Below are 88297 nucleotides of genomic sequence, written 5' to 3'. Positions count from 1 at the left end.
CCTTCTCCCCGTGAACGGGGAGAAGGAAGAAGGGCTCGCCTCACGCATTCCACAGACCCTTCTTCTTCATCTCCTCCATCTCACGCGCCGCGCGTTCGCGCAGCCTTGCGTCGCGCAGCAGCTTCTCCACCGCGGCATCGTCGGATTTGTCGGAATAGCGGAACTCGGAATCGGCGTAGCGGTTGATCTCCTGCATGACCATGGCAAGCGAGAACGGCCCGCGCAATTCCTCGATCATCGCTTTCTTGTCGTCGTAGCTCTTGTGCATGAAGGCTTCCGGCTTTTCGAACCAGTCGTCGGGAAGCTCGATGTCCATGGCACGCATCTTGATGGCGTCGGTGACGTTCTTGACGGCGCGGCCGGTGAAGCGCGGCTCGGCGTCCTTGATCAGGTGCAGGTAGGTGCCGATGTCGGCCATGGTCCTGGGCGCGCCATTTTCCTTCATGTAGCGCTCGTAGACCCGCACCAGTCCGTCCTCCCGCGGCTTTTCATGCTCTTCATAGGCCTCGGTCACGGCGCGCTGGACCTCCTGCGCGGCGTAGAGTTCGTGCTTGCCCAGGGGGATTTCGTGGTTCTTGCCGGCGAGCAGTACGAAGATGTCGATATAGTCATCGCGGGTCTGCGGCCCGTCGACCAGCCAGCGGGCGCCGGCGCGCTGGCGCAGCGCATCGTCGACATTTTCGGGATAGTTGGAAAACATGCCGAACGAGCAATTGCCACGCACCACGGTGGCAGCACCGGCGAAGGCGTCCATCAGCACGCCGGTGATCTCCTGCTGGCCGGCCGATGCGCGGTCGTCGGAACGGCGGGCGGCCACCTGGTCGATGTCGTCGATGGTGCCGAAGCCGATGACGCGCGGGTTCAAGACATTGTTGATGAACTGGCGGCAGTTCTGGCCAGACTTGCCTTGGTAGGACGAAATCTGGTCGACGCCGAAATTTTCATAGGCAAAGGGATAGCCGGCGACCTGGCAATAGCCGTTGACAAGGCCGGCGATCATCTGGATCAGCGTCGTCTTGCCGGTGCCGGGCGCGCCGTCGCCGATGAAGGTGAACAGGAAGCCGCCGAGCTCGACGAACGGGTTCAGTTCACGCTCGAAATCATAGGCCATCAGCATCTTGGCGAGCTTGACCGACTGGTATTTGGCGATGTGGTTGCCGACGACCTCTTCCGGTTTCTTGAAGGTCATCACCAGCGGCTTGGAGCGCTTGCCGGGCGCGACGTCGAAGCCGTCGAGGGTGAAGTCGTCGGCGTCGATGCGGATATGGGCGTTCTCGAACGGGCCGATGCCGTCGAAGCGGCTTTTGCGCGCCAAAAGCCCGTCGATGGCGACGCGGGCGAAGGCGCGCGCCCTGGTCGTCAGGTCGCCGTCGTCCGTCGAGCCCGCTATCGCCTTGTCGATGCCGGCCAGGATCGATTTCACCGCATCCTGGGGCGTGTCGAACAGGAAGTCCGGCTCGGGGATATCGTTCGGCGCCTCGCCGTCGCTGTCGATGAGCTGGAACAGATACGAGGCGAGGCTGAAGGCCGAAATATAGGCCGAAGCCGACAGCAGTTTCTTGAAGGTGGACGCCTCGTCGCCTTCGAGCGGCGCGCGGGTGTTCCTGGCCTGCAGGCTTTCGAGATCGGAGCCTTCGGCGAAGACGTCCGATACCGCCAGCGCGATCGCCGTGCCGCGGCGGGCGCGAAAGAGCAGCGTGTGCTGCGGGATGGTCAGCAACTGGTCGTCGGGATGAACGGCGCCGACCGTCTTCGACAGCTCGACCTCGCGGGTGCGGCGCACCGAACCGACCGAGACGGTGGAGACGAAGCGGCGGTTGGTGCCGGCCAATGCCGTACCGGATTCGCGCGATGGATCCTCCAGCACGACGATGCGGGTGATGAAGCTCTGCGCGGTGGCGCGGTGTTTTTCGATAGCCGCTTCCGGGATGGTGGTCAGGCCGGTGTCCATGAAGGGTGCTCCGCGGTGTGACGGTCAGACGTCTGAGATGACCTGCCCATTCGACAGGATGTGAACCTTGTAGCCGCCAAAGATCTTCTGTGCTTCGCCGGCCGCGTAAAGCGCCTGGTAGGCTTCGTGCGGGATCAGCGCGTGGTTTTCGTAGCTCGACACGCCTTGGCGGGCGGCTTCCAGGTCGTCGGTGTTGATGAAGAATTCCTGCGTCGTCTTCTCGCTGGAGAACAGGCCCTTGCGGCCGGGCTTCTCGCCCTTGGAATAGACTTCCTGGATGGTCCAGGTCAAAAGCCAGGCATTTTCGGGCTTGCGCACCTTGGCCAGCACTTCCGTCACCGTCGAGTTGTTGTCGGTGATGCCTGCCGAGTAGAAGGGGCCAAGCACCACCCGCCTCAGCTGCTTGGGGTGCAATGGCTCGAAATCCTTGTCGAGATTGACCGCGATGGTCGCCGGCGACAGCGTATAGGCCGAATTCTTCTCGGTGAAATCGTCGAAGCGGTGGGCAAGCTCGGGGTTGAGCAGGCCGTCGACGGGCAGCGGAATGTCGACCTTGTCGTTGAGCTTGCCGCTCCGGTCGACAAGCTGGCGGACCATGCTTTCCGAGGAATCCTCCACCGTCACCATGTAGACCAGAGGCAGGTTGGCGCTGCCGTCGAAGCTTGCCCAGTGGACGAGGTAATAAGGCCGCGCCGTCTTCGGATTGACCGACACCTTGGCCGTCTGCGCCAGCGTGAACGGACCGAAGGTCTGCTCGCTCTTGACGTCTTCGAGATAGAGCCGCTCGGCCATCGATTTCTGCAGCGCCTCGGGAAACTCCTTGTGGCGCAGGATGAAGTCGGCCATCTCCTCGCGCAGCTCGCCGGCCTGCGGGATGTTGGCGAGCCGCGCGTCGGCCTGCAGGCGGTCGTTTTCCAGTTCAAGCAGGTTCTGGAACACCGGGTAGCCGCTCTCGGCGCGCGAAATGCGGAACGTGTCCATGAAGCCCAGCCGGTTGCGCCAGCAGGAAAAGGACTTGTCGAGCCGAGCGATGTACTCGGCAACGATCTTGGCGACGATGCCGTGTCGGTAAAGCGGCGAGCGGTCGTCGCGCATGAACACTTCAAGGCCGCTGAGCGCGGCCGTGATTGCCGAGAAATACCGCGCCGCGGCGTCGTTTTCGGGGGTCATGCTGTCAGTCCTGGGATTGTCGCACCGATGCGCGCGGCAATTATGACTGCACGTAGTTGGCCGAATTGTGCTTCTTCAGCACCTCGTCGAAGCGGCGGGCAAAGGCATCGTCGGCCAGCTTCTTGCGGCGCTGGATGTCGGCGCTGGCGACCATGTTCTTCTCGTGCATCTCCAAGAGATCGCCGATGTGCTTCTGCGAGGCGGCGCCGATGCCGGCCATGGTTTCCTCGGCCGTGTTGTCGACCTGGCTGCCCAGCGTGTTGATCTTGTGGGCGACGTCCTGCTGGGCGGCGGTCTTCAGCGAGTCCTCGAGCGCCTTGTAGAGCACGATGCGCTGTTCGGTATCGATGGTCAGCTTGTTGATCAGCGTCGACTGCGCGGCGATCTGGTTGTTGAGCGAATCGACGAAGGTCTGGAACATCGAGGTATAGCGCTCCAGCGTCTGGCTTTCGGCCAGCAGCTCCTGCTCCTTCGCCTGCTTTTCATTGTATTCGGTGGCGAGCTTGGAACGCTCGCCCTCGAGCTGCGTGCGGTCTTTCTGGCTGGTCGAGGCGGCGATCCTGTTTTCGATGTCGAGCAGCATCGGATTGAGCTCCTCGATGCGCTTCTGCACGGTTTCGAGGTTGGTCATGGTGATCTTGCGGCGCTCGATAACCTGCGACAGGCTGGCCTCGGAGGTCTTGTAGCGCTGGTCGAGAATTTCCTTCTGCGCCTTCAATATGCCGACGATGGTATCGGACTTGGCCAGCAGCTCCTGCAGGTTGCCGGCGAGCGACATGTTGCGGACGCGATCGGTGCGCATGCGCTGCTTGCGCTGTGCCGAAAAAACGCCGACGAAGTTTTCCCAGCCGGTATAGTTCTTCATGCTCTCGAACTCGGCGCCGAAGACATTGGTGGCGTCCTCCAGCCCGATGATCAGGTCGGCGATGTTGCCTTCCATCACCTTCTGCTGCTTCAGCACATCCTCGATGCGGGCGTTCTCGATGTCGAAATTGGCGTCGCCGATCTTCTTGTCGGCGGTTGCGAGTGTGTCGAGCACGGTGCCGGATTGCTCGATCTTGGTGCGCATGTCCTGGACGACCTGCTTGGTCTTGGCAATTTCGGCATCGAAATTCTGCAATGTCGCCATAGGGGCCTCCCGCTTCGGCTTCCGCTCGCTGGTTGCGAACAGCGGCGAATATATGTGGGGTATCAGGGGATTGAAAGACGTGAAGACAGTGCATGGCGCGAAAACAAATATCCGGCCGAACCCTTGAAAGCCAATGGAGCCGTGGTCATGGCGTGATCAACTGGCAGGCCAAGCCTTGTTCAGCTGGTTTTGAACTTTGATGCCGGCAAAGCAATCAATCCACGCGGAAGCGAATGGCTCCTAAACTCGACAACAACTGGCCATTTGCAGCCCCACACGGCGGCACAAGTCGGCCGTCCGACGACGAACGGCGTCTGCTCAGGGTTTGGGGTCGGCCTTCAGATAGGCGATGACGTTGGCGATGTCGTCGTCATTGCTGAGGCCGCCAAAGGCCATCCTGTTGCCGGGCACCTTCAGCTTGGGCGATCTGAGGTATTCGGCAAGATTTGCCTCGTCCCAGACGAGGCCGGCAGCACCCGCGCTCTTCATGGCGTCCGAATAATGGCCGAGGAAGCTTTCGGCGGTTCCCGCCTTGCGGCCGACGACGCCCATCAGATGCGGGCCGACCTTGTCGCGGTCGGACGCCGCCTCATGGCAGGCCATGCATCGGTTGAAAACATGTTTGCCCAGCACAGGATCGCCCCCGGCCCGGGCGGTAACTGAGGTGGCAAGCAAAAGAAGGCTGGCGGACAAGGCGGCTCGAAGCATGGCTGACCCCGGGAGGCTCTGGCTGAGGGTGGGAAAATAGGGCGCTGGCCTTAACAAAGGCACCATAGAACGGCGCGGCCGACAAGAGGTGGCAGCCAGCTACCCACGCCGACGCCCCAGCGAGCCACATTCAGCGGCTGATAAAGCCGATGAAGTCGTCAGGTGCCGCGCGGCCCATTTCCTCTTCCCAATGCCGGCGGCAGAGCGAGACGTAGACGTCCTTGCCGATCGCCACCTGTTCGCCCTGCCTGGCCACCTTGCCGTCGGGACCGAGGCGCACGACCATTGTCGCCTTGCGGCCGCAGCGGCAGATGGTGCGCACTTCGCGCAGATCGTCGGCGATCGCCAGCAGCGCGCGCGAGCCGGGAAACAGCTTTCCCTGGAAATCGGTGCGCAGGCCATAGCACATGACCGGGATGTTGAGCCGGTCGGCGATGCGGGCAAGCTGCCAGACCTGCTCCTCCTCCAGGAACTGCGCCTCGTCGACAAAGATGCAATGCACCGCCGTGTGCTGGTGATGCTCGGCGACGCGGGCGAACAGGTCGTCGCCGTCGCGGAACATCTCGGCTTCCGTTTCCAGCCCGATGCGCGACGAGATCAGGCCGGTGTCACCCTTGCGGTAGTGGCCGGCGACGAACAGCATCGTCGTCATGCCGCGCTCGCGGTAATTGTACGACGCCTGCAACAGCATGGTCGTCTTGCCGGCATTCATCGTCGCGTAATGGAAGTAAAGCTTGGCCATGCCGCTCTTTTAAGCCGACTTGCCAGGCCTCGGGGAGGGGCAGGCGCCGCATTCCCCTGAAAAAGCCGCCATTGCCGAGGCAGATTGCGCTTGGGCTCGGCGCGGAAAGCGTCAGCTGTGTCGCTGATGGGCCAGCCAGCGCCGTTGATCGTGATTGTCTTAGCGCTTGAAACCACTCCAGAATGGTGTTTGGCTGACGAAACAAGGCGGGCACAAAAACCGTAACTTCGCTTCGCCAAAGAATCGAAATGGGAGAATACAGATGTCGCGCATGAATTCCTTCGTCGCCGGCCTGGGCCTGGCGGCTTTCCTGTCCACGAGCGCCGCCTTCGCCGGCGATCCGGCAAGCTGCAAGGCGGTTCGCCTCTCCGATGTCGGCTGGACCGACATCCAGGCCACCACCGGGCTGGCCTCGGTGCTGCTCACCGCGCTCGGCTACGAGCCGCAGGTGATCCAGCTCTCGGTTCCGGTGACCTATGCGTCGCTGAAGAACAAGGACCTCGACGTCTTCCTCGGCAACTGGATGCCGTCGATGACCAATGACATCAAGGATTATACGGCCGACGGTTCGGTCGAGACCGTCAGCCAGAACCTGGCCGGCGCCGGTTACGGCATCGTCGTGCCGACCTATGTCGCGGATGCCGGCGTCAAGTCGCTGACCGACCTCGGCAAGTTCAAGGACAAGTTCAACGGCAAGATCTACGGCATCGAGGCCGGCAATGACGGCAATCGCATCATCCTCGACATGATCAAGAACCCGAAGGACAATCTCGACGGGTTCGAACTGGTCGAATCCTCGGAGGCCGGCATGCTGACGCAAGCCGAGCAGTCGATGAAGAGCAATGAGTGGATCGCCTTCCTCGGCTGGACGCCGCATCCGGTGATGGGCGCCATGAAGATCACCTATCTCGACGGCATGGGCGACAGCGGTTTCGGCGCGGCCACCGTCTCGACCAATGTGCGCAAGGGCTACATGAGCGAGTGCCCGAATGTCGGCAAGTTCATCGCCAACCTGAAGTTCAATCTGGATATGGAAGGCCAGATGATGGACGCCATCCTGAAGGGCAGCGATGCCAACAAGGTGGCAACCGACTGGTTGAAGAAAAACCCGGATGCGGTCAAGCCGTGGATCGCCGGCGTGACCACCTTCGACGGCGGCGACGCTGCGGCGGCGGTCAAGACCGCGCTCGGAAGCTGAGCCGACTTTGATTTCGGCGTGACCGAAACAGAGGGCAGTCTTTGTGGAAAAGGCTGCCCTTTTTCGTATCCTGTGACAAGATGACGTCGCGACAGTACGGGGCCGAAGGCAGAGCTCTGGCAAACGAGGGGTGAGATGGATCCGATTTCCAAGTTCATGGTCGATCACAAGATCCCGATCGGCGCCTGGGGAAAGGCGTTCTTCGGTTTCCTTACCGACAATTTCGACACCGTCTTCAGGGCGTTCTCGAATGGCCTCAATTTTCTGCTCGACGGGCTGGTCAACATCCTGCTGATGGTGCCGCCGGTGCTGCTCGCTTTGGTGATTGCCGTCATCGCCTGGCTGCTGCAGCGTTCGCGGCCGCTCGCCATTGGCGTTTTCATCGGGCTGATCTTCATCATCAACCAGAACCTTTGGAAACAGACGGTGCAGACGCTGGTGCTGGTTGTCGCGGCGGCGGCGGCGGCGATGGCGATCGGCGTGCCGCTCGGCATCTGGGCCGCGCACAAGCCGAAGGTCTATCGCATCATGCTGCCGGTGCTCGACCTGATGCAGACGCTGCCGACCTTCGTCTACCTGATCCCGGTGCTGACCCTGTTCGGCCTTGGCAACGCGCCCGGCCTGATCGTCACCATCATCTTCGTCATCCCGACCGCGGTCCGGCTCACCCATCTCGGCGTCGTCTCGGTACCGAAGTCGATCATCGAGGCCGGCGAGGCCTTCGGCGCCACCAAGAGCCAGCTGTTGTGGAAGGTCGAGCTGCCCTCGGCGCTGCCCACCATCATGGCCGGTCTGACGCAGTCGATCATGCTGTCGCTGTCGATGGTGGTGTTCGCGGCCCTGATTGGCGCCGGCGGGCTCGGCACGGAAATCAACCGGGCGCTCGGTTCGCGCCGCATCGATCTGGGCCTTGAGGCCGGTCTCGCCATCGTCGTGCTCGCCATCGTGCTCGACCGGATGACCCGCATTGGCGTTGGAGGCAAGAAATGACCGTCGCCGTCGATTTCAGGAATGTCGATATCGTCTTCGGCGCCGACCAGGCCGGCTCGCTGGCGATGATCGACAAGGGCGCCACCCGGGCCGAAATCCTCGAGAAGACCGGCAATGTGCTCGGCTGCGCCGGCGCCAGCCTCACCGTGCATGAAGGCGAGATCTCGGTGCTGATGGGCCTGTCCGGTTCGGGCAAGTCGACGCTGCTTCGCGCGGTCAACCGGCTCAACGTGGTGTCGCGCGGCCAGGTGCTGGTGAAGGACGGTGACCGCACGGTCGATGTCGTCACCTGCGACGAGCCGACCCTGCGGCGGCTGCGCCAGAAGCAGGTGGCGATGGTGTTCCAGCAGTTCGGCCTGCTGCCATGGCGCACGGTGGAAGAAAATGTCGGGCTCGGCCTCGAACTCGCCGGCGTGCCGGACGCCGAGCGCAAGGAGCGGGTGCATCGCCAGCTCAAGCTGGTCAATCTCGACCAATGGTCGAACAAATACGCCCATGAGCTGTCGGGCGGCATGCAGCAGCGCGTCGGCCTGGCGCGTGCCTTCGCCACCGAGGCGCCTATCTTGTTGATGGACGAGCCGTTCTCGGCCCTCGACCCGCTGATCCGCACCAAGCTGCAGGACGAACTTCTGCAGCTGCAGGCGGAATTGAAGAAGACCATCATCTTCGTCAGCCACGATCTCGAGGAGGCACTGAAGATCGGCAGCCACATCACTATCATGGAGGGCGGCCGTATCGTCCAGACCGGCGCGCCGGAAGACATCGTGCTGCGCCCCGCCAACGATTATGTCCGCGACTTCATCGCCAATGTGAACCCGCTCTCGGTGCTGACCGCCTGGAACGTGATGCGCGACCGCCGCGATCTCGAACAGGGCAAGGACGGCTGGGTGTGGCTCGACCGGCGCAAGACGACGCGCTTCAAGATCGACGAGCACGGGCTGGTGGCGGCGGCCGAGCGCGACGGCAAGCCGGCCGTATGGGTGTCCTGCGCCGATGTCGAGGGCCAGCCGGAGGAGTTGGCGCAAGTGTTCTGGGCCAATCCCGGCACCTCGCTGAAGACCGTGATGCTGGCCATGCACCGGTCGCAGACCGCACCCGTGGCGCTGTTCGACGACCAGTCGCGCTTCGTCGGCGCGATCGGCATCCGCGACGTGCTGAGCGCGGTGCTGCGGCGCTGATGCATGTCGCCCAAAAGTGACCTCGGTTTTGGGAAGACGACATGCACAAAAACGAAGACTGAAGCGCGGCGCCTGATCCGCTTCGGCGCGACGCGCTTCAGGCGGCTATGTCCTAAGCCGCCATCGGCAGGCGCAACTCGGTCAGCAGGCCGCCGTCTGGATGGTTGGATAGGCGCACTTCGCCGCCCGCCGCGCGCGCGATGTTGCGGGCAATGGTCAGCCCCAGCCCGAGACCGCCGGTCTGGCGGTTGCGGGACTGTTCGAGACGCACGAAGGAGCCGAAGACGGCGTCGATCTGGGCCTGGGGAATGCCCGGTCCCTCGTCACGGATGGCGAGCGTGATCGTGCCGTCCAAGCGGCTGAGGCTGAGATGCGCTTGCTTGCCGTAGGTGACGGCGTTCTGCACCAGATTGGTGACGCAGCGCTTGAGAGCCACCGGCCGCGCCATGCAGATCAGGCCTCGCGAACGGACGTCGTCATTGTCGAAGGACACGGTCTCGTAGCTGTCGGCGACCGATTCGACGAGCGACCAGAAATCGATCCGTTCGGCCTTCTCTTCCGTGACCTCGAATTTGGCGAAGTCTATCACGGAACTCGCGATGCTTTCGATGTCGGCGAGATCGTGGGCGAGCGCCTGGCGCGCCGGTGATCTGCGCAACAGCTCCAGGCGCAGCCGCATCCTGGTCATCGGCGTGCGCAGGTCGTGCGCGAGGGCCGCCGCCAGGTGCTCACGATCCTCGACATATTCGCGCAGCCTCGCCTGCATGGCGTTGATCGCCTTGGCGGCGGCGCGTACCTCGCGGCTGCCGCTCTCGGCGATCGGCGGGCTCTTGAGGTCGTTGCCGATCCGGTTTACGGCGGTTTCCATCATCCGGTAGGGCGCGGTCAGCCGGCGCAGCGACCAGATCGACATGATCACCACCAGCCCCGCGATCAGCGAATAGAGCGGCAGGCTATCGACGCTCAGGATCGGGCCGACGGGCGTGATCGGTTCGGTGAAATTCAGCCATTGGCCGTCGGCGAAGCGCAGCGAAGCCGTCAGCTTGTCGCTCTGGGCGAAATCGGCGGCCAGCACCAGAAGATCTCGCTCCACCTGGCCGATCTCGGGTCCCGGTGCCGCGCCGCCGGCATCGTCGGCTTCGCGCGTCGCCGGATCGCGCCGCACGCGCGCGTCGGTGATACCGAACTTGGACAATCGGCCGACGAGAATGTCTTCCAGTTCGGCCAGTTCGTCGTCGCCGGCGATCGAGGAGGTGACGGCGGGCGTGTCCGAGACGGTGAGCGCGTAGGTGGAGTTGAACAGCCCGGTCGCCGTCGCCTTGCGCTCCTCCGGCGTGGCGTCGTGCATCAACTGCACGAGCGAGAAGGCGCGGTCGTTGAGGCGGTAGAGGTCGACCACGTCATTGGCGGCGGCGCGGTCGCGCGATACGATATAAAGCGTCGCGACCTGACTGATCAGCAGGCCGGCAATGACGATCAGCAGCACCCAGACAGGCAAGGTCTGCGGCAGGAAACGTCTCATTCGGATGTCGTCTCGGGCAGGAACTGGTAGCCGCCGCTGCGCACGGTGAGGATCAGTTTGGGCGTCTTGGGATCATCTTCCATCTTGCGCCGCAGCCTGGAGACAAGGATGTCGATGCTGCGGTCGAAGGAATAGTCGCTGTCGCCGCCGGACAGTTCGATGAGCTGATCGCGGGTCAGCACGCGCTGGGCGCTCTTGACGAAGGTCTGCAGGAGGTTGAACTCAGCCATGGTCAGTTCGACCCTGACGTCGTCGGGCGCGGTCAGCCGCCGCCGCGAGCAGTCCATCGTCCAGCCGGCGAAGTGGTAAATCTGCTTGGTGGTGGCGCGCTTGGGCTCGGCGGCGCCATTGCGCCGCAGCACGGCGCGGATGCGGGCCAGCAATTCGCGCGGGTCGAAGGGTTTGGGCACATAGTCGTCGGCGCCCATCTCGAGCCCGACGACGCGGTCGGTCGTCTCGGTGACGGCGGTCAGCATGATGATCGGCGTCGTATACTGGGCGCGGATGTCGCGGCACAGTTCCAGCCCACTCCTGCCGGGCAGCATCACGTCAAGCACGATCAGATCCACCTGCGTGCGGCGCAGGATGGTTTCCATCTCGGTGCCGTCGGCGGCAACCGAGGTGTGCAGGCCCCGCTTCTGGAAGAACTCCTGAAGCAGGTCGCGAATGCCCTTGTCGTCGTCGACGATCAGTATGTGTGTCTCGGATTTCACAGCTGCCCTGTCTGGTTTGCCGGCCACGCCATTCTTGGCTCGTGAGCCACACGATAGAATTCGGGCCGTATGTTGGCCAGTGCCTTGCTTTTCAAGGAAAAATGAATTCCGCCGTCTCCACATGAAGCAACGGCCAGCTTGGCGTGGCCTGGCCAGACACAATTCAGAAACAAAATTCTACAATCGGGAAAAACTCCTGAAAAGGTAGGCCGGCATAACGGTGCCGTGGCGGTCAGGTCATCGGCTGCGACGCTAGTCTCCGGGTTCACGGATAAACCGATGCCAAGATTGTCGATCAGTTTGTTGGGAGTTTTGCTGGGCCTTGGCCTGCTCACTGCCGCTGTCGACCAATCAGACGCAAAGGCGCCGCTGACCCGGAGCGAACGGTGCGCCAATCTCAGCCACCAATTTGATGAAGCCCTCGAAACCCATGCCACGGCAACGCAGGTCACCGCGGCAAAGGCACTTCAGAGAAAGGGCAACCGGTACTGCGCCGCCAAGAAACAGGCGCAGGGCATCCGGATGCTCGCCAATGCTTTGAAGCTGCTTGGAGTGACACCGAACGACCCGGTCCAGTGACACTCAAAACGACCCGCACAAAAAAGGAAAACGAAGCCATGAAAAAATCCCTCCTGTCCGCCCTTGGTCTCGCCGTCGCTCTCGCCTTCTCGATGCCCGTTCTCGGCAACGCTGCCGCGACCACGACCGCTGCCCCGGCCGCTGCCACCACGACCACCGCTCCGGCTGCCGCCGCGACGACCACTGCTCCGGCCAAGGCCGCTCCGAAGAAGGTCGCCAAGAAGACCGTTTGCAAGGTGACCAAGAAGCACAAGTGCCCGGTCAAGAAGGCCCCCGCGATGGCGGCTCCCGCGAAGGCGGCCCCTGCGAAGGCTGCTCCCAAGAAGCCCTGATCAGCTTCGAGGTTAGTCTAGCAAGGCCGCCCCGCCGCAAACCGGCTGGGGCGGCCTTCTGGCAAGGGCATGGTCGAAGAGCTGGACGCCGGCGGCTTTCAGCCACGCATCTCGATCGTGCTTAACCCGTTTGCAATGCCGGCCCTGTAGGACAATCCGCATGAAGAAGCGGCTTTCGTCCATTTTTCGCTCCATGGTGATCGGCGGCCTGGTTGCCACCGGCGTCGCCAGGGTGCTGATTCTGCTCACCGCCAGCCCCGTGCCGGACCCTGCAAGCGGGCGCACCGAGCCTTCGCTGTTCGCACCGGCGATTTCCAGCAACTGGGATTACATCACGCCGGTGCAGGCATGGCTTTTGATCGTGCTCGCCGGCGTGACGCTGATCTGTGTTGCCGGATGGCCGATCGCGGCATGGCTGGAACGCCGGGCGGATGCCGACCCAACGCGCCGCGTCTTCGGCCGTCAGGGCCGTTGAACCGCGACCGACAATTCCCCACATGACCCCGGAGGACCGGGCCCGCCCGCCGACGGTCCGTAAATGGACGATCACTGCCGCCCGTGGCAAAATGCGGACTTAAGCTGATCGCGAAAACAGTCGGTTCGAATGCCTGAAATCACCACAAAACCGCGCACCAAGGTCAAGCCGCAGACAGAGCGGCCGAAGCTCTACAAGGTCATCCTCGTCAACGACGATTTCACGCCGCGCGAATTCGTGGTCACGGTGCTGAAGGGCGAGTTCAAGCTCTCGGAGGACCAGGCGCACCGGGTCATGATCACCGCGCACCAGCGTGGCGTCTGCGTGGTCGCGGTCTTCACCAGGGATGTCGCCGAGACCAAGGCGACGCGGGCGACCGACGCCGGCAAGGCCAAGGGCTACCCACTGCTGTTCACGACGGAACCGGAGGAGTGAGGAGGGGCTCGTCATAGCCTTGGTTTCGACGATTGGCGAAACCACTCGCGATAGCGTCGCTCTCCGCGTCACTACACGGGGAGAAAGTAGGAGCGCACCGCTCTATCGTCCCTCGCGGTACCACATCGAACCCATCGCCAGGAGCAACAGGCCCAGGCCAAGGAAGCCGCCGAACAGCGGCACGCGCGACACGGCCTTGAGCACACTGTCGTCGGTGGTGCGCAGGCCGATCCAGTCGCTGCCCGACGCCTCGCCGGCCGAGCGCACCGGCACGATGGAAGGCAGCGTCACGTCGCTGCCCGCGGCAGACGCCAACCGGCGCACGCTGCCGCCGGTGGCTTCCGCCGGCGCCTTCAGCCGCTCCTGCGTGGAGACGACGTCGGCGAATTCCGGAGCGTTGACCGGTCCGACATGGGCAAGCGCGGTGAGATCGCCATTGGCGACCTGGAAGAGGCCGATTTCGCTGGTCTGGACGCTGCCGAGGAAGACGCCGGGCTCGGACTTGTCGAGCTTGACGGCGAGCGTCTTGCCGGAGGGGGTGATGATCTGCGCCGGGCCGGGATCGTCGGCCATGGTCTGGCGGCGGATCTCCAGCACCATGCCGCGTCCCTCGGCGGTCAGCCGCTCTTCCTCGAGTTCGGGCTCCTTCATCAGCCAGTGGGCGATGCGCCGGTAGAGCTGGACATGCGGGCCGCCGCCCTCGAAGCCGCGCGCCCACAGCCAGCCCTGGTCGGACAGAAGCATGCCGACGCGGCCTTCGCCCTTGCGGTCGAGCAGCAGCAGCGGCCGGTTGTCGGCGCCCTTCATCACCACTTCACCCTGCGGATTCTGCACACCGATGGTGCGGAACCAGCGGCTCCAGTGCGGCGGCTCGGTGGCCGAACCGTCGAGGCCGCGCGTCACCGGGTGACGCTGACCGAGTTCGGTGAGGCGGGGATAAAAGGCCTTGTCGACGACCTCGCCGGTCGGCATGGCCGGCAGCGCCGACATCAGCGGCGTGCGTGCGATCGAAGCCTCGCCGGCATATTCGGGACCGGCGGCGATCAGCAGCGCGCCGCCCTTTTCGACATATTCGGAGATGTAGTCGTAATAGAGGATCGGCAGCACGTCGCGGTGCTGGTAGCGGTCGAAGATGATGAGGTCGAAATCCTTGATCTTTTCGACGAACAGCTCGCGGGTCGGGAAGGCAATCAGCGACAATTCGTTGATCGGCGTGCCGTCCTGCTTTTCCGGCGGCCGCAGGATTGTGAAATGGACGAGATCGACCGAGGCGTCGGATTTCAACAGATTGCGCCAGGTGCGCTCGCCCGCATGCGGTTCGCCCGAAACGAGCAGAACGCGCAGGTTCTCGCGGATGCCGTCGACCAGCGCGATGGCGCGGTTGTTGGTGTCGGTCAGTTCGCCCGGCTCACGGTCGATGGCAAGTTCGATGATGTTGCGGCCAGCACCCGGGATGGTCACCTGCAGCGGCATGGCCTGGCCGACCGTGGCATGCTCGACCGAAACCTGCTCGCCATTGACCGAGACCCGCACATCGACCGGTCCGGTCTCGTTTTCGGTCGAGATGACGCGATAGCTCATGTCGAGCGGCTTGCCGACGAGGCCGAAACGCGGCGCGTTCTCGAAACGTATACGGCGGTCCTTCTCATGGTCGTTGCCGGTGATCAGGGCATGCAGCGGGGCGTTGAACTCGGGCGTGCCCGACGGCGTGTCATGCACCTCGCCGTCGGTGACCATGATGGCGCCGCCGATGCGCGAGGGCGGCACGTCGCGGAAGGCGCCTTCCAGCGCTCCGAACAGCCGCGTTTCCGTGCGCTCCTCGGCGGCGTCGGATTTGCCGGCCTCGACGACACGGACGTCGAACTGCTTGAAGCGGCCAAGACGCTGCTGCAACCCGGCCACGGCCTCGTCGGTCTGCCTGGTACGGTCGCCAATGTCCTGGCTCTGGCTGCGGTCGACGACCAGCGCGACGACGCTTTTCAGCGGCTCGCGCTCCTCGTTGAGGAATACGGGGTTGAAGATGGCGGCGGCGAGCGCCAGCAGGGCGACCAGGCGCAGGACCGCGCCGCGCTGGCGAAACCAAAGGCCGACGAGCGCCAGCAGCGCCAACGGTACCAGCACCAGGGCCAGCAGCGGCCAGGATAGAAGCGGTTCGAAGGAGATAGACCAGTTCATGCTTCATCCTCTCCGTTGTGGAGAGAGTTGACCCGCCGTGGAGGGTAAGAACGTCATCCTACTGCCCCAGACGTTCGAGCAGGATGGGAACATGCACCTGGTCGGATTTGTAGTTGCCGGTCAGCATGTACATCATGATGTTGACGCCGGCGCGCAGCGCGTAGACCCGCTGCATCGGATCGTTCGGTACGGTCGGCAGCAGCGGATCGCCATTCTCGTCAACCGCCCAGGCGCCGGCGAAATCATTGGCGGTGATCATGATCGGCGATACGCCGTCGCCGGTGCGCACCGGTCGGTTGTCGGCATTGCTGGCATCGAGCGATGCCTCGACCCAGAGCGGGCTGCCGGCAAAGCGGCCGGGAAACTCGGGCAGGATGAAGAAGGATTTGGTCAGCACATGGTCCGACGGCACCGGCTCCAGTGGCGGCACGTTCAAGTTGCCGAGGATGTCGCGCAGCCGCTCGGTCGCCGGGCTGGTGGAATCGGCACCGATGCCGTTGGCGAACTGGTCGCGGGTGTCGAACAGCACGGTGCCGCCCTGCTGCATATAGGCGTCGATGCGGGCGATCGCGGCCTGGCTCGGCATCGGTGCCGCCGGATCGATCGGCCAGTAAATCAGGGGATAGAAGGACAGTTCGTCCTTCGAGATATCGACGCCGGCCGGCGCCCCCGGCTCCAAGGCGGTCTTCTCGATCAGGAAGCGGGTCAGACCCTCGAGCCCGGCGCGGCTGATCGAATCGACACCCGGGACGCCTGTCAGCACATAGGCGATGCGGGTTTTCGAAATCGCCTCGATAGCGACCTGATCGCCCGGCTTGGCATCGTCGGCGCGCGCGACATCGGCATGGCCGAACAGTGCGCCAAGCGCGATCAGCACGGCGGCTGTGGTCGCGGCCGCACCGGCACGGCGCGGCCGGCGCGAAAAGAGGCCGCCCATCCACAACACCGCCAGCGTGTCGAGCAGCATCAGCAGCAGAGCCGCCGCGACCAGCGTGCCCTTCAGGTTGCGCGATTCATCGAAGGCGTACTGGACGGTGGTAACAGGCACCGTCACTTGCGGGCGCGCCAGCGGGGCAAAGGTGCTTGAGGCGTCGAGCAGATTGTGGGCGAAGACGCCGGTCTCCGAGCCGTAGAGGCCAGGCGGGTTCTCGAAGGTGACCGGCAGTGGTCCTGCGCCCGGCACCAGCGGCCGTGCATCCGGTGTCGGCGGCACCAGCGAGCCGTCTGCCGCGATCATCCGATAGGGCGCCAGCGACGTGGCGGCGGCTTCGGCATTGGCGATCGCCGCGCCCTGGTTGCGCGACAATTGCACGATGCGGCGCAGCATCTCCACGAAACTGCCCGATATGGGCAGGTTCGACCACGTCGCCTCGGGCGTGACATGGAACAGCACCAGCGTGCCCTTGCCCTTCTTCAGCCCGGTCACCAGCGGCGTGCCGTCGGCAAGAGCCGCCCAGGTGCGCTCGACGATGTCGGGTGTCGGTTCGGCCAGCACCTGCCTGGTCACCGTGACCTCGGTCGGCGGCGCCAGGTCGGCGAAGGGGCCGGCCTTGGGAAATTCGGTGACCGGCTGCGGCGAGGTCCATGACAGCGCGCCGCCGAGCGAACGCTCGCCGGTGCGCAGGCGGACCGGCAGCAAATCGTCGTCATTGCCGGCAGCGGCCAGCCGCGAGCCGGCGAAACGCACGAGCGTGCCGCCATTGTCGACCCAGTCGACCAGTCTTTGCCGGACCTGTGCGGGAATGGTGCCGATATCGGCCATGACGATCATCGCCGGCTTCTGGTCGAGGATCTGCGGGATGGCGTCGGCGAGATCGGCGCTGGAGGGCTCGACCAGATCGGCGAAGGGCTGCAGCGCGCGCCTGATGTAGTAGAGCGGCGACAGAAGCGGCTGCGCCTGGTCGGACTCGGCTTGCGACAACAGCCCGACGCGGCGGCGTTTGGAGCTTTCGTCGAGCACGCGCACGGCACCTGCATGCCGTTCGCCATCGAGCGCGATCGAGGCGAAGTCGTTGCGCAATTCGAACGGCACCGCCATGGTGCCGGTGGCCGTGGCTTCGCCCGGCGCGAAGGTCAGGGTCGCATCGGCGATGCGGCGGCCCTTGTCGTCGAATGCGCCGGCGGTGACCTGCGCCGGGGCGGGATCGCCGGGCGCGCGGATGGCGGTCAAACCAAAGCCATCAACCTGGTTTTCGGCTGATGTCAGGCCAGTCAGCGACAGCCGGTCGGCCACCGCCCAGACGATGCGGGCGGCATTTTTCGAAAACAGCGTGTTGAAGGCGGCCTCGTCGCCCTTTGCCCCCAGGCCATCGGCCAGCACGGCGACGCTGGCGCCTGGCAAGGTTTCCAGCATGCCGGCGACGCGCGCATAGACGGCGGGCCGGTCGGTCGGGATCGGCCGCGGCTTGGCGGCGCGCAGCCGGTCGAGCGCGGCGGCGGCATCGAAGGGGCCGATCTCGGCATTGGGCTTTTCGGCGGTGAAGGCGATGATAACAGGCACGCCGTTCGAGCCGGCGTCCTTGATCAGCCGCTCGGCGGTGGCGACGCGCTTGTTCCAGTCGGCGGCACTCGCCCAATCATTGTCGATGACCAGGGCAAGCGCGGCACCCTCGGCCGGCAGCTTTTCGCGCGGGTTGAACACCGGTTCGGCCAATGCCGCGACGACGAGGGCGGCCATCAGCAGCCTGAGCAGCGTCAGCCACCAGGGGCTGCGCTGCGGGGTTTCCTCACGCCTCAGCACACGGGCCAGGATCTTCAGCGGCGGGAACACCTCGGTCTGCGGCTTGGGCGGGGTGAGCCTGAGCAGCCACCAGATCACCGGTAGCGCCAGCAGGCCCCACAGCACCATCGGAGCGCCGAAGGAGAGCGGCAGCCAGCTCATGCGACCGCCTTTCCAGGCTGATCGCCCTTGGCGATCAGCCTGGGCTGATCGCCGGCAATGATACCGGCATGCCCGCCATCGGCGGTCATCGCCATGTGCAGGCGCACCAGCGCGTCGGACGCGAGCCGGTCGGTGTGGTTCACGGTAAAGCTCCAGCCAAGCCGCTTGCACCAGCCGGCCAACTCCTGGCGGCGAGCGGTGTAGAGCAGGCGGTATTCATCGGCCAGCATCTCGGCGCGGCCGGCGGTCAGCTTGTCGCCGGTCTCGGGATCGGTGAACTCGGTGCGGCCGGCATAGGGGAAGGTTTCCTCGGCCGGGTCGGCAACCTCGATCAGATGGGCGCGCACGCCATGGCGGGCGAGCACGTCGAGCCAGGCCATGGTCTCCTCGACGGGGTCGAGGAAATCGCTGGCGATGACGATGTCGCAGAAGCGCCTGATGTTGGAGAGATCGGGTTTTGCCGGCAGTTCGCCGGCATGCATGAGCTGGGCGGCGATGCGCTCGGCGCCGTTGCGGGCGGTGAATGGATCGGTCAGATCAGGCCAGGCGATGCGTTCGCCGCTGCGTGACAAAAGCTCGGCTATGGCCAAGGTCAGCACCAGCGCGCGCGATTGCTTGGAAACGCCGGCTCCCGTCGATTTGTATAGCATGGATGGCGAGGGGTCGGCCCACAGCCAGACGGTGTGGGCGGCTTCCCATTCGCGGTCGCGCACATAGGTGTGGTCGTCGCGGGCCGAGCGGCGCCAGTCGATGCGCGAGGCGTCGCCTTCGACATAAGGCCGGAACTGCCAGAAATTCTCGCCTATGCCGCGCTTGCGGCGGCCATGCCAGCCGGCGATCACGGTGTTGACGATACGGCGTGCCTCGACCAGCAGGTCGGGAACCAGCGAAGCCCGCAACCGGCCTCGGGCGAGCGCATCGCGCGTCGCTGCCGGGGCCTGGACTTCGCCGATACGCGCCATCAAATGCCTTTCACAAGCTTCGCCACCACGTCGCGCACGCTGGTGCCCTCCGCGCGGGCGGCGAAGGTCAGCGCCATGCGATGCTGCAGCACCGGTTCGGCCAGCGCCCTGACATCGTCGACCGAAGGCGCCAGGCGTCCGTCGTAGAGCGCGCGGGCCCTGGTGCACAGCATCAGCGCCTGGCTGGCGCGCGGGCCCGGGCCCCAGGCGACATGCTTGTCCGTGTCGGCATTGCCCTGGCCCGGACGCGCCGAGCGCACCAGGGTAAGGATCGCCTCGACGACGCTTTCGGGTACCGGCATGCGGCGGATCAGTGTCTGGATCTCCTTCAGCCGCGCCGGCTGCAGCACGTTCTGGGCTTTCGCGTCCTCGACGCCGGTGGTTTCCAACAGGATGCGGCGCTCGGCCTCGATTTCGGGGTACAAGATGTCGACCTGCATCAGGAAGCGGTCGAGCTGGGCTTCGGGCAGCGGATAGGTGCCTTCCTGCTCCAGCGGGTTCTGCGTCGCCAGCACATGGAAGGGGGAAGGCAGGTCGTAGCGCGCGCCGGCAATGGTGACATGATATTCCTGCATCGCCTGCAGCAGCGCCGACTGCGTGCGCGGCGAGGCGCGGTTGATCTCGTCGGCCATCAGCAGCTGGGCGAAGATCGGCCCGGAAATGAAGCGGAACGAGCGCTTGCCGGTCTCGTCCTGCTCCATGACCTCCGAGCCAAGGATGTCGGACGGCATCAGGTCGGGCGTGAACTGGATGCGGCGCGAATCGAGCCCCAGCACGACGCCCAGCGTCTCCACCAGCTTGGTCTTGGCGAGGCCCGGCACACCGACCAGAAGCGCATGGCCGCCGGCAAGCAGCGCCACCAGCGTACGCTCGACGACGTTCTCCTGGCCGAAGATCACCCGGCCAACCCCGTCACGGATCCTGGAGATGTCGGCAAGTGCCTTCTCGGCCTCGGCGACCATGTCCGTTTCGCTGATCGGGCTTTCCTTGACCATCACGCTCATGCCGCATCGATCCCTTTGGTTGGAAATGCCATGGTTTGGAAATGCTGGCCCGCACCATACCATAGACTGCCGCGATTCGGCCTCGCGGAGCGCCTATGGTTGAACTTAAATCACAGACTTAGGCTGACAAGCGGAACAACAGTGACTATTTCGTGACGATGAGCGAACACCACGAACATCGCCAACAAAGCCTTACGCAGGCCACCGAGGCTCGGGGCCTCGAGGCGCTGATCTCGCGCGCGGCCCGCGCAGGCAAGGGCGCGGCGCCGGTCGAGCGCTGGAATCCCGACTTTTGCGGCGATCTCGACATGGAAATCAAGGCCGACGGCACCTGGTTCTACCTGGGCACGCCGATCGGCCGCATGCCGCTGGTGCAGCTTTTCTCCTCCGTGCTGCGCAAGGACGCCGACGGCAGGACCTATCTGGTGACGCCGGTGGAAAAAGTCGGCATCCGCGTCGCCGATGCGCCTTTCGTCGCCGTCGAGATGGATGTTTCGGGCGAAGGCGAGGATCAGGTCATCACCTTCCGCACCAATGTCGGCGACGTGATCGAGGCCGGACCGGAGCGGCCGCTGCGCTTCGTCGACGAGAACGGGACCGGCGGTTTGAAGCCGTATCTGCTGGTGCGCGGCAGGCTGGAGGCGCTTGTGGCGCGGCCGGTCATGTACGAACTGGTCGGGCATGGCGAGGAGATCGAAATCGACGGCAGGACGATGTTTTCGGTGCGCTCCAAGAACGCCGTGTTTCCGATCATGCCGGCCGATCAGTTGAAGCGGTTGAGCGAATGATGGACCAGGTATCGCCGGCGCCGTTTTCGTCGGCGGATTTTCGCGCGCGCTTTGCCGCGCAGCCGGAGGCGCATGCCGGCGGCGACTATGGCGATCACCGCTTCAATCCCGGCCATCCACGCCTCAACCCTGGCAAGCCGCTGCGCAACGCCGCGGTGCTGATCCCGGTGGTCGACCATGACGGCGAGGCGACGGTTCTGCTGACCAAACGGGCCGAAAAACTCCGCAATCATTCCGGGCAAGTGGCTTTCCCGGGCGGCACGATCGATGCGACCGACACAAGCCCGGAGGCGGCGGCACTGCGCGAGACCTTCGAGGAGATCGGCCTTGGCCAGGATCGCATCGAGATCATCGGCCGGATGCCCGATTACGTCGCCGGCAGCGGCTATCGCATCGCGCCGGTGCTTGGCATCGTGCGGCCACATTTCCAGCTGACCCTGAACGCGGATGAGGTCGACGCCGCCTTCGAAGTGCCGCTGCGCTTCCTGATGGACGCGGCCAACCACAAGCGCGACAGCCGCATCTGGAACGATCTCGAATGGTTCTTCTACGACATGCCCTATGGCGACCGGCGCATCTGGGGTGTCACCGCCGGGATCATCCGCACACTGTATGAAAGGCTCTATGCGTGAGTGTTTCGATCGCGGGCAGGGCGGACTGGCTCTTCGACAAGCATCTGCAGCGCCTGCTTGGCGCGCTCACCGAAGGCGGTGAAGAGGCGCGCATCGCCGGCGGCGCCGTACGCAACGTGCTGATGGGCCAGCCTGTCACCGACATCGACATAGCAACCTCTTGCCTGCCGCGGGAAACCATTCGCCGCGCCGAGGCGGAAGGCTTCAAAGCGGTGCCGACCGGTATCGAGCACGGCACCATCACGGTGGTCGCCGATGGCAAACCTTATGAAATCACCACCTTGCGCGCCGATGTCGAGACCGATGGCCGTCGCGCCAAGGTGTCGTTCGGGCGCGACTGGAAGCTCGACGCCGAGCGGCGCGACTTCACCATCAACGCGCTCTATGCGGAGGCCGACGGCAGCGTTGTCGACCTTGTCGGCGGCATCGCCGACATCGAGGCGCGCCGGCTGCGCTTCATCGGCGACCCGGAGGCACGCATCCGTGAGGATTATCTGCGCATCCTGCGCTTCTTCCGCTTCTTCGCCTGGTATGGCGAAGGCCGGCCCGACGCCGAGGGGCTGAAGGCCTGCGCCCGGTTGAAGGAAGGCCTCGCCCAACTCTCGGCGGAGCGCATCTGGTCCGAACTGAAAAAGCTCTTGTCCGCACCCGATCCCTCGCGGGCGCTGCTCTGGATGCGGCAGGCCGGTGTCTTGACCGCCGCGCTGTCGGAAAGCGAGAAATGGGGCATCGATGCGATCCACGGATTGACCAGGGCCGAGAAGGACCTGGGCTGGGCGGTGGATCCGATGCTGCGGCTGGAGGCGATGGTGCCGCCGGATACGGCGCGCATGAAGACGCTTGCGGAGCGGCTGAAATTCTCGACCGCCGAAGCGGATCGCCTGCGCCATTGGTCGATGGCAACCGCGGTCGAACCGAAGACGACCGAGGGCGAATTGGCGAAACGGCTCTATCGCGGCGACCGCCAAGGATTTGTCGACCGCCTGCGGCTTTCGCTTGCGGCGGCGCGGGTGCGGGCCGTCGAAGACAATGAAGCGCTGCTCGAAGCCGGCGGCTTTTCGCGCCTGCTTTCCTTTGCGCTCAAATGGAAAAGGCCCGAATTTCCGCTGCGAGGCGCCGATCTGACCGCGCTCGGCGCAACCCCGGGGCCGAAGCTCGGCGAGATCCTCAAGAACCTGGAAGCGGAATGGATCGATGCGAGTTTCACGCCCGATCGCGACGCACTGATCAAGCGCGCCGCGGAGGCACTTGAAGGCTGATGAGGATCATGCCGCGTCGCGGACCTTCTCAATTCGGGAGCGGATAGCCTCGATCATCGTCTCGCGGATGGTCGTTTCGCCATGTGTCTCACGCATATGCTCGACGGCACGGCGCATCACTTCGGCCTCCTCGCCGGCACGAGTATGCCACTCACAGCCGGGAACCAGCGACCCGCAGTGAAATTCCTTCATCGGATTTCTCCTTTTCCTCCGTGGAGCCTGCGAGGCTCCGGTACTTTTTTGGCTCATGATCCGACTTTTCCGATCATGGGCGGGGGTGAGAACCATAACACAGATGGTGTGATATTGGTTGCGGTCAACGGTGAAAGGGCGGAGCAGCGCTGCTCCGCCCTCTTACGCTAGCCCGGCGGGCAGGCCGTCACTTCACGATCTTGACTGCCTCGGCAACTTTGTCCTTGCCGCTCATGTCCCACGAAATTCTGACCTTCTCGCCGACCTTCAGGCCAGGATCCTTGAAGGTTTGGGGAAGCGTAAAAGACGATCCATTGTCGAGAACCAGGCTCTTGGCCGTCGCATCGAAGCTCTTGACCGTTCCGGTGGTGTGCTTGACGGCGGCGAACGCCACCGAACCGGAAGCAAGAAAGGCAGCCGCGGCAGCGGAAACAATGATCTTTCTCATGCTGATATACTCCTGGGAAAGCGGCCATCCTTTGACGAAGATGATCCGCATCGTCTTCGGGCCGTCCGGTCGCGTCGAGTCGCGGTTCGCCTGTTCCGACGCAATTCCGAAGGGAAAACCGCATTTTCCTGGAATTGCCCTCAGGCAAACCACCGGCGCTTCCCGACCCGAATGCGATAACTAACCCAGCTTTTTCAGATGGATATTAGACGAAAAAGATATTCATTGCGTCACATTCCGCGCCCAGATTCGAACAATGGGACATCAATGCGGCCTCACATCGCGCTCACAATTTTTTTATGGCCAGCGCACCTCCGGCGGCAGGCTGGACAGGATCGAGGCGACATTGCCGCCGGTCTTGAGCCCGAAGATGGTGCCGCGATCGTGAAGAAGGTTGAATTCGACATAGCGGCCGCGGCGAACGAGCTGTTCGTCGCGGTCGCCATCGGTCCAGTTCTCGTTGAAGTTGGCGCGCACGAGGTGGCCGTAGACCACGAGAAAAGAGCGCCCGACATCCTGGACGAAGTTGAAATTGGCATTCCAGCCGCCCTTCTCTTCTTCCGGATGCAGGTAGTCGAAGAAGATGCCGCCGGTGCCGCGCGGCTCGTTGCGGTGCGGCAGGAAGAAGTACTCGTCGCACCAAGCCTTGAATTTCGGATAGTCGGCGACGGCGGCATTCTTCTCGCAAGCGAATTGCATGGCACGCTGGAAGGCTATCGTGTCGGGATCATCCTGGGTGCGGCGGCGGTCGAGCACCGGCGTCAGGTCGGCGCCGCCGCCGAACCACTGGCGCGAGGTCACCACCATGCGGGTGTTCATATGCACGGCCGGAACGTTGGGGTTCCAGGGGTGCGCGATCAGTGAAATGCCCGATGCCCAGAAGCGCGGGTCTTCCTCGGCGCCTGGCATCTGCTTCCTGAACTCGGGCGAGAACTCGCCATGAACAGTCGAAGTGTGGACGCCGACCTTCTCGAAGACGCGGCCGTGCATCATCGACATGGTGCCGCCACCGCCCTTGCCGTGATCGCGCTCCCAGGGCGTCTTTTCGAAACGGCCCGGTGACCACGAAGCCAGCGGCCCGCCGAGATCCTGCTCGATCTGCTCGAAAGCGCCGCAGATGCGCTCGCGCAGCGCCTCGAACCAAAGCCGGGCCTTCATCTTCTTTTCTTCGATGTCGACAGGCAGCCCCGCCGGTATTTCAGGTCGTTCCAAGTGCCGTCTCCGGTTGCGGGGCGGTGAGTCGACAAAAGACTCGTCTTTTCCGGGCGCGATCCCTAATCTCTTAAGGGACAGGGTCAAGTCACTTTGGTTTCGCGCATGATCCTTTCCGAAACCCGATTCCGATTTCGGGGTCATGCGCCAGGTGCAAGGAGTTGTTTCGTGCGCACCCCGGCAAGACCGCCGCTGGATGGCCTGAAGAAAAGGCTCGATCAAAGCCGGGCCGAGCGCGCACGCATGCCGCGCGACGGTTTTTTGCGCGAGACCTTCGTGCTGCCGCGTTCGGACGCGCGCCTCAAGGCCAAGGAGTGGTTCGAGCGTTTCCCCAAGCAGGCCTACTGGACCGAGATCGAAAGCTGGTTCGAACGCCCGGGCGATCTGATCGAGTTCACGATAAGGCGGCTGCCAGCCGCGGATTAGCGCTCGGCCAGCAGGCGCCTCGCGCCCGTTCCCTCCCTTGCCAGCCGATCCCCCTTATTGCGAAGCGGGCATTTGTCGATCGACATGCAGCCGCAGCCTATGCAGTCGGTCAAGCCGTCGCGCAGCTTCCTTAGCTGGCTGATTTTCTGGTCGAGGCTATCGCGCCAAGCCGTTGAAAGCAGATTCCAATCCTCGCGCGTCGGCGTGCGGCCTTCAGGTAATGATTCAAGCGCGGCACCGATTTCCGCCAGCGAGATTCCGACCTCCTGGGCAATCCGGATGATGGCCACCCGGCGCAGCACGTCACGGCCGTAGCGCCGCTGGTTGCCTGCCGTACGATGGCTGCGGATCAGACCGCGGGCCTCGTAGAAATGCAGTGCCGACACAGCCACGCCGCTGCGCGCGGCCACCTGGCCGACCGTCAATTCCGTTACCGGCGCCATTTTCGCACTTTCCGCTTGACCTCAAGTTAAGTTGAGCTTGTAGCCAAGAAAGCCTGACTGTGCAAACCAAAGGAGAAGGCGGATGTGCGCCTGGGCAAAAATCACCGCTGACGGCGCTGCCGGCGATCCCCTATCGGAGTTGCCGGACGGCTTCGCCCGCCACCATGGCGACGGAAAGGGCGACGTTGATGCTGCGCGCACCGGGCTGCATCGGGATGGTCAGCCGCGCATCCGCCGCCTGATGGACTGGATCCGGCACGCCCGCGGATTCGCGACCGAACAGGAGGATGTCGCGGTCGGTGAAGCTGAAGTCGGTGTAGGGGGTCGTAGCCTTGGTCGACAGCAGCACCATGCGATCCGCGCGGGCCTTGCGCCACTCCTCGAAGGCGTCCCAGTCGACATGCCGGGTCAGGGCAGCCATTTCGAGGTAGTCCATGCCGGCGCGCTTGAGCGCTTTGTCGGAGAGCGGAAAGCCGGCCGGCTCAATGATGTCGACGCCGAGGCCGAGGCAAGCGGCGAAGCGCAGGATTGTCCCGGTATTGCCGGCAATGTCAGGCTGGTAGAGCGCGATGCGGAGACCAGGGTTCACTTCCGCGTCCTTCTAATAAGTGGCAGATCGGCCACAGCAGCTTCCTGGTTTTGGAAATTCCTGGACCTGCGGGTGGCCATTTTTTTCGAAGTCGGGTATATGACCGGCATTGTCAACCCGAACCGATGGAGGGGTAATTCATGATGGCCATGTACATCCAGCGCCCCACCTGTGGGCTTATTTGCGCCCTGGCGGTTTCGGTACGACGTTTCTCCTGATCTTTTAGACACTTCCGCACCGATTTCCGCCGAAACCATACCCTGGTCTTCGAAGGAAACCCGCGATGTTTTTCAAGCTGCCGAAGGGGCCGATGGCCCCGTCCCAACGCGTTCCGACTGATCCGCCGCCGATCCCGCGGCACGACGTCGATCATCCTTTTTATCTCTATTTCAACACGGAGGACGGACCGATGTTCGATCCCTACAGAATACCGGGCTCGAGGAGCCTGCAACACCCGAAGGTGGTGGCTTGGGCGCTGTTGATCGGCGACACCTATTCGTCGGCGGTTCATGCCGAAGTACGCCGGCGTCCACATCGCGGCATGCTGCCGGATGTCGATTTCTCGCGCGCGGTACCCGATCCGAGCCGTCCGTCGCTGGTGCGCCGGATCATCCGGCTGATCCGGCCAGGCGCGAAAAACCGGACTGGTGGCGCCATGTCGTCAGGATCGACAAAGGTGGCTGTCGGCGAAAAGCCGGCGAACCCCTATATAGCGCGAAGCAGGGCCGACGCTCCGGATGATTCCGGAGCGTCGGCCCTCGATGCCATGCGGTCCGAGGACTTCGTACGCCGCCAAGCCGCGTAAGCGGAAAACAGATCTCACAGGCGTGACCTATGTTGTTGTTTAGCTGGTTTGAAAGAAAGCTCGATCCGTTCCCGGCCGCGGAACCGGTCGAGCCGCCCAAGACGCTTGTTGCCTTCTGCCTGCATTATACGCGCGGGGCATGGCCCTATATTCTTGTCGATGCGGTGCTGGTCGCGGCCATCGCCATCGCGGAAGTGTGGATGTTCGGCTTCCTCGGCCGCATCGTCGACTGGCTGTCGGGGCAGAACCGCGAAACCTTCCTGCAGACGGAGGGCTGGAAACTCGCCGGCATGGCCTTCATCGTATTGTTTGCGCTGCCCGGCACGGTCTGGCTGCATTCCCTGCTCAACCAGCAGACGCTGATGGGCAATTACCCCATGCGCATCCGCTGGCAGGTGCACCGCTACCTGCTCAAGCAATCGATGAGCTTCTACCAGGACGAGTTCGCCGGCCGCATCGCCACCAAGCTGATGCAGACCGCGCTTGCCGTGCGCGAATGCGTCATCAAGGTGATCGACGTCCTGAACTACGTCGTCGTCTATTTCCTCGGCATGCTGTTGATCGTCGGTTCGGCCGACTGGCGGCTGGCCGCGCCGCTCGGCGTCTGGATGGTCGGCTACATCCTGCTGCTGCGCTTCTTCATCCCGCGCCTGGGCAAGGTCGGCGAGGAGCAGGCCAATGCGCGCTCGACCATGACCGGTCGCGTCGTCGACAGCTACACCAACATCCAGACGGTCAAGCTGTTTTCCCATTCACGCCGCGAGGCCGCCTTCGCCAGGGAAGGCATGATGGGCTTCCTCGACACGGTCTACCGGTCGATGCGGCTGGTGACACTGCTGTTCGGCTCGCTCTACATACTGAACGCGCTGCTGCTGTTCTCGGTCACCGCCATCTCGCTGTGGCTGTGGATGGGGCAAGTGGTGACGATCGGTGCGGTCGCGGTGGTCATCGGCCTGGTGCTCCGGATGTGGGGCATGTCGCAGTGGATCATGTGGGAAATGTCGAGCCTGTTCGAGAATATCGGCACGGTGCAGGACGGCATTGCCTCGATTTCGTTGCCGCGCCTTGTCGAGGACAGGCCGGATGCCAAGGAGATCATCGTTTCCAAAGGCGATATCCGCTTCGAGGATATCCGCTTCCACTACGGCAAGCAGAAGGGCGTCATCGAAAACCTGTCGCTGGCGGTGAAGCCGGGCGAGAAGGTCGGCATTGTCGGCCGCTCGGGCGCCGGCAAGTCGACGCTGGTCAATCTCCTCCTGCGCTTCTACGACCTGGAAAGCGGCCGGATCCTGATCGACGGCCAGGAGATCGCCGGCATGAAACAGGATTCGCTGCGCGCCCAGATCGGGATGGTCACGCAGGACACCTCGCTGCTGCATCGTTCGGTGCGGGAGAACATCCTCTACGGCCGGCCCGATGCCACCGACGAGATGCTGCTCGAGGCGGCGCGGCGGGCCGAGGCGATGGATTTCATATCAGGACTTTCGGACCATCATGGACGCAAGGGGTTCGACGCCTATGTAGGCGACCGCGGCGTCAAACTGTCCGGCGGTCAGCGGCAACGCATCGCCATTGCTCGCGTTATGTTGAAGGATGCGCCCATACTTATCCTTGACGAGGCGACGTCGGCGCTCGATTCCGAGGCGGAAGCCGCCATCCAGGAGAACCTCTACAAGCTCATGCAAGGCAAGACCGTCATCGCCATCGCGCACCGGCTGTCGACCATCGCGGCGATGGACAGGCTCGTCGTGATGGACCAGGGTCGCGTCATCGAGGAGGGCTCGCACGAGGAACTGGTCGCCAGAGGCGGGCTCTACGCGCAACTCTGGCAGCGCCAGTCGGGTGGGTTCCTGCTCGATGACGTCCCAGTCGAAGCCGCCAATGACGCAATAGCAAAGGGGCAAGCCGCAGAATGATGGCCGCCGCATGATGACAGCCGTCTACCGCTGGTTCGAGACCTGGGTCTACCCGTTCAGGGAGCCGGCGAATCTTCGGCCACCGGCCAGCGTTACGGGCTTCCTCTGGCACTATGTCGGGCAAGCGAAGTTCGCCTTCTTCGCGATGCTGGTCATCGGCGGCATCGCGCCGCTGGTCGAGGCCGGCCTGTTCTATTTCGTCGGACGGCTGGTCGATATTCTCGACCAATTGCCCGGCGAACGGAGCTGGCACGCGCTGTGGACCGCCGCCGGCCCCGAACTGGTGTTCATGGTCGCGGTGGTGCTGATCATCCGCACCGTGGTCGTCGCCTTGTCGGCGCTGGTCGACGAACAGACGATCACGCCCGGCTTCTACAATCTGGTGCGTTGGCAGGCGCACCGGCACGTCTCGCGCCAATCCTACGCCTTCTTCCAGAACGATTTTGCCGGCCGCATCGCGACGAAAGTCTGGCAAGCCGGGCAGGCGACGGGCGACCTGATGGAAAGCTTCATCGAGGTCGTCTGGTTCATGGTCGTCTATACGGTGACGACGCTGGCGCTGGTCGCCGGGCTTGACCTCAGGCTGGCGGCACTCGTGGTGGTCTGGATCACCGCCTTCGGCTTTCTGGCGAAGCGCTATTTGCCGGCAATCCGCAAGCACGCCGAAGCGACGGCGGAGGCGGGCTCCATGATCAATGGCCGCATTGTCGATTCCTACTCCAACGTGCAGACGCTGAAACTGTTCGCGGCCGACGGCGACGATCGCTACATCAGGAACGGCTTCGACATCTATCTCGACGCATTGCGGCCCTTCACCCGCCGCTTGACCGGCGTGCGCATGGCGCTGACGACGCTGTCGGGCATCATGATCACGGCGATCGGCTGCTTTGCCGTTTATCTCTGGGTCGAGGGCTCGATCACGGTCGGGGCGGTCGCCTTCACGCTCAGCCTGGTGCTGCGGCTCAACATGCTGCTCGGCCGGTTGATGATGCAGATGAACGGCATCTTGCGGAATCTCGGCGTGCTGGAGAACTCCAAGGCGCTGATCTCGCAGCCGCTCGGCCTGACCGATGCACCGGACGCCGGGGAACTGGTCGTGGCGGGCGGGCGCATCGACGTAAAAAATGTCGAGTTCCACTACGGCAAGGGGTTTGGGGTGCTGAACGGCATCAACCTTATCGTCAAGCCGGGTGAGAAGGTCGGGCTGGTCGGGCCTTCGGGCGCCGGCAAGACGACGCTGGCGAACCTTATCCTGCGCCTCTACGATCTCGAAAGCGGCCAGATCACCATCGATGGCCAGGACGTCTCTGGTGTAACGCAGGATTCGTTGCGCGCCAATATCGGCGTCGTCAGCCAGGATACGGCCCTGTTCCACCGTTCGCTGCGTGACAACATCAAGCTCGGCATGCCCGACGCAACCGATGCGCAGGTCGTCGCGGCGGCGAAAAAAGCCGAGGCCCATGAATTCATCCTGACTTTGCGCGACAACAGGGACCGCCAGGGCTACGAAGCCTTTGTCGGCGAGCGCGGCGTGAAACTGTCGGGCGGTCAGCGTCAGCGCGTGGCGATCGCCCGCGTCTTCCTCAAGGACGCGCCGGTCCTGATCCTCGACGAGGCGACGTCGGCGCTCGATTCCGACATCGAGGCGGCGATCCAGGAGAATCTGACGCGGCTGATGGAGAACAAGACCGTGATCGCGATTGCCCACCGGCTGTCGACGATCGCGGCACTTGACCGCCTGGTGGTGCTCGACGGCGGCCGCATCGTCGAGCAAGGCACGCATGACGAGCTGGTGGCGCTCGACGGGCTTTATGCCCGGCTGTGGAAGCGCCAGTCCGGCGGGTTCCTCTATCACGAGGAAAGCGTGCTGGAAGAGACGCGGCCGGCGGAGTAGGCGCGTGGGTGGATCGGCAGAGCTCAGTCCGGAGATCGGCCCAGAGATCGGCTACACGCTCAAGCGTTTGCGGCCAACCGTGGCGGCCTTCGACATGCTGAAGGAAGAGAGCCGGCTGGAAGGCTACTGGATGCTGGTGCGTCTGGGCGATGGCTGGGCAAGCGGCCGCAACAAGTTCCTGAAGCGGGGCGAGGCGCTGTTCGGAGCCTGGCATGGGGCCGAACTCGCCGGTGTCTGCGGGCTGAACATCGATCCCTATTTCGAGGGCAGGGACCACGGCCGGGTCCGCCACCTGTTCGTCAGCGCGCGTCACCGTCGCGCCGGCCTTGGCCGAACGTTGGTCGAGATCGTGATCGACCGAGCCCGCCAGTATTTCACCGTGTTGAACACCCGCGCGCCGCCAGAAGCCTTCGCTTTCTATGAACGGCTTGGTTTTCAGCGCGTGGAGGGCGAAGAATTCGTCACCCTTCGCATGGTGTTCAGGAAAGGGAACTGAAATGTCCTTGCGTCCGCCATCCCATCTTGCCGGCACGTCGGCCGCCGACGCGGCCTTCGACGCGCTTGGCCATGAAATCCTGGCAGAGAAGGCGGCGGCGCTCGGGCGGGCCGGCCAGCGCGTGGAAGAAACCTTGGCGCGGTTGCGCGATAACGGGGACGATGAGTTGCGCCCCCGTCTGCTCAAGGAGGCTGCCGTGGCCGTTCACGCCTATTTCATCCAGCGCGAACTGTGCGGCGTTCGCAAGCATGACGCCGTGATCCGCGAATACAATATCCCCAGGGCGGTTCTAGTGAGGCTGGGCGCCGCGTAAAATCAGTTTTTAGGAATCACTCCAGCCATTCGGTGATGAAGCTGCCGTTTTCGTGAATGTCGGTCGTTTCCAGCGGACCGGGACCGAGATTGGTGAATTTGTGCGGCGTGTTGGGCGGCACGATCAGGATCTGCCCCGCCGAAGCCTCGATTTCCTGGTCACCGACCGTGAAGAGGCCGGTTCCCTGGCGGATGATGAAGATCTCCGCATAGGGATGGGCGTGCAGCCGCGGGCCGCCGCCGACGTCGGGCAGGTGATTGAAGATCAGGCAGGAGTTTGAGCCGTAGGCACCGCACTGCAGTTCGCCCTTCCAGTGGTCGGAACGAACAGCCCATTGCTCGCGATCGATGACGTGCGCCATGCGAAGGAGGATAGATCACACCGGCGCCGTGTGTCGAGGCAAGCCGGAGCCTTGGATTTTGCTGATATTCCCGGTTGTTTAGCCGCCCTTTGCAGCCATGCGCCGTCCCGCCGGACACGAGGGGATTTTGTCCCCGCGACAATCTGCCCTTGTGCCTTCACCCGTCTGGACAAAAACGGGCTTCACGCATAAACCGAAGTCCAAATGCCGGAGGAATTCGCTAGCCTGTTCGCCATGCGCTGTCGGGTTGGCGTGATTGAGCGGGGAACAAGGCTCGGCCACCGGCGCGGAAGAGGCGAAAGGATCAGGCACCCGTGAGCGCAACCGACATCCACGATCCCAATCGTCGAGATTTTCTCTACGTCGCCACCGGCATGGCCGCCGTGGTTGGCGCCGGTGCCGTGGCCTGGCCGTTCATCGACCAGATGCGCCCTGATGCCTCGACGCTGGCGCTCGCTTCGGTCGAGGTCGATGTCTCCTCGCTGGCGCCTGGCAGCTCGCTGATCGTCAAGTGGCGCGGCAAGCCGGTCGTGGTGCGCAACCGCACCGAGAAGGAAATGAAGGACGGCGAGGCCGTCAGCCTCTCCGATCTCAAGGATCCGATCGCCCGCAACGCCAATTTGCCGTCCGATGCGCCGGCGACCGACGCCAACCGCACCACGCCCGGCAAGGAGGCCTGGATGGTGATGGTTCAGGTCTGCACCCATCTAGGCTGCATCCCGTTAGGTCAGGAAGGCGATTTCGGCGGCTGGTTCTGCCCGTGCCACGGTTCGCAATACGACACGGCCGGCCGCATCCGTAAAGGCCCGGCGCCGGAGAACATGGCGATTCCGGTATTCAAATTCGTTTCCGACACCAAACTCCTTATCGGTTGAGGCAGGGGATATTTCGATGAGCGAGGGACACTCGACCTACACGCCGAAGACCGGTATCGAACGCTGGTTCGACGCCCGCATGCCGCTGCCCAGGATGGTCTATGACAGCTTCATCGCCTATCCGGTGCCGCGCAACCTGAACTATATGTGGACCTTCGGCGGCATCCTGGCGATCATGCTGGTGGCGCAGATCCTGACCGGCATCGTGCTGGCCATGCACTATACGGCCGACACCAATCTCGCCTTCGGTTCGGTCGAAAAGATCATGCGCGACGTGAATTCCGGATGGCTGCTGCGCTACATGCACGCCAACGGCGCCTCGTTCTTCTTCATCGCCGTCTATTTGCATATCTTCCGCGGCCTCTATTACGGCTCCTACAAGGCGCCGCGCGAGCTGCTGTGGATCCTCGGCTGCATCATCTACCTCCTGATGATGGCGACCGGTTTCATGGGCTATGTGCTGCCATGGGGGCAGATGAGCTTCTGGGGCGCCACTGTCATCACCGGCTTCTTCAGCGCCATTCCTCTGGTTGGCGACTGGATCCAGCAGCTCCTGCTCGGCGGCTTCGCCGTCGACAATCCGACGCTGAACCGCTTCTTCGCCCTGCATTACCTGCTGCCTTTCATGATTGCCGGCGTCGTCGTTCTGCATGTCTGGGCGCTGCATGTCGTCGGCCAGTCGAACCCGACCGGCATCGAGGTCAAGTCGAAGACAGATACCGTGGCCTTCACGCCCTACGCGACCATCAAGGACGCGTTCGGCATGATCGTGTTCCTGTTCGTCTTCGCCTACTTCGTCTTCTACCTGCCGAACTATCTCGGCCATCCGGACAACTACACGGTCGCCAACCCGCTTAAGACGCCGGCCCATATCGTCCCGGAATGGTACTTCCTGCCATTCTACGCGATCCTGCGCGCCATCACCTTCAACATCGGGCCGATCAATTCCAAGCTCGGCGGCGTGCTGTGCATGTTCGGCGCCATCGTCATGCTGTTCCTGGTGCCGTGGCTCGACACCTCCAAGGTGCGCTCGGCGGTCTACCGGCCCTGGTACAAGCTGTTTTTCTGGCTGTTCGTGGCCGATGCCATCCTGCTGGGCTGGCTGGGCTCGCAGCCGGCGGAAGGCAGCTATGTGTTCATGGCGCAGATGGCGACGCTGTTCTACTTCGCCTTCTTCCTGATCGCGCTGCCGGTGCTCGGCTTGATCGAGACACCCCGCAGGCTGCCGAACTCGATCACCGAGGCGGTGCTCGAAAAGAACAAGGGTGGCAGCGGGCATCCGGCGGGCGCCACGGCAGCACCTGAGACCAAGGGCTGAGCGGTAGAGAATCTAAGGGGATTTGGCATGAAAAAGATTCTCACCTCGCTTGCGCTGGTCGGCCTCGTGGCCGCCGGCACCGGAGTTGCAGGCACTTGGGCGTTCGCGGCCGAAGAGGCGCACAACGCGGCGGCACCGACGCATTTCCCGATCAACGAGCCGAAGGAAATGAGCTGGAGCTTCACCGGCCCGTTCGGCACCTATGACAAGGCGCAGTTGCAGCGCGGGCTGAAGGTCTACAAGGAAGTCTGCTCGGCCTGCCATTCGATGAACCTGGTGGCGTTCCGCACGCTTTCGGACCTCGGTTACAGCGACGCGCAGATCAAGACGCTGTCAGCCGAATACACAATCCATGATGGCCCCAACGATGCCGGCGACATGTTCGACCGTCCCGGCAAGCCGTCCGACCATTTCCCGGCCCCATTCGCCAATGAGGAAGCCGCCGCTGCCTCCAATGGCGGTGCGGCGCCGCCGGATATGTCGTTGCTGGCCAAGGCGCGCGGCGTCGAGCGCGGCTTCCCGCAGTTCGTCTTCGATATCTTCACCCAGTATGATGCCGGTGGTCCCGACTACATCCATTCGCTCTTGACCGGCTACGACCAGACCCCGCCCGCCGGCATGGTCATCCCCGAAGGCACACACTACAACCCGTACTTCATGTCCGGCGTGTCGCTGAAGATGCCCAAGCCGCTCTCCGACGGCCAGGTCACCTATGACGACGGTTCGCCGCAGACCATCGACCAGTATTCCCGCGACGTGGCTGCCTTCCTGACATGGGCTGCCGAGCCGCACATGGAAGACCGCAAGAAGATGGGCTTCCGCGTGCTGGTGTTCCTGCTTCTGTTCGGCGCCCTGGTCTACCTGACCAAGCGCAAGGTGTGGGAAGCCGTCGCGCACTAGGCCTGTTGATCTTCAGGTGAGGCCGGTCTGCAAACGATGGCTTCCTGCGCTTCCGGTGCTCACGTACTTCAAGTACGCTCCGCTCCGGTTCTCGGAAACCATCGTTTTCGATTCGGCCTGACCTGAATCTCAAAGGCCCTGGGCCGTTCAGTGTACAACATGGGGCGCCGCGAGGTGCCCTTTCTGCTTTTTGAGTGGATTGCGCCTCCACGTCTCGGCGGTGTCACATGGCCGTCACCACACATCGCGATCCTGCGGCGCTCTCATCAAAGGATCACGCCCATGAAAAGATACGCATCGCTTGCGGCAGGCCTGCTGCTGCTCGTCGTAGGTTCCGCGGCCCGCGCCGAAGACGCAAAACCATTCATCACCAACAAGGATGTCGACCTGACGATGATCCTGCCGCCGCCGCCGGCCAATGATTCGGCTGAGACCAAGGCCGAGCTTGGCGAAGTGCTGACCATGCAGGTCACGCGCACACCCGAGATGGAAGCCCGCGCCATCGCCGACGCCGAGGAAAACGTCTGGCGTTTCGCCGATGTCATGGGGCCGAATTTCAACAAGGACAAGCTGCCGAAATTCAGCGCCTTCTTCGATCGCGTGGTGGAGACCGAAGGCGCCGTCGTCGATCCGGCCAAGGATGTCTGGAAGCGCCCGCGTCCGCACCAGCTCAGCGATCTCGTCAAGCCGGTGGTCAAGCTGTCGAGCTCCGGTTCCTGGCCGTCCGGCCATGCGACCGTCGGCACGATGATGGGCATCATCCTGTCCGACATGGTTCCGGAAAGGCGTGCTGAGATCATGGCGCGCGCGGCTGAGTTCGCCCACAACCGCATCGTCGGCGGCATCCACTATCCGTCCGACGTCGAGATGGGCAAGATTTCCGGCAGCGTCATCGCCGCCGTCCTGCTCAACCGGGATGACTTCAAGGCCGAGTACGACGTGGCCAGGGCGGAGCTTCGTTCCGATCTCGGCATGTAGGATTTGGCCGATAGCCATCCGTTCGAGCGGGGCGCCTTCGGGCGCCCCTTTTTCGTGGCTGCGCCCAACAGGAGGAAAATCGCCTGGTGGTTGCTCCCAGCCCGTAGTCAATTCCTTTGCCGGATGCGCTTGTCTCGGTCGCCACATCGCGCTAGCCGTTGTCGGTCGCGCCGGGTTACGATCGGCCCCGCGCCGTTTCACTTTGTCAGCCGGATCATTCGGAGCCGCTTCATGAAACCTTCTCTCGAAGACACGCTGCTGGCCTCGATCCGTACCATCCCGGACTATCCCAAGCCCGGCATCCTGTTTCGCGACATCACCACGCTGCTCGGCAATGCGCGCGCCTTCCGCCGCGCCATCGACGAGCTGGTGCATCCCTATGCCGGGCAGAAGATCGACAAGATCGCCGGCATCGAAGCGCGCGGCTTCATCCTGGGCGGCGCCGTTGCTCACCAGCTCTCGGCCGGCTTCGTGCCGATCCGCAAGAAGGGCAAGCTGCCTTATGAGACCGTGCGCGTCGCCTACAGCCTGGAATACGGGCTGGACGAGATGGAGATGCACAAGGACGGCGTCGCGCCCGGCGAGAAGGTGATCCTGGTCGACGATCTGATCGCCACCGGCGGCACGGCTGAAGCGGCGGTCAAGCTGCTGCGCCAGATCGGCGCCGACATTCTCGCCGCCTGTTTCGTCATCGACCTGCCGGATTTGGGCGGGCGCGCCAAGCTCGAAGCGCTCGGCGTGCCGGTGCGAACGCTGATCGGGTTCGAGGGGGTTTGAGACCGGTTTGCCGAAGGCAAATTGAAAGGTCCAGTGGACCTTTCAAAGATCTCGAACGCCCGGAGCGATAGCGAAGGGCAGGGAGGCAACACGATAACCAGCGCGGGTGCCGCCCTCATCCGCCCTTCGGCCACGCCGTAAACGGGGCGAAGGAAGAAACTACTCCACCTTCACCAGCACCGCGCTTTCGAACTCCAGCACCTTGCCGCCGGTCGAATCAGTGGCCTCGCAGAGCAGCGCCAGCAACCGCCAGCCGGGGCGGGACGCGATGGGGCGGTGGGACAGCGCCGTGCGCGTGAAGGTGATGGTTTGCCCGGCAAAGACGGGCTTCAGCCACTTCAGGTTCTTGAATCCGGGCGAGGGGCCGAATTCGGGCACCGGGCCGTCCCAGCCTTCGGCGTCCAGGCGGCTCTCCAGGTTCAGCTTCATCCAGGTGGCGGCGGTATGCCAGCCGGAGGCGCAGAGGCCGCCGAGCACGCTCTTCTTCGCGGCCTCTTCGTCGATGTGAAAGATCTGCGGGTCGTATTTGCGGGCGAACGCTTTGATCGCCTCGGGCTCGAATCTGTGCGAGCCCAGCGTCACCGTGGTGCCGATGCGGAAGAATTCGTCGAGCGTCATGCCGCATCCCCCGCGTCGCGCGTCAGGAACATGACGGAGTTCTCGAGCTCGAAGACGCTTTCGCCGCGCTGGTTGACCAGTTCGCTGCGCATGGTCACGAAGCCGAGTTGCGGCTTCGATTTCGACAGGCGCCTGGCCAGAACCACCAGGCTGCCCCGCAGCGTATCGCCGGCGAGCACCGGCTTCTTCCATTTGACCTGATCGACTCCTGGTGCGCCCTGGCAGGTGGAGTCCAGCAGGAAGGCATCGCACAGCATGCGCATGAACATGGCGCAGGTGTGCCAGCCTGAAGCCGAGAGGCCGCCCAGGATACTCACCTTGCCGGCCTCCTCGTCGAGATGCATCGGCTGTGCATCGAATTCGCTGGCGAACTCGATGATTTCGGCCGCGCTCACCTGTTTGGTGCCGAGATCGAACGAGATCCCCTCGACGAAGTCCTCATAGGCCCATGTCTTGCCGGTCATGGTCTGGCATCCCTGCAGAACGCGCGATCCGTATGGATCGGCAAACCCGGATGCAGGCCGCGGGCGATTTGGTCAAGCCCTTTCTGGTGAGCCCGCCGGCGCGATCGGGCCCGCGGCGGCCGTAGGGGCCAGCCGCGGCGCCTCCGATCGCCTAGCGGGCGTTCGGCAGGATCTGGTGCAGGACGATCGCCCAGACGGCGCCGAAGGCGATGGATGAGCCCAGAATGTACTGCACGATATCGGGCAGCGTCTTGACGAAATCCGGCGGTACCAGCGTGGCGAACAGCGCCATCAGGATGGGCAGGCCGATGACCAGCATGTTGCGTTCGGTCAGCGGCGTCCCGCGCACCACCCGAAAACCGTTCATGGCGATGACGACGCAAAGCACTCCGAAGACGCCGCCGATGACCGGCCCCGGGATTGAGGCGATGACCGCCGAAAGCTTGCCGATCAGCCCGAACAGCACCAGGAAGATGCCGGCCGCCCCGAAGGCGGCACGGCTGGCGATGCCGGTGATGGCGATGATGCCGGCGTTGGACGAATAGCCGGTGACCGGCGTGCTGCACAGCAGCGCGCTGATCAGGCAGCCGAGGCCTTCGCCGGTGGCGCCCCGGTCGAGCTGCTCGTCCGAGAGCGGCTTGTCGATGACGGCACCGACCGCGAACCAGGTGCCGGTGGTTTCGGCCAGGACGACGATGTAGACGATCAGCATGGTCAGCGTCGCCGACCAGGAGAAGGTGACATCGAGATTGAGGAAGGCGATGCGCGGCATGGAAAACCAGGTCGCGGCGGAAACGCCCGTCATGTCGAGCTGGCCCATGAAGGCGGCGGCCACGCTGCCAGCCACAAGCGCGATGATCACGGACAGCAGGCGCAGCCATGCGCCTTTCGCGCCAAGCGCCATGCCGATCAGCATGCAGCCGACAAGCACCGCCGCGGCGACGAAGGCGAGGACGATGTTGCCGCCGACGGTGGCGGTGCCGTGGACAGCGAAGACGCTCTCCTTCAGTGCCACCGGCATCAGCGCGACGCCGACGACGATGATGATGGCGCCGCCGACGATGGACGGCACGAAGCGGTTGACGAGGCGGTGGAAGAGCTTTGTCGGCGATCCCAGAAGCATGACCAGTATGGCGCCCGGAATGAGTGCGCCGATCACGGCCGACAGGCCCGGCAGGCCGCCGCCGGCGCCAAAGGCAATCGCCAGCACCGCGCCGATCGGGACGAAGGACGGTCCCTGGACGACGGGCAGCCGCATCAGCAACTGCGACTGGATCAGGGTTGCGATGCCTGCCGCCACGAAGGCCGACTGGATGAAGGCGCCGGCGTCGCCGACGCTGAAGGCAAGCACCGACGCGATGATGAACGGCACGATATAGACGTCCATCGCCAGCACGTGCTGGAGGCCGAGCAGGGCGGCCTTGCCCAGGGGCAATGGATCGTCCGGCTGGGCGATCAAACTGATTTCTGGCGCAACGCGTTCCATGATGTCCCCTCTGGAAATCCCCGGCCGATCATGGGATCAGTCGGCGGCAAAGGACAGCGGCGGAAATGTTTGCCAACTGTTTTCTTCTAGGCCACGCATTGGCAGCCCCGCCCGCCAGCAGCACCGGAGCGACGATATGACGGCAGATCCTTTCATGCTGCTCGGCACCGCCTTCCATACGCCTGAGCGCGGCAGGCTGGAGGTGCTGGAGGAGCACCTGTTCTGCGTCGACGCACAGGGGCGCATCGCCGAGATCCTGGCGCCCGGCCACCCGGAATACACGGCCACGATAAGCGATGCCCGCCGGGCGGGCAGGCTGGTGGAACTTGGCGAGGGGCAGTTCCTGCTGCCGGGGCTCGTCGACCTGCACATCCATGCGCCGCAATGGCCGCAGATGGGCAAGGCGCTGGACGTGCCGCTCGAAGTCTGGCTGCGGAAATACACTTTTCCGCTCGAGGCCCGCTATGCGGATTTGGACTATGCTCGCGCGGTCTATGCCGATCTGGTCGACAATCTGCTCGCCAACGGCACCACCACCGCGCTCTATTTCGCCACCGTCCATGTCGAGGCCAGCGTGGCGCTCGCCGAGACATGTCTTGAGAAAGGCCAGCGTGCCCTGGTCGGCAAGGTGGTGATGGACGACCCCGAACAGTGTCCGCCCTTCTATCGCGATGCCGATGCGGCAAGCGCTGTTTCGGATACCAGGCGCTTCATCGAGGCCGTCATGTCATTGAATCCGGGCGAGAGGCCGCTTGTCCAGCCGGTGATCACGCCGCGCTTCATTCCAAGCTGCACCGACGCGGCCTTGCAGGGGCTGGGCGAACTCGCGGAAGAGTTCGGTTGCCACGTGCAGACCCATTGCTCCGAAAGCGATTGGGCAAAGCAGTTCGTGGAAGCGCGCTTCGGCCAAACGGATGCGGCAAGCCTCGATGGTTTCGGCCTGCTCACCCGTCATACGATCCTGGCGCATTCGAACTTCATCGATGGGCAGGACATGGACCTGATCAAGGAGAAGGGCGCCGGCGTCGCTCATTGCCCGCTGTCCAACGTCTACTTCGCCAATGCAGTGTTTCCGCTTCGCGAGGCGCTCGACCGGCACATGCATGTCGGGCTCGGCACCGATATTTCAGGCGGCTACAGCCCATCGCTGTTCGACGGTTGCCGGCACGCGCTGTCGGCCTCGAGAACATTGCAGAGCGGCGTGCATGCCGGCCTGCCGGCAAAGGAGCGCGGCGCGCCCGGCGAGCCGATCACGCATCAGGAAGCGTTCTGGCTGGCGACCGCGGGAGGCGCGGAAGCGCTCGACCTACCGACAGGCAGTTTTCGCGTCGGACACGAATTCGACGCGCTGCTGATCGACACCGAAGCGAGCGCCTCGAACATCCATGTCAACGGCGCCGACGATACGCTCGACGACGTCTTTCAGAAGATCGTGCTCGATGCGGCACGGGCCAATATTGCCAAGGTGTGGGTGAACGGTCGGATGGTGGCCGGTAGCTGAACCGGCTTATGGCAGCACCGAGAGAGCGAACTTCACGGCACCGTGGGCGGCGTGACTTCCGTCACATCAGGTGTTGAACTTGAACAGCATGATGTCCTGCACGACGTACTCCTTGCCTTCGTCGCGTGTATCGGCTTGTTGCATTTGCTCCAGATACTATTCTGGAAGAGATAGAAGGCAGTTTTCAGGTTTGAGCTGCTCGTTCCCTGTGTGTCAAATTATCTAGACACTTTTCTATTTTCCAGGTTGGATAAAGCCTTGGAGCGGGGATGTTGAAATTGGCAAAGCATGTCTTTGGAGGACCTGACACGTCGAGAAAGTTGAGATGTCTCCAAGAGTATCTGCAGGCGTTCTCGATCGCCCTTCGAAATCAGGAGTTTGCTTGCATCTACATTGACGCCTTTGCTGGTTCTGGCACGCGCACCGAAGTACGTCCCGGTTTGCCGCTGTTCGGACCTGATTTTGCTGAGCCAGAAGAAATTACGACACCAGGATCGGCCCGCATCGCGATCGAAATCGATCCACCAATGCACTCAATTGTTCTCATTGAACAAGACACGTCTCGGTTCTCGGAACTTCAAATTCTGGTTAATGAGTATTCAGATCGTAAAATCATCGTGCGAAATGGGGACGCCAATAAACTCGTGCAGCGTCTATGCACTAATACCCCCTGGCGAGGCTCCGAAATAGTTGGCCGTGGAATACGAGGAGTTATTTTTCTAGATCCGTACGGCATGGAGGTGTCCTGGCAGACGGTGGAAGCAATTGCCAAGACCAAGGCGCTGGATTGTTGGTATTTCTTCCCGCTGTCCGGCCTCTACAGGAATGCCCCGCACGATCCGGCAAAACTCGATCCAGGCAAGCAAGCAAGTATAGATAGGGTCCTAGGTGCCACCGACTGGCGCTCTCGCTGGTATAATCACGAAGTTTCGCCCAAAGATATTTTCGAAACGCAAGGGCAGGCAGTGCGCCGAGCCGATGTAAACGCGATTGAAGCCTATGTAAAAGAACGTCTCGAAACCACTTTCAAGGGTGCAGTCCTTGATCCGGTTCGGCTTCATCATAAAAACGGTGCGCCGCTTGCGTCCCTTTTCTTTGCAGTCTCGAATACTAGCTCGGCAGCCGTGAATCTAGCAACCAAGATGGCATCTCACATTCTCAATTCTGGTAGATCATCCCACAAGCGCTCGCGATAGATACGCCCCGTCGCTTTCTTATTTTTCCCGCCCCATTGTTTGAAAAAGAATGCTGCGTCAGCATCAGTACATTGATCGAAAATCTCATCGATCCAAACTGGGTCCATCGGTCGGGCATTGGGACCACTCTCTCCGCCGACGATCGCCCAATGAATACCCGCCAGGCTTCCACCTGCTACCGAGCCTATCAATGGCTCGTAGGACACGAATCTGATAACCGCTGGGACAGATCGGAGGTCATCCAATCTGTAAAGTACACGGCTGTCCTCTATGCTGGTTCCGAGCCAGACGTTTGGTAGCACTTTGAAACTGTCTCTCGATAGGATTTCAGCCATCCTATCCGGCCTCTTGGTAAGGATCTGATAGGTGTGGCGCGGGGTGATTTCCATGATGCGCCAAACCTCGCAAATGAAGTCCTTAGGTACATCTGGATGGAAAAGGTCCGACATCGAATTGACGAAAACCCGTCGTGGCTTCTTCCATGAAATCGGAATATCGAGAGATGGATGGTCAAGTTTGATCTTGCCTGTCCACTTCACTTTTCCACCGCTTTTCCGAGTTAGGCCCGCGTACTTTTCCGTTCCCATCGCTTCGAGGCGCGAAGCCATGCGCATCGCATAACAGTTGGTGCACCCTGCTGTGAGGATTGTGCATCCTGCGACAGGGTTCCACGTCGCGTCAGTCCACTCGATAGATGTCTCAGCCATTATAAGCTCTTCTCTAAGTCGGCTTTAGACTGCCCGAAGGTTGTAAACACCTATATAAATTGCTCTAGGAATTTGTTCATATCAAGTGCTCAGCCGGCGTCGAATTCACGCAGATGCGAGCGGTAAGCGCATCAGGTATTGAACTTGAACAGCATGATGTCGCCGTCCTGGACGACGTACTCCTTGCCTTCGTCGCGTGCCTTGCCGGCTTCCTTGGCCGCCACTTCGCCGCCCAGCGTGACGAAGTCGTTGTAGGCGATGGTCTGGGCGCGGATGAAGCCGCGCTCGAAATCGGTGTGGATGACGCCGGCGGCCTGCGGCGCCTTGGCGCCCTTGTGCACGGTCCAGGCGCGCGTCTCCTTCGGCCCAACGGTGAAATAGGTGATGAGCTGCAACAATTCGTAGCCGGCACGGATCACCTTGTTCAGGCCTGGCTCGTCGAGGCCGAGCGAGGACAGGAATTCCATCTCTTCCTCGTCGGAGAGCTGCGCAACCTCGGCTTCGATCGCGGCCGAAATGACGACAGTGCGGGCGCCCTGCGCTGCGGCCATCTGCTCCACGGCCCTGGTGTGCTCGTTGCCGGTGGCCGCGTCCGCCTCGGCGACGTTGCAGACGTAGAGCACGGGATGTGAGGTCAGAAGGTTCAAGCCCTGCAAGATGTGCAGATCTTCCGCCGAGATGCCGTCGAGCAGGATGCGGGTCGGCTTGCCTGCCTGCAGCAGCTCGAGCGCGGCCTCCATCATCGGCAGCACGGTTGTCGCTTCCTTGTCCTTGCTGCCGGCGCGCTTGCGGAACTGGACGATGCGGCGCTCGAGGCTGTCGAGGTCGGCGAGCATCAGCTCGGTCTCGACCGTCTCGGCGTCGGCGACGGGGTCGATGCGGCCCTCGACATGGGTGATGTCGTCATCCTCGAAGCAGCGCAGCACATGCACGATGGCGTCGACCTCGCGGATGTTGGCGAGGAACTGGTTGCCCAGGCCTTCGCCCTTGGAGGCGCCGCGGACCAGGCCGGCGATGTCGACAAAGGAGATGCGGGTCGGGATGATCTCCTTCGACTTGCCGATCGCCGCGATCTTCTGCAGGCGCGGATCGGGCACCGCCACCTCGCCGGTGTTCGGTTCGATGGTGCAGAACGGGTAGTTGGCGGCCTGCGCGGCGGCCGTCCTCGTCAGCGCGTTGAAAAGCGTCGACTTGCCGACATTGGGCAAGCCAACGATGCCGCATTTGAAACCCATTTTATCTAGTCCTATCGGGAAAAGCGAAATTTGATGAGGCTATGGGCGATAGGGGTTGGGAACGTCAAGTCCCGTGACGCCGCATGCGCCTACGCCTCAGTCCTTGTTGCCGAAGAGTTTCTTCAGCATGGCGGCCATGGGGCCGCTTTCCGGCAGCTTGGCGACCGGCTGCTGAGGGCGGGCCTGGCGGACATGACTTTGCTGTTTCGGGCTCGACTGCTTCCGCGCCGGGTTTTCCGGTTCGGCGCCAGTCTTGCCCTGGACGGCGAGGGCGACCTTGTTCATGAAACCGGATTCGTCGCCCTTGACGATCATCGCCGCATTGTCGGCGATCGCGTCGAGCAGCGGGTCGAGCCAGTCGCGGTCGGCCTTGGCGAAATCACCGAGCACATGATGCTGGACCATTTCCTTGACGCCGGGATGGCCGACGCCGATGCGCACACGGCGGTACGCATTGCCGACATGGCCGTCGATCGAGCGGATGCCGTTGTGGCCGCCGGCGCCGCCGCCGGTCTTGATGCGCAGCTTGCCTTCGGCAAGGTCGATCTCGTCATAGAAGACGGTGAGGGCGGAAAGGTCGAGCTTGTAGAAACGCAGCGCTTCGCCGACCGACTGGCCGGACAGGTTCATGAAGGTCTGCGGCTTGATCAGGATGATCTTTTCGCCGCCGAGCGTGCCCTCGGAAATCAGGCCCTGGAACTTCTTCGACCAGGGTGAAAAGGAATGGCGGCGGGCGATAGCGTCCGCCGCCATGAAGCCGACATTGTGCCGGTTTTCAGCGTATTTCGCGCCCGGATTGCCGAGGCCGGCAAAGACAAGCGCTGTCTTTTCTGGCATCGTCGCCTCCGGGCGCGAAAAGAGTTACTTCTCTTCGGCGGCGGGAGCCGCTTCGGGAGCCGCGGCCTCAGCTGTCTCTTCGGTCTCCGGCTTCATCGCCGACGAACCGGCAACGGTCGCGATGGTGAAGTCGCGGTCGGAGATGACCGGCTTGACGCCGGCCGGCAGCTTAACCGACGAGATGTGGATCGAATCGCCAATGTCGGCGCCGGTGAGATCGACGGTGATGAATTCCGGGATCGCATTGGCCGGGCAGTGGAACTCGACTTCGTGACGCACGATGTTGAGCACGCCGCCCCGCTTGATGCCGGGTGACTTGTCTTCATTGATGAAGTGCACGGGAACATCGACGTTGACTTCGGTGTCCTTGCCGATGCGCAGGAAGTCGACATGGACAGGGAAATCCTTGACCGGGTCGAGCTGGAAGTCCTTCGGCAGGACCTGGATCTTCTTGCCGTCGACATCGATCGTGGCGATCGTGGTCAGGAACCCGCCGCCGTGGATCTTGTAGTAGATGTCCTTGTAGGTGAGCGCGATCGCCAGGGGAGGCTGTCTGTCACCATAGATTACTGCAGGCACTTTACCGTTGCGGCGAACTGCACGGGCGGACCCCTTACCGACCTGTTCGCGCGCTTCGGCCTTGAGCTCGTAAGTATCGTGGCTCATGGCTTTCCTTTCGCGTGTTATGGAGCGCCTACGGTTGGCAATGTACCAGGCCGTAAACGTCGAAAGCCGCCAGACCTCGATGTCCGAAAGCCGGAAACCGCAGCGAGCGGATCTTTGTTCGGGATCACAAGGGGAAGGCAGCCTTCCGCCGCGTTGCCTCCAAGGGTGTCTACGCGGGTGGCGGCTCTATAGCGGAAGGCGGGCAGGCGTGCAAGCGGCGGGTGGGAAGGCCGTTGCTACCGGTCGCCGCTCAACGCGTCGCGCAACGCCTGGACCTGCCGGTTCAGCGTGTCGAGTTCGGCCAGCGTCATGCCCGAGCGTTCGACCAGGGTCGCGTTCAGGCAGTTGCACTGGACGAGCAGCTTGCGGCCGGCCGGTGTCAGGTCGACCTGTACCTGGCGCTCGTCGGTCTGGCTGCGCTGGCGGGTAACCAGGCCGGCCTGCTCCATCCGCTTCACCAGCGGCGTGACCGTGCTCGATTCCAGAGCGAGCCTGTGCGCGATCGTGCCGACAGACATGCCGTCGGCCTCTCCCAGCGCGTTGAGCACGAGATATTGCGGATAGGTGATCCCCATCTCGTCCAACATCGGCTTGTAGGTGCGATTGATCGCCATGCTGGTGGCGTAGAGCGTGAAGCAGAGCTGATTGTCCAGCGGGAGAGGCACGGTGGATTCCTTTGCCGATTAAGCGCACGCATTATGTACCACGGGAAAAGATATCGCGATACATATTTCCATGGACAAGAACCTCGAGCTGGGTTAGCGATATTGATATCGCGATATTGTTTATCGCGACAGAAATAAAACGGAGATTGATATGACTTCGCAGACCAAACCAGGCTCAGGCAGCGGCACGATCACCACCAAGGACGGCACGCAGATCTATTACAAGGACTGGGGAACCGGTCAGCCCATCGTGTTCCATCACGGCTGGCCGCTGAGCAGCGACGACTGGGATGCACAGATGCTGTTCTTCCTTGGCCAAGGCTACCGGGTCATCGCCCACGACCGCCGCGGCCACGGCCGTTCGACGCAGACGGATATCGGCAACGAGATGGACACCTATGCCGCCGATGTGGCTGAACTTGTCGCGCATCTCGACCTCAAGGACGCCATCCATGTCGGCCATTCGACGGGTGGCGGCGAGGTGGCGCGCTATGTCTCCCAGTATGGAGCGGGCGGCCGTGTCGCCAAGGCAGCGTTGCTCGGCGCGGTACCGCCGATCATGCTCAAGACCCCAGCCAATCCCGGCGGCCTGCCGATCGAGGTCTTCGACGGCTTCCGCTCCGGCGTCGCCGCCAACCGCGCGCAGCTATATCTGGATGTTCCCGCTGGCCCGTTCTACGGGTTCAACCGTCCGGGCGCCGTGGTCTCGCAGGGCATTATCGACAACTGGTACCGCCAGGGCATGATGGGCGGCGCCAAGGCGCATTACGACTGCATCAAGGCCTTCTCGGAGACCGACTTCACCGAAGACCTCCAGAAGATCGACGTGCCGGTGCTGGTCATGCATGGCGACGACGACCAGATCGTGCCGATCGCCGACTCGGCGCTGCTGAGCATCAAGCTGCTCAAGAAGGGCGAGCTCAAGGTCTACAAGGGCTTTCCGCACGGCATGGCCACGACCCACGCCGACATCATCAACGCCGACCTGCTGGCCTTCTTCAAGGCCTGAAGCCCTCCTTCCGGAATGGCAAAAGGCATCCGCCATATGGCGGGTGCCTTTTGCCTGGACACAGATGATTCAAGCGGCCGCTTGCGCCTTCCGGGCTTCCTTCATGTTGGGCAGGAACACCGTCAGCAGCCCCAGGAACGGCAGGTAGGAGCAGATCTGGAAGACGAAGTCGATGCCCTTCATGTCGGCGACGACGCCAAGCACCGCGGCCGCGATGCCGCCGACGCCGAAGGCGAAGCCGAAGAAGATGCCGGCGATCGTGCCGACGCGGCCCGGCACCAACTCCTGCGCGAAGACGACGATGTTGGAGAAGGCCGACGACAGGATGAGGCCGATCAGCACGGTCAGCACCATCGTCCATTCCATGTTGGCGTAGGGCAGCGCCAGGGTGAAGGGCAGGACACCGACGATCGAGAACCAGATCATCGCCTTTTGTCCATAGCGATCGCCGAAGGGACCGCCGAGCAGGATGCCCAGCGCCGAAGAGCCGAGGAAGAGGAACAGCATGACCTGCGACATCTGCACCGAAACGCCGAACTTGTGGATGGAATAGAAGGTGTAGTAGCTGGCCAGGCTGGCGATATAGGCGTTCTTGGTCAGCACCAGCAAGGTCAGCACCGCCAGGGCCCACATCACCTTGCGGCGCGGGAAGGGCGACACGAAGCTTGCCGCCTTGCGATTACCTTGCGCGGCGCGCAGGCGGCTGTACCAGCCGCCGACCTGCCACAGGATGACGATGCCGATCAGCGAACCGACGGCGAACCAGGCGATGCTGGTCTGGCCGAAGGGCACGACGATGAAGGCGGCCAGCAAGGGACCCATGGACTGGCCGAAATTGCCGCCGACCTGGAACAGCGACTGCGCCAGGCCAAACCGGCCTCCGGAAGCGAAGCGGGCAATGCGCGAGGATTCCGGATGGAAGATCGCCGAACCGATGCCGATCAGCGAGGCGCCGATCAGCAGCAGGTAGTAGTGCCCGGCATAGGCCAGCACGATCAGGCCGATCAGCGAGGATGCCATGCCCCAGGGCAGCGAGTAGGGCATAGGCCGCTTGTCGGTGACCGCGCCGATGATCGGCTGCAGCAGGGATGCCGTTACCTGGAAGGTGAAGGTCAACAGCCCGATCTGCCAGAAGTCCAGGCCGTAATTGTCTTTCAGAAGCGGATAGATGGCCGATAGCAGCGACTGCATGATGTCGTTGATGGAATGGCAGAGGCTCACTGCCAGGATGACGGTGAAGGCCGTCGCCTGGGCTGACGCGTGACTGGCGGTCGCAGGCGGCGCGACGCCGGTGGCTGTCGTATCGGTCAAGATAGGCTCCGTAGTCTTTTTGGCGGGGTTGTTCCCGCAGGCGACGTGGCGGGCGCTTCCCGCAGGCAGCCTTATAGTCCGGTTGCCAGGCGACTTCTTTCGTGGTTTGGTCCAATAGTTTCGCAAGTGGGCCATACCGAATGCCAAAAACCAGGGAAATTTTCGGCGCCGGACACACCGACCTCGAGCAATTGCACGGGCTGCGCTGGCAGTGGCTCGAGCAGGCGGTCGGGCCGGCGGTGGTGCTGCCGACCGAATATCCGGATGGCTACCACGTGCCGCACCACCACCACAGCCGCAGCCAGTTGCTGCATGCGCTGGTCGGCGTCGTGCTGGTGACGACGCGGCATGGGCGCTGGATGGTGCCGCCGGACCATGCGATGTGGATTCCGGCCGGCATCGAACATTCCGTCGAGATGCTCGGCGACGTCTCGATGCGCTCGGTCTATGTCATGCCGCAGGCGATCCCGGGCCTGCCGGAGGGCATGCGCGTCGTCGGCGTCACCGACCTGATGCACAGTCTTATCGTGGAATCCGAGAAGCTGCCGCAAGGCGGCGAACTGGAAGGGCGCGGTGGCCTGATCATGAACCTGCTGCTGCATGAGATCCCGCAATTGCCGGAGCGGCCGCTCGGCCTGCCGTTCCCGTCGGATCCCAAACTGGCGGCGCTCTGCCGGCGTTTCGTCGCCGCACCCTCACCGCACGCGACGATCGATGAATGGGCCGATACCGTCGGCATGAGCCGGCGCACCTTCACGCGGGCCTTCCAGCGGCAGACCGGCCTGTCGCTGTCGACATGGCGCCAGCAGGCCTGCCTGTTCGCGGCGCTGCCGAGGCTCGCCGATGGCGAGCCGATCACGCGGGTGGCGCTCGATCTCGGATATGACAGCGTGCCGGCCTTCATCACCATGTTCAAGCGCATGCTCGGCTCCTCGCCGCGCGGCTATATGCGCGGTGCACGTGACGCCGGCGAAGGCATGCGGCGAGTCCCGGCCCGGTTGGAGGCGCCGACGCCATCGGCCTTGCCGCAGGAATAACTTGGGCCGCAGGGGTAACTTGGGCCGCGGGGATAACTGGTTTTCAGTCGAACAGGCTCGAGACCGATTCCTCGGTCGCTGTGCGCGAAATGGCTTCGCCCATCAGGTCGGCGATCGAGATGACGCGGATGTTGGGCGCGTCGAGCACGCCTTGCGTCGGCTGGATGGAATCGGTGATCACCAGTTCCTGCAGCTTCGAGCCGCTGATGCGAGCGACCGCGCCGCCCGACAGCACGCCGTGGGTGATATAGGCGGTGACGCTGGTGGCGCCGTTGGCTAGCAGTGCGTCGGCGGCATTGCACAGCGTGCCGCCGGAATCGACGATGTCGTCGATCAAAAGGCAATCCTTGCCGGCGACCGCGCCGATGATGTTCATGACTTCCGATTCGCCGGGACGCTCACGGCGCTTATCGACGATGGCAAGTTGCGCGTCGAAACGCTTGGCAAGCGCACGCGCACGCACCACGCCGCCAATATCGGGCGACACGACGACGACATTGCCGAGTTGCTTGTACTTCGCCTTGACGTCACGGGCCATCACCGGCACCGAGAACAGATTGTCGGTGGGGATGTCGAAAAAGCCCTGGATCTGGCCGGCATGGAGATCCAGCGTCAAAACCCGGTCGACACCTGCACGGGTGATCATGTTGGCGACCAGCTTGGCAGAGATCGGCGTGCGCCCGGAAGCCCGGCGATCCTGCCTGGCATAGCCGAAATAGGGAATAACCGCCGTGATGCGCTTGGCCGACGAGCGCATGAAGGCGTCGATCATGATGAGCAGTTCCATCAGGTGATCGTTGGTCGGAAACGAGGTCGACTGCAGGATGAAGACATCCTCGCCGCGCACGTTTTCCTGGATCTCGACGAAGATTTCCTGGTCGGCGAAGCGCCTGACACTGGCCTTGCCCAGCGGGACGTTGAGATAGCGGGCGACCGCTTCGGCCAGCACCCTGTTGGAATTGCCCGCGAAGAGTTTCATGCACCGTTCCTGGTGGAGGACGGAGAAGCCTGGCGGACTCTCCTGCACCTTTTAACCGGGCTTTTAGCGGCCCGCGCGGCTATTGCAAGCGCCGAGATCGTGAATCCGCCGGCTAAGCCTAAGAAAGCTGTTCGGCATCACCGGCTGGCAACACCTCAGCTCGCCTTGCCGCTGAGAAAGGCCGCAAACTGGTCGATGGTCTGGTCGGCGATCGCCTGCATGGTGGCTGGCGAGACCGACTTCCAGCTGTCGGCGCCCGCGCTGTCGCGGGAACCGGTGGAAGGCGCCTTCATCTGGCCGTTGATACGGTGCAGCCGGTTGCCAGAGGGGTCGTAGACATCCCAGACATAGATGACCGTGGTGTCCTTGCCCTCCGTCATCGCCGAGAAGTAGCCCTTGAGCACATGGGTCGCGGTCTGGTCCTGGCTGCCGGCCAGCGTGATGCCGCGCTGCCTGGCGCGTGTCTGCAGTTCCGCCGTCAGCGGCGTTGCGGCTTCCACCGAAGCGCCGACGATCGGCGCGATCTGCAGCCGGGTCTTCGCCAGGATGGCGGCGGCCTGGGCCGAAGTGATGGGCGCGGGCGCGCCCGCCGTCGTGGTGGCCGTCGCGGCCGTGGATGGCGCCGGGGCGGGAACGGTGGCGGCAGCGCTGCCTTGCGTGGCCGGTGCGGGCTGCGCCGAGGCCGCCGGCGGGGTGATGGCGGAAGGTTCGAGGACGTCCTTTGCGTTGGTGCAGGCGGTCAAAGCCAATGCCACAAGCAATGACACGGTCGTCACATGCGATCGTCTCATTTGCCTTCTAACTCCTTGGCGAAGAACGCCTCCCATTATGGATTCACTGCACGATCAAGTCGAGATCATGGCGGGACAGCGGCTTCGGCTGGGATTCGGTGGTCAGGTAGGTGCGGCCAAGCGTCATCGCCGTCTCGGTCTCGGAGTCCATGATGATCATGTGGGCAAACAGCGTCATGTTCGGCGCGATCGGCTCGGGATTGCCCTGGTAGAACATCGGCATGTCCATCCAGGACGGCGTGAAGCGGGCGCCGACCGAATAGCCGCAGGCGTTCAGCCGGTGCTTGGTCAGCCCGTGCGCTTCCATGGTGCGGGCATGGGCGTCGAACACATCGCCGAAGCTGTTGCCCGGCGTCATCGCCTTTTCGACGGCCAGAAGTGCCGCGCGTGCGGCGTCGAACAGCTCCTGATGGCGCTTGGAGACCTTGCCGGTCAGCACCGTGCGCATCATCGGCGCATGGTAGTGATGGAAGACGCCGGCCCATTCGAGCGTCAACTGGTCGTTCTTGGTGAGCTTGCGGCGTCCGGCCTTGTAGCGGCACAGCAGCGCATCGACGCCGGAGCCGATGATGAACTCGTTGGCCGGATAGTCGCCGCCGCCGGCGAAGATCGCGCCCTGCATGGCGGCCAGGATCAGCGCCTCGTCGCCGCCCTGCTTGATCAGCGGCAGGGCCGCGTCCAGCGCGTCGTCGGAGAGATTGGCTGCCTTTTCGGCCTTGGCGACCTCGGCCGGGCTCTTGAACAGGCGCAGCCGCCCGACGATGCCGGAGGCGTCGGCGATCTGGCCGAAGGTCTGCAACTGCTCGTCCAGGCGGCGGCTATTGTAGGCGGTCAGGCCGTGGGTGTCGTATTCGACGCCGATGCGGGCGCCGAGCAGGTCGAGTTCGTTAAGCAGGTTGCGCAGGTCGACCGCGGGATTGGCGCCGTCGCGGTCGGTCCACAGCACGATGTTGTCGATGATCGAGGTTTGGCGCGCCTGGCGCAGATCGGCCGAGCGGGTCAGCAGCACCATCGAGCCGTCGGCCTTGACCACCAGGCACTGGAAGAAGCAGAAGCCGAACGTGTCGTAGCCGGTGAGCCAGTACATGCTTTCCTGGGCGAACAGCAGGATGGCGTCGAGCTTTTTCTCGGCCATCTCTATCATCAACCGGTCGCGCCGCGCGTCGAATTCGGATCGTTCAAAATGCAGCGCCATTATACCTTCTCCAAAACGATTGCCGAAACCTGCCGGCCATAATCGGGCTCCCTGCGGTGCGTGGTGCGCCGGTAGGAGTAAAACAGATCTTCCTCGGCATAGGTGCAGCGGCCAAGGCCATCGGCCGTCACACCAGCCTTGGTCAGCCGGTCGATCGTGTAGCGGTTGAGGTCGAACATCGAATGGCCGGCATGGGCCGAAGGCACGAAATACCGGGCATTTTCGCTGTCGGCCTCGACGAAGCGGGCGACGAATTCGGGCCCGACCTCATAATTTGCAGGGCCGATTGAAGGGCCAAGCACGGCGACGATGTTTTCGCGCCGGGCGCCGAGGCTCTCCATGGCGGCAATGGTGTTTTCGAGCACGCCTGACAAAGCGCCTTTCCAGCCGGCATGCGCCGCGCCGATGATGCGCGCGCCGGGATCCGCGAACAGAACCGGGCCGCAATCGGCGGTCGAGGCCCCGATGGCGATGCCCGGCCGATCGGTGACGATGGCGTCGGCCTTTGGCCGTTCGCGGGCAAAGGGTTCCCTGGCGACGATGACGTCGGGCGAATGGACCTGCCAGGCGGTCAGCAGATGATTTGCGGGCACGCCCATCCAGGCGGCGACACGGGCGCGGTTCTCGGTCACCAGTGCCTGGTCGTCATCCGACCCGGTGCCGATGTTGAGGCCCTGGTAGATGCCCGTGGAGACGCCGCCGATGCGGGTGAAATAGCCGTGGCGGATGCCTTGTGCCTGTGCCTTGTCCAGCAGCGGCGACCGAATGGGATCCGGTTTGGTCTGATTGAGCATGCGGGCGTTGTTGTCCGTGTGGGCGGTTTCGTCAAGGAAAAGCGGCCGGCAGTCCGGCGGCTCTTTTACCGGACGGGAGATTGGGAGGGGTAGCAACGAAAAGTCAATCCGCCGTGGTGAATGGCCTGACGGAGACGTCGCGTGGAACGACGGCGAGGACCTTGAAGAGTTCGCCCATCGCTTGCGGCCCGGCGAGCCGTTCGACGGCATCCGATATGTTGTCGCGTGCCGCCTGGCCGGCATCGGCGCCCAGCAGGCCGGCGCGCTCAAGAATGCCCATGCCGAGCAGGAAATTGCCCTGCGTCGACAGATGGGCATCGAGACCATGCGCGCGCACGATCGCTGCAAGAGCGGCGAAATCGACATGGGACGTAAGGTCTGCTTCGCCGGGATTGGCCAGCACATCTTCGTGATTGTGCCGGCGCAAGGCCTGCAGCGTGTCGCCGACGCCGGGCCGCAGATGGCCGTAGTCGAGGAATAGCCCGGCGCCGCCATGAGCCGCCATGCGCTCGGCGATCGCCGCCATCAAGGCGGTGCGGGCGGGCGCGATTTCGACGATCGCGCCTTGCGGCGCGTCGGCCGCATCCCTGGGCAGCAGCATCGGGTCGACCGAGCCGGCGCCGGCGAAGAAGCAAAGATTGTCGGCGTCGTCCAGGCCGACCATGCGCTCGCGCCACTCGGCGCCGGCACGGACGAACTGGCGGATAGGCACCGCATCGAACAATTCGTTGCCGACGATCAACAGCGGTTGATGGGGCAGGGTCTCGATCGCTTCATGCCAGTCTATCGCGAAGGGTGTCGCTCCAAGCGTCTGCTTCTGGATCTCGGCCAAGCGCGGACTGGTCTCGATCATGGCGAAGGCGGCGCCGTTGGCCAAGGCCGGATCGAGCCGCGACAAGGTGCGCAGCATGTCTTTCATCAGCGTGCCACGGCCGGGGCCGATCTCTGCGACGGTGACCGGCATCGGCCGGCCGATCGCTGCCCAAGCCTGGTAAAGCCAAACGGCGACGAGTTCGCCGAACATCTGGCTGATCTCCGGCGCGGTGATGAAGTCGCCGGCCGCGCCGAACGGCTCGCGTGTGGTGTAATAACCATCGCGCGGATCGAACAGGCACAGCGCCATGTATTCGTTGATGGGCATCGGACCGACCGCCTCGATCAGATCGACGATACGAGCCTTCAGCCGCGTCATGTCGCCTGCGGCTGCGCTTGCGTCACCGGCTTGGCCGTCGCCATCGCCCAGATGCCGGCCAGCACCATCGGCGTCGACAGGATCATGCCCATGGTCAGCCAGTTGGTGCCGAGGAGATAGCCGAGCTGCTGGTCGGGCTCGCGAAAGAACTCCACGAAAATTCGTGACAGGCCGTAGCCGCAGATGAAGGCGCCGCCGACAAAGCGCGGTGTCTTCAGCTTGAGGCGCGAATGGGTAAGGACGCGCAGCACGACAAACAGCACCAGCCCTTCGAGCAAGGCCTCGTAGAGCTGGCTCGGATGGCGGGTGAACGGACCGCCGTTGGGGAATTCGATCGCCCAGGGCACATCGGTGGGCCGCCCCCAGAGCTCGGAATTAATGAAGTTGGCGACGCGCACGAGACCGAGACCGACCGGCACGCCAGCTGCCACGACATCGAACAGCGACCAGGTGCGGATGCCGCGCTTCATGGAAAACAGCGTCATGGCGAGGATGACGCCGAGCAGGCCGCCATGGAAGGACATGCCGCCTTGCCAGACAGCGAAGATGTCGAGCGGATGGGCGATGTAGCGCGCCAGGTCGTAGAACAGGACATAGCCGGTGCGGCCGCCCAGAACCACGCCAATGGCCGCCCAGACGATGAAATCGTCGAGGTCCTCAGGCTTCATCGGCAAGACGCCGTCGGGCCAGAGTTTAGGATTGGCGGCGAGCCGCTTGGCATACCACCAGGCAAACAGGATGCCGACGATGTAACCGATGCCGTACCAGTGCACCGCCAGCGGCCCGATCTGGACGAGGATCGGATTGATATTGGGAAAAGGCAGCGAAGCCAACGGCAGCAGGAAATATTCGTTCAACGGGGAGCTCTCGGTTGCGATCGGCGCGGACCATGCGGCAGGGTTTTGGCAGGGTCAAGGCAAGGTCACGGGGGTCAATGGTCCGGGAACAGATTCGGGTCCGGGAACAGATTCGCTTCCAGCTCCGTCGCCGGGGTGGCCGTGCTTACCCCCTGGGCTTGGCGGCCACCACTTCGCGCAAGGCGTCGTTGATCCTGTCCTGCCAGCCGGGACCATCTTCCTGGAAATGATCGAGCACGGCCCGGTCGATCCTGATCGAGACCAGCTCGCGGACATTCGGTGCGGTGGAGGGTTCGCGAGGCGGGGCCGCTGCCGGTTTCTTGACCGGCTTGAAAACAGCTTCGGCGGCTTCCATCGGATTTGTCGGTCTGCGCGGGGGCGTTGCCATTGGTTATCCTGATTGAAACGTGCGTGAAGGGAGACGAGGGCGTTACAATAGGCGACTTGCCACCATCAAGTACAGCTTCGGAGCCGTTCGAGAGGCTCCTGCAGGACCCGCGCCCATCATGCGGGCCGTGCGCCATAGCAGCGCGGAGGCCGCATCGGGTCCCAACGTTCTTGCATTCCTGGCGCCACGTCACTAATTCAAATCAAGCAAGCGAGGATTTGCCATGTCGACCGGACCGAACCGCATTCTCGATGAATTCGCCAAGCTGATGACCGATGCGGCCGGTGCCGCTCAAGGTGTGCGGCGTGAGGTGGAGACGGCCTTCAAGGGCCAGGCGGAACGCATCCTCAACTCCATGGATGTCGTGCAGCGCGAGGAGTTCGAGGCCGCGCGCGAGATGGCCGCCAAGGCGAGGGAAGAAAACGGCAGGCTCGCCTCGCGCATCGCGACGCTCGAGGCCAGGATCGCCGAGCTGACCGGTCAGGCCACACCTGCGGCGCCGGCGAAGCCCAAGCCGAAAAAATAATTCGTTAAACTTTTCCACAAAGCACCAGCCTGAAAATCGCTTTGCCGTGAATCGCTTACCGGCATTGCGTGACTCTTTGTGACAGGCACCTTTCCACATGCGAATGACGCAGTGCGAAAAATTGGGCTGTTCACGCGACTCCCGATCAATAGACTGAATTTGTTGCATGATTCGGAGCAGGGTCATGCAACCGGGCGGTGGGGTTCGGTCTGGGGTCTTTGCGTTGATAAGTCCCGGCCGTCCGAGTTCTAGACAAGATTGTTCGTCGTGTGTGCCCCGCGGAGCGTGTGGCGCTCCCCCTGAACACAGGAAGCATTCCATGGAACTTCTCGAACTCGAATTTTCCCGCGAAATCCATCCGGTGGATGTGATTGAGCAGGTGGCCCACAACAATGACTGGTCCTTCGAACGGGCCGGCGATGACGAAATCTCGATCTCGGTTGCCGGCAGCTGGACCGACTATCACGTCTCCTTCTCGTGGATGGAGGATTTCGAGGCGCTGCACCTTGCCTGCGCCTTCGACATCAAGGTGCCGGAAACCCGCACGCTGGAAGTTATGCGGCTGTTGTCGCTGATCAACGAACAGATGCTGTTCGGCCATTTCGACCTCTGGGAGCAGGAAGGCGCGATCATGTTCCGCCAGTCGCTGCTGCTCGCTGGCGGGGTCGAACCCTCGAGCCAGCAGGTCGAGGTGCTTTTGTCCTCGGCGCTGGAAGCCTGCGAATGCTATTTCCAGGCTTTCCAGTTCGTCGTCTGGTCGGGAACCTCGGCCAAGGACGCGCTGGCCGGCGTGCTGTTCGAGACCTTCGGCAACGCCTGAGCAGAAGCGTTCGACATGGGTTCAAACAACGAGCGCAAGCCTGAAATCAGCTTCGCCGATTTCGATCGTGTCGACATCCGTGCCGGCACGATCGTCGAGGCCGAACCGTTTCCGGAGGCGCGCAAGCCGGCCTTCAAGCTGAAGATCGATTTCGGAACCGAGATCGGAGTGAAGAAGTCCTCGGCGCAGATCACCAAATATTATACGCCCGAGACCTTGATCGGCCGCCAGGTGTTCGCGGTGGTCAATTTCCCGCCGCGCCAGATCGGCCCGTTCATGTCGGAAGTGCTGACGCTCGGCTTTCCCGATGAAGAGGGCGCCGTGGTGTTGGGCGCTATCGAACGCAAGGTGCCGGATGGCGGCAGGCTGTTCTAGGCTTTCCGAGGTCAAACAGAATACCGCCTCGTTCCTTGGCGTCCCCGCCGGCCTGTCGGATCAGGCCGCCAGCTTGCGCGTCGTTCCCAGTGCTTCCCCGACCGCGTCGAGAAACATTTCCGCGCAGGCCTTCCAACTGTAGCGCATGGCGCGCTCGCGGGCCTGGTCGCGGCTGACGTCGAGCGCGGCCAGCGCGGCCTCGCGCAAATCGGTGGAAACAGCACCGCCGACACCATCACCAACGATGTCGATCGGCCCGGTCACCGGGTAGGCGGCGACCGGCGTGCCGCTGGCCAGCGCCTCGATGATGACGTTACCGAAAGTGTCGGTGCGGCTGGGAAAGACGAAGACGTCGGCGGAGGCGTAGATTTCGGCCAGTTCGTCATTGGGGCGATGGCCGAGGAAATGCGCCTTCGGATATTTCGCCTTCAGCTTGGCAAGCTCGGGCCCTTCACCGACGATCACCTTGCTGCCGGGCAGGTCTAGGTCGAGGAAGGCCGACAGGTTCTTTTCGATGGCGACGCGGCCGACACATAGGAAGACCGGGCTGGGGAAGCCGAGGTCCTTGCGCTTGTCGGGCCGGAAATGCTCGGTGTCGACGCCACGCGTCCAGGGCCTCAGCTTGTTGAAGCCGCGCGCCGTGAGATCGTCGGCGAGCGACTGGGTGGCGACCAGCGTGCCTTGGCCCGAATTGTGGAAATCGCGCAGCCAGCGATAGGCCCAGCTCTCCGGCACCGGCAGGCGGGCGCTGAGATATTCGGGAAAGCGGGTGTGGTAGCTGGTGGTGAACGGCCGGCCGGCATTGCGGCAATGGCGCCGCGCCATGATACCCAGCGGTCCCTCGGTGACGATGTGAATGTGGTCGGCCTTGTAGCCGTCGATCAGGCGCGCGACATGGCCGGGCGTGGTCAGCGCCAGGCGGATGTCGGGGTAGGTCGGCAGGGGCAGGGTGCGAAAGATGTTCGGGGTCAGGAACTCGACCGCGACGTCGAAGGATTTCAGGGTCTCGGTGAGCCGCTCCAGCGTGTGGACGACGCCGTTGACCTGCGGGCGCCAGGCGTCGGTGACCATCACTATGCGCATGGCGGCCCTTTGCTCCGGAGGTCGGCGGTTGCCTTGAAACGATGCCGGAACGGCGACCATGCGGCCGCCCTCGCTTCGCTCCAGCGCACCCTGACGGGTACGGGGTCGAAGTGAGGCGGCAAGGACGAATCAAGTGCGGTCGCGCGCTTCATGCGCGCTCTTGACCATGGTTTCATGACGGGCGGATGAAGCAGACCGTGATCCCGAAAGGTCGAAAGCGGCTTTCAGGCAAGATCATGCCAAATAGAGATCAGGCCGGAACCTTGATCACCGCGCGCAGGCCACCCATCGGGCTGTCGTCGAGCGTGATGTCGCCGCCGTGGCTGCGGGCGATGTCGCGGGCGATCGACAGACCGAGCCCGGTGCCGCTGGCGTCGAGGTTACGGGCTTCGTCGAGCCGCACGAAGGGCTTGAACACGTCTTCGCGCCTGTCGGCCGGAATGCCTGGCCCATTATCGTCGACGGTGACGAGAAGCGAGCCGCGGCCGTGGTCGGCGGTGACCTCAACGGTGCGGGCATAGCGGAAGGCATTGCCGATGACGTTGGACAGCAGCCGCGCGAAGGCGTTCGGCCTGACATGCACGGTCGGATCGCCGGAAAGCGTCGTCGACAGTCTGCATTTGCGCAAGTTCGCTTCTTCGCCAAGCTTCTGGAAATAGGCTTCCAGATCGAAACGTCCCGGGTCCTCCGAGGCCTCGCCCTTGGCAAAGGCGAGATAGCCTTCCAGCATCGACTGCATGTCCTCGATGTCCTGGTCGAGCGCCGCCTTGGTCTCGGCCTTGCCGCCGGCCAACGCCAGCTGCAGCTTGAAGCGAGTAAGGATGGTCCTGAGATCATGACTGACACCGGTCAGCATGGCCGTGCGCTGCTCGATCTGGCGCTCGATGCGCTCGCGCATCTGGATGAAGGCAAAGCCGGCGCGGCGCACCTCTTCGGCCCCGCGCGGGCGGAAATCGCGCGGCATCGGCCGGCCCTTGCCGAAGCTTTCGGCGGCCTCGGCAAGCGCCAGGATCGGCCGGATCTGGTTGCGCAGGAAGGGGATGGCGATCATCAGGAGCACCAGCGAGGTGCCGACCATCCAGATCAGGAAAATGTGGGTGTTGGAGGCATAGGCCTGGCTGCGGCGCACGAAGACGCGCAGCACCTTGTTCTCGAGCTGGACGCGCACTTCGATGATGTTGGAATTGCCGACAGTGTCGATCCAGAAGGGGCGGTTGATCTGCCGAGTGATCTCGGCGGAGAGAACATCGTCGAGGATAGAGAAGAACGGTTTTGGACCGGGCGGCGGCAGCGGATCGGGCGGCAGCAGATCGACCTTCAGCTGCATGCGATCCTGCGCGATGCGGATGATGTTGGCGTAGTCGGCGTCGTGCGGATAAGTCTCGATCATGTCGATGATGGCGGCGATGTCGCGCACGGTGGCCTGCGACAGGCGTTGCGTCACGGTTGCCCAGTGGCGCTCCATGAAATCGAAGGCGACAACCGACTGCAAAAGGATCATCGGCGCGATGACGATGATCAGCGAGCGCGCATAGAGGCGCTTGGGCATGTAAAGCGAAACCAGGCGCCAGAACCGGTTCCAGATGCGCGGCACCGCCTTGAGCGACCGTGTGGCGCGTGCACTCAAACCGTCATTGTCCGGCTGTTCCAGTTCCGTGGTCGCCATTGGCTCTTTTCATCCGTCGGCGGTATTGGGTCGGGATGACGTTTGGCTGAATCGTCATCCTGATCCAACTCTTTGTTGGAGCATGATCTTTTCCGAAAACCGGTTCCCACTTTTCGGGACCATGCACTTGGGCCGCCGCCGGCATTCTATTCCACGCTGAGCCGATACCCAATACCGCGCACGGTCTGCAGCCAGACCGGATTGGACGGATCGCGCTCGATCTTGCGGCGCAGCCGGTTGATCTGGACGTCGATGGTGCGCTCGCCGACTTCCGAATCGTCGCCGACGAGTTCGTGGCGGGGGATGGTTTCGCCGGCGCGCGCGGCGAAGATCGCCAGGATCTCCTGTTCGCGGTCGGTCAGCTTCAGCGCCTCGCCGCCGCGCTTCAGTTCGCGCCTGGCGATCTGGAAGGTGTAGGGGCCGAACACCAGCTGCTCGACCTTGGGCGTCGCCGCCGGGCCGCCACGGCGCAGGATGTTGTTGATGCGCAGGATCAGCTCGCGCGGGTCGAAGGGTTTTGGCAGGTAGTCGTCGGCGCCGGCTTCGAGCCCCGAGATGCGGCTGTCGGTCTCCGACAAGGCCGTCAGCATCAGGATCGGCACGTTCTTCTCGGCGCGCAGCGCCTTGGTGAGATCGACGCCACTTTCTCCCGGCATCATCACGTCGAGCACGAGCAGGTCGAAATCGAGGCCGGCGAGCTTGCGGCGGGCCTCGCCGGCATTGCCGGCGACGGTGACGCGAAAGCCGTTTTCGGTCAGATACTGCTTGAGAAGATTGCGAATGCGGGTGTCGTCGTCGACCACGAGCAGATGTGGTGCGTCGTCATCCGGTGCGGCCGCGGTGTCGACCCTCTCAGTGCTCTCCATGGCTTTTCCCTGACATTTTTGCGGACCCAACGTCGATCTGAGCTCTCAGTTCCGGATTGACCATTGCTTCGAGGAAGCGTTCCACCAAGGTCCGTTCGGTGGCGCCGGAATCTTCCAATGCAGCACGGATGCGGCGTGACTGTGGCCGCGCCAGCGCCAGCGCCAGCGCACGGCCCTTGGCCGTCGGATAGAGTTCGCGCTGGCGACGGTCGCGCGGGCCCTGCAACTGCACGACGTGATCGGTGTCGATCAATTGCTTCAGCACACGCGCCAGGCTCTGCTTGGTTATCTTCAGCACGTCGAGCAATTCGGCGACGGTCAGGCCCGGCCGGCGGTTGACGAAATGCAGCACGCGGTGGTGGGCGCGGCCGAAGCCGTAGTCGGCCAGGATCTGATCGGGATCGGAAGTGAAGTCGCGATAGGCGAAGAAGAAGAGTTCGATGATGGCGAAGTCGATGCCGTCCTCGCTGGTGATCGCGGTCCTGATCGGTTTTCCGGCAGCTGGGCTTTTATCCGTCATCATTTCTCCATGGGAACGGGAGATTATGTCAGTACTATTGACGTAATTTCCCTGCAATGGTAATTTTTGACAAGCTTTTGAGCGGATTGCGAACGAAAAGGCGAGGCAAGCCGGTTTTTCCGGAACTTCCTGAGTTTGCCAGGGCGCGATTATCCGCTTACGCTTCCAGACACCGGCCGGCGTCTCCAACCACATGGCGCTGCCAAAAGAACACGCAACGACACTAGGATATGCGGGTCGCGACCCGCGGGAGGTTACCATGGCATCCGTTCCCTTCGATCAACTGGACGGCTTCATCTGGATGAATGGCGCGTTCGTCCCGTGGGGGGACGCCAAGATTCATGTGCTGACCCACGGCCTGCATTACGCCAGCGCGGTCTTCGAGGGTGAGCGCGCCTATGGCGGCGAGATCTTCAAGCTCAACGAGCATACGGAACGCCTGCATGAATCGGCGCGCCTGCTCGGCTTCAAGATTCCCTATTCGGTGGCCGAGCTCAACGACGCGTCGACCACGCTCCTGAAGAAGCAGGGCTTCCAGGACGCCTATGTCAGGCCGATCGCCTGGCGCGGCAGCGAGCAGATGGGTGTTTCGGCGCAAAACAACCGCATCAACGTCGCCATCGCCATTTGGCAATGGCCGAGCTATTTCGACCCGGCGCAGAAGCTGAAGGGCATCCGTCTCGATGTGGCGGAATGGCGCCGGCCCGATCCGCGCACGGCGCCGTCGCGGTCGAAGGCCGCCGGCCTCTACATGATCTGCACCATGTCCAAGCATGCCGCCGAGGCCAAGGGCTATGCCGACGCCATGATGCTCGACTGGCGGGGCCAGGTCGCCGAAGCGACGGGCGCCAACATCTTCTTCGTCAAGGACGGCAAGATCCACACGCCCAAGCCCGATTGCTTCCTCGACGGCATTACCCGCCGCACGGTCATTGGTCTCGCCAGGGATCGCGGCCTGGAGATCATCGAACGCGCCATCCTGCCGGAAGAACTGGAAGGGTTCGAGCAGTGCTTCCTGACCGGAACGGCAGCGGAAGTAACCCCGGTTTCGGAGATCGGCCCTTACCGATTCGAAGTCGGCGAGATCGCCAAGAATCTCATGAACGACTATTCTATCGCCGTTCAACCCAAGCATGCTATCGCCGCAGAATAACGATAGTCACAGCTTTTCGCGCAAGCAGGGGCGGTTTTCGGGCCGCCCCTTTTATTTCAGCGTTTCTGCATTTGACTTTCCTCCAATTCGGCGTCTCATGATGGTGTCGGCCCGGGAGGCTGGCAGCTATGGAGGGACTAATCATATGGACATGAACACGCTTCTTCCGATCATCATTCAGATCATCACAGGCATCATTGGTGGTCAGGCGGTCGGCGCGGCGATCAAGACGGCGGCAATGGGTCAGCTTCCCAAAATCCTGGGCGGAGCCATCGGCGGTGTCGGCGGCGCGGCGATCCTCGGCAGCCTGCTTGGCGGCGGTGCGATCAGTCCTGACGCGGCCGCGGCGGCGACCAGCGGCCTGGGCAGCGCGCTCAACCTGCAGAACATCGTCGGTGGCGCCGGCGGTGGCGCGATCCTGACCGGCATTCTCGGCGCGGTCATGGGCGCCATGAAGAAATAAGCCTGCCGATCTCGGGCTTCGCAGAATGGGCGGCTTCGGCCGCCCATTCCTTTGGAGACGCACTGTTTGGCCTTCCGGCTGTGGACGGTTTTGAGCGATGCCTCTACATGATCGCTGACACAGCGAAAGGACGATCATGGGTCAGCTCAATGCCGGCATCGTGCCGGTCACACCGTTCCAGCAGAACTGCACCATCCTGTTCGACATGGAGGACAAGCATGGCGTCGTCGTGGATCCGGGCGGCGACATTGACAAGGTGCTGGCAACGTTGAAGGACAACGCGATCGCGGCCGAGGCGATCTGGATCACGCACGGTCATATCGATCATGCCGGCGGCGCCATGGAACTGAAGGAAGCACTCGGCGTCGAGATCATCGGCCCGCATGAAGCCGACAAGATGCTGCTCGACAATCTGGAAAACCAGGGCAGGCGCTACGGCATCGGCGGTGTGCGAAACTGCGTGCCCGATCGGTTCCTCGCCGAAGGCGAGACGGTGTCGTTCGGCGGCCATGTGTTCGAGGTGCTGCATTGCCCCGGCCACGCACCGGGCCATGTCGTCTATTATAACCGCGCCGCCAAATTCGCCCATGTCGGCGATGTTCTGTTTCGTGGTTCGGTCGGCCGCACCGACCTGCCCGGCGGCGACCATGCGGCCCTCATCGCCTCGATCAAGAACAAGCTGTTGCCGCTCGGCGACGACATCGGCTTCATCTGCGGCCATGGCCCCGGCGGGCGTTTTGGCGAGGAACGGCGAACCAACCCGTTTTTGACCTGAATGAGATGAGGGCCGCCGCCGGAAGCCGAACAAACCGACAACAAAAAAGCGCTGGCCTTGCGGTCAACGCTTTTTTGTTTGGGGCAGGGAAGCCTCAGTTGGCGGTGCAGAAATGCTGTTCGCCGTCGCTGCCGGTGAAGGTGCCGGTACGGGAATTGAAGGTGCGGTAGCGGTCCGAGCAGTACTCGTACCAGCCGCGCGTCCACGGTTCGGCGTAACGGTCGGCATAGACCACCTGCGGTTCCGCGTAGTAGCGGCGGACCGGGGCAGGGCGCACCCGCACGTCACGATCGTAGTAACCGTCATCGTAATAACGGTCGGAATCGGGCGGTGGCCGGTCATTGGCCAATGCGCCACCGATCAATGCGCCGGCGGCAAGGCCGAGAACGCCGGCTGCCACGGCATCGCCATGGCCATGGCCGTGATGGTGCCAACGGCGCCAGTCATCGGCATTGGCCGCCGAGAAGGTCCCCAGCGTGGTGGCGACCACGGCTGCGGACAGCACGGCTGTCTTGAAAATGCGGTTCATCTTGGTCTCCTTCGTACCGGACCGTGCAGTTTCTTGCAGGGGATGCAGTCCGGCTTTACGAATGACTAATATGGGACCGTGGCTGAACGGGGGCTGAACGAAAATTTGGCCGCACGCATTCTTTCACCGCCTCAAAATCGCACCTTTCGGCGCGGACCTGACTGTCGGAGCCGGTCCGAAGCCGGCTCAGCCGACCGACAGGTTGACGGCCTTGGGTCCCTTGCCGCGCTTGTCCGGCTCGGTGTCGAATGTCACTTTCTGCCCATCTTCGAGACCGGGGAGACCCGACGCCTGCACGGCCGAAATATGGACGAAGACATCCTTCGCGCCATCATCCGGTGTGATGAAGCCGAAGCCCTTGGCATGGTTGAAGAATTTGACGGTGCCGGTCTGCGGCATGGGAAGCTCCTTTGATCCCATAAACTCCAGTCTCGGGCCGGCAAATGCCCGAATGCAAATTTGTCCTTTATTTTAGCGCTATCGGCAAGAGAAAGTTTTGCTGGCACTTAAAGCACGTCGCTTTAAGTGCTTGTTTTGATGCGCGTCATTGGCCCGGACCCGGGATGAACTTCCGGATGAGACGAGTCTGCGCTGCGCGGCGGACATGAAAAAGGCGCGGCGAAAACCGCCGCGCCTTTCAAAAATCCGTCTGCCTGCCCAGGTGCTGGTCAAGCTCCTCGTTCGCCCATCCGCCTGGGATGCGCGCGCGCCGATCGCTCAGGCTGCGCGCAGGTTGACCGCCTTCGGGCCCTTGCCCATGCGGTCCGGCTCGACGTCGAAAGTGACCTTCTGGCCATCGACGAGCGTGCGCAGGCCCGAGGCCTCGATCGCTGAAATGTGGACGAACACGTCCTTGGCGCCGCCGTCGGGCGTGATGAAACCGAAGCCTTTGGTCGCATTGAAGAATTTAACGGTGCCGGTCTGGGCCATTGGGGAAACTCCTTCACCCGTTCAGTCTTGGTGGTCCTGCCCGCCACCTGGCGTCGAGGGCAGTTCCTGGTGGTTGCTTTCGGCAGTCATGCATTGGCGCATGGTCAAACCCCCCGCCGAAAAACGGGGCCGTCAGAGATTCACAGTATCGGGGAAAGGTCGTCCAAAACGTTCCGCTCTCCGGGTCGCAAATGCCCGAACACACAATTTATCGCACGGAAACGTGAAGGTTGCAAGATAGCGCCGCGGGCCGCCGCCATGGGCGCATCCCGACGCAAAAATCGACCGATCAAAGCGTCGACCGGCCGCAAATAGGCTTCGTTGGCGGAAGGGTCATCGGCCCACAGCACCGGTCATGGATGGGCCAGGAGCGACGATTGCCGGGGACGCAGCTGGGGCCCACCGGTTCGGGTGTCGTTCTCCTACAGAAGCGCAAACAAGGGTTGCAATTGGCGGTGGAATGACGACGCTCACGCCATTGGGTGACTGATCCAAATCTTGTTTTGATCGATATCATCATCAACGAACCGCCACGCAGTCTTGGGCGGTACGGACCGGGACGGGGATCGAGGGAGAGACGATCATGAGGTTTCTTGCGGCGATCTTTTCACGGCAGGTTTTTGCCGTCCTTTTCCTGTCGGCAATTCTTGCCGCCTGCACGGTCGTCGTCGATGACGGACCTGGGCCGCGACCGCGTCCGCCGCGCCCTGAACCGCAATTCTGCACCAAGCAATACGAGCCGGTCTGCGCCCGGCGCGGCGGAGATCGCCAGACCTTCGCCAATGCCTGTCTGGCCGATCGGGCGGGTTACCGCATCGTGCGTGACGGCGCCTGTCACGGCGGTGATGGCGGTGATGGCGGTGGCGAGAAGACGTTCTGCACCCGCGAATATGCTCCGGTGTGCGCCCGCCGGCATGGAGAGATGCGCACCTTCCCCAACGCCTGCGAGGCGCGGGCCTCGGACTACCGCATCGTCGGCGAGGGGCCGTGCTGAGATTCTGCCGTCTCCCGCATGAGGGGAAGGCCATTATTTGTCCACGCCAACATAAGCTTTGCTCTTGAGCAGGCCGGCCAGATGAGCAGCGTTTGAGGCCGCCATTTCGATGGCTTCGGTAACCTTGGCGGGGGTTTTCGGCAGGTCGACGTAATTGACGTCATGCATGGCTTCACCGACCCAGTAGACGCCGCCATTGGCGGGAATGGTGAAGCCGACATCGTTCAGCGCCTGGAAGCACTCCGCATGGCAATGATGCGCGCCGTCCTCGTTGCCGACAATCGCCACCAGGGCCACCTTGCCGGCGGCCGGCATGCGGCCCTTGTCGTCGGTCTCCTCGAGAAAGGCGTCCATCCGCTCCATGACGCGCTTGGCGACGCTCGATGGCTGGCCCAACCAGATCGGCAAGCCGAGAATAAAGATATCGGCGGCCAGGATCTTTTCGCGCAGGCCAGGCCAGTCGTCGCCCCTGCCCATGTCGGAGAGCACGCCAGGCTTGATGTCATGATCAAGCGTGCGCACGACCTCGCCTTCCACGCCATGCGGTTTGAGCGCCGCGAGCAGATCGGCGATGATCTTGTCGGTGGACGATTTTTCCTTGTCGCTGGATGCTTTCAGCGAACAGTTGAGGGCAAAGGCGGTGAGGGACATCGCAAAACTCCTGCATCTGGTGTGAAGGCTCAACGCCGCGAGGCGTTTGCGGTTGCGCGGTGTGTCGGCCGGCCTCCGCTCAGCTGGCCGGATTGTCGGCCAGTTCGAGATTGTCTTCCGTGGTGACCCGTTCGTGGGTCTCCTGGTCGCTGCGGATGCGGTATTGCGGGGAACCGTCCTTGACCGGCAGCCTGCTCTTGATCTCGAACAGTTCCGCGGCCTTGTTGACCAAGCCGGTCCGGCTTTTCATCCGCACGGTCTGGCCGATGGCGAAGAGATGCGAGGGGGTGTCGGTGCGCGGTCGCGCATTCTGTTGAAAACGGATCATGCTGCATTCTCCCGGTCGCGCACCAGCGCGGTTTCGAGGTCCAGGTGGTCGATGGCGACGAGCTGGCTGGTGAGCGGATTGTTCACCGCCTTTGCCGGCAGATGGATGAAGGTGGCGACGCGGCGCCAGGCAAGCCGCGACATGCCCTCGATCAACTCCTCGTCCTGATCGATGTCGTAGTCGCCGGCCGGCAGTTGTCCTTCCAGGCCACCGAGCATGAATGGCGCGGTGAAATGGGCGATGGAACGGGTGGTGCGGTCGGGCATTGTCCTGGCCTTTTGGGATGAGATTGGCGGGTCGAGAACCTCTGACGCCGCGAGATGCCAATTCTGGCCCAAACCATATGTGATATATAACAGAAATCGGCGCTCTATTCAAGAGTAATAACGAAATTCCTTGCTTCGATTTGAAAAATAGACGGATATAAATTTTGGAATAAATCTGCTATGTCTGCGGATATCTTCGAAAATTTCTTCGGGATGTGCCGAGTTTTTCCTCGGCGCCCATGTTTTTATTTTTTCTAAAAGGGATAAAGCCATGGATTCAATCAGAACTTCGAAAGGGAAGAGCATGGCGATCAATCCGATCGTCAGGTCAATCGCCACGTACCCCATTGGCGCTGCCGGAAAGCCGATGGCCGTCCAGTCGGCGCGGCTGACCATCAGAAGCGACGAGGCTGCAAGGCGAACGATCTCCGATACCGATGGAACTGTGAGGCGGGCCAGGCAGGTTGCAGAGACCAATCGCCTGATTTGATCGCTTTCGCCGCGACGTGAGGCGCAGAATCAAGCAAAGCCTTGAACCTGTAACGCCGATGGCCTAGATCGCGGCAGGCGCACGAACACGGTAGGTGTCCCATCAACAGAGATCAGAGAAGAGCGGCGGGTGCGGGGACCAAGCCTGGCGCGGCCAAGTCTGGCGGGGGAGGACAGCCGCCGCTGGGCCTCGACCAGTATGTGCAGCAGGCATTGCAACTGCACCAGGCCGGGCGCCGGCAGGAGGCCGAGGCGATCTACCGCCAGGTGCTGACGCGTCAGCCCAAACACGCGGCCGCGGCGCATTTCCTGGGGTTGCTGCTGCACCAGACGGGGCGCAGCGAAGAAGGCATGGATTTCCTCGAACAGTCGGTTCAGCTGCAGCCGACCAATCCCGACTTCCTCAACAATCTCGGCACGGTGATGCGCGATCTGGGCCGTGTCGCGGCGGCGATCGATTTCTTCCGCGGCGCGGTGGACCTGCGGCCGGAGCAGCTCGCGGCGCGCGACAATCTCGGCTCGTCGCTGAAGCAGATCGGCCGGTTCGACGAGGCCGAGGACATCTATCGCGGCACGGTGCAGCGCAATCCATTCCACGTGCGCGCCCGTATCGGGCTTGCCGAAACCCTGCAGGAAGCCGGACGCCTCGACGAGGCGCTGGCTGTCTTCCAGGAGGCACTGACCATCCGGCCTAGGGATGCCGACCTGCTGCACGGACTGGGCGTCGGGCTGATGGAAAAGGGCAAGCTCGACGAGGCGACCGGCCTGTTCCGGCAGGCGGTGGCGATCCAGCCCGGCATGGCCCGCGCGTGGCTGATGCTGACGCAGGTCAAGCGCCAGAAGGAGCGCGATGCCGAAATGGCTGGCATGGAGGCGCAGCACGCCAAGGCGCCTCAGGACAGCCTGGCACGCATGCAGCTGTCGTTTGGCCTCGGCAAGGCCAATGACGATCTCAAGGATTATGGCAGGGCCTTCGACTATTTCGCCGAGGGCAATGCCATCCGCCGCAAGGGCATCGACTACGACCCGGTGAAGACGCGCGCCGAATTCGAGGCAATGAAGACGGTGTTCGATGCCGGCTTCTTCGAAAAGCACAGACCGAGCCCGATTGCCGACGACGCGCCGATCTTCGTCGTCGGCATGCCGCGTTCGGGTACGACGCTGGTCGAACAGATCATCGCCAGTCACCCCCAGGTCTATGGCGCGGGCGAGCTCAGCATCCTGAAGACGGCGGTCGGCAAGCAGTTCCCGTCGAACATGCCAGGCGGCTTCCCCTGGGGCGTGGCCGACACGGACGATAGGGATTTCGCCGAGGCGGGGCAGGCCTATCTGGACATGCTGCATGCCCGATATCCGCATATGCGCCACGTCACCGACAAGATGCCGGGCAACTTCCTGCTTGTCGGCTTCATCCACATGATGCTGCCGAAGGCCAGGATCATCCATTGCGCCCGCGATGCGGCGGCGACATGCCTGTCGATCTACAAGGTGCATTTCCGCGGCGACAGCCACCGCTATGGCTATGACCTCGGTGAGCTCGCCGATTTCCACAATCTCTACACCGACATCATGGCGCATTGGCACAAGGTGCTGCCCGGCGTCGTGCACGATGTGCGCTACGAGGATTTCGTCGCCGACCAGGATGGGCAGAGCCGGGCGCTGATCGACTATCTCGGCCTGCCATGGGACGATGCCGTGCTGTCGTTCCACGAGACCGACAGGCCGGTGCGCACGGCGTCGGCCGCGCAGGTGCGCCAGCCCATGTACCAGGGCTCGGTCGATCTGTGGAAGCGCTATGGCGACAGGCTGAAACCACTGCTGGATAAGCTCGGATAGGCCGATAGCGCGGTAAGGCCGGCCTGCGAACGGCGGTCGAGCTGTCTCAAAGTTCCATGAAGGGCTGGAAGCCGCCGAAGATCATGCGCTTGCCGTCGAACGGCATCGTGGCCATATCGCGCTGCAGACGAGGGTCGGCCATCACCTTGGCCATCACCGCATCGCGATCCTGCCTGGATTTGTATACGGCCCAGGAGAAAACGACGATCTCATCATCCTTGGCCTGAACGGCACGCGGAAACGAGGTGATTTCGCCATAGGGCACGTCGTCGCCGATGCATTCGACATAGGCGAGCGCGCCATGTTCCATCCATATGGGGCCTGCGAGGTTGGCGAGCTTTTTATAGTCATCGAGATTTGCCTTCGGCACGGCAAGCACGAAGCCATCGACATAGGACATGGTGGTCTCCTCTTTGCTGAATTCGAACGCCGGGTCGGCGGGGATACACCCGGCGCGATTGGGCGCATCCCCTCGGCGAGGGGCGCGCTCGCTAAAGCCTATTCCGTCGGTGCGTTCATTGCCCATGCGACGCCGAAGGGATCCTTCACCTGGCCCCAGCGGTCGCCCCAGAACATCACCTGCAGCGGCGTGACGGCCTCGCAGCCGGCGTCGACGGCGCGCTTCCACCAAGCGTCGATATCATCCTTGCCGAGATGGAGCTGCAGCGTATAGCCCTGCGCCACCTGGTGCGGATGGCCGTGTTCCGGATAGGCGTCGCCCAGCATCAGTGTCGAGCCGTTGATATAGAGATGGATATGCATGGTGCGGCCTTTTTCGTCCGCCGGGTAGGCAAAGACTTCCTCGGCCCCGAAAGCCTTCTTGTAGAACTCGGCCGCCTTGATGGCACCGTCGACCTGAATATAGGGGGTCAATCCGCCAAGCACTTTTGGCCGGGGTGGGGTCTGGTCGGTCATTGCATGTTCCTCTTCACGTTGGTTTGGCCTTGCGGACCATAGGACGGATGAGATGACGGCAATCCTACAGGACGCCGAAAATTTTTGGCCGGGCGACAACCGATGGGTTGGGAAGGCGTGCAACGAACTTGCGTCGGCGGCTTCCAATCAGAGCGCAATTCTCTCGGCTCCCAAGCTAAAAGAGTTGGATTGCGCGCCGCCTACTCAGCCCGGAGACGACAATGATCCTCTATTATCAGACCCACTCACCTTTCGCGCGCAAGGCGCTGGTCTTCGCGCATGAGGCAGGCGTCGCCGATCAGCTCCAGGTCATTCATCACGAAACCAGCCCGACCTTGCACAACGCCAGTGTCCACGCCGAAAACCCGCTAGGCCAAGTGCCGGTGCTGCTGCGTCCGGGTGCGCCGGCGATCTTCGATTCCGACGTCATCTGCGCCTATCTCGATACGTTGCATGATGACCGGAAGTTGCTGCCGCAGGTCGGCGAGGCACGCTGGCAGGCGTTGCGGCTGCAATCGGCCGCCCAAGGCCTTGCGCAGACGGGCATCGCCTTGCGCTGGGAGACGGAAAGGAGACCCGAACAGCTGCGCTATGATGCTCTTGCCGAAGGATATCGGCAGAAGATCGAGGCGACCTACGACTGGGCCGAGGGCGCCCTTGACGACGAGGCGCCGCTCCATGTTGGACATATTGCGCTAGCCACCACGCTGTCCTGGATGGCGTTCCGTCATCTTCCGTCGTTTGGTTCGCGGGCGCGGCTGACGCGCTGGTTCGAGGCTTTCGAAAGGCGTGCGTCGATGCGTGCGACGCCGCTTTCGGGCGATACACATGATTGATTCGCGCTCGCCTGAGAGGCGGCGAGCGTCAACGGTTGTTCCGCGTGTCGAGGATTTCCGGAAAGCCGATATCCTTGCGCAGCGCGGCAGGCAGCGACAGCAGGATGCGTTCGCTGCGGTGACGGGCGCGCGCCGCGGCATACCGGGTTGCGATGCGGCCGATGGATGACAGGACGGACATGACGAATTCTCCCTGGTTTGGCGCCGGCATCATCGTGTCGGCATCCCAAGGACGGGGCCGCAACGGGCGATCCGACAGATTGCCCGGAAAATTTTTTGTCAGCATTTACATCTCGTTCAGGCGTCGCCGAGGAGAGCCTATGCGACCTTGAGCGTGGGAATAGCCGAAACATCGACCTCACGCTCGGCGTGCCAGGCATCGAAAGCCGCCTGCATCCGAAGCCAGATCGCGGCGCCGTCGCCGAACAGCTTCCCAAGGCGAGCGGCCACCGCCGGCGAAACCGGCTTCCTTTCGCGGATAATGTCATAGAGCTGCTGCCGGGATATCCCGAGCAGATTTGCAATTTCCACCTTGGTCTTTCCAGTTGCCGGGATAATGTCCTCAAGCAGCGCTCCCGGGTGGGAGGGGCAACGCTCGATCGGACGCGTCGGCTCGTGCACGGTCATACGTCGAACTTCTCCAATCTGGCCGCCTCAGTGATATTGCTCGAAATCGACGCGGGCGGCGTCGTTACCGTCGAATTCAAATGTAATGCACCACGGACCATTGACGTGGACCGTGTAGCGGATGGGATCGAGGCCTTTCAGCGAATGGAAGTCGAAGCCGGGAAGGTTCATCTCCTCCGGCTTTTCCGATGCTTCCAGGCGGTCAAGCCGAACAAGGATGCGCTTGTGCATCTTGGCATCGATCTTGCCGGTTTTTCCGGTTTGAAAAAGGTCGGACAGCGCCTTGTTCTTGAACGATTTGATCATGACATATGTAAACAGATCGCTTACACAAATCAAGAACCCTGTAAGCAAATAATTTACAGGCATGCCGATCTCCCGCCGCTCAGCCGGTTCCCTCAGCCACCTCGCGGAAGAAGCTCTCCGGATCCTCGACTTCGGTCAGCTTCCGCTTCTCGATCAGCCAGAAGCGGTTGCCGATGGCGCGGATGAAGGAGCGGTCGTGCGAGGCGAGCAGACAGCTTGCCTGGTGCTTCAGCAACTCTTCCTCCAGCGCTTCCTGGCCGTCTATGTCGAGATGGTTGGTGGGCTCGTCGAGCAGATAGAAATTGGGATTGGCGAGCCTGAGCGCCAGCATCATCAGCCGTGCCTTCTGGCCGCCCGACAGAACACCGATCTTTTTCTCCTGCATCTCGATGACCACGCCGGCGCCGGCAAGCAGCGAGCGGGCGCGCTGTTCGCCGACATCGTAACGGCGCGAGACCATCGCCAGCGGCGTGTCGTCGCCGCTGATGCCCGACAGCGCCTGGTCGCTGTAGCCGAGCACGGTGGACGGCGTCACCTTCACATTCCGCACCGTGTCCGGCTCGAGGATGGCGTTGCGGATCATGGTGACGAAGCGCGACTTGCCGACGCCGTTGCGGCCGAGCAGCACGATGCGGTCGCCCTGGCAGATGTGGCGCTTGCCGGTCCTGAACAGCAGCGTGCCGTCGGGCGTTTCGACCGCCACGTCGTCAAGCGTGATCAGCACCTTGGCGTGGGTGCCGCGATTGGCGAGTTTGATCGCGCCCGCCGATTTCTCGCGATGAGCCGGATTGGCGGCCTCTTCCAATTTTTCCGCGCGCTGGTTGAGTTGCTTGGTCTTGACCGTCAGCAGGTCGCTGCCGGAATTGATGCCGATATTGTTGAGCTTGGCCGCCTGCCGGCGCAATTGCTGCGCCACCTTCATGTCGCGCTGGAACTTTCGTTCGGTCGACGCGTCAACCTCGTCCAGCGCCTCCCTGGCGCGGGAATAGGGGAGGGAGAACACCGGCGACTGTTCCGGGCGCAGGAACAGCGTCCGGTTGGTGGTGGCGTCTAGGAAGGCGCGGTCATGGCTGGCGATGATGACGGGCACCTCGCGCGGCAGCGCGTTGAGCCAGGTTTCCAATTGGCTGATGCGGGCAAGGTCGAGATGGTTGGTCGGCTCGTCGAGCAAAAGCATGTCGGGATCGGTGACCCAGACGCGGGCGATCAGCGCCAGCCGCTGCCAGCCGCCGCTCAGTGCCTGCATTTCTCGCCCGCGCATCGGCTCGGGCACGTCAAGCGAATCGAGAACCACATCGACGCGCCACATCTCGCTGTCGGCCTGTTCGGGCGGTAACGCCTCAGCCACAACCTCGTAAAAAGTGCGGCCAAGCAGGGCAGGGGCAACGGACTGCTCGACATGGCCGACACGCAGACCGCGCGTGCGGCTGATGTCGCCTGTCGTCGGTTCCAGTTCGCCGGTCAGGCATTTGAGCAAGGTCGACTTGCCGCGGCCGTTGGCGGCGACGATGCCGAGCCGGTCGCCGTTGCCGATGCTGAGGTCGAGATTGGAAAAGAGCGGCGCACTCATGGTGACGCCGAGGGATTTGAAGCTGATCAGGGCCATTTTGATTTCTCTGGTCTTGCCGGAATGCCGGCTCATGCACTTTGACGGTGCGCGTGCCGGCCATCAGGCCAGGCGTTGCACACCACGAAGGGCAGACCAAAAATCGAAGCGGGAAAACCCGGACCGTCCCTGGTCAGCCCTGCAAGCTGGCTCGCAGGGCGGAAATCGGGCCACGCTGACGATGGTGACGATAGAACGTAAACACGTGAGCCCTCCTTTCGAGACGTTCGAGTGTGACGACTGGCTACATCAAAGGCGAGGCTGATGGCAAGGCCGCCGCTTTCAAGCGGCGCGGGAAGGGGTCCAGCACCAGTATGCAGCCGCCGATGATTGCCACCGCGCCGAAGCCCTGGATCAGGGTCAGCGACTCGCCGAGCACAATCGTTCCAGCCAGCACCGCGATCGTGGTCACGGCGAATTCGACGCTGATGGTCCTGGTGGCTCCGATGCTGGCCACCAGCCGGAAATACACGACATAGGTCAATGCGCTCATCACGCAGGCCAGTATGGCCAGGTAGAGGAAGTCGACAGGGCGCGGCATGGCCGGCACCGGCACGGCGAGCAGCAGCGGCAGCGTCATCAGGCCGCCGAACAGGAAGGCGGCGCTGGTGAGTTCCAGCGAGCCGGCCGAGCGCAAATGGCGATTGGCGTAGTTGCTGCCGAATGCCGCCGAGAAGGAACTGAACAGCGAGGCGGCACAGCCGATCGCAAAGGATGCGGTGACCGGAACGGCGGGGAAACCGACCAGGACGATGATGCCGGCAGCGCCGAGCAGCAGTCCGGCCAGGCCGCGAACAGCGATGCGCTCAAGCCCCCAGAGCTGGCCGATGATCATCGAGAACAGCGGGATGGCGGCAACCAGGATGGCCGCCATCGCCGTGCCGATGCGCGGCGTGGCATAGGACAGGCCGATCAGCTGCGCCGCCACCGTCGTCGCGCCGACCATGGCGAAATGCCGCCAGCCGGCGCTGAAATCCAGCCGTCGCCGCGTCGCGGCGGCAAGCAGAAAGAGCGTGATGCCGGCGATCAGCGCGCGCAAGGTGACCGCGCCGACCCAGCCAAAGGCATGTACCACCTTGAGCAGCACCAGGAACGACAGTCCCCAGGTGACAGCCAGGAAGACGTAGGCGGCGATGTCTCTGGGTTTCATGGGGGAGTTGGCTGATGGTTTTCGGAGCGGAAGAGCAGAATTGAAAGGCCCGTATAGGTTCGTCCCACGACTGGCAAGGCGGCAAGAAAAGCTGATCTATATTGGAGGGACAGCGGGGGCGCGAAGAATTGCTACCGTCCGGGCCTGCCTGTCTTGCCCGGCCGGCGCTTTTCGCGGCGGGCGTCGCCTTGGTCCTCGTAGGAGCCGATGCCGGAGCGTTGACGGACGATAGGCTTGTCGGCATCGCCGCGATCCTTCGCGCCCCTCTCTGTCCTGCCGGACATCTCCTCCACGGGGGAGATTGGCTGTGGCTTCGCCGGGACTTTTCCCTCTACCGGTTTTTCGGTGCGACGCACCGTCATCTCGTCGAGCGAGTTCTTTTTGAACAGCGGCTTGGTCGCATCGCCGGGGATGCCGAAGTCGGAGCCATGCGCTTCTTCCGCCGACTGCTTCTTGAACAGCGACCGCGACACCGCGCCTGACGGCGTCGGCATGTCGGTACCAGGTCCCATATCGTCCAGTGACGGCTTGGCGAACAGTGGCTTCTTCACCGGCACGGCGCCGTCGGCGCCCATCTCGTCGAGATCGGGCTTGCGGAAGAGGTTCGGCCTGGCGGCCTTGGCTGCCTCTTCGGCGGCGCGTGCCTGATCGAGCTTGCGGAACCGTTCCTGTTCCTCCAACGTCCGATGCTTGGCCACGCCCTTGTTGTGCTTGCCCTTTTCGCGGCCAGAGGCCGGACTTTGGCCTTCCACCTCGCGCGCCAGCGGATCGTCGGAGATCGACAATTCCATCTCGTGCAGCCGCTTGATCTCGTCGCGGATGCGGGCCGCCTTTTCGAAGTCGAGATTGGCGGCGGCGTCGCGCATCTGCTTGTCCAGCGCGTCGAGATGGGCCTTGAAATTGTTGCCCATCATGGCGCCGGCGCTGTCGGTGAACTGCGAGATGTCGGCGCGGACATGGTCCTTCTCGTAGACCGAGTCCAGAATATCGGAGATGCGCGACTTGACCGATTCCGGCGTGATGCCGTTGGCGGCGTTCCACTCCATCTGCTTCTCGCGGCGCCGGTTGGTCTCGGCCATCGCCCGCTCCATCGAACCGGTGACCTGGTCCGCGTAGAGGATGACCTTGCCGTCGACATTGCGGGCGGCACGGCCGATGGTCTGGATCAGCGAGGTTTCCGAACGCAGGAAACCTTCCTTGTCAGCGTCGAGAATGGCGACGAAGCCGCATTCGGGAATATCGAGGCCTTCGCGCAAAAGGTTGATGCCGACCAGCACGTCGAAGGCGCCGAGGCGCAGGTCGCGCAGGATCTCGATGCGCTCCAGCGTGTCGATGTCGGAGTGCATGTAACGCACGCGCACGCCCTGCTCGTGCAGGTATTCGGTCAGGTCCTCCGCCATGCGCTTGGTCAGCACCGTCACCAGTGTGCGATATCCCGCCTTGGTGGTGTCGCGGATCTCACCGACGACGTCGTCGACCTGGCTCTTGGCCGGGCGCACCTCGACCGGCGGATCGATCAGGCCGGTCGGGCGGATAACCTGTTCGGCGAAGACGCCGCCGGCCTGTTCCATCTCCCAGCCGCCCGGTGTCGCCGAAACGGCAACCGAGAGCGGCCGCATTGCGTCCCATTCCTCGAAACGCAGCGGTCGGTTGTCCATGCAGGAGGGCAGGCGGAAGCCATATTCGGCCAGCGTCGCCTTGCGCCTGAAGTCGCCGCGATACATGCCGCCGATCTGCGGCACGGTGACGTGGCTCTCGTCGATGAAGACCAGCGCATTGTCTGGAATGTACTCGAACAGCGTCGGCGGCGGATCGCCAGGCTGGCGGCCGGTGAGGTAACGCGAATAGTTCTCGATGCCGGCGCAGGAGCCGGTGGCTTCCAGCATTTCGAGGTCGAAGCGGCAGCGCTGCTCCAGCCGCTGCGCCTCGAGCAGACGGCCGGCGCGCTCGAGTTCCACCAGCCGGTGCTTGAGCTCTTCCTTGATCGACTTGATCGCCTGGTTGAGCGTCGGGCGCGGCGTCACATAGTGCGAGTTGGCGTAGATCTTGACGCTCTTCAACTCGCCGGTCTTCTGGCCGGTCAGCGGATCGAACTCGGTGATCGCCTCGATCTCGTCGCCGAACATCGAGATGCGCCAGGCGCGGTCCTCAAGGTGGGCCGGGAAGATCTCGATCGTGTCGCCGCGCACGCGGAACGAGCCGCGCACGAAATTGATGTCCTGGCGCTTGTACTGCTGGGCAACGAGATCGGCGAGCAGAGCGCGCTGGTCGAGCCGGTCGCCGATCTGCATCTGGAAGGTCATCGCCGTGTAGGTCTCGACCGAACCGATACCGTAGATGCAGGATACGGAGGCGACGATGATGACGTCGTCGCGCTCGAGCAGCGAACGCGTCGCCGAATGGCGCATGCGGTCGATCTGCTCGTTGATCGAGGATTCCTTCTCGATGAAGGTGTCGGTGCGCGGAACGTAGGCTTCCGGCTGGTAATAATCGTAATAGGAGACGAAATACTCCACCGCGTTGTCGGGGAAGAATTTCTTGAACTCGGAATAGAGCTGCGCGGCCAGCGTCTTGTTGGGCGCCAGGATCAGAGCGGGGCGCTGCGTCTCCTCGATCACCTTGGCCATGGTGAAGGTTTTTCCGGAGCCGGTGACGCCGAGCAGCACCTGGGTGCGGTCGTTGTTGTCGACGCCCTCGACCAGATCCTTGATGGCGGTCGGCTGGTCGCCGGCGGGCTCGAAATCCGACACCATCTTGATGGCGATGCCGCCTTCGGATTTTTCCGGCCGGGCAGGGCGGTGCGGCGTCCACAGCACGCCGTCCTTGTGCAGCGGATTGCCGGATTCGATTAGCGCCGAGAGCGCGGCCACCGTGGCGGTGACGCCACTGGACGACATCGTCTCGGCTTCTTCCAGCGAGATGTCGAGCCCGGCGACCGGATTGAGGCCGGCCGCCGTGCGTTCGCGGGCCGACGCGGCGCCGCCCATCGAGGTGCCGCGCGCGGTGCGGCCCGGCGCGGCGGAGCGCTCGGGTATTTTCTTCGGCGGCTTGGCGCCGCCGCCTTTGCCCGCGGCGCTTCCTTCCCGTTCAGCCTCCTGCTCGATCTGCTCGGCCCAATCGGCGATCGAGCCGGTCAGCGGCGTGCCCGACAATTCGGCCTGCGGCATCTCGGCGAAGCCGCCTTTGTGCAGCGGTTCCGAGGCGTCGAGGAAATCGGTCAGCGGGCTGCGCCGCTTCGGCGCGGCGCGGTCCTCATTCGCCGTCGGCGGCGTTCTTTTATCGGGGGATTTGGCCATGTCCCGAATATGGGATTTCTCGGCCAAAATGGAAAGAGCGCGATGAGGACGGGCCGGCGGTCGCGTCAGGCTCCTGACAGAAGGCTGTCAGGAGGTGGCGGACGGTTTCGCCTTATCTCAAGCGCCGCTTCCGTTCGACGCGACCCGGGTCGCCGATCCGTTCAGGCGATCCACCACGACGAGGCGGGTGACCTTGCCCTTCTTGAAGGCGGCGAGGAAGCGGGAATAGTCCCTGAAGACGACGCAGCCATTGGATTCGGCGCGACCGCCCCGCAGCATGTAGGTATGCGCGAGCAGGCCGTTGCGGTTGTATTTGTTGCCGCCGCTCGTCGGGGTCAGGCGGATCGCCTCGACGCCGTGGAAGCGGGATTCGCGCAGCGACAGATTGTAGGTGTTGGGCGGCGTCGGGCCACGGTCCTTGACGTGGACATAGCGCGGCTGGTCGACCATTGCGCCGAGGCCGGAATGCGCCTCGAGCCGCTGGCCGTCGGGCATGTAGACGGTCTTGGCACTGATGTCGTAGACGGCGACCCCATGGCCGGCGCCGCTTCCGGCGCTCGGGCCGTTGAACAGGTTCCTGAATGCCTGGCCGAGGCCGCCCGAAGGCGTGTCCGGCTTGGCATAGGCCAGCACGTCGCCACCATCACGGGTCCGGCCTTGCCGGGCCGGCTGCCTGGCTTGCTGGACGGGCTTCGGCTGGGGCGCCGGCTTCTGCTCCAAGGTCCTGGGCTGTGCGGCCGGCTTGTCCTCTTCCACGACCCGGGGTTGCCGCGGCGCGTCATATTGCGGGCGGCGGGTCGGCAGCGGCACGTCGTCGGTGAGCGCATCCGGCAGCGAAGCGGCGTCGCCCGGCTGTTCCTGCTGGGTCTCGACAGGCGCCACCGCGACATCGGGCGAGGATTCGGTCATCGGCAGCGGCGAGGCGAAAGCTTCGTCCTCGACCGGCATCGACTCGACCAGGGCAAGCGCCAGTTGCGCGTTGTCGGGCGTTTCCGATTGGGCAAAGCCCATCGGCGCCGGCGCGGTCTGCACGACGGAACCCGTTTCGGCGCGGGCGAAGCGTTCCGCCGCCGGAGCCGGCATGTCGTTGGATAGGGTGGCCATGACCCGGACGGACGGCACGAGGGACGCCTCGGTGATCCGTGGAGTGGCGCTGGAAATCACTGGATGGGTGCTGGCCGCGGTCGCAGGCTTTCCCGCGCCGGCGAAGGCAGCGGCAAGCTTTGTCGGCGACAGCGACGCTTCCATCAGTTCGAAGCGCTGCTGCGATTTCGACTTCGCCGGCGTTGGCTTGGCCTGCGCCACCAGGCGCCCGGATTTCTCCGCCTTGGAGGTTATCGCGGCCAGCTTGAAGCAACTGGCACCGCACTGTACGGCATGGTCGTGCAGCGCCTGCGCGCCGCCATGGGCATTGGCCGTCATGAAGGGCGCCGAAGAGCTGAGGAAATGCTGCTTCAGCGGATCGGCGAGAGCGAGCGTGCCCGGCATGGACAGCGTCTGCGGCAGGCCGACCGACGTGACCGAAAGCGAGGCACCGACAGAGCTAAGGCCGGCCATGGTGCCGATCAGCCATAGGCCGACGGCGGCGCTGACGCCCGGCACCGCAATCCAGCGGACAACCCGTTCAGGGGTGAAGGATGAGGCACGTGGCGCTTCGAAGGCGGTCTCGCCGCTGCAACGCCTGTCCCCGACAATTTTACGACTCAACAACGCCATGCAACCAATCTTGCTCCAATCGGCTCCCACGTCCGCGGCTGTGATAGCCGCGACGACCATTCTGTGAGTGATCCCAGGTGGTCCCCGACGCGTTTGCCGCGCCTGTCGTTAGTTGCCGATTGCTTCAAAATATGGACAAAGTTGGTTAACCAATCCCTCTCAAAACCAATCGAGAGACGTGGACTTTGTGCCGAAAAAGGCTCGTCCACGACCATGCACGCGGTATTGCAGCCCTTCCAAGGCTTTTTTGCTGCCTGTTTTTGCCGGGCGAGTCAAGCGAAACAGCCTTCGCTAATCCTCGCAAAAGGCGATTCGGCGCTTCCGGGACAGTGAAGCACGCCAAATGCCTGTCGGCCGAGCCGCCCCAACGCCGGTTCTTATTGTCGACGGCTTCATGGCGGCAGGGCACCATTGATGTCGGCAGGCGGCCGCCATGAGCACCGTCGCCAGGGAGCTATTTCTAGGCGCTGTCCGTGATTCTCTACTTTGGATCAGTCGAAGTTCGGCTGTCCGCGCCGCTCAGTTGAACCACAGCGCGAACGTCAAGAACCCGACACCTCCAAACTCGCGCTGGATCTGGTCGAAATCCTCGCTGGTCAGGATCTTGCCGCTCTCCAGATAAGGCGCGATGCCGGGACCGGTGATCGAGAGTACGAGGTCGAAGGGTTTAGGCTCGTCGAAGAAGCGCTTCATGTTGATGCCTTTGCCGGTGATGCGGAAGTGCGGCAGCAGCGCGCGGCCTTCGAGCAGGTCCTCGGCCATCGTCAGGGTCGCGAGCCAGGCCTGCACCTGCTCCTCGCCGACTTCGAGGCCGGTGAGCGGGTTCTCGCCCTTTTGCTGCGGGCCGGGCAGCCATTCGCGGTCATTGTCGGTCTCGGCGCGGATCGCCTTCCAGTCCTCGCGCGACAGCCGGATCATTTCGAGCAGCTCCTGGCGCGCCGCCTTGCGGCGTTCCGGTTCGACAACCGGCCAGTTGACGAGATGCACCATCGAGATGAAGTCGGCGATGCGCCATTCCGAGGAGAAGATGCTCGAGCCCATCTCGCTTGGCGGCGGCACGAGGATGTCCTGCAACGGCAGCTTGGCGCGCGGAAACAGCATGTGGAACGAGCCGTCGAACGTGCCCTTGAAATCATGCGCCAGCCAGAAATCGGCCTGCGCCATCAGGAATTCGGCATAGCCTTGCAGCCAATAGCCGTCGGCGCGGTCGAAGCGGAAGGTGAGCGCGGGGGCTGTATCGCCCTGGGAGATGCCGCCGCGCGACAGCGCCGCCATGATCGCCGCCATGCTTTCATCCGGTGCGATGGTGCCGTCCTCGTTGAGGTCGATGCCGACATGGGTGAGGTCGATGACCATGCCGATATCGGCATCGGCCGGCACCGAACCAAGCGTGGTGGCGGACTTTGCCAGCCGGTCACGGAAGGCCACCAGTATGGCGCGGAACTCTTCGTAGGTCAGCGGCTCGGGATTGGGGTTCGCCGGTACCGGCAGCTGCATCAGCGGCAGCATGAAGGATTGCGGGCTCTCAAACCCATGGCGATGCAGGCCGCTGGCCAGCAGTTCCAGCGCGGTGAAGAACTCGCCGGCGCCGGCGGCATAGGCTGACGCTGGATCTTTCGGCGCGGCCGCTTCCAGGGTCGACAGCGCGCCGTCGCGCGCGGCCACGGTCCTTGCCTCGAACAAAGCGGTTGCCGCTTCGGACATGGCCGCCGATGCGGACGACAGCGGCACGAGCACAATGAAAGCCGATGCCAGCAGGCTTGCTATTCGTGTCATCTTTTTCCTCCCATTTGCCGCGGCGACCATACACGGATTTGCGCCGCCGCGCCTGTCGATGCCGGCACGCTGTCCACATCGTTGCATGAATGTCGCCGGGCACGCTTCAACCGGTCCGGCGGACGGTCTACAGAAGGCCAACGATGAGGCGTGCCGTGTCGAACTATCCGCTCTCCTACAAACTGTCCTGGCTGCCGCGTTTCCTGAAACCGTCGCTCGGCGGTGACGCCACCGGATTTGCGCCGGCGGCCGGGACGCTGATGGACCCGCTACCGAGACAGACGGTGCGGCTGGCCTTCATCGGCGACATCTCGGCGGTAGCCAACCGGAGCGCGCCGGACTGCGATCCGGCGATCAAGGCGCTGCTGGGCACGGCCGACCTGGTGATCGGCAATTGCGAAAGCCCTGTCGTCGACAGGCCGAGCGCCGTGCTGGGGACAAAGCTCGGTACGCATCATGCGATGAGCGAACGCTTTCTGGCCGAGGCACTCGCGGCGGTTGGCATCAGGCGCGAAAAACTGGTCCTGTCGCTGGCCAACAATCATGTGTTCGACCAGGGCGTCGCCGGTTTCGACGCGACGGTCGCGGCGTTGAAGCGGCTCGGTGTCGGCATCATCGGCCTCGCCGCCAAGGGTCCGGTCGAACGCTTCGCTGCCGGGCCGCTCGCTCTCGGCTTCGCCGCTTTCACGCTCTGGCGCAACGCCGATGAGAGACTGTTTGCCGACCGCGTCTCGATGGAAGGCGATCCGGCGCGCTGGCCGCGCGAGGCGAGTGCTGGGGTCGATCTCCTCTGTGCCGTGCCGCACTGGGATTGGGAATTCCGGCATTTTCCGCGCGCCGCAACACGGGCACTGGCGCGGCGGCTGGCCGGGCAGGGCGTCGGTCTGATCGCCGGCCATCACGCCCATGTCGTGCAGCCGGTGGAGCGGATCGGCGGGACGGTGATTGCCTATGGGCTCGGCGATTTCCTCGGCACGGCTTTTGCCCGGCAGCCATGGCCGGGGCGGATTGGCGGGATTCTCATCGTGGACGTCAGCGCCGATGCGGAGAAGCGCGGGACTGTCGCGTCCTACTGGTTTCATCCCTTTGTGCGCTTGCGTGCGGGAGACCACGAAGAGCTGCTGCCGGTCGAGGCATTGGGCGAGCCCATGCGGCAAAAAATCGAGGGCCGGCTGGACGCGATCTTTCCTGCTTCCCTTGTGGACGCGTCGCCCTGACCGCGTGACAGGTCCACGACAGGGCAGGGGGAAGCGCTGGCGACTTTCCCGCGAAAATGGCTATCATGCGGCAACACTGGCGGCGGGGATTGGCGATGGAGACGGCGGATTTCATGCCGGGCGCGGCTGCTATCGCAGCCATCAAGAAAGACATCGAGATCTACGAAGCGAAAAGGGCCTCGGTGGCACGCGCGGCCAAGTGGCGCGCACCGTTGTCCGTTGGCCTGGTGGTCGTCTTCGTGGCGCTCATTGCGTGGCTGTTCAACACGGTCGCCGATCCCAACGAGCAATGGTTCTCAACGCCGCACGTATTTCTGTACGTGGTCGGCTTCGTGGTGGCGGTCGTGCTTTATTTCCGGGCGATCAGGCCGGCGGCGAGGCTGCAGCAATCGTTTCGCCAGACGCTGATGCCGATCATCTTCGGCTTCATTGGGGATATGCGCTACCAGCATGACGTGACGCCGCATTCTTTTGACCGATTGCCGCGCGAGACCGTCGGCGGTTTCACCATGAGCCGCTTCGACGATATCATCTCCGGACGATATGACAGATTTGCGTTCGAACTGTATGAAGCCGACCTATGGGACGGGGGCGCCACCAAGAACAAGGCCACCACATTCAAGGGCGTCGTCGTCGCCTTCGAAACCATCGAGCCGTTTCCAGGAATACTGGTCGCGGCGCGACGTGCCAGTGGCGTGATCGGCTTTTTCCGCGGCATGTTCGCGCCCAGGATGCAGGAACTGCCGTCCGGCGTGCCGGAGCTCGACGCCGCCTACGAGTTCCGCACCAACAATGTCGAGGCGGCGCGGCCGCTGGTGACCGGCCGGCTGGCGCAAGCGCTGAAATGGCTCGGCGAAACCTGGCCGGACGAGCCCGCGCGTGTCGCGCTCAACGGCAGCGACGGTTTTCTGCTCCTGCCGCAGCCGAAGAATTTTTTCGAGCTACCTGATATTTCGGTGCCGCTCGACTACGCCAGCCATGTCGCACCGATGATTTCGGACCTGGGTGCCATGCTGGCGACCGCGGCACTGGTGCGCAAGATCGGCGCAAGCTAGTCCGGTTGGGCAAACGATCAACAATCGTAACCGGATTTGTCGCGCAGGTAGTCCGCTTCTTCCTTCGACATCCTCTTGAACATCACACACATGGTGAAGCTGCCTACTTGCCGCCCGTCGCGTCTGTATCCCCAGTCCGAAATATCGTCCCTGGTGAATTCTATGTCCTGGCCGAGGACGACATTGCGCACAGCTACCGGTTCGTTTGCCAATATGCCTACGAACCCCGTTTCGGTGCGCTGGAACGGGATGACCCAGAAGTGCTCGCTGATATCCCCATCGCGCACCTCGACCTTCAATTTGAACCTGTCGGTCCCCGAGGGCGGCGTTCCAGCCAGGGCCAGGAACTCATCCAGGCTGGCAAGAGCCTTTGCAGTCGCCGTCGCCATCTCGGGGTCGTCCGTAGCAAACATAAGCGCTTTGTCATCGTTAGGATTCGCGGCTTGCGCGCCGGCCGACCCCGGAGCACACGCCAATATCATCAAGGACATCATGGACCGGACTGCAAGCTTCATGGAAAGGCCCCCTCATGGTAACGGCGCACCATCCGGCATCCGTTCCAGATTTGCAACCGGAGCGCGAGTTTTCTCCATTTCAATTGGCGATCTGAACTGATCCATGACACAAAATGTGTATCGACAACCGCTCGGCGGTCTGTTTCGTGATGCTGCTCGAGACGGATTGCGGCGGCCTCGCCGTGATCGCAACCGCTCGCCACAATCCCTCTAAACGACTCTTTTCGCGAACGGAAATGCGCTTGCCGGGGGAACTGAAGCGGCCTGAAATGATGTCGGCCGCAGACAATATGTCGGAATTAAGCTTATGATATCCTTTGCGAAAATTCACCCAACGTGATTTGCCGATGATAGCTGTTTCGTTCCAGTCTCGGGCCGTTCGGTGCTGCCCTCTCCCAAGCGGTACCGGAAAACCGAAACAGCACGGAGTGCTATCCATGAAGAAGACCCTCGCAACCACCGCCGCTCTGCTCGCCTTCCTCGGCACGGCCTATGCCGCGACCGTTCAGGGCACCATCCAGGCCGTCGATCCGACAACCAAGTCGGTCACCCTCGACGACGGCAAGATCTACCAGCTGGCGCCCGATGCGTCGGTCGGGAAACTGAAGGTCGGCGCCAAGGTGGCGGTGACCGTCGACGACAAGACCGGCATGGTGACGTCGATCAAGAAGGCCTCATAGAGACTGCCGACCGGACTTTGAGACCCTGCTCCAATCTGGCCGGTTCCTTGGGGAACCGGCCATTTTCATTAGCTTGGACACTCACCGCCAGGCGACGACCTGGCGGAGCACCGTTGCGGCAGCGACGCTATGGTTTTTGCCAAAAGGCCGCGCTATTCCTTGCCGGGGGGATCCGCATGGCCGAGGAACAAAAGGGATTTCGCCTGTCGCGGCGGTTGCTGCTGGGGGCGGCTGTTTTTGGCGGCGCCGTGCTGTGGGGCGGCACCACAGTGGCGCGGCTGGCGCGAGGCCCGTCAGGGCCGAAGAACACCGGACGCATCGCCGATGTAGACGGTATCGCGCTGCCGCTGAAGCCGATCGCGAGCCCGCCCGCCTTCGATCCGTCGCTGCCCTGGCTGGCCAAGGGCGGCGACATCAACGATGCCAGCGGTCTGTCGAGGACCCCGATCTATGGCGTCGTCGAGGTCAGCGAGGAAGAGCATATCGCCAAGGCGCTCGCCTTCGCGCGCGCCAACGGGCTGAAAGTGTCGCTGGCGGCCATCCGCCATTCGATGGGCGGGCATGCTTTCGACGACAATGCGCTGGTCCTGGATATGAGAAAGTTCAACAAGGTTACGGTGGACGCCGCGGCCAAGACCATGACCTTGCAGCCGGGCGCGTGCTGGCACGACATCCAGGCCATGCTGCATCCGCGCTTCGCGGTGAAGGCGATGCAGTCGACCGATATCTTTTCAGTCGGCGGCTCGCTGTCGGTGAACGCGCATGGCATGGACCATCAGGCGGGCTCGGTAGCCGGCTCCATCCGCTCGATGCGGGTGATGCTGGCGGACGGGTCGGTGACCATCTGCTCGCCAACCGAAAACATCGAGCTGTTCCGACATGTCGTCGGCGGCTACGGTCTGTTCGGCGTGGTGCTGGAGGCGACGCTCGATATCGTCGACAATGCCGTCTACCGCACCTCGCGCGAGATTATCAGATCCGACGATTTCCCGAAATTCTTCGCCGAGGTGCTGGAGCCGAACAAGGACATCGGCCTGTTCTACGGGCATCTGTCGACCGCGCCGGGCAATTTCCTAGAGGACATGATCGTCTACCGCTACGATAGAGTGGCGGAGCAGCCGCCGGCCGACCAGCCGGCGCTCGGCGAACCCGATGGCGTCGGCCTGAAGCGGGTGATCATGAACATGGCCAAATGGGGCAGCGCGTTCCAGGAACTGAAATGGTTCACTGAAAAGACGCTGGAGCCGAAATTCGAAAGCTGCACGGTGCCGCGTAGCTCGGCGCTTGCCCAGGGCGAGGCCTGTCTCGTCACCCGCAACAACCCGATGCACGATTCGGTGCCGTATCTGTTCAACGACCTCATGAACGAGACCGACATACTGCATGAATATTTTATTCCTCGCGCGAGCTATAATCCATTCATCGCGGAAGCGCGCGAGATCCTGCGCAACCAGGATCTGCCGGTGCTCAACGCCTCGGTGCGCATCGTCCACAAGGAGGACGTCGCGCTGACCTACGCGCCGGAGCCGGCCTATTCGCTGGTGCTCTATATCAACCAGCCGGCCGATGCCGATGGCAATGCCAGGATGCGGGCGCTGACGCGGGCGCTGATCGACGTGACGATCAAGCATGGCGGGCGCTTCTTCCTGCCCTACCAGCTGCACTATACGGCCAAGGAATTACTGGCGTCCTATCCCGAATTGCCGGCCTTCCTGACGGCAAAGCGGCACTATGACCCGGCGGAATTGTTTTCCTCAACCTTCTACCGTGCCATCAAGGCGCTGAGCGGGACGGTGTAGACGGCACGCGGGCCGGCCTACAGGCCCGTTGGCATCAGCCCCGCCAGCCAGTTCACGGAGCGCTTTGCCGCGTCGGCGGTTGCCGAGGCGGCGCGGCCGAGATCGGTCTTGACCACGGCGTAGCCGTTCTTCGTGCGATAGAGCACGCCGGTTCCGCCGTCGACCACCTGTTCATAGGCGACGGGTCGGGCAGCGGCCGCGTCCAGGGCCGTCGTGGGCGAACCGACCGGGACGCTCGGCCGATGGCTGAGCTCTGGCGGCAGCGGGCTTTCCGTCCTGACGGCCCGGCTGGCGGGCTTCAGTTCCGGGCCCGACGCGATCGCGGCCAGGTGCGAGGAGGACGCCGAGCCCTTCGCGCGGCAGATGCCGGACACCAGCGGATAATTGAAATTGCGCTCGTGCAGGATCTGGCTCTTCATCGCCGCTTCGCAATCGGCGATGGTCGACCACTTGGCCGGCGTCTCGCCGATATATTCGCACAGCTTGGCGTCGCAGTCGCAGCCGACAATGGTCATGGCGACAAGGGCGGTCTTGATCACGGTCTCGTCCCTTCGAGATGCCCCCCGGCAGCCCAGTCAGGCATGTCGCGCCTTCAGGCCGACATGCGATCTTCCATTGCGCGCGAACAAGGCGGGATTTTGCCGCGATTGTGGAATGAGCATGACGGCTCGCCGATCCAGGCCAGGCGTGGCTGAAAAACCTCAGTAATCGTAGACGTGTTCGAGCCTGGCGCCGGCCTTGATCAGCGACGGCAGCACCAGATGCAGCTTGCGCACGGCCACGACCATGCCGGTGCGGCGCGTCGAGGGCTCCGCCGGCAGCGGATAGCTGAAAAGGAT

At 63.2% G+C, this 88297-nt stretch carries 96 protein-coding genes (1 of these 96 cut by a window edge); 39 read left to right on the top strand and 57 right to left on the bottom strand.

Going from position 1 to position 88297, the window contains the following annotated elements; genetic code table 11:
• Nucleotides 1-40: 40 nt before the first annotated feature.
• From LB516_RS27120 to LB516_RS27100, 5 genes are all read right to left on the bottom strand, one after another.
• The gene (locus LB516_RS27120) at nucleotides 41-1951 is read right to left on the bottom strand and encodes an AAA family ATPase (RefSeq protein WP_224720689.1); all 1911 of its coding nucleotides are present in this window, start codon (nucleotides 1949-1951) and stop codon (nucleotides 41-43) included.
• Nucleotides 1952-1975: 24 nt separating this feature from the next.
• Nucleotides 1976-3121: a hypothetical protein gene (locus tag LB516_RS27115; protein WP_140721661.1), complete on the bottom strand. Its 1146-nt coding sequence runs from the start codon at nucleotides 3119-3121 to the stop codon at nucleotides 1976-1978.
• 40 nt (nucleotides 3122-3161) lie between these two features.
• Nucleotides 3162-4250 carry a hypothetical protein gene (locus LB516_RS27110; protein WP_140665129.1) on the bottom strand — a complete coding sequence of 363 codons (1089 nt, stop codon included), beginning with the start codon at nucleotides 4248-4250 and terminating at the stop codon, nucleotides 3162-3164.
• A 318-nt stretch (nucleotides 4251-4568) separates the two neighbouring features.
• Nucleotides 4569-4958, bottom strand: coding sequence for a c-type cytochrome (locus LB516_RS27105; protein WP_224720688.1), 390 nt, complete (start codon nucleotides 4956-4958; stop codon nucleotides 4569-4571).
• Nucleotides 4959-5088: 130 nt separating this feature from the next.
• Complete coding sequence (locus LB516_RS27100) at nucleotides 5089-5700, bottom strand: thymidine kinase (RefSeq protein ID WP_140617670.1); 612 nt, start codon at nucleotides 5698-5700, stop codon at nucleotides 5089-5091.
• 262 nt (nucleotides 5701-5962) lie between these two features.
• Here LB516_RS27100 and LB516_RS27095 point away from each other — a divergent pair, with 262 nt between their 5' ends.
• From LB516_RS27095 to choV, 3 genes are all read left to right on the top strand, one after another.
• The gene (locus tag LB516_RS27095; protein WP_015316045.1) at nucleotides 5963-6898 is read left to right on the top strand and encodes a choline ABC transporter substrate-binding protein; all 936 of its coding nucleotides are present in this window, start codon (nucleotides 5963-5965) and stop codon (nucleotides 6896-6898) included.
• Nucleotides 6899-7033: 135 nt separating this feature from the next.
• Nucleotides 7034-7888 (top strand): choline ABC transporter permease subunit, encoded by an 855-nt coding sequence (choW, locus tag LB516_RS27090; protein WP_140665124.1) that lies wholly within the window; start codon nucleotides 7034-7036, stop codon nucleotides 7886-7888.
• Nucleotides 7885-9066, top strand: coding sequence for a choline ABC transporter ATP-binding protein (gene choV, locus LB516_RS27085; RefSeq protein ID WP_015316047.1), 1182 nt, complete (start codon nucleotides 7885-7887; stop codon nucleotides 9064-9066). Before choW ends, choV begins: the two co-directional genes overlap by 4 nt.
• A gap of 112 nt (nucleotides 9067-9178) precedes the next feature.
• Here the strand turns inward: choV and LB516_RS27080 are convergent, their stop codons facing one another.
• Nucleotides 9179-10588, bottom strand: coding sequence for an ATP-binding protein (locus LB516_RS27080; protein WP_140617672.1), 1410 nt, complete (start codon nucleotides 10586-10588; stop codon nucleotides 9179-9181).
• Nucleotides 10585-11301 (bottom strand): response regulator, encoded by a 717-nt coding sequence (locus LB516_RS27075; protein WP_015316049.1) that lies wholly within the window; start codon nucleotides 11299-11301, stop codon nucleotides 10585-10587. The genes LB516_RS27080 and LB516_RS27075 overlap by 4 nt, the downstream gene beginning before the upstream one ends.
• Before the next feature lie 279 nt (nucleotides 11302-11580).
• Between LB516_RS27075 and LB516_RS27070 the strand changes: the two genes are divergently transcribed.
• The 4 genes from LB516_RS27070 (at nucleotide 11581) to clpS (ending at nucleotide 13122) form a co-directional block, all read left to right on the top strand.
• Nucleotides 11581-11880, top strand: a complete 300-nt coding sequence (locus LB516_RS27070) for a hypothetical protein (RefSeq protein WP_015316050.1) — start codon at nucleotides 11581-11583, stop codon at nucleotides 11878-11880.
• Between the two features lie 38 nt (nucleotides 11881-11918).
• Nucleotides 11919-12212: a hypothetical protein gene (locus LB516_RS27065; RefSeq protein ID WP_140617674.1), complete on the top strand. Its 294-nt coding sequence runs from the start codon at nucleotides 11919-11921 to the stop codon at nucleotides 12210-12212.
• Nucleotides 12213-12372: 160 nt separating this feature from the next.
• Entirely contained in the window at nucleotides 12373-12687 is a 315-nt protein-coding gene (locus tag LB516_RS27060; protein ID WP_140665118.1) for a hypothetical protein, read from the top strand.
• A 129-nt stretch (nucleotides 12688-12816) separates the two neighbouring features.
• Nucleotides 12817-13122, top strand: coding sequence for an ATP-dependent Clp protease adapter ClpS (clpS, locus tag LB516_RS27055; protein WP_015316053.1), 306 nt, complete (start codon nucleotides 12817-12819; stop codon nucleotides 13120-13122).
• 102 nt (nucleotides 13123-13224) lie between these two features.
• Here clpS and LB516_RS27050 read toward each other — a convergent pair whose 3' ends face one another.
• Genes LB516_RS27050 through LB516_RS27035 form a run of 4 tightly spaced genes read right to left on the bottom strand, consistent with a single transcriptional unit; the run spans nucleotide 13225 to nucleotide 20144 of the window.
• Entirely contained in the window at nucleotides 13225-15297 is a 2073-nt protein-coding gene (locus LB516_RS27050) for a hypothetical protein (RefSeq protein WP_140713610.1), read from the bottom strand.
• A 58-nt stretch (nucleotides 15298-15355) separates the two neighbouring features.
• Entirely contained in the window at nucleotides 15356-18178 is a 2823-nt protein-coding gene (locus LB516_RS27045) for a DUF4159 domain-containing protein (RefSeq protein WP_224720687.1), read from the bottom strand.
• Nucleotides 18175-19140, bottom strand: coding sequence for a DUF58 domain-containing protein (locus LB516_RS27040; protein ID WP_224720686.1), 966 nt, complete (start codon nucleotides 19138-19140; stop codon nucleotides 18175-18177). The genes LB516_RS27045 and LB516_RS27040 overlap by 4 nt, the downstream gene beginning before the upstream one ends.
• Complete coding sequence (locus LB516_RS27035; protein ID WP_023770308.1) at nucleotides 19140-20144, bottom strand: AAA family ATPase; 1005 nt, start codon at nucleotides 20142-20144, stop codon at nucleotides 19140-19142. The genes LB516_RS27040 and LB516_RS27035 overlap by 1 nt, the downstream gene beginning before the upstream one ends.
• A 158-nt stretch (nucleotides 20145-20302) precedes the next feature.
• Here LB516_RS27035 and LB516_RS27030 point away from each other — a divergent pair, with 158 nt between their 5' ends.
• The 3 genes from LB516_RS27030 to LB516_RS27020 are packed head-to-tail and all read left to right on the top strand — an operon-like array spanning nucleotide 20303 to nucleotide 22823.
• Nucleotides 20303-20932 carry a DUF1285 domain-containing protein gene (locus LB516_RS27030; protein ID WP_140823205.1) on the top strand — a complete coding sequence of 210 codons (630 nt, stop codon included), beginning with the start codon at nucleotides 20303-20305 and terminating at the stop codon, nucleotides 20930-20932.
• On the top strand, nucleotides 20932-21564 hold the full coding sequence (locus tag LB516_RS27025) for a CoA pyrophosphatase (protein ID WP_224720685.1): 633 nt from the start codon (nucleotides 20932-20934) through the stop codon (nucleotides 21562-21564). The genes LB516_RS27030 and LB516_RS27025 overlap by 1 nt, the downstream gene beginning before the upstream one ends.
• Entirely contained in the window at nucleotides 21561-22823 is a 1263-nt protein-coding gene (locus LB516_RS27020; RefSeq protein WP_140665109.1) for a CCA tRNA nucleotidyltransferase, read from the top strand. The genes LB516_RS27025 and LB516_RS27020 overlap by 4 nt, the downstream gene beginning before the upstream one ends.
• 6 nt (nucleotides 22824-22829) lie before the next feature.
• Here the strand turns inward: LB516_RS27020 and LB516_RS27015 are convergent, their stop codons facing one another.
• The 3 genes from LB516_RS27015 to hemF all read right to left on the bottom strand — a co-directional run bounded on the left by LB516_RS27015 (nucleotide 22830) and on the right by hemF (nucleotide 24675).
• Nucleotides 22830-23015, bottom strand: a complete 186-nt coding sequence (locus tag LB516_RS27015; protein WP_015316061.1) for a DUF1059 domain-containing protein — start codon at nucleotides 23013-23015, stop codon at nucleotides 22830-22832.
• 187 nt (nucleotides 23016-23202) lie between these two features.
• Entirely contained in the window at nucleotides 23203-23463 is a 261-nt protein-coding gene (locus LB516_RS27010; protein WP_015316062.1) for a DUF1344 domain-containing protein, read from the bottom strand.
• Nucleotides 23464-23760: 297 nt separating this feature from the next.
• Entirely contained in the window at nucleotides 23761-24675 is a 915-nt protein-coding gene (gene hemF / locus LB516_RS27005; protein ID WP_224683702.1) for an oxygen-dependent coproporphyrinogen oxidase, read from the bottom strand.
• Between the two features lie 168 nt (nucleotides 24676-24843).
• Between hemF and LB516_RS27000 the strand changes: the two genes are divergently transcribed.
• Nucleotides 24844-25101, top strand: a complete 258-nt coding sequence (locus LB516_RS27000; RefSeq protein ID WP_023770299.1) for a hypothetical protein — start codon at nucleotides 24844-24846, stop codon at nucleotides 25099-25101.
• On the opposite strand, the gene soxR is transcribed toward LB516_RS27000, so the two are convergent.
• Both soxR and LB516_RS26990 read right to left on the bottom strand, forming a co-directional pair.
• On the bottom strand, nucleotides 25098-25544 hold the full coding sequence (gene soxR, locus LB516_RS26995) for a redox-sensitive transcriptional activator SoxR (RefSeq protein ID WP_140721677.1): 447 nt from the start codon (nucleotides 25542-25544) through the stop codon (nucleotides 25098-25100). The two genes, LB516_RS27000 and soxR, sit on opposite strands and share 4 nt — an antisense overlap.
• 130 nt (nucleotides 25545-25674) lie before the next feature.
• Entirely contained in the window at nucleotides 25675-26133 is a 459-nt protein-coding gene (locus tag LB516_RS26990; RefSeq protein WP_015316066.1) for a tRNA (cytidine(34)-2'-O)-methyltransferase, read from the bottom strand.
• A 283-nt stretch (nucleotides 26134-26416) separates the two neighbouring features.
• Between LB516_RS26990 and LB516_RS26985 the strand changes: the two genes are divergently transcribed.
• Genes LB516_RS26985 through LB516_RS26965 form a run of 5 tightly spaced genes read left to right on the top strand, consistent with a single transcriptional unit; the run spans nucleotide 26417 to nucleotide 31557 of the window.
• Entirely contained in the window at nucleotides 26417-26938 is a 522-nt protein-coding gene (locus LB516_RS26985; RefSeq protein ID WP_224592855.1) for a hypothetical protein, read from the top strand.
• A gap of 29 nt (nucleotides 26939-26967) precedes the next feature.
• Nucleotides 26968-28854, top strand: coding sequence for an ABC transporter ATP-binding protein (locus tag LB516_RS26980; RefSeq protein ID WP_140617682.1), 1887 nt, complete (start codon nucleotides 26968-26970; stop codon nucleotides 28852-28854).
• A 10-nt stretch (nucleotides 28855-28864) separates the two neighbouring features.
• Nucleotides 28865-30748: an ABC transporter ATP-binding protein gene (locus LB516_RS26975; protein WP_224720684.1), complete on the top strand. Its 1884-nt coding sequence runs from the start codon at nucleotides 28865-28867 to the stop codon at nucleotides 30746-30748.
• Nucleotides 30749-30752: 4 nt separating this feature from the next.
• Nucleotides 30753-31244, top strand: coding sequence for a GNAT family N-acetyltransferase (locus LB516_RS26970; protein ID WP_224720683.1), 492 nt, complete (start codon nucleotides 30753-30755; stop codon nucleotides 31242-31244).
• Between the two features lies 1 nt (nucleotide 31245).
• On the top strand, nucleotides 31246-31557 hold the full coding sequence (locus LB516_RS26965) for a DUF6665 family protein (protein ID WP_224720682.1): 312 nt from the start codon (nucleotides 31246-31248) through the stop codon (nucleotides 31555-31557).
• 16 nt (nucleotides 31558-31573) lie between these two features.
• Here LB516_RS26965 and LB516_RS26960 read toward each other — a convergent pair whose 3' ends face one another.
• Nucleotides 31574-31918, bottom strand: coding sequence for a cupin domain-containing protein (locus LB516_RS26960; RefSeq protein WP_140617686.1), 345 nt, complete (start codon nucleotides 31916-31918; stop codon nucleotides 31574-31576).
• 314 nt (nucleotides 31919-32232) lie between these two features.
• On the opposite strand from LB516_RS26960, the gene petA reads away from it, so the two are divergent.
• From petA to LB516_RS26935, 5 genes are all read left to right on the top strand, one after another.
• Nucleotides 32233-32793 (top strand): ubiquinol-cytochrome c reductase iron-sulfur subunit, encoded by a 561-nt coding sequence (petA, locus tag LB516_RS26955; protein ID WP_140617687.1) that lies wholly within the window; start codon nucleotides 32233-32235, stop codon nucleotides 32791-32793.
• A gap of 16 nt (nucleotides 32794-32809) precedes the next feature.
• The gene (locus LB516_RS26950) at nucleotides 32810-34111 is read left to right on the top strand and encodes a cytochrome b (protein ID WP_015316074.1); all 1302 of its coding nucleotides are present in this window, start codon (nucleotides 32810-32812) and stop codon (nucleotides 34109-34111) included.
• A gap of 27 nt (nucleotides 34112-34138) precedes the next feature.
• Nucleotides 34139-35011 carry a cytochrome c1 gene (locus LB516_RS26945; protein ID WP_015316075.1) on the top strand — a complete coding sequence of 291 codons (873 nt, stop codon included), beginning with the start codon at nucleotides 34139-34141 and terminating at the stop codon, nucleotides 35009-35011.
• 282 nt (nucleotides 35012-35293) lie between these two features.
• Nucleotides 35294-35989, top strand: a complete 696-nt coding sequence (locus LB516_RS26940) for an acid phosphatase (protein WP_015316076.1) — start codon at nucleotides 35294-35296, stop codon at nucleotides 35987-35989.
• 231 nt (nucleotides 35990-36220) lie between these two features.
• Complete coding sequence (locus tag LB516_RS26935; RefSeq protein ID WP_015316077.1) at nucleotides 36221-36766, top strand: adenine phosphoribosyltransferase; 546 nt, start codon at nucleotides 36221-36223, stop codon at nucleotides 36764-36766.
• Nucleotides 36767-36925: 159 nt separating this feature from the next.
• Here LB516_RS26935 and LB516_RS26930 read toward each other — a convergent pair whose 3' ends face one another.
• The 3 genes from LB516_RS26930 to LB516_RS26920 form a co-directional block, all read right to left on the bottom strand.
• Nucleotides 36926-37384: a MaoC family dehydratase gene (locus LB516_RS26930; RefSeq protein ID WP_015316078.1), complete on the bottom strand. Its 459-nt coding sequence runs from the start codon at nucleotides 37382-37384 to the stop codon at nucleotides 36926-36928.
• A complete protein-coding gene (locus LB516_RS26925) occupies nucleotides 37381-37848 on the bottom strand; it encodes a MaoC family dehydratase (RefSeq protein ID WP_224720681.1) in 468 nt (155 codons plus the stop codon). The genes LB516_RS26930 and LB516_RS26925 overlap by 4 nt, the downstream gene beginning before the upstream one ends.
• A 151-nt stretch (nucleotides 37849-37999) precedes the next feature.
• The gene (locus tag LB516_RS26920) at nucleotides 38000-39334 is read right to left on the bottom strand and encodes a uracil-xanthine permease family protein (protein WP_015316080.1); all 1335 of its coding nucleotides are present in this window, start codon (nucleotides 39332-39334) and stop codon (nucleotides 38000-38002) included.
• Between the two features lie 136 nt (nucleotides 39335-39470).
• Here LB516_RS26920 and guaD point away from each other — a divergent pair, with 136 nt between their 5' ends.
• Nucleotides 39471-40835 (top strand): guanine deaminase, encoded by a 1365-nt coding sequence (gene guaD, locus LB516_RS26915; RefSeq protein WP_224720680.1) that lies wholly within the window; start codon nucleotides 39471-39473, stop codon nucleotides 40833-40835.
• 269 nt (nucleotides 40836-41104) lie between these two features.
• The gene (locus LB516_RS26910; RefSeq protein ID WP_224720679.1) at nucleotides 41105-42031 is read left to right on the top strand and encodes a three-Cys-motif partner protein TcmP; all 927 of its coding nucleotides are present in this window, start codon (nucleotides 41105-41107) and stop codon (nucleotides 42029-42031) included.
• Here LB516_RS26910 and LB516_RS26905 read toward each other — a convergent pair.
• From LB516_RS26905 to LB516_RS26885, 5 genes are all read right to left on the bottom strand, one after another.
• Complete coding sequence (locus LB516_RS26905; protein WP_224720678.1) at nucleotides 41986-42738, bottom strand: DUF5131 family protein; 753 nt, start codon at nucleotides 42736-42738, stop codon at nucleotides 41986-41988. The genes LB516_RS26910 and LB516_RS26905 overlap by 46 nt on opposite strands.
• Nucleotides 42739-42869: 131 nt before the next feature.
• Complete coding sequence (ychF, locus tag LB516_RS26900; RefSeq protein WP_015316083.1) at nucleotides 42870-43973, bottom strand: redox-regulated ATPase YchF; 1104 nt, start codon at nucleotides 43971-43973, stop codon at nucleotides 42870-42872.
• A 96-nt stretch (nucleotides 43974-44069) separates the two neighbouring features.
• Nucleotides 44070-44810 (bottom strand): aminoacyl-tRNA hydrolase, encoded by a 741-nt coding sequence (gene pth, locus LB516_RS26895; RefSeq protein WP_224720677.1) that lies wholly within the window; start codon nucleotides 44808-44810, stop codon nucleotides 44070-44072.
• Nucleotides 44811-44834: 24 nt separating this feature from the next.
• On the bottom strand, nucleotides 44835-45476 hold the full coding sequence (locus LB516_RS26890) for a 50S ribosomal protein L25/general stress protein Ctc (RefSeq protein ID WP_015316085.1): 642 nt from the start codon (nucleotides 45474-45476) through the stop codon (nucleotides 44835-44837).
• 236 nt (nucleotides 45477-45712) lie between these two features.
• On the bottom strand, nucleotides 45713-46141 hold the full coding sequence (locus LB516_RS26885) for a MarR family winged helix-turn-helix transcriptional regulator (protein WP_140617695.1): 429 nt from the start codon (nucleotides 46139-46141) through the stop codon (nucleotides 45713-45715).
• 151 nt (nucleotides 46142-46292) lie between these two features.
• Between LB516_RS26885 and LB516_RS26880 the strand changes: the two genes are divergently transcribed.
• Complete coding sequence (locus LB516_RS26880; protein ID WP_224720676.1) at nucleotides 46293-47150, top strand: alpha/beta fold hydrolase; 858 nt, start codon at nucleotides 46293-46295, stop codon at nucleotides 47148-47150.
• Between the two features lie 69 nt (nucleotides 47151-47219).
• Here LB516_RS26880 and LB516_RS26875 read toward each other — a convergent pair whose 3' ends face one another.
• A complete protein-coding gene (locus LB516_RS26875; RefSeq protein ID WP_224683710.1) occupies nucleotides 47220-48461 on the bottom strand; it encodes an MFS transporter in 1242 nt (413 codons plus the stop codon).
• A gap of 140 nt (nucleotides 48462-48601) precedes the next feature.
• Between LB516_RS26875 and LB516_RS26870 the strand changes: the two genes are divergently transcribed.
• On the top strand, nucleotides 48602-49498 hold the full coding sequence (locus LB516_RS26870) for an AraC family transcriptional regulator (RefSeq protein ID WP_224720675.1): 897 nt from the start codon (nucleotides 48602-48604) through the stop codon (nucleotides 49496-49498).
• Between the two features lie 43 nt (nucleotides 49499-49541).
• Here LB516_RS26870 and LB516_RS26865 read toward each other — a convergent pair whose 3' ends face one another.
• The 7 genes from LB516_RS26865 to LB516_RS26835 all read right to left on the bottom strand — a co-directional run bounded on the left by LB516_RS26865 (nucleotide 49542) and on the right by LB516_RS26835 (nucleotide 55694).
• Complete coding sequence (locus tag LB516_RS26865; protein WP_015316090.1) at nucleotides 49542-50477, bottom strand: ribose-phosphate pyrophosphokinase; 936 nt, start codon at nucleotides 50475-50477, stop codon at nucleotides 49542-49544.
• A 155-nt stretch (nucleotides 50478-50632) separates the two neighbouring features.
• Nucleotides 50633-51268: a hypothetical protein gene (locus tag LB516_RS26860; RefSeq protein ID WP_015316091.1), complete on the bottom strand. Its 636-nt coding sequence runs from the start codon at nucleotides 51266-51268 to the stop codon at nucleotides 50633-50635.
• A 43-nt stretch (nucleotides 51269-51311) separates the two neighbouring features.
• Entirely contained in the window at nucleotides 51312-52463 is a 1152-nt protein-coding gene (locus LB516_RS26855) for a M24 family metallopeptidase (protein ID WP_224720674.1), read from the bottom strand.
• Nucleotides 52463-53257 carry a peptidoglycan editing factor PgeF gene (pgeF, locus tag LB516_RS26850; protein ID WP_224720673.1) on the bottom strand — a complete coding sequence of 265 codons (795 nt, stop codon included), beginning with the start codon at nucleotides 53255-53257 and terminating at the stop codon, nucleotides 52463-52465. The genes LB516_RS26855 and pgeF overlap by 1 nt, the downstream gene beginning before the upstream one ends.
• A gap of 103 nt (nucleotides 53258-53360) precedes the next feature.
• On the bottom strand, nucleotides 53361-54449 hold the full coding sequence (locus LB516_RS26845; RefSeq protein ID WP_140713640.1) for a class I SAM-dependent methyltransferase: 1089 nt from the start codon (nucleotides 54447-54449) through the stop codon (nucleotides 53361-53363).
• Nucleotides 54446-55306 carry a prolipoprotein diacylglyceryl transferase gene (gene lgt / locus LB516_RS26840; protein WP_140713642.1) on the bottom strand — a complete coding sequence of 287 codons (861 nt, stop codon included), beginning with the start codon at nucleotides 55304-55306 and terminating at the stop codon, nucleotides 54446-54448. The genes LB516_RS26845 and lgt overlap by 4 nt, the downstream gene beginning before the upstream one ends.
• 145 nt (nucleotides 55307-55451) lie before the next feature.
• Nucleotides 55452-55694: a BrnA antitoxin family protein gene (locus LB516_RS26835; RefSeq protein ID WP_140617702.1), complete on the bottom strand. Its 243-nt coding sequence runs from the start codon at nucleotides 55692-55694 to the stop codon at nucleotides 55452-55454.
• 223 nt (nucleotides 55695-55917) lie between these two features.
• On the opposite strand from LB516_RS26835, the gene LB516_RS26830 reads away from it, so the two are divergent.
• From LB516_RS26830 to LB516_RS26820, 3 genes are all read left to right on the top strand, one after another.
• Nucleotides 55918-56220: an accessory factor UbiK family protein gene (locus tag LB516_RS26830; protein ID WP_140713644.1), complete on the top strand. Its 303-nt coding sequence runs from the start codon at nucleotides 55918-55920 to the stop codon at nucleotides 56218-56220.
• A 319-nt stretch (nucleotides 56221-56539) separates the two neighbouring features.
• Nucleotides 56540-57040 carry a YbjN domain-containing protein gene (locus tag LB516_RS26825; RefSeq protein WP_027143347.1) on the top strand — a complete coding sequence of 167 codons (501 nt, stop codon included), beginning with the start codon at nucleotides 56540-56542 and terminating at the stop codon, nucleotides 57038-57040.
• Nucleotides 57041-57055: 15 nt separating this feature from the next.
• Nucleotides 57056-57415 (top strand): tRNA-binding protein, encoded by a 360-nt coding sequence (locus LB516_RS26820; protein ID WP_140664836.1) that lies wholly within the window; start codon nucleotides 57056-57058, stop codon nucleotides 57413-57415.
• A 60-nt stretch (nucleotides 57416-57475) separates the two neighbouring features.
• Here the strand turns inward: LB516_RS26820 and LB516_RS26815 are convergent, their stop codons facing one another.
• The 4 genes from LB516_RS26815 to LB516_RS26800 all read right to left on the bottom strand — a co-directional run bounded on the left by LB516_RS26815 (nucleotide 57476) and on the right by LB516_RS26800 (nucleotide 61550).
• Complete coding sequence (locus LB516_RS26815) at nucleotides 57476-58498, bottom strand: glycosyltransferase family 4 protein (RefSeq protein WP_015316100.1); 1023 nt, start codon at nucleotides 58496-58498, stop codon at nucleotides 57476-57478.
• A 250-nt stretch (nucleotides 58499-58748) separates the two neighbouring features.
• A complete protein-coding gene (locus tag LB516_RS26810) occupies nucleotides 58749-60164 on the bottom strand; it encodes an ATP-binding protein (RefSeq protein ID WP_140617703.1) in 1416 nt (471 codons plus the stop codon).
• Nucleotides 60165-60310: 146 nt separating this feature from the next.
• Nucleotides 60311-61030: a response regulator gene (locus LB516_RS26805; protein WP_023770265.1), complete on the bottom strand. Its 720-nt coding sequence runs from the start codon at nucleotides 61028-61030 to the stop codon at nucleotides 60311-60313.
• Nucleotides 61017-61550, bottom strand: a complete 534-nt coding sequence (locus tag LB516_RS26800; RefSeq protein WP_015316103.1) for a MarR family winged helix-turn-helix transcriptional regulator — start codon at nucleotides 61548-61550, stop codon at nucleotides 61017-61019. The genes LB516_RS26805 and LB516_RS26800 overlap by 14 nt, the downstream gene beginning before the upstream one ends.
• A 259-nt stretch (nucleotides 61551-61809) precedes the next feature.
• Here LB516_RS26800 and LB516_RS26795 point away from each other — a divergent pair, with 259 nt between their 5' ends.
• From LB516_RS26795 to LB516_RS26785, 3 genes are all read left to right on the top strand, one after another.
• Entirely contained in the window at nucleotides 61810-62703 is an 894-nt protein-coding gene (locus tag LB516_RS26795; protein WP_140617704.1) for a branched-chain amino acid aminotransferase, read from the top strand.
• 145 nt (nucleotides 62704-62848) lie between these two features.
• A complete protein-coding gene (locus LB516_RS26790) occupies nucleotides 62849-63166 on the top strand; it encodes a hypothetical protein (RefSeq protein WP_015316105.1) in 318 nt (105 codons plus the stop codon).
• A 136-nt stretch (nucleotides 63167-63302) separates the two neighbouring features.
• Nucleotides 63303-63941, top strand: coding sequence for an MBL fold metallo-hydrolase (locus LB516_RS26785; protein WP_015316106.1), 639 nt, complete (start codon nucleotides 63303-63305; stop codon nucleotides 63939-63941).
• 94 nt (nucleotides 63942-64035) lie between these two features.
• Here the strand turns inward: LB516_RS26785 and LB516_RS26780 are convergent, their stop codons facing one another.
• The 3 genes from LB516_RS26780 to LB516_RS26770 all read right to left on the bottom strand — a co-directional run bounded on the left by LB516_RS26780 (nucleotide 64036) and on the right by LB516_RS26770 (nucleotide 65400).
• Nucleotides 64036-64470 (bottom strand): BA14K family protein, encoded by a 435-nt coding sequence (locus tag LB516_RS26780; RefSeq protein WP_015316107.1) that lies wholly within the window; start codon nucleotides 64468-64470, stop codon nucleotides 64036-64038.
• A gap of 186 nt (nucleotides 64471-64656) precedes the next feature.
• Complete coding sequence (locus tag LB516_RS26775) at nucleotides 64657-64869, bottom strand: cold-shock protein (protein WP_008877668.1); 213 nt, start codon at nucleotides 64867-64869, stop codon at nucleotides 64657-64659.
• A 318-nt stretch (nucleotides 64870-65187) separates the two neighbouring features.
• Nucleotides 65188-65400 (bottom strand): cold-shock protein, encoded by a 213-nt coding sequence (locus tag LB516_RS26770; protein WP_006202520.1) that lies wholly within the window; start codon nucleotides 65398-65400, stop codon nucleotides 65188-65190.
• 583 nt (nucleotides 65401-65983) lie between these two features.
• On the opposite strand from LB516_RS26770, the gene LB516_RS26765 reads away from it, so the two are divergent.
• Nucleotides 65984-66394 carry a Kazal-type serine protease inhibitor domain-containing protein gene (locus LB516_RS26765; protein ID WP_015316108.1) on the top strand — a complete coding sequence of 137 codons (411 nt, stop codon included), beginning with the start codon at nucleotides 65984-65986 and terminating at the stop codon, nucleotides 66392-66394.
• 33 nt (nucleotides 66395-66427) lie between these two features.
• Here LB516_RS26765 and LB516_RS26760 read toward each other — a convergent pair whose 3' ends face one another.
• The 4 genes from LB516_RS26760 to LB516_RS26745 all read right to left on the bottom strand — a co-directional run bounded on the left by LB516_RS26760 (nucleotide 66428) and on the right by LB516_RS26745 (nucleotide 68116).
• Nucleotides 66428-67045 carry a flavodoxin family protein gene (locus LB516_RS26760; protein WP_140823223.1) on the bottom strand — a complete coding sequence of 206 codons (618 nt, stop codon included), beginning with the start codon at nucleotides 67043-67045 and terminating at the stop codon, nucleotides 66428-66430.
• Between the two features lie 79 nt (nucleotides 67046-67124).
• The gene (locus tag LB516_RS26755) at nucleotides 67125-67373 is read right to left on the bottom strand and encodes a hypothetical protein (protein ID WP_015316110.1); all 249 of its coding nucleotides are present in this window, start codon (nucleotides 67371-67373) and stop codon (nucleotides 67125-67127) included.
• A complete protein-coding gene (locus tag LB516_RS26750; RefSeq protein ID WP_224720672.1) occupies nucleotides 67370-67639 on the bottom strand; it encodes a hypothetical protein in 270 nt (89 codons plus the stop codon). Before LB516_RS26750 ends, LB516_RS26755 begins: the two co-directional genes overlap by 4 nt.
• A 108-nt stretch (nucleotides 67640-67747) precedes the next feature.
• Nucleotides 67748-68116, bottom strand: a complete 369-nt coding sequence (locus tag LB516_RS26745; protein ID WP_224720671.1) for a hypothetical protein — start codon at nucleotides 68114-68116, stop codon at nucleotides 67748-67750.
• Between the two features lie 213 nt (nucleotides 68117-68329).
• On the opposite strand from LB516_RS26745, the gene LB516_RS26740 reads away from it, so the two are divergent.
• Nucleotides 68330-69964, top strand: coding sequence for a tetratricopeptide repeat-containing sulfotransferase family protein (locus LB516_RS26740; RefSeq protein ID WP_140664853.1), 1635 nt, complete (start codon nucleotides 68330-68332; stop codon nucleotides 69962-69964).
• A gap of 46 nt (nucleotides 69965-70010) precedes the next feature.
• Here LB516_RS26740 and LB516_RS26735 read toward each other — a convergent pair whose 3' ends face one another.
• Nucleotides 70011-70364, bottom strand: a complete 354-nt coding sequence (locus tag LB516_RS26735) for a DUF1428 domain-containing protein (protein ID WP_140617709.1) — start codon at nucleotides 70362-70364, stop codon at nucleotides 70011-70013.
• Nucleotides 70365-70462: 98 nt separating this feature from the next.
• Entirely contained in the window at nucleotides 70463-70879 is a 417-nt protein-coding gene (locus tag LB516_RS26730; protein WP_140664855.1) for a VOC family protein, read from the bottom strand.
• A 221-nt stretch (nucleotides 70880-71100) separates the two neighbouring features.
• Here LB516_RS26730 and LB516_RS26725 point away from each other — a divergent pair, with 221 nt between their 5' ends.
• The gene (locus LB516_RS26725) at nucleotides 71101-71715 is read left to right on the top strand and encodes a glutathione S-transferase (protein WP_015316116.1); all 615 of its coding nucleotides are present in this window, start codon (nucleotides 71101-71103) and stop codon (nucleotides 71713-71715) included.
• A 28-nt stretch (nucleotides 71716-71743) separates the two neighbouring features.
• Here the strand turns inward: LB516_RS26725 and LB516_RS26720 are convergent, their stop codons facing one another.
• The 8 genes from LB516_RS26720 to LB516_RS26685 all read right to left on the bottom strand — a co-directional run bounded on the left by LB516_RS26720 (nucleotide 71744) and on the right by LB516_RS26685 (nucleotide 82192).
• Nucleotides 71744-72001, bottom strand: coding sequence for a hypothetical protein (locus LB516_RS26720; RefSeq protein WP_015316117.1), 258 nt, complete (start codon nucleotides 71999-72001; stop codon nucleotides 71744-71746).
• Nucleotides 72002-72033: 32 nt separating this feature from the next.
• Nucleotides 72034-72342, bottom strand: coding sequence for a HigA family addiction module antitoxin (locus LB516_RS26715; RefSeq protein WP_015316118.1), 309 nt, complete (start codon nucleotides 72340-72342; stop codon nucleotides 72034-72036).
• A 27-nt stretch (nucleotides 72343-72369) separates the two neighbouring features.
• Entirely contained in the window at nucleotides 72370-72648 is a 279-nt protein-coding gene (locus LB516_RS26710; protein WP_015316119.1) for a type II toxin-antitoxin system RelE/ParE family toxin, read from the bottom strand.
• Nucleotides 72649-72727: 79 nt separating this feature from the next.
• Nucleotides 72728-74254, bottom strand: coding sequence for an ABC-F family ATP-binding cassette domain-containing protein (locus tag LB516_RS26705; RefSeq protein WP_015316120.1), 1527 nt, complete (start codon nucleotides 74252-74254; stop codon nucleotides 72728-72730).
• Between the two features lie 244 nt (nucleotides 74255-74498).
• The gene (locus LB516_RS26700) at nucleotides 74499-75404 is read right to left on the bottom strand and encodes a DMT family transporter (RefSeq protein ID WP_015316121.1); all 906 of its coding nucleotides are present in this window, start codon (nucleotides 75402-75404) and stop codon (nucleotides 74499-74501) included.
• A gap of 131 nt (nucleotides 75405-75535) precedes the next feature.
• Nucleotides 75536-78700, bottom strand: a complete 3165-nt coding sequence (gene uvrB, locus LB516_RS26695; RefSeq protein WP_224720669.1) for an excinuclease ABC subunit UvrB — start codon at nucleotides 78698-78700, stop codon at nucleotides 75536-75538.
• A gap of 117 nt (nucleotides 78701-78817) precedes the next feature.
• Nucleotides 78818-80416, bottom strand: a complete 1599-nt coding sequence (locus LB516_RS26690) for a DUF2778 domain-containing protein (RefSeq protein WP_224720668.1) — start codon at nucleotides 80414-80416, stop codon at nucleotides 78818-78820.
• Between the two features lie 519 nt (nucleotides 80417-80935).
• Nucleotides 80936-82192: a hypothetical protein gene (locus tag LB516_RS26685; protein WP_224720667.1), complete on the bottom strand. Its 1257-nt coding sequence runs from the start codon at nucleotides 82190-82192 to the stop codon at nucleotides 80936-80938.
• A 143-nt stretch (nucleotides 82193-82335) separates the two neighbouring features.
• On the opposite strand from LB516_RS26685, the gene LB516_RS26680 reads away from it, so the two are divergent.
• Complete coding sequence (locus LB516_RS26680) at nucleotides 82336-83409, top strand: CapA family protein (RefSeq protein WP_224720666.1); 1074 nt, start codon at nucleotides 82336-82338, stop codon at nucleotides 83407-83409.
• 95 nt (nucleotides 83410-83504) lie between these two features.
• Entirely contained in the window at nucleotides 83505-84464 is a 960-nt protein-coding gene (locus LB516_RS26675; RefSeq protein ID WP_224720693.1) for a hypothetical protein, read from the top strand.
• A 17-nt stretch (nucleotides 84465-84481) separates the two neighbouring features.
• Here the strand turns inward: LB516_RS26675 and LB516_RS26670 are convergent, their stop codons facing one another.
• Complete coding sequence (locus tag LB516_RS26670; RefSeq protein WP_224720665.1) at nucleotides 84482-84979, bottom strand: YegJ family protein; 498 nt, start codon at nucleotides 84977-84979, stop codon at nucleotides 84482-84484.
• Nucleotides 84980-85092: 113 nt separating this feature from the next.
• On the opposite strand from LB516_RS26670, the gene LB516_RS26665 reads away from it, so the two are divergent.
• From LB516_RS26665 to LB516_RS26655, 3 genes are all read left to right on the top strand, one after another.
• Nucleotides 85093-85290: a hypothetical protein gene (locus LB516_RS26665; protein ID WP_224720664.1), complete on the top strand. Its 198-nt coding sequence runs from the start codon at nucleotides 85093-85095 to the stop codon at nucleotides 85288-85290.
• A gap of 126 nt (nucleotides 85291-85416) precedes the next feature.
• On the top strand, nucleotides 85417-85659 hold the full coding sequence (locus LB516_RS26660; protein WP_135915207.1) for a DUF1344 domain-containing protein: 243 nt from the start codon (nucleotides 85417-85419) through the stop codon (nucleotides 85657-85659).
• A gap of 176 nt (nucleotides 85660-85835) precedes the next feature.
• A complete protein-coding gene (locus LB516_RS26655; RefSeq protein ID WP_224720663.1) occupies nucleotides 85836-87458 on the top strand; it encodes an FAD-binding oxidoreductase in 1623 nt (540 codons plus the stop codon).
• Between the two features lie 17 nt (nucleotides 87459-87475).
• Here LB516_RS26655 and LB516_RS26650 read toward each other — a convergent pair whose 3' ends face one another.
• Together LB516_RS26650 and LB516_RS26645 are read right to left on the bottom strand one after the other, a co-directional pair.
• The gene (locus LB516_RS26650; protein WP_140664885.1) at nucleotides 87476-87997 is read right to left on the bottom strand and encodes a hypothetical protein; all 522 of its coding nucleotides are present in this window, start codon (nucleotides 87995-87997) and stop codon (nucleotides 87476-87478) included.
• Nucleotides 87998-88159: 162 nt separating this feature from the next.
• Nucleotides 88160-88297, bottom strand: the final stretch of a protein-coding gene (locus LB516_RS26645) for a hypothetical protein (RefSeq protein ID WP_224720662.1). The gene runs 993 nt beyond the window's last position; 138 of the gene's 1131 nt are visible here — the last part of the coding sequence; the start codon falls outside the window, past its right edge; its stop codon occupies nucleotides 88160-88162.

This window comes from Mesorhizobium sp. CO1-1-7 (genome assembly GCF_020164885.1).
In the GTDB taxonomy this organism is placed as follows: Bacteria; Pseudomonadota; Alphaproteobacteria; order Rhizobiales; family Rhizobiaceae; genus Mesorhizobium; species Mesorhizobium australicum.
Note: the sequence above shows the minus strand (reverse complement) of the source record. Positions and strands in the feature narration are given on the sequence as shown.

Excerpts from the sequence above, each read along its gene's own strand:
- LB516_RS27120 (WP_224720689.1), bottom strand. The coding sequence starts at position 1,951 with ATGGACACCGGCCTGACCACCATCCCGGAAGCGGCTATCGAAAAACAC.
- LB516_RS27115 (WP_140721661.1), bottom strand. The coding sequence starts at position 3,121 with ATGACCCCCGAAAACGACGCCGCGGCGCGGTATTTCTCGGCAATCACG.
- LB516_RS27110 (WP_140665129.1), bottom strand. The coding sequence starts at position 4,250 with ATGGCGACATTGCAGAATTTCGATGCCGAAATTGCCAAGACCAAGCAG.
- LB516_RS27105 (WP_224720688.1), bottom strand. The coding sequence starts at position 4,958 with ATGCTTCGAGCCGCCTTGTCCGCCAGCCTTCTTTTGCTTGCCACCTCA.
- LB516_RS27100 (WP_140617670.1), bottom strand. The coding sequence starts at position 5,700 with ATGGCCAAGCTTTACTTCCATTACGCGACGATGAATGCCGGCAAGACG.
- LB516_RS27095 (WP_015316045.1), top strand. The coding sequence starts at position 5,963 with ATGTCGCGCATGAATTCCTTCGTCGCCGGCCTGGGCCTGGCGGCTTTC.
- choW (WP_140665124.1), top strand. The coding sequence starts at position 7,034 with ATGGATCCGATTTCCAAGTTCATGGTCGATCACAAGATCCCGATCGGC.
- choV (WP_015316047.1), top strand. The coding sequence starts at position 7,885 with ATGACCGTCGCCGTCGATTTCAGGAATGTCGATATCGTCTTCGGCGCC.
- LB516_RS27080 (WP_140617672.1), bottom strand. The coding sequence starts at position 10,588 with ATGAGACGTTTCCTGCCGCAGACCTTGCCTGTCTGGGTGCTGCTGATC.
- LB516_RS27070 (WP_015316050.1), top strand. The coding sequence starts at position 11,581 with ATGCCAAGATTGTCGATCAGTTTGTTGGGAGTTTTGCTGGGCCTTGGC.
- LB516_RS27065 (WP_140617674.1), top strand. The coding sequence starts at position 11,919 with ATGAAAAAATCCCTCCTGTCCGCCCTTGGTCTCGCCGTCGCTCTCGCC.
- LB516_RS27060 (WP_140665118.1), top strand. The coding sequence starts at position 12,373 with ATGAAGAAGCGGCTTTCGTCCATTTTTCGCTCCATGGTGATCGGCGGC.
- clpS (WP_015316053.1), top strand. The coding sequence starts at position 12,817 with ATGCCTGAAATCACCACAAAACCGCGCACCAAGGTCAAGCCGCAGACA.
- LB516_RS27050 (WP_140713610.1), bottom strand. The coding sequence starts at position 15,297 with ATGAACTGGTCTATCTCCTTCGAACCGCTTCTATCCTGGCCGCTGCTG.
- LB516_RS27045 (WP_224720687.1), bottom strand. The coding sequence starts at position 18,178 with ATGAGCTGGCTGCCGCTCTCCTTCGGCGCTCCGATGGTGCTGTGGGGC.
- LB516_RS27040 (WP_224720686.1), bottom strand. The coding sequence starts at position 19,140 with ATGGCGCGTATCGGCGAAGTCCAGGCCCCGGCAGCGACGCGCGATGCG.
- LB516_RS27035 (WP_023770308.1), bottom strand. The coding sequence starts at position 20,144 with ATGAGCGTGATGGTCAAGGAAAGCCCGATCAGCGAAACGGACATGGTC.
- LB516_RS27030 (WP_140823205.1), top strand. The coding sequence starts at position 20,303 with ATGAGCGAACACCACGAACATCGCCAACAAAGCCTTACGCAGGCCACC.
- LB516_RS27025 (WP_224720685.1), top strand. The coding sequence starts at position 20,932 with ATGGACCAGGTATCGCCGGCGCCGTTTTCGTCGGCGGATTTTCGCGCG.
- LB516_RS27015 (WP_015316061.1), bottom strand. The coding sequence starts at position 23,015 with ATGAAGGAATTTCACTGCGGGTCGCTGGTTCCCGGCTGTGAGTGGCAT.
- LB516_RS27010 (WP_015316062.1), bottom strand. The coding sequence starts at position 23,463 with ATGAGAAAGATCATTGTTTCCGCTGCCGCGGCTGCCTTTCTTGCTTCC.
- soxR (WP_140721677.1), bottom strand. The coding sequence starts at position 25,544 with ATGGCGCCGGTAACGGAATTGACGGTCGGCCAGGTGGCCGCGCGCAGC.
- LB516_RS26985 (WP_224592855.1), top strand. The coding sequence starts at position 26,417 with ATGTTTTTCAAGCTGCCGAAGGGGCCGATGGCCCCGTCCCAACGCGTT.
- LB516_RS26980 (WP_140617682.1), top strand. The coding sequence starts at position 26,968 with ATGTTGTTGTTTAGCTGGTTTGAAAGAAAGCTCGATCCGTTCCCGGCC.
- LB516_RS26975 (WP_224720684.1), top strand. The coding sequence starts at position 28,865 with ATGATGACAGCCGTCTACCGCTGGTTCGAGACCTGGGTCTACCCGTTC.
- LB516_RS26965 (WP_224720682.1), top strand. The coding sequence starts at position 31,246 with ATGTCCTTGCGTCCGCCATCCCATCTTGCCGGCACGTCGGCCGCCGAC.
- LB516_RS26960 (WP_140617686.1), bottom strand. The coding sequence starts at position 31,918 with ATGGCGCACGTCATCGATCGCGAGCAATGGGCTGTTCGTTCCGACCAC.
- LB516_RS26950 (WP_015316074.1), top strand. The coding sequence starts at position 32,810 with ATGAGCGAGGGACACTCGACCTACACGCCGAAGACCGGTATCGAACGC.
- LB516_RS26945 (WP_015316075.1), top strand. The coding sequence starts at position 34,139 with ATGAAAAAGATTCTCACCTCGCTTGCGCTGGTCGGCCTCGTGGCCGCC.
- LB516_RS26940 (WP_015316076.1), top strand. The coding sequence starts at position 35,294 with ATGAAAAGATACGCATCGCTTGCGGCAGGCCTGCTGCTGCTCGTCGTA.
- LB516_RS26935 (WP_015316077.1), top strand. The coding sequence starts at position 36,221 with ATGAAACCTTCTCTCGAAGACACGCTGCTGGCCTCGATCCGTACCATC.
- LB516_RS26930 (WP_015316078.1), bottom strand. The coding sequence starts at position 37,384 with ATGACGCTCGACGAATTCTTCCGCATCGGCACCACGGTGACGCTGGGC.
- LB516_RS26925 (WP_224720681.1), bottom strand. The coding sequence starts at position 37,848 with ATGACCGGCAAGACATGGGCCTATGAGGACTTCGTCGAGGGGATCTCG.
- LB516_RS26920 (WP_015316080.1), bottom strand. The coding sequence starts at position 39,334 with ATGGAACGCGTTGCGCCAGAAATCAGTTTGATCGCCCAGCCGGACGAT.
- guaD (WP_224720680.1), top strand. The coding sequence starts at position 39,471 with ATGACGGCAGATCCTTTCATGCTGCTCGGCACCGCCTTCCATACGCCT.
- LB516_RS26910 (WP_224720679.1), top strand. The coding sequence starts at position 41,105 with ATGTTGAAATTGGCAAAGCATGTCTTTGGAGGACCTGACACGTCGAGA.
- LB516_RS26905 (WP_224720678.1), bottom strand. The coding sequence starts at position 42,738 with ATGGCTGAGACATCTATCGAGTGGACTGACGCGACGTGGAACCCTGTC.
- ychF (WP_015316083.1), bottom strand. The coding sequence starts at position 43,973 with ATGGGTTTCAAATGCGGCATCGTTGGCTTGCCCAATGTCGGCAAGTCG.
- pth (WP_224720677.1), bottom strand. The coding sequence starts at position 44,810 with ATGCCAGAAAAGACAGCGCTTGTCTTTGCCGGCCTCGGCAATCCGGGC.
- LB516_RS26890 (WP_015316085.1), bottom strand. The coding sequence starts at position 45,476 with ATGAGCCACGATACTTACGAGCTCAAGGCCGAAGCGCGCGAACAGGTC.
- LB516_RS26880 (WP_224720676.1), top strand. The coding sequence starts at position 46,293 with ATGACTTCGCAGACCAAACCAGGCTCAGGCAGCGGCACGATCACCACC.
- LB516_RS26870 (WP_224720675.1), top strand. The coding sequence starts at position 48,602 with ATGCCAAAAACCAGGGAAATTTTCGGCGCCGGACACACCGACCTCGAG.
- LB516_RS26865 (WP_015316090.1), bottom strand. The coding sequence starts at position 50,477 with ATGAAACTCTTCGCGGGCAATTCCAACAGGGTGCTGGCCGAAGCGGTC.
- LB516_RS26860 (WP_015316091.1), bottom strand. The coding sequence starts at position 51,268 with ATGAGACGATCGCATGTGACGACCGTGTCATTGCTTGTGGCATTGGCT.
- LB516_RS26855 (WP_224720674.1), bottom strand. The coding sequence starts at position 52,463 with ATGGCGCTGCATTTTGAACGATCCGAATTCGACGCGCGGCGCGACCGG.
- pgeF (WP_224720673.1), bottom strand. The coding sequence starts at position 53,257 with ATGCTCAATCAGACCAAACCGGATCCCATTCGGTCGCCGCTGCTGGAC.
- LB516_RS26845 (WP_140713640.1), bottom strand. The coding sequence starts at position 54,449 with ATGACGCGGCTGAAGGCTCGTATCGTCGATCTGATCGAGGCGGTCGGT.
- LB516_RS26835 (WP_140617702.1), bottom strand. The coding sequence starts at position 55,694 with ATGGCAACGCCCCCGCGCAGACCGACAAATCCGATGGAAGCCGCCGAA.
- LB516_RS26830 (WP_140713644.1), top strand. The coding sequence starts at position 55,918 with ATGTCGACCGGACCGAACCGCATTCTCGATGAATTCGCCAAGCTGATG.
- LB516_RS26825 (WP_027143347.1), top strand. The coding sequence starts at position 56,540 with ATGGAACTTCTCGAACTCGAATTTTCCCGCGAAATCCATCCGGTGGAT.
- LB516_RS26820 (WP_140664836.1), top strand. The coding sequence starts at position 57,056 with ATGGGTTCAAACAACGAGCGCAAGCCTGAAATCAGCTTCGCCGATTTC.
- LB516_RS26815 (WP_015316100.1), bottom strand. The coding sequence starts at position 58,498 with ATGCGCATAGTGATGGTCACCGACGCCTGGCGCCCGCAGGTCAACGGC.
- LB516_RS26810 (WP_140617703.1), bottom strand. The coding sequence starts at position 60,164 with ATGGCGACCACGGAACTGGAACAGCCGGACAATGACGGTTTGAGTGCA.
- LB516_RS26805 (WP_023770265.1), bottom strand. The coding sequence starts at position 61,030 with ATGGAGAGCACTGAGAGGGTCGACACCGCGGCCGCACCGGATGACGAC.
- LB516_RS26800 (WP_015316103.1), bottom strand. The coding sequence starts at position 61,550 with ATGACGGATAAAAGCCCAGCTGCCGGAAAACCGATCAGGACCGCGATC.
- LB516_RS26795 (WP_140617704.1), top strand. The coding sequence starts at position 61,810 with ATGGCATCCGTTCCCTTCGATCAACTGGACGGCTTCATCTGGATGAAT.
- LB516_RS26790 (WP_015316105.1), top strand. The coding sequence starts at position 62,849 with ATGGACATGAACACGCTTCTTCCGATCATCATTCAGATCATCACAGGC.
- LB516_RS26785 (WP_015316106.1), top strand. The coding sequence starts at position 63,303 with ATGGGTCAGCTCAATGCCGGCATCGTGCCGGTCACACCGTTCCAGCAG.
- LB516_RS26780 (WP_015316107.1), bottom strand. The coding sequence starts at position 64,470 with ATGAACCGCATTTTCAAGACAGCCGTGCTGTCCGCAGCCGTGGTCGCC.
- LB516_RS26775 (WP_008877668.1), bottom strand. The coding sequence starts at position 64,869 with ATGCCGCAGACCGGCACCGTCAAATTCTTCAACCATGCCAAGGGCTTC.
- LB516_RS26770 (WP_006202520.1), bottom strand. The coding sequence starts at position 65,400 with ATGGCCCAGACCGGCACCGTTAAATTCTTCAATGCGACCAAAGGCTTC.
- LB516_RS26765 (WP_015316108.1), top strand. The coding sequence starts at position 65,984 with ATGAGGTTTCTTGCGGCGATCTTTTCACGGCAGGTTTTTGCCGTCCTT.
- LB516_RS26760 (WP_140823223.1), bottom strand. The coding sequence starts at position 67,045 with ATGTCCCTCACCGCCTTTGCCCTCAACTGTTCGCTGAAAGCATCCAGC.
- LB516_RS26755 (WP_015316110.1), bottom strand. The coding sequence starts at position 67,373 with ATGATCCGTTTTCAACAGAATGCGCGACCGCGCACCGACACCCCCTCG.
- LB516_RS26750 (WP_224720672.1), bottom strand. The coding sequence starts at position 67,639 with ATGCCCGACCGCACCACCCGTTCCATCGCCCATTTCACCGCGCCATTC.
- LB516_RS26735 (WP_140617709.1), bottom strand. The coding sequence starts at position 70,364 with ATGTCCTATGTCGATGGCTTCGTGCTTGCCGTGCCGAAGGCAAATCTC.
- LB516_RS26730 (WP_140664855.1), bottom strand. The coding sequence starts at position 70,879 with ATGACCGACCAGACCCCACCCCGGCCAAAAGTGCTTGGCGGATTGACC.
- LB516_RS26725 (WP_015316116.1), top strand. The coding sequence starts at position 71,101 with ATGATCCTCTATTATCAGACCCACTCACCTTTCGCGCGCAAGGCGCTG.
- LB516_RS26720 (WP_015316117.1), bottom strand. The coding sequence starts at position 72,001 with ATGCTGACAAAAAATTTTCCGGGCAATCTGTCGGATCGCCCGTTGCGG.
- LB516_RS26715 (WP_015316118.1), bottom strand. The coding sequence starts at position 72,342 with ATGACCGTGCACGAGCCGACGCGTCCGATCGAGCGTTGCCCCTCCCAC.
- LB516_RS26710 (WP_015316119.1), bottom strand. The coding sequence starts at position 72,648 with ATGATCAAATCGTTCAAGAACAAGGCGCTGTCCGACCTTTTTCAAACC.
- LB516_RS26705 (WP_015316120.1), bottom strand. The coding sequence starts at position 74,254 with ATGGCCCTGATCAGCTTCAAATCCCTCGGCGTCACCATGAGTGCGCCG.
- LB516_RS26700 (WP_015316121.1), bottom strand. The coding sequence starts at position 75,404 with ATGAAACCCAGAGACATCGCCGCCTACGTCTTCCTGGCTGTCACCTGG.
- uvrB (WP_224720669.1), bottom strand. The coding sequence starts at position 78,700 with ATGGCCAAATCCCCCGATAAAAGAACGCCGCCGACGGCGAATGAGGAC.
- LB516_RS26690 (WP_224720668.1), bottom strand. The coding sequence starts at position 80,416 with ATGGCGTTGTTGAGTCGTAAAATTGTCGGGGACAGGCGTTGCAGCGGC.
- LB516_RS26685 (WP_224720667.1), bottom strand. The coding sequence starts at position 82,192 with ATGACACGAATAGCAAGCCTGCTGGCATCGGCTTTCATTGTGCTCGTG.
- LB516_RS26680 (WP_224720666.1), top strand. The coding sequence starts at position 82,336 with ATGAGGCGTGCCGTGTCGAACTATCCGCTCTCCTACAAACTGTCCTGG.
- LB516_RS26675 (WP_224720693.1), top strand. The coding sequence starts at position 83,505 with ATGGAGACGGCGGATTTCATGCCGGGCGCGGCTGCTATCGCAGCCATC.
- LB516_RS26670 (WP_224720665.1), bottom strand. The coding sequence starts at position 84,979 with ATGAAGCTTGCAGTCCGGTCCATGATGTCCTTGATGATATTGGCGTGT.
- LB516_RS26665 (WP_224720664.1), top strand. The coding sequence starts at position 85,093 with ATGTGTATCGACAACCGCTCGGCGGTCTGTTTCGTGATGCTGCTCGAG.
- LB516_RS26660 (WP_135915207.1), top strand. The coding sequence starts at position 85,417 with ATGAAGAAGACCCTCGCAACCACCGCCGCTCTGCTCGCCTTCCTCGGC.
- LB516_RS26655 (WP_224720663.1), top strand. The coding sequence starts at position 85,836 with ATGGCCGAGGAACAAAAGGGATTTCGCCTGTCGCGGCGGTTGCTGCTG.